Genomic DNA, 115,343 nt, shown 5'->3' with positions numbered 1-115,343 from the left:
ATGGTGGTCCGGCCAGTAAAACAGGTCAGGTTCGTTCCGGTGATCGTATTGTCGGTGTGGCACAAGACGGTCAGGCCATGAAAGATGTAGTGGGCTGGTCGAGTCAGGAAATTGTCGGTGAAATCCGTGGTAAACGTGGTACCAAAGTCACTTTAAAACTGGTGGCTTCTGGGGCGCCGATGAGTCAGGCTCGACTGGTGACCATTACCCGTGATGTGATTCAGGAAGAGGATTCTGGTTTACGTTATCGTGTGATTGATGTCACCCATCAGGGCAAAAAGCAAAAAATCGGTGTGATTGAAATTCCATCATTTTATCTAAACTATCGTGCACGTCGTGATGGTCAGAACTATCGTAGTGTGTCCGAAGATACTGCAAAAGCCCTGATCGATTTATCCAAGCAAAATGTAGCAGGTGTGATTGTCGATTTGCGCAATAATCCGGGTGGTTCACTTGAAGAAGTGGCGAAAATGATTGGACAGGTAGTGAAAGATGGTCCAGTGGTACAAATTCGCGATGGTAATGGCAATGTCAGTGTGTTTGAAGATACCGATGGCGGACAACAATTATATGCTGGCCCAATGGCAGTAATGATCAATCTGGCATCGGCATCGGCCAGTGAAATTTATTCTGCTGCCATTCAAGATTATGGTCGTGGCATTATCATTGGCAGTACCACCACTGGTAAAGGTACGGCTCAAGTACAACTCGATAGCCTTGCCTATGGTCAGGCGACTTTGACGCAACGTAAGTTTTACCGTATCACTGGTGGCAGTACCCAGAACAAAGGTGTGATTCCAGATGTGAAGTTGATTGATATTTATTTTGATCAATTTGGTGAACGTAAATCCAAGAATCCGCTGGAATGGGATACCATTGCCACTGCACCGTTTAAACGGGAAGGTGTGATTAAGCCTTATGTCAGTCAGTTACAGCAGCAATCAGATCAGCGTCGTAGCCAAAATCCACAATTTACTTATCTGGATCAATATGTAGGCATTGCCAAAAAAGCAGCCGATGAGAAGAAAGTGGTATTGGATATTGATCAGCGTAAAGCAGAAATCAACGCGCTCGAAGCACAAACTCTAGCCGTGGAAAATGCACGTCGTCAGGCAACCAATCTAGCACCTTATGCTAACTGGGAAAGTTATCAGGCTGCATTGGATGCTCGTAGTGAAGCACGAGCAAAAATGAAAGAAGCCAAACGTCCGCCATTACCGGAAGAAGAGGCATTTGTCACTGAGTCTGCACAAATCTTACTGGATATGATTGATCTGCAAAAAGCCAATTAGTACGGGGTCGCCATGAGGTCACATCGTACAGATTAGAAACGTGCCCTATAAGCTTTGAGTATTTGCTTATAGGGCGTTTTTGTAGGTAGGAAATATACAGATCAATTGTTTTTTGTTTTTAATGTCAAGAAATTTGATTTAAAACTTGCCTTTTTCTATATGCTTATGCAAATCTAATAAGGGAGAGGGGGAGATTATGCATTCGGAATATACCGTTTATTGGGTGGTCGGTTTAATTATTCTTTTTTTACTGGGTTCAATTTTTGGATTAAGGGTTAGCCCGCGTGAAAAAGCACTGGGTCTATTACGTGACAACGCACGAAAAATGGGCTTACATCCGCGCTTGATTCCTGCACCTGAATGGAGCAATATTCCCCCGGCATCCGAAACACGAGCCAGCATGGTGGCGTACTATAGTATTTTAGTACCCGAGGGTAAATTCCCTTTATTGCGAGCGGTGAATCAGGAAGGTCGGCTTTTTGTGGTGAAAGGCGATCCCAAACTAAACGGTGAGCCTATTACATTAAAGGGCATTTATGCTATTGATATGCAGGCCAATTGCGTAGGAATATATTGGGATGAATCAGCAGATTTTGCTGGTGAACAGCTTGAAAATATGAAAAACTTCCTCCATTCATTAGCACGACAAGCACACTAAAACAGTATTCATTGGAATAATTATGGCGACAGCAACAACCTCACAACGTGACAAAAACTCAACTCAAGGCGCAAAAGGGCGTTCTTTGGTGATTGTGGAGTCGCCTGCCAAAGCCAAAACCATTAATAAATATCTGGGTTCACAATTTATTGTGAAATCTTCTGTAGGACATGTACGGGATTTACCTACAGGCGGCGGTGCAAAAAGTACAGAGAAAAAAGCGGCTACACGTACAAAACAAACTGCCGAGGATAAAGCCAAAAAAGCGCAGACGGCTTTGGTCAACCGAATGGGGGTTGATCCGGAACATGGCTGGGAAGCGCATTATGAGATATTGCCCGGTAAAGAACATGTGGTTGCCGATCTCAAAAAACTGGCCAAAGATGCTGATACTATCTATCTCGCAACGGATTTGGATAGGGAAGGAGAGGCGATTGCTTGGCATTTAAAGGAAGTGATTGGTGGTGATGACAGCCGCTATCGTCGTGTGGTGTTTAATGAAATTACCAAAAATGCCATTCAGGAAGCTTTTCAACATCCTTCACGTCTGGATATTAACCGAGTCAATGCACAGCAAGCACGCCGCTTTTTAGATCGAGTAGTTGGCTTTATGGTGTCGCCATTGCTATGGGAAAAAATTGCCCGTGGTTTGTCCGCAGGTCGGGTACAATCGGTTGCAGTAAAGTTGGTAGTGGAACGGGAACGGGAAATTCGCGCCTTTATTCCGGAAGAATATTGGGAAATCTTTGCCGATACCCAAAAAGATAAAGATGCCATCCGTTTAGAAGCATTTAAGCATGCTGGTAAGACCCTCAAATTAAAAAATAAAGCCGAAGCTGATGCGATTCTAGCTTTACTCAAAGATGCAGAATACAAGATTGTCAGCCGTGAAGATAAACCAACCAAAGTTAATCCAAGTGCGCCTTATATCACCTCAACACTGCAACAGGCAGCCAGTACTCGCTTAGGTTTTTCGGTGAAAAAAACCATGATGTTGGCGCAACGTTTATATGAAGCTGGTTTTATTACCTATATGCGTACCGACTCCACGTTCTTAAGTGATGATGCGGTCAATATGGTACGTAATCATATTAACGATAATTTTGGCGAAAAATATTTACCTGAAAAGCCAAATCGTTACGGCAATAAAGCAGGTGCGCAAGAAGCGCATGAAGCGATTCGTCCTTCTAATGTAGCGTTGAGTGGTAGTGACCTAAGCGGAACCGAACGTGATGCACAGCGTCTATATGACTTGATCTGGCGTCAGTTTGTGGCTTGTCAGATGACACCTGCACAGTATTTATCTTCCACAATTCTGGTTGAAGCCAATGGTGTTGAACTCAAAGCTAAAGGTCGTACACTGGTATTTGATGGTTTTACTCGGGTACGTGGTGCCAATAAATCTGATGATGATGTGTTATTGCCAGCGGTAAAAGTCGGTGAAACTCTAAAACTGATCAAACTTGATCCATCACAGCACTTTACCAAACCACCTGCACGATTTACCGAAGCATCGTTGGTAAAAGAGCTGGAAAAACGGGGCATTGGTCGTCCATCGACGTATGCTGCGATTATTTCTACCATTCAGGATCGTGGTTATGTCAAGCTGGAAAACCGCCGTCTATTTGCCGAAAAAATGGGTGAAATTGTCACCGATCGTCTGGATGAAAGTTTTAATAACCTGATGAATTATGCCTTTACTGCCGATCTGGAAGGGCAACTGGATAAAGTCGCAACAGGTGAAGAAAATTGGAAGAACCTGCTGGATACGTTCTACGGTGATTTTAAAAAGCGTCTGACTACTGCGGCAAGTGCAGAAGGCATGCGTCGTAACGAACCGGTAGAAGTGCCTGATGTACATTGTCCACAGTGTGAACGTGCCATGCAGATTCGTACCGGAACTACAGGCGTTTTCCTTGGGTGCTCGGGATATAACCTGCCACCGAAAGAACGTTGTAAAGGGACGTTAAACCTGACACCGGTAGAATCACTGGCGGCCTTATCGGACGATGACAGTGCCGAAACTGATGATCTGATGTCGAAAAAACGCTGTCATATTTGTGGTACAGCCATGGACAGCTATGTGATTGATGGTGGTCGTAAATTGCATATCTGTGGTAATAATCCAGATTGTGCAGGTTATGAAGTTGAAGAAGGCGAATTTAAAATCAAGGGCTATGATGGACCAACGATCCCTTGTGATAAATGCGATGGCGAAATGCAGCTAAAAACTGGACGTTTTGGTCCATATTTTGCCTGCAATAGCTGTGACAATACCCGTAAAGTCCTGAAAAATGGTCAGCCTGCACCACCGCGTGTTGATCCAATTAAAATGGAACATCTACGTTCAACCAAGCATGATGATTATTTTGTCTTGCGTGATGGTGCCGCAGGTCTATTTTTGGCAGCGAGTAAATTTCCGAAAGTGCGTGAAACCCGTGCACCAAAAATTGCTGAATTGCGTAGTGTGGCAGAACAGCTTGATCCGAAATTTCAATATTTACTTGCAGCACCGGATACCGATCCCGAAGGTAACCCTGCGATTTTGAAATTCAGTCGTAAAAATCAGGCGCAATATGTGGCATCAGAAACGCCTGAAGGCAAAGCAACAAAATGGTCACTGATCTATCAAAATGGTAAATGGGTTGAGAGTAAGTAGACGCCCTTAAGGGGAACAACATGAAAAAGCTTGCTGTTTTGATTGATGCGGATAATTCTTCGGTAAACTCGATTCAATCTGTTTTGGAAGAAGTTGCAAAATACGGAATAGCAAGTGTCAAACGCGTTTATGGTGACTGGAGTAGTGAAACATTAAAAAGCTGGCGTGAAGTATTGCTTCCTCATGCCATTACGCCGGTACAACAGTTTGCCTATACCAAAGGTAAAGATGCCACGGACATGATTCTTATCATTGATGCCATGGATTTACTGTATGGTGGGGCATTGGATGGATTTTGTATTGTTTCCAGTGACAGTGATTTTACACCGCTTGCCTCACGGATTCGGGAAAGTGGTTTGATGGTTTATGGCTTCGGACGCAATAAAACACCGGAAGCTTTTCGTAAAGCATGTGATAAATTTATCTATATTGAGAATCTTGTGCTTGAAGATAAAGAAGAAATCAAGCAGGAAACAGAGAAAGAGACGCTTAAATCTGAACCGACAAAGAAAGAAGATGTAAAACCACAGGTATTATCGAAACACGAACCGGAAAAAGATGCTACAAAAAATGAAGCGATAGAAAGCTTGGATAATAAATCCCAACACATTGATAGAGCAACATTAAATCTTATTTATAAAGCTGTAAAAGATAATTCTGACGATAATGGCTGGGCGAATCTGTCGGTGGTCGGGCAATATATTACTGCGGTAAAACCTGATTTTGATTCACGCAATTACGGCCGAGCAAAATTATCTGGTTTAATTAAAATGCTGAATTTGTTTGAAACAAGAATTGATGGCAGCCAGATGTATCTGAAAAAGATTAAAAATAAAGTAAGTTAGGAAGATGTTAAGAGCACAAAAATCTTCCTTCTGGAAAATGTTTCGAGTCACCATTTTATTGCTGATTTTGATCATTGTTGCAGTCAATGCTTGGCGAGATTATCACCAGAATTGGCAAACGCCGGTTTTTGTTGCTTTATATCCCGTAAACGCTGATCAATCCATAGTTACAGCAGATTATATTGCCAGTTTAAATGAACAGGATTTTGCGGCGATTGCACACTATTTACAACAGCAGGCACAGCAATACCATCAGCCTATTCAGGTTTATTTTAAACTGGGTTCTGAAGTCAAGACACTACCGCCAAAAGTGCCCGATTCACAATCTATACTCGAGATCATGTGGTGGAGTTTAAGATTCCGTTATTATGCATGGCGACAGCAACAGGATATTGGTGTACGTCCTCAGTTACAGTTGTTTTTAAATTATTATGATATGCGGGCACATAAAGTTCTGAAACATTCAACAGCTTTGCAAAATGGCCGTATTGGTGTGGTCAATTTATTTGCACACCATAAACAGGATAATCAAAACCAGATTGTGATTGCGCATGAGATGTTACATGCCTTTGGTGCAACCGATAAGTACGATTTATCCACAGGTCAGCCAGTTTATCCGCAAGGCTTGGGTGATCCTGACCAGCAACCCTTATATCCGCAAAAAACTGCCGAGCTGATGGCTGGTCATATTGCCTTGAGTGCCACAAAAAGCAAAATGGCCAATAGTTTAAAGGATGTACGAATTAATGTAGAAACAGCAAGGGAAATTGGCTGGTTGAAATAATTTTACAACTCGCAACTTTTTAGAGATAAAAATAGGTATAAAATATTTATAACAACTTAAAAAGAGTATAAACAAATGATTACAGTCGGTAATGACCTAGTTCGGGATCACCTTCACGCAGAGCGCAAATGGTTTATTTTTCTTGGGGTGATTCTGGTGGTCATCGGGATTTTGTTATTGGGCATGTTGCCTTTTGCAACGCTTTCCGTCGTTTATTTTTTTGGTTTGTTAATGATGCTGGGTGGTATTTTACATCTACTTGCGGCATTTACCCTGTTTAAATCCAATTCACGCTGGTTCTGGGCATTATTTAGTATCTTCTATTTTATGGCGGGTTATTTTGCGTTTAGCTCACCTGATAAAGCCGCATTGGTATTGACCACACTGTTATCTTTCTTCCTTGTGTTTGCGGGTGTTATCCGTATGGCAAATGCGACAGTTCTGCGTGCCATACCCGGCTGGAAATGGACATTCTTTTCCGGTTTACTGACTTTTATCACAGGCTTATTGATTATGTTTACGCCTGATGCACCGTTCTGGGTATTGGGTATGTTCTTAGCCATTGATGTGTTATTTCAAGGCATCAATTATCTGACAATTGCGAGTGTGATTAAACAGATTCCAGCCAGTTCAAAAACGATTGAATAGTTTTTTCCACCAGCTGTCAGTAGGTTTTTCTGAGATTCCCCATGTTTCTCCCCAGCCATCACATGGGTTGGGGAAATAAAGATAGATGTGAGAAAGTTCATTTTCATTTAAATCAAGATTCTTATTTTTGTCGAGTTGATCAAATATCTTCAAGCGAAAAGGATCATCTTTTTCCGCTTTTTTAGCCCATTGATAAGACTGATGTTTTAATTCAATCAGCTTTTTCCATTCCTCGATATCAATGTTTTGATCTTTATTTTGATCATAATCCAGATAAAGCCTGTCCCAATTCAGCGCAGCCGGTTCACAGGCCTAAGCTTTGGTTATGCCTAACAATAAAATAAGCAGACATGCGCTAAATCTGATGTATTGACGTTTATTGGTTATTTTAATTTTTATCACTCCATACTGCCAGTTCATAGCCATCAGGATCCTGAAAATGAAAACGCCGACCACCGGGGAAATCGTAAATGTCCTGTGTGATGGTTCCGCCAGCCTGTTGAATGATCTGCTGGGCCTGTTCAATGTTTTGGCTATACAAGACCAGAAGTACACCACCTTGTACTTGAATCGTTTCAGCCAGAGCAAAGCCACCTTTTAGCTGACCATCATTAAACTCACAGTACTGTTCGCCATAATCGGTAAATGTCCAGCCAAACTTCTGATAAAATACTTTGCTGCGAGCAATATTTGTAACTTTAAATTCAACATAATTTAATGCAATCGTTGCTTGTGTCATATCTATTTTCCATATCATCTAAAAATGAATGATCAAATCAATGTAGCATAGAAATGATGAAAACTTATCAGGCATTATCCATTGTTACACCAGCAGGACAACGAATTGCAAAAGGGATAAAAACGCTAGAAATCCGCTCGTGGCGACCAGCACAATTGCCATTAAAAAATTTACTGATTGTGGAAAATCAAAATTATCTCAGCGAAGATGGTGATGAAGAACCAGGTATTGCTGTTGCGCTGGTTGATATTGAATCAGTACATGACTGGCGAGAAGATGAGGTTGGAGCGGAAACAGCTTCCTATTGGGCAGCAGGTTATTATGCTTGGGTCATTGGCAATGTTCGACTATTAAAACAGCCAATTGAAGTGATGGCAAAACGCAAGATTTATCAGATAAATTTGCAGCAACTAGAGATTTAAGCCATGTCTATTGAAACAGATCGCTTGGTTCTGACTGATTGGAATGATTGCGATGAGGTACAATTTTACCGTTTAAATTCTAATCCGGAAGTTATGCGTTATTTTTTAAATCAATTGTCTAAAGCACAAAATCAAGATTTTTTTCAGCAAATTAGACAGCGTATTCAGCAGCAGGGCTATGGCCTATACAAAGTTTGTTTAAAAAATACAGGGCAATTTGTAGGATTTGTCGGACTCAATCATCCGCAATATGAATTGCGTTTTGCCTGTCCTGTAGAAATTGGCTGGCGATTGCTGCCAGAGTTTTGGCATCAGGGTTTGGCATTCGAAGCAGCGCAGGCAGTATTGCAGCAAGGATTTAATATACTGAATTTTCAGCAAATCATGGCATTTACTGCGAAACAAAATCAACCCTCATGGACATTAATGCAGCGTTTAGGCATGCGATTTCAGCAGGAATTTGCTCATCCTTTGGTCGTTGATAGCCATCCTTTACATCAACATGTCTTGTATTCAATTCAGTCATCGGAGTTTAGGCATGTTAAACTTGAAAAAATTTGCCAAGACGCCATTCAAACTGCATGACCATCCAACGCCTACTCGATGAACTGAATCCCGAACAATATCAGGCTGCCACAACCACTGCACAGAATACATTGGTATTGGCAGGGGCAGGCTGTGGCAAAACTAAAACCATTGTTGCTCGTGCGGCCTATTTGATCAGTCAGGGCGTGCCACCCGAACAAATTCAGATCATGACCTTTACCCGGCGTGCTGCCAGTGAGATTGTGACCCGGGTTGAACAATATCTGGGTATACAGGCGCAGGGTTTACATGCTTCGACTTTCCATACCTTTTGTTTGAGTATCTTAAGACGTTATGCTAAAGCCTTTGATCTTGGTCAATTTAATGTGATTGACCGTGATGATCAGGTATTAATGTTTCGCTTGTTACGTGGTAAGGATAAACAGCATGAATTACCCAAGGCGGCACAATTGCTGGATTTATATTCTTATACTCGCAATACACAGACTAAGTTTAGCGAAGCATTGGCAAAACATTTGCCTGATATGGTGGAGTTAAAAGAGCCGATTATTGCGGTAATGAAAGCCTATGAAAGCCAAAAACGGGAACGGGCTTATCTGGATTACGATGATATTCTGGAATATGTGGCCAAATATTTAAATCAATCGGAAGCGCTGGTGGATCAAGTGTTGTATCGCTGTCGTTATCTATTGGTTGATGAGATGCAGGATACCAATCCCTTACAGTGGTCGTTGCTTAAACCTTTTATTGGAAAAGCGCATCTGTTTTGTGTCGGTGATGATGCGCAGTCAATTTATGGCTTTCGGGGTGCGGATTTTCAGAATATCCATGCCTTTCAACAGCGTGTGCCTGATGCACAAATATTAACCTTGGCAAGGAATTATCGTTCGACACAGGAAATTTTGGATATTTCCAACTGGTTATTAAAAATTAGTCCGCTGGATTATCAAAAAGAATTACAAGCCTATCGTGGTAAAGGTTTGGCACCACAATTACATACACTGGCTAATGAATTTGAAGAAGCCAACTGGATTGCACAGGATTTAAAAAAACGCCATAAAAAGGGCAGTGCTTGGCAGGATCATATGATTCTGGTTCGTTCCGGTTTTGCCGGACGGCAAATTGAAAGTGCCTTGGTCGCTGCGGATATTCCCTATCAGTTTATTGGTGGGGTTAAGCTTTTGGAATCGGCGCATGTCAAAGATGTGCTAAGTATGCTCAGGATCGTTGCCAATCATAAAGATGAGTTGGCATGGATGCGCTTTTTAACCCTGTGGAATGGCGTTGGTGATGTCGGCGCAAGCCGTCTGGCTTCGGAGTTCTTGCAGTTTGATACGCTGGAAGATTGTCTGACCCGCTTAAAAAAATTTAGCAAAGTGCCGGCAATTGCCATTGCTGCCTTTCAACAATTATTACAGATACAGCATCTAGTCAGTAAAAGTCTGGAGGTTGCGCTGACAGCCTTACAAGAGCAGCTTGAGCATAATTATCGTAATCAAGACTGGTCACGACGACAACGCGATTTTGAGCTGGTTAAGCAGCTGGCAGAGCGACATATGAATGTTGCCGCTTTTATTGAAGAATATGTACTGGAACCGATTTCGCATAGTGAAGTCGAACGGGAAAAAGATAAAGATGTGGTCACCCTGATTACCATTCATTCTGCCAAAGGTACAGAACGACAAGTGTGCTATGTTGCCAATGCTTCAGTCGGGCAGTTTCCACATGCCCGTTCACAAGGCGATTTTGATGAGGTTGAAGAAGAACGTCGTGTGCTGTATGTGGCTTTAACCCGGGCACAAAATGAGCTGATTATTACCCGTCAGAATTTATTTACCTGGGTTAAGGATCAGCTTGATCCACTTGGACGTGTGGTGACAGGTTATTTCCTCAGTGATTTGCCATCAGGCTTGTGCCATGAAACTCTGCATCGACGAGGTGATCAGCGCCAGAAAGTCTGGTCTTTTGAGCGTGAAGATGGCATTGAAAAACCAAAAATTGGCATAGATTGGGATTAATTATTTTATGTGGATTGTATTTTTACTATCTCATCCCGATTTATACGCTTAAAATAAACGAAATGCTTAGTTGAAGGAACTGTAATGTCCCGTGTTGCCCGTTATCATGCCGACCGTACCAATCAAAAACTTTATTTTGCTCGTCTGGCTTGTCAGCAAGCGGAGCAGACCGAACATGTCCAGCAGATTCAGGCACATCGTGAAGCCGCAGTATTTCATCTGCAAGGCGCGGTATTGGCATTTTTGCAGGAGTTAGTACGCTATTATCGTTTAACCGAATTTCGTCCGACCTTGCAAAATGTCGAGCAGCATATGGCGGAGCGTGGACAGGTATCTCCAGAAATTCAGGTATTAAAACAACTCAGTCAGGATGGTTTTTTGGCAGCGTTGAACCGTGCCTATCGCATGTGTCAATATGCACCGGAACCTGCTGCACCTGAGCCGGAAGAGGAAACCTCATCAAACCTGATTATCAAGGTCACACAAAGTCCACAGGCTTGGTTGCCAGATACACAAATTCTGCGTGAATGGCATAGTGAGTTGTTGAATTTAATAGATGGTTTTCGTAATGAAATGGTGGAGTTCTGAATAAATATACAAATAGTACTTGAAATTCTAAAGATTTGGACGCATTAATAAGAATCAGAGATAAACATAGATGGCAATAAATTCTATTGCAGGAGGTTGCGAATGTCAGTTGAAGAACTTAAAGAGTTACTTGGCACTCAAGAAACCATTCTTGAACTTGTTCAGCTTGATGATGGTGCTTTGGCGTTAAGAGTATCGAATTCAGAAGATGTGCCATTAGTCAGAATCGAATTTAATGAGGAAGTGCGTAAAATACTTGGTGAAAATACAGGTATGGTGGCACAGCATATGATTCAGGCAGCGATTTATGGCGTGATGGAAAATCAAGCGAATAAATGGCATGCAAATGTGCTGGATCAAAAGCCACAGTTTTATAGTTAAATTTATTCTGTATCAGTTTTATTCTTCTTTAAATCCATAATCATAAGGAGTGCGGTAAATGCCGTACTCCTTATTTTTTCATCAAGTGATTAGGGGCTGTTGATACTTCGTCTATGTTTGCGACAGTGGCCGTTTTTAGGCAATACAAGGCATGAATAGTGAAATTTAGTCATTCTAAATGAACTATTCATAACGCAGTAGTGTCAAAAAACGACCCTGTCCCGAAGGGTTGTGGCTAAAATTACCCCATACGTCGTTACAAAGCTCGACAAGGGAATGGCCATTGCCTTCGCTTTGTGCCTAGTCTGAAGAAATTTTAGCCGACAACGCAATCCATTTATGAAATGTCAACAGACCCTAAGCATGATGACCATGCTGATGTGCCAATTGAATCTGTTCTAAAATATGAGCACTCATATTCTTCGCCATTTCCTCTTTGGCAAAATAGACTGTACCAATATCATCTTCACGTAATGCGCGCGCTTCTTCGCCATTTTCTGCACATAACAACACTTCAAGCATTGGATTAAGCTGTTTGGCAATATTGACCACTTGATGAATCTTGACCAGATCCATCGGTGAGATGACCAGTAAGCGGGCATGCATGATATGCGCCTGAATCAGTACACTGGGTTCAGTAGCCGAACCACTGACCGCAGCAACGCCTTTAGCACGTAGATTCTCAACAATTTCACGATTCTCTTCGGCAATCACCACTTTGATGTTTTGTTCCTGTAAGGTTTGGGTAATGCGACGTCCCACCTCACCATAGCCGACAATCACGATTTGATCTCGTAGGTAATCCTGACTTACTTCATCTGGTAACATGGCCAGAGGGTCGCTTTTACGTTCCAATAGACGGGCAAGATAAGAACGTGCCCGAATCCATTTCTGAATCGGTTCAATGGCAGAAAAGACAAACGAGTTTAAGGTAATGGAGATCAATGCACCGGCCAGAATCAGGTTTTGTGCATCGAGTGTTAGTAGTTGTAGTGATACGCCGAGTGTTGCCAGAATAAATGAAAACTCGCCAATTTGTGCCAGACTCGCGCCGACAGTCAGTGCGGTGTTAATCGGATAGCGGAAAAATAATACCAGTGCCATAGCAGCTATGGTTTTACCAATCATAATAATGGCGACGACCGCAAGAATATGCCCAGGTTGTTCAATCAAAATGCGCGGATCAAACAGCATACCGACCGAAACAAAAAACAAAATGGCAAAAATTTCACGTAGAGGTAAGGTTTCTTCTTCAGCACGATGGCTAAATGCAGATTCTTTGACAACCATCCCTGCAAAGAATGCGCCTAATGCCATAGACACACCAAAGATGGCATAAGATCCGTATGCAATTGAAATTGCCGCAGCGACCACTGTGAGGGTAAATAGCTCACGTGAGCCCAGACGTGCCACAAATTGGATGATCATCGGGACCAGACGTTTTCCGATAATCAGCATAAAGGCGATAAATCCTGCAACCTTTAATAAGGTAATGCCGAGAGTCAGCCAGATATTATCATTGGCAGATTCTTGGCTGATGGGTTGTCCGCCTAACAGAATTGCTGTTGCTGGTAAAAGCACCAATACCAGTACCATCACCAGATCTTCGACCAGTAGCCAGCCTACTGCAATCTTACCATTGACCGAATCTAGTAAACCCCGATCGCCCAATGCTTTTAATAATACCACCGTACTGGCACAGGAGAGGCTTAAGCCAAAGACCAGTGCAGAACCAAAGGACCAGCCCCAGAGCATGGTCATGCCCATGCCAAGCAATGTAGCGACCGCAATTTGTAATATGGCACCGGGAACTGCGATACGGCGTACTTGCATCAGATCATTTAATGAAAAGTGCATACCCACACCAAACATCAGGAACATGACACCAAGTTCGGCAAGCTGGTTGGCAAGATGAATATCACCGACAATACCCGGTGTATTGGGGCTGATAATGATCCCTGCAATCAGGTAACCGATCAGTGGAGGAAGTCGCAAACGTGCAGCAATATAGCCAAAAATTAACGCCAGACCAAAACCGACGGCAAGTAATATTATGAGATCTACATCATGAGGCACTGACGACTCCTTAATCGAGATGGGTTAAGGGCTTTAAATAGAAGCATAAATAATGCCAATATTGATTACTTTAGAGTGTATCAAATTTAGCTGCGATTGACACTTTATAATCAACTGTAAATACAGAAAATTTTAACTTTAGCGGGAGATGAGTAGAGGCAAGTTTAAGCTTGTCAGATAAGCGGCGAAAAAAAACGACTCATGTGAGTCGCTTTTCATCCAGCCAAAATTATTTAATTTTAGCTTCTTTAAAAATAACGTGTTGGCGGATTTTTGGATCAAATTTTTTGATTTCCATTTTTTCCGGCATAGTACGTTTGTTTTTGGTTGTGGTATAGAAATAACCTGTACCAGCACTTGAAACCAGACGAATCTTATCACGCATGGCAATGACTCCTTAGATCTTTTGACCTTGAGCGCGAAGATCGGCAACAACCTTCTCAATGCCCAATTTGTCGATAATACGCATACCTTTAGTGGTTAAACGAAGACGTACAAAACGTTTTTCGCTTTCTAACCAGAAACGGTGGTGATGCAGGTTCGGCTCGAACCGGCGCTTGGTTTTGTTGTTTGCGTGCGAAACGTTGTTTCCAACGATTGGACGCTTGCCGGTAACTTGGCAAACCTTAGACATGGTGAACTCCATTGATTAAGCCCAACAACAATCGATTGCAAGGCTTGTCAGTCAGTAAAACAGGGTGAACTCATTTATAAGGGGCGTTTTATACCAAAATTTGAACTAAAACGCAAGTCCAACGCCCAAAATTAAGACATAAACCCAATTAATAGCTTATGTCTTAATCAATATGTAACAATAAAGGAAATCTAAGCAGATGTTCTCTATTTACGTAAAAAGGTTTTAAATAAAATTTTATGTACTGCTTTATTAAACGGTGGCAGGATAAATTTCAGCGAATAGAATTTTGGATTAGACATCACCGAGCGTTCATGTGAAAAACTAAAGAAGCCTTCCGGACCATGATATTTACCCATACCAGATGCGCCAACACCACCAAATGGCAGATCATCCTGTGCCACATGGGTAACCACCTGATTATGACCGAAATGTCCAGAATGCGTACGGTTCGCAATATATTCGGCGCGATCTTTATCATAGTCAAAATAATATAGTGCTAAGGGGCGAGGACGTGCATTGATAAAATCCAGAACTTCATCAATTGAATCATATTCAAGAATCGGTAACACGGGACCAAAAATTTCATTTTGCATAATTTGCATCTCAGGTGAAATATTGGTCACAAGCGTTGGTGCAATTTTACGGACTTCTTCCAGATTCTCATTGTTGAGATTGATTTCAATCAGATCTGCACCTTGTGCTTTGGCATCTTCAAGATAACCTTGGATACGTCGGTACTGCTTATCATTGATGATTGAGGTATAGTCTTGATTATCTTTGAGTGTCGGATACATCGACTGCACAAAACTTTCAAAGAATCCGGCAAATTCAGTGGTTTTACCGCGTGGTAGAAATAAATAATCTGGTGCTACACAGGTTTGACCCGCATTCCATAATTTACCCATTGCCAGTCGTTGCGCGGCATCTTTTAGTGGAAGCTCAGGATGGACAATGGCAGGAGATTTCCCGCCTAGCTCCAGAATTACCGGAACCAAATTTTCAGAGGCTGCCTTCATAACGGTTTTACCGATTTCGGTAGAGCCGGTAAAAATAATTTTATCAAAAGGCAGATGACTAAAGGTATCAGAAATTGCGCCACCACCATTAATCACAGCAACCAGATCCTGTGGAAAAATTTCGGCAAGAATTTTTTCCAGTAGTTTGCCAAAATGTGCCGAAGCACTGGAAATCTTGATCATGGCATGATTACCCGCGGCGAGTGCACAGATTAGTGGGCCTACGGAAAGCAATAATGGATAATTCCACGGCGTAATAATACCAATCACACCTAAGGGTTGATATTCTACCCAGCCTTTTGCTGGTTGGTGCAATGGACTAATATGGCGCTTGGACGGTTTCATCCAGCGTGTAAGGTGTTTGGAATAATAGGAAACTTGCTCGACGCAGGTCAGCAATTCACCGATTTTAGTTTCGGCAAATGCACGATTTCCATAATCCTGATTAATGGCGGATGCGATATCATCTTGATATTTAAGTAGGACCTGACGCAGTTGTGATAAGCGTTCGATTCGTTCCTGAGCGTTAGGTAGGGTATGACGTTGATACGCCAGTTTTTGTGCCGCCAGTATATCGAACATAGCCTGGATGTCTGGTGGTGTTTCCGCCGCTTTACTTGTTTTGACGATGTTATTCATATTGGTATGCCAGTAGATGAAATTGATGATGAACTATTTTTAGAGTAAAAGCTCTAAATAGTCAAGTCATGAATATGTGTGTAATATGAGCAAATTTGTAATGTACTGATGTTAGACAGAAAACATTTACATGCGTAATATCTGTTATTTAAATCGTGATTGCCAGATTTGAGGAATAATCATTTGAAAGTTTCAAAAACCAAAGAAAGAATTTTGCAGGCAAGTTTGACCTTATTTAATGAAAAAGGTGAAAGAGTAATCACGACCAATCATATTGCAGCCGAACTGGGGATTAGTCCGGGTAATCTGTATTATCATTTTCGTAATAAACAAGAGATTATTAAAGAACTATTTGAGCAATATCAAACAGAAACTATTAATTTATTAAATGTGCCAGAAGGTCGTCCGTTAAATAGTAATGATAAAATTCATTATTTTCAGATTTTAAGCAAACAGTTGTGGTCTTATCGGTTTTTACATCGGGATGTACATCATTTAATGGATTCTAATCCTGAGTTTAAACAGCTTTATCCGCAGTTGGCAGGTCGTGTCATGCAACAAGGACAAAAGATTTATCAGGGCTTTGTAGATGCCGGATTAATGAAAATGACAGCATCGGAGATTGAAGCTTTAATCATCAATGTGTGGATCGTACTAACCAACTGGGCCAATTTTCTGTATATGTCCGGTCATTTGAGTGGGGATCAAAATTCGGAACACTGGGTCTGGCAAGCTTTACGGCAGATGGTATTTCTGGAAGGGCCATATTTAATTGGTGAAAGTCGTGAGACCTATGAGAAGTTACTGGAAACCATGGGAACTTCGCATCTATTTGCTCAGTTGGCAGATGTTGGATCAGAAAATAGCGAATTGGAAATAAAAAACTAAAGATTTTTTGGTTAAAAGCGTTAAACTAACGCGTTTTTTAAAATTATTGTGAATTTAAAGTAAAATGAATATGTCTACAGTAAATACAGCACGTTTGCTGATTACATGTGAAGATCGTCCCGGTATCGTACAGGCTGTATCGAGTTTTTTATATCATCAGGGTGCCAATATTACTGCACTTGATCAATATGCAACCGAAGCGCAAGGCGGACGTTATTTTATGCGTGTTGAATTTGAACTGGATCATCTTTCTAGCCGACAGGATGCATTGATTGAAACATTTCAGAAAAATGTTGCCGAACGCTACAACATGACTTGGCGTTTAAGCTGCGTCAGTGACATTAAAAAAGTTGGGATTTTGGTGTCAAAAGTTGATCATGCCTTATTAGAATTATTATGGCGTCATGCACGAGGGTCTCTACCTTGTGAAATTACACAGGTGATTTCTAACCATGAAGATTTACGTGAATCGGTTGAAAACTTTGGTATTCCATTTACTGTGATTCCAGTTAATAAAGATAATAAAGCAGAAGCCTATGCACAAATTGATGAATTGATGCAGGGTAATGATTTACTTGTGTTGGCGCGTTATATGCAGATTCTCAGTGAGGATTTTGTCTTAAAGTGGCCGATGAAAGTCATTAATATCCACCATTCATTCCTGCCTGCATTTGTGGGTGCAAACCCGTATAAACAAGCCTATGAAAAAGGTGTAAAACTGATTGGTGCAACTGCACATTATGTTACTGCGGATCTGGATCAGGGACCGATCATTGAACAGGATGTGGAACGGGTCAGCCATGATTATAGTGTCGAACAATTACGTGAACTGGGTGAAGACGTTGAACGTAACGTTTTGGCCCGTGCAGTAAAATGGCATCTTGAGGATAGAATTATTGTAGATGGCAACAAAACGGTTGTTTTTGATTGATTTTTATCATATTTCAATAATTTTAATGAAGCACAGTTGTTAACTGTGCTTTTTTATTAAGTAAAAAATTATAAAAAAGGGTTGAAAATGAAAACACTTCTCATTTATCATTGTCGCACTTTAATTTATGCATCCGGTTGTATCAATCGAATGATTTTACGTTACAAAATTAGGACATCCTAAATGGGTCAACTTTCTGTAGCATCATCTTCCCATCCGCTGTCTAGGAACCAGAAAATTATTGCTGCGATTGCAGCAGTTGTTGTTGGTCATGCTGGCGTTTTGCTGGCTTTGTCCTATATGAAGCCGATGCAATTAAGACCGATCGATCCGCCAAAACCTGTGCATGTTCGTTTCGTCAAAATTGTTGAAAAGCCTAAAGCTGAATTGCCAAAGCCAAAAGAACCTGAGAAGCCGAAAGAACCCCCTAAACCGAAACAGGTTAAAATTGTTGAAAAACCGTTACCTCCACCTAAAAAAGTAGAGAAGGTACAGCAAGTCAAGGAACCTGCGCCAAAACCGGCAGAGTTACCTCAGGTTGAGACAAAAATCGTGACCACGACTACAGCTGTAGTAACAACACCACAACCTGCACCAAAGGCTGAACCAGCTCCTGCACCAACGCCAGCACCACAAGTGGATAATAGCCCACGTAATTTGGGCGACGCATCGGGTGTAGCCTGGAAAAGCAAACCAAAACCTCGCTTAAGTCAGAATGATCTTAAACGTGTTAGCAATACGATGATGATCATTCGCATTGATGTTGACGATAAAGGTAAAATTAAGGCTAGAATTAAGCAGGGCAGTGGTGATGACAGGGTGGATAGAGAAGTCATCAGAGCTGTTCAGGCAGGACAATTTTATCCGCATAAAGAAAATGGTGTCGCTGTTCCATTTTATGCAGAACAACCATTCCACTTACAGTAAAGCCGCAGGGCTAAACCGAAATATTTGAAAATTAAGGAGTTCGAATAATGAACTTTTCAGTGTATTGGCAACATGCAGATGCGGTAAGTAAGACGCTGTATTTTATTCTACTTGCAATGTCGATTACGACGTGGACAATCTTTATTATCCGCATTTTGGGTACCAAGCAAATTAAACAGCAAGCAAAAGCCCATTTACAAAAAGCGATTGCAGACCTGAAAAGCCGTATAAGTGCATTGGCCTATGATCAACGTAAAGCAGCTGCCGAACAGGTGTTATTACAGCAGATTGCCCGTGAAAAATCTGCCGCAGATAAAGGTGTCTCTGTATTGGGTACAATTGCATCACTTGCACCTTTTGTCGGTTTGTTTGGTACAGTATGGGGTATTTTCCATGCACTTGTAGCGGTAGGTTCCAGTGGTCAGGCCGGCCTTGCTCAGGTTGCTACACCAGTCGGTGAAGCACTGATTATGACAGGTCTTGGTCTAGCTGTAGCGATTCCTGCGGTACTTGCCTATAACATCTGTGTACGTCAGAATCGTACATTGTCAAATGACTTGCAAGATCATGCACATGGCTTGTTGATTGATACAATTTTACAGGATCAAAAGCATGTAGCTGAGCATTCTGAACAAGTTGCAACCAGTAAAGCACAATATGCTGGAGGTCAGGCATAATGGCATTTTCTCTAGGAGAAGATAATGATCAAGGCATGACGGAGATGAACCTTATTCCGTTGATCGACATCATGCTGGTATTGATGATTATCTTTTTGGTCACAGCGACTGTAGCGAATCCTTCCATTCCGTTGACATTGCCGAAAACAACAGCAGAAATGCAAGAGCAGCCACCGGAAGCGATTACTGTAAGTATCGATAAAGATAATCAGATCGCGTGGAATGGAGACATTGTATCACTGGATGAATTGGCACGACGTTTCCAAGAGAAAAGTCAGGCAACACAGAAACCAACGATTCAGCTTCGTGCGGATAAAGATTCAAAATATGATTCAACTGCGCAGGTGATGTCCCGTGCAAGTGAAGCTGGTTTGGCAGATATTGCGTTTGTCAGCGAAAATTAAAATTCTATTAAAAAAATAAAAGCTACTCTCGCCAGAAGCGAGTAGCTTTTTTTATATCATGAATTCAACTATTAATTGTCATACATGTGTAGTTAGTTAAAAAGTTTGCTAGATGAGTATTATTGGACTTTTCAACGTGCAATTGGAAAGCACACAATGACGTATATATTTAATCTTCTCAAGACGAAAGATGAGAATGTGTAATGCTTTGAAAAGTAAATTTTCAATATCAACTCTTACTAGAAAACTAAGATATTCTTAATCGGCTACCTATCTGTGAGATTAAACACAATACAAGCGAATGTGACTATTGCCCTAAACAAGCTCAACGAATTTCCGGTCTAAGACAATATTATTGCTCAGAATGGTTAATAAAAAAACTCGGCAAATGCTTGCCGAGTGATAAAAAAGAATAAAAACTAAAAAACAATGGATTAATTCATGTTTTCTTTTTCCCGCAATACTTTAGGGGTACAGAAGGCCAGTAAGATAATTGTGAATAGGCATAGACCTGCGATAAGATACAAGGCTGGTGTTGTACTACCGGTTAAATCTTTAATATGTCCGACCATTACAGGACTCACAATACCACCTAGCTGACCTAGTGTATTAATTAATGCAGTTCCACCCGCAGCACCGGCACCAGCACCGACCAATACTTTTGGTGGTAGATTCCAGAAAGATGGAATGGCCGCTACAATACCAGCACCCAATAAGGCCAGTGAAGTCACAACAATGGTGGTATTACGATCAAAGATACCCGCGGTTAAAAAGCCAATTGCTCCCAGACCTAGCAAGAAAATGGTGAATTTGAGACGTTCACCGGATTTATCTGACAGACGTCCAACAATTACCATGGTAATTGCCCCCATAATATAGGGAATAGCAGTCAGGAACCCAATCATTTGGGTACTTTCCACACCAGAACTTTTGATTAATTGTGGTCCCCAGAAATTTAGCCCATAAGATGCAATTTGGATTAAAAAATAAATTAGACCAAGAATTAATAATCCGGGCGTTTTAATGGCTTCCCATAAGGAATGAGAGGCTTTAGAGGCTTCTTTGGGTTGAACCAGAGTTTTTAAATGTGTTTTTTCAGAGGGCGTTAACCATTTGGCATCGTCAATTTGATCTTTAAGATAGGTTAATACCATTAATCCTAAAATCACACATGGAATACCGCCGAGAAGGAATAACCAGTGCCAGCCACGGATTGCCAATACACCATCCATGGAGGAAAGTAAAAAGCCTGAGAAGGGGCCGCCAAAAATTCCAGAGAAGGCCGATGCCAGAAAAAATAAGGAAATAATACGTCCACGATAAGATTGAGGGAACCAGAGCGTCATATAATATAAAACACCCGGAGCAAAACCCGCTTCCATTGCACCAATCAAAAAACGCAAGGTATAAAATTGCCAGTCTGTGGTGACAAACATCATCAGACAGGTCGCAATTCCCCATGAAATCATGATGCGGGCAATCCATTTACGTGCACCGAATTTATGTAAAAATAAATTACTCGGTACTTCAAAAATAACATATCCGACGACAAAAAGGCTGGCACCTAGGCCATAAGCCGTATCACTTAAGGACAGGTCTGCCTGAAGCTGGAATTTGGCGAAACTAATATTAATACGATCAAAAAATGCAAACAAATAACAGATCATAATTAAGGGCATGATTTTCCATGCCACTTTATGAATCAGCTTTTTTTCTGCGAGTGCGTACTCTTTTAATTCCATTGCTTGTGAATCACTCATTTTTATCTCCATTAATAAATGAGTTGGTCATTGTTTTAAACTAATGTTTTGATGTAGTCAGGAGGACTATGCAAATGATGGTTAGGTCCTGCTTTTGCTAACTGGCTTGGTGTATCATGTCCCAGTAAAGCAGGTAGTTTTCGGGAAAGTTGTATGACCTGTTCCAGATCAATGGTGGTGGGGATGCCTATTTCTTGACACATATTGACCAAATCTTCGGTACAGATATTTCCGGATGCGCCCGGTGCGAATGGACAACCTCCCAATCCTCCAATGGCGGAATCAAAGCGGCGCGCCCCTATTTCGTAGGCTGCTAGTACATTACAAAGGCCTAGACCACGGGTATTATGAAAATGTAGCGTTAATTGTTCAGGCGTAATGAGGGTTAATACTTGACGCACAATGTTTTTCACCTGAACCGGATTTGCCATACCAGTTGTATCTGCGAGCGTAATATTTTGAATACCTAATGCAAGATAGTTTTCTACCAAACGCATAACTTCATTAGGATCAATTTTTCCTTCAAATGGGCAGCCGAAAGTTGTTGCCACGGTGCCATTAAGTTTGACCAGTTCTTTCATCTGGGTACTAATTTCTGCGAAGCCCAAAAATGATTTATCTTTTGTCATGCGCATATTGGCCAGATTGTGTGTTTGACTCGCAGACAGAACCAGATTTAATTCGTCTGCCTGAGCATCCAGTGCCCGTAAGGCACCTTTTAAATTAGGAATTAATGCCACATAAATAATGTCAGGATGTCTTGTTATCGCTTTAAAAACCTCATCTCCATCGCGTAATGCAGGAATGGCTTTAGGAGATACGAATGAGCCCGCCTCAATACGGGAAAATCCCATGTGTGACAGCGCATTAATAAGCTTAATCTTTTCAGTGGTGGGTACCCAGGTAGGTTCAATTTGTAAACCATCACGTGGTGCAACTTCTTGGACAATTAAAGTATCTGGAGATGTCGTCATGATTGGATTACTCCTTTATCACGTAAGGCTGTAATGTCTTCATCGCTATAACCATGCGTATGCAGAATATCCTGTGTATGTGCACCCAGATCAGGGCCATTCCATTTTACTTGACCTGGTGTTGCAGAAAGTTTGGGAACAATGCCCGGCATTTTGACGACCTGACCATCGGGCAATGTAGAGTCCAGTAACATATCGCGTGCAATAAAATGAGGGTCATGGACAATATCTGCAACCGAATAGATGCGTCCTGATGGTACGTCTACCTGTTCCAGAACCTGTAAAACATGGTGAATTGTATGTTGTCTGGTCCAGCTTTCAATTGCCTTGTCCAGATAGTCACTTTGTTTAGCACGACCATCGTTATGTTCAAATTCGGGATTATTGGCGATATCTTCCCGTCCAATTGCAGTCATGAGACGTTTAAAGATCGGATCACTATTTCCTGCAATGACTACAAAAGCATTATCTTGGGTGCGGTAAGTGTTGGATGGTGCGATCCCCGGAAGTGATCCGCCCGTTCTTTCTCTTACAAAGTTGAAAAGATCATATTCTGGAACGATGCTTTCCATGATGTTGAATACACTTTCAGCCAGTGAAACATCAATGACCTGTCCTTTACCTTGATTGGTTTTAATATTAATAATGGAGATTAGAGCACCAATTACGGCATGTAAGGAAGCCAGCGAGTCTCCCAAACTGACACCAACACGGGCTGGAGCAGACTCTGGTGATCCTGTTGTATAACGAATCCCGCCCATGGCTTCTCCAATAGCACCAAAGCCAGGCTTGTCTTTATAAGGCCCGGATTGACCATAACCGGAAATACGGACAAAAGTCAGATTTGGATTAATTTGTTTAAGTGTTTCCCAATCCAGTCCCAGTTTTTCCAAGGCCCCTGGGCGCATATTTTCAATCAGCACATCTGTATCGGTTAAGATTTTTTTGATCAATTCGATAGCTTCTGGAGCTTTTAAATTAAGGGCCAGTGATTTTTTATTACGTGATTGCAGATACCACCAAAGCGATGTGCCATGATGTAGTTTACGCCATTTACGAAGAGGATCACCTTTGCCAATGGGTTCAATTTTAATAACTTCTGCACCAAATTCGGCAAGAATACGCGTTGCAAAGGGAGCAGCAATGAGGGTGCCAATCTCTAACACCTTAATTTTTTGTAGAGGTAAGCCCATAAATATCCATATTTTCGTTCATGATATGGATAATTATTAACAGACATGATCTAAAATCAAATCTTAAAATTTGAAGTGATGTTCGTGAAATGCGAAAGCAAAGAATTGCTATAAATGACAATTTAATAAATGCTGTTTTAGCAGCAGTGTAACTGGATTAAGAAATTCATCGGCTTTGGATACCACATAAAGTTCACGGTAGGCCCATGATTCTGATAATGAAATGGCACTTAAACCCAAAGGTTTTCCAAGGATTTCATAGACTTTTTCAGGTAAAATGCCAATCCCCATACCTGCCTGAATCATACGGCAGACAGCATCAAAACTGGTGACCAAAATTCGAAGTTTTAATTGCTTGCCCAGATCATCGGCCTTGGCTTTTAAAATACGGTTAATGGCACTTTGTGCATGTAAACCAATAAAATCATGATCTAATGCATCTTCAAAAGAAATAATTTGCTTTTCCTGAAGATAACTTTCATTTTGGGCTACCACCACCAGACGGTCATTACGATATTTTTCATAGATCAAATCTACGGTTTTATTTTCGACAACGCAAATTCCCAGATCTGCGGTTTTATTTTGGACATGTTCTAAAATTTCCAGACTAGGCCGTTCCTCCAGTTCAATTTTAATTTGCGGGTTATTTTTAATAAATGAACTTAAATCTTCGGGAAGAAACTGGATGATGGTGGAAAGATTGGCCTGTAAACGGATAAAACCTTTTACCCCATGTTTAAATTCGTCCAGTTCAATTGAAGCCTGATAAACAGAATCCAGAATGGAACGACAATGATAAAGCAGGCTTTCTCCCGCCGGGGTAATTTGCATCCCTTTATTATCACGGATAAAGAGTTTCGTACCGATTGATTGTTCCAGATCAGTTAGACGTTTACTGGCTGCTGATAAGGCAATCATGTTCTTTTGAGCTGCTTTGCTGAGCGATTTTTCTTCACAAATTGTTTTAAAAATAATGAGCGTAACCAAATCAAGTTTTCTTACGATATTGTCGATATACATGCTGGTTTAGCTCATAAGATCAAGAAATACTATAATAAACCGAATTTCAATATATCCTCAATTGGCAACATATTAGGATTTATTATTTTCTCTTATATACTTCTTGGAGGTCGCCTGAGGTATTAAAACATTTTATCCTTTAAATAAGTGCGGAAATTTAGTCCGTAATTTTTCAATTTTGGGTGGAATGGCAAAATTACAATAGGGCTGGGTTGGATTACGATCAAAGAAATTTTGATGATATTCTTCTGCACTATAAAATTCGGGTGCCGCTGCTAATTCGGTGACGACATTGATACCATCGGCCTTTAACTGGGCGATTTTATCTTGTGCCTGTTGCTTTTGGGCTGTATCCAGATAAAAAATCACAGAACGATATTGTGTGCCGATATCATTGCCCTGACGATTGAGGGTGGTGGCATCATGTGTAGCAAAAAATACATCTAAGAGCTGTGTATAACTGACTGTCTGTTCATCAAAATTAATACGGATCACTTCTGCATGACCAGTTGCGCCGGAACAGACCTGTTCATAGTTCGGATTCTGGCGTTGTCCACCAGCATAACCGCTTTCTACTTGCTGTACGCCCTTGATATGTTGAAAGACTGATTCTGTACACCAAAAACATCCGCCACCAAAAATTGCCTGTTGCATTGTTTAATCCTCATTGGCTATAAGATTTTATTTGCGTAGGTGAAATAATTGCTGCTGCTTTAAATAATTTGACAGATGGAATTAAAGCAGCATTCATAGGGTAATTAACGCGGTTGAATTGGGCTGATAAAAGTCACCAGTGCATTTCCCTCAGCATCAAGTAAGACCAGTTGTTGATGGTTTACTGTGTATTTGGCAACATGTTGGAGTGCTTGTTGATAAGCTTGTTCAATTTGTCCATTATTGCTTAAACATGCCATTTGGGTGCTGGCAACTTGCCCTAGGCTAATATTATTCAGATTGTCGGCCTGATAGCTGCCCATAATACGGTTACAGCTGTCAGAACCACTGAATCTGGCTTCAGTTGGGCTAAATTCAATATTTGCAGTTTGGGCATTCTGTGCATAGGTAATGGGTTGCGAACCAATCTGGCTTACAATCCAGACTTTACCCTGTAGGTGGGCCAAATTATTTGCTTGTACCACTTTTACTTCAGGTGGTGTAGAGCTACATGCCGAAAAAATGATGCCGGAGCTTAGGGCACATCCCAATAAAAAGTTTTTTTTCATGATCTTTCCTATGTTTATTTAAAGTTAACAGGTTAAATTGTATTTACTTGATCAAAGCAAAAAATACCAGAAATAGCCAGTGATTTGATCAACAAAAATGATGCAAACTGTAAAGCAGTTTGATCTTATTGATCTACTTTGGGTAATCCGGAACGAATCAATTGCGAATAGTGCTGACTTGATTGATCTTTGAGCTGTGTAAAGTTCTGTACTCTAGGATTGATATAGGCCATTTGTAACCACTGACCTTGTGAGTATCGTTGATCAAGAATCTGATGATCGTAAAGATAATAAGGTAATTTTCCGGATAACAATACGCGATAATCGACCGGGATTGGGTCAATCTTATTCACCATATCAAAAATGATGGTGGTACAGTTACTAAACAATGTATTGTACCAACGAGGATGAGTTTGCAATGCCTGTCCTTGCTCTAGATAGGATAAAAACAATTCCTGCATGGCAATTTTGGGCATTTTTACTGGATAGATATAGACACGCTCTTTACGGATATTACTGCGGGTATAGATGATATCTTTTTCGTCGGCTGGCACAATGGCAAGTTCATATTGACGGAAAAAACCACCAATACTAGAGAATGTTTCAGTTTTTTCCTTACGGATTTCTATCGAAAATGTCAGATGTCGCCCATCGGCAAAATTAAAACTTAATAAGGTATGTGCAATGTCATTTCCGGCCCAGTAGGACAGGATTAAATCCATACTTTCAATTTTGGATAAATTGTAGTGCCGCGTTTCCCAGCGAATATCGTAATCGGTTTCACTACGCCAGTTAAAATTACGGACATTTTCAATGGTGATCTGATCGCCATGTTGTTGATAATTTAAAATTCTGGCGACTTCGGGATTCCAGTCACGATCATTACGGGGCTGCATGGAAAAGTACCACGTCACACCGATGGCAAAACACAACAGATAAATCCAGACATCAGTTTTGCGTTTAAAAATTGCCTGTGTGATGTAGACACCAGTAATGCTACAGGACAAGATAATCCAGAAACCAATTGCCACATAGCTAAAAATTTTGCCAAATGGTTGTTGGATCCATAGTGCCAGACACAGCCAGATACTGGATAAAATGACAAATATATAAAACAGACCGTGCAATAAAGCACCGAGAATACTTTTGCGGAAGGTTTTTTTATCGATGTCGTTCATACTTAGCATAAATTATCTTGGCGTAAATATTGGGCAAAACGAAAAGAAATCGCATCTTTGGCGCTGATATGATCGCTAAAATCGGTTAGGATAAAATCATCTGGAATTGTAGGGTAGAAGGCATCACCTTGTACATCCAGATCAACATGGGTGATTTCCAGACGATCTGCAATAGGCAAGGTTTGTTTGAAAATTTCCCCACCACCGATAATAAACAATGATGGCTTGTCTACTTCTTCCAGATCAAATACAGCTTGTTCCAGCGCATTGTCAATGGAGTAGGCAATTTTTACGCCCTCTGCTGTCCATTGATGATCTCGGGTAATCACCCAGTTAATACGATTAGGTAAAGGGCGTCCCATGGATTCAAAGGTTTTACGCCCCATAATCACCACGCCATCTTGCGTAATACGTTTAAAATGCTGTAAATCTTCTGAAATATGCCAAGGCAGTTGATTGCCTTTACCAATACACTGTTGAACATCACAGGCCACCACATGTACAACTTCGATGTCTTGAAAGGCCATTTTCTTCTCCCTGATGCGCTCCGTATTGGAGATGCGTTTTAAATATATATGCGATAAAACCTTAAACTGCAACAGGTGCCTTAATTGCAGGATGTGATTGATAACCGACAATTTCGATATCTTCAAATTTAAAATCAAATATATCTTTAATTTTAGGATTAAGTTGAAGCTGGCAAAGTGGCAATGGTTCACGGCTTAACTGTAATCTAGCCTGTTCAAAGTGATTGGTATATAAATGCGTATCTCCACCAGTCCAAACAAAGTCGCCCACATCTAGGTCACAGACTTGTGCGATCATATGCGTGAGTAGGGCATAACTGGCAATATTAAAGGGAACACCTAAAAATACATCGGCACTACGTTGATATAATTGGCAGGACAGTTTGCCATCCTGAACAAAAAACTGAAATAGCGTATGACAAGGCGGTAAGGCCACCTGACCAGCTTCTTTGGGATTCCAGCCGGAAACGATCAATCGACGAGAATTGGGATTGTTTTTGATTTCATTGATTAGCCATGAAATTTGATCAAAACCATCATTTTTATAGCTGCCATCAGCATTCTGGCTTGCGCCAAAGTTACGCCATTGATGACCATATACTGGGCCAAGTTCACCTTCGGGACGACCAAAACGGGCACATTGTTCGGCAGTGGCCCATTCATCCCAGATGGTGACTTTATGATCCTGTAAATACTTGACGTTGGTATCACCTTTTAAAAACCATAGCAGTTCAATTGCAATTGAACGGAAATGGACTTTTTTGGTGGTAAGTAGAGGAAAACCTTTGGATAAATCAAAACGCATCTGATAACCGAATACCGAGCGAGTGCCTGTACCTGTACGATCACCTTTATCACCGCCAGTTTGTAGAATATGGTCGAGTAGGTTGAGATAGGCTTTCATACGTTATCCAATTTTCATAAGGTCAAAACATAGCGGCTTATCTTAACTGATTTCTACAGTTTTAAACAAATATCGGGCACTAAAATATTGAGATAGAATCACGAGAGTAATTGCTTGGAGTAGCGTGACTAAAAACGTATCCTTCGGTAAGTTGAAGATCAGATTCAGAAAAAGCACAAATGGTATCGTGCATAAGATAATTTCAAGGCCTTTTTTATATGTGTTATCAGATTTTACTTTACTGTATTGCTGTTTAAACAAGGCGATCAGAATTCCAATAAGACAGCTAAAAAGAATAAATTTAAGATTTAATAGATCAATTAAGGCTGTCAGAATCAGAATGATGACACTGCATAAAATGATGAAATGACGTTGATGATTCGAGAGTGTTTTTTGATTAAATAATTTAAAGTCCATCACCGTAATAATCCCAAAATATTGTGACTATCATAACAAACATAATCAATATTTTGGGACAATCACGACCATGGTTTTGTTTATTTTATATGCCAGTCATATTGTTTGCGTTGATATGCATACCAGAACATCAATAGACCAACAATGATCATTGGGAAACTGAGCAATTGCCCCTTGGTGACCCATCCAAGCAGAATAAAGCCTTGATCCACATCGGGTTCACGGAAAAATTCCATCACAAAGCGAGCAACGCCATAACCGATTAAGAACACCGCAGAAACCGCCATACGAGGACGAGGCTTGCTACTAAACCACCATAATACGATAAAGAGCAATAAGCCTTCGCATAATGCTTGATAAATCTGGGAAGGGTGACGTACCAGTTGTAAAGGATCGGTTGGGAAAATCATGCCAAATGGATAGCTTGGATCTGTTACCTGACGACCATAGAGTTCACCACCGATAAAATTACCAATCCGTCCGAACATCAAACCGGTTGGTACACAGGGTGCAATGAAATCCAGCGTTTCAAACCAGCTTTTCTGGTACTTGCGACACCAGAAGATCATGGCGAGCATGACACCGATAAAGCCACCATGAAAGCTCATGCCACCTGTCCAGACTTGAAATAACCAGAGTGGATTATCCAGAAATTTATCAAATTCATAAAATACAACATAGCCGATTCGGCCACCGAGCACGACACCCAGCGCGCCATAAAAGACCAGATCGGAGATCATTTCTGCGTTCCAGCCATCGCGTTGTTTGGCGCGGTAGGTTGCCAGTCCCCAGGCACATAGAAAGGCCAATAGGTACATAATGCCATACCAGTGGACTTTGACTGGTCCAAGTGATAAGGCAACAGGATCAATGTTTGGATAGGTCAGCATTGATTTTCCTTCATTCAGTTTTATTTTGTGCTTGATTGTAGCGGATAATTTGAAAAATGTTGTACATTCAATGTATAGGGTGCATTGAATTTTCAAGAAGTCACAAGGGAAGAGTTGATTAAATGTGTATTTTAGCGTTGGCTTGGCAAGTGTTGGAAGATATACCGTTGTTTTTGATTTCCAATCGTGACGAGTTTTATCATCGTGCTGCCCAACCTTTGGCACATTGGCCGCATAGTCCGATCTTTGCCGGGCAAGATTTACAACAAGGTGGGACATGGCAGGGCATAGCCGAGCAGGGACGTTGGGCAATCGTGACGAATTTTCGCGAGGGTGGACAAACAACACAATATCCAACCTCACGCGGTGATTTGGTCAAGGATTTTTTATGTTCTGATTTACCACCCATTCGTTTTGCAAAGCAACTTGAATCCCGACAACAGGATTATGCTGGTTTTAATCTAATTGTCGGAGATCGGCAGCAAGCTGTTTATATGAGTAATCGCGGCGAAGCACCGCAGATTCTGCCTAAAGGTGTGTATGTGTTGTCTAATGGATTGATGAGTGAACACTGGCAAAAAACCGCACATTTACGTAAACGCTTTACACAGGAATTATTGCCGTTGATGCAGTTGCCACAAGTGACGCTGGCAGAACAATTAGATACAGCTTGGGATATTTTGCAGGATCAACGTAAAGTTACAGTGTCGTTATTACCCCATACTGGGATTGGTGAGGAAATGGAGTTATTATTATCTTCGACCTTTATTCAAAGTGAAGTCTATGGAACACGGTGTTCCAATGTTTTATCCATAAAAGATGAACAAATCAACTGGTGGGAAAAAACGCAACAGGGACAACATGCCGGAGAAATTCGGCAGATACATATCAAATAAAAACAGCCAGTGATTTACACTGGCTGTCGAATGAAAGAGAATCGGTGTTTATGCTTTTTTCTCTTCCAGAGAAATTTCAATGCTATCAGCAGTAATATAGCCAACAGAAGCTGCATAACCATCGTTGTAGTTCGCATTGATCAAAGGATCAAGTGTACCTTTTACAACATTATGTATACCGCCCCAATCGCCAGGATGCTGGAAGTTACTCATAATATAGGTCCAACCATTGATTGAATCTACCGCATGAAGACCTGTTGACTCAGCACCAGCAGGTGTAGACAACAGTCGAATCAGTTCTTTACTATCGATGTTATAAGCCCATAAGAAGTTATTGACATGGTTACCACTGTCTTCACCAATAAATAAAGTTCTTAAGGTTTCAGAGTATTTTAAATTGTCTGGGCTGGCAATTTTGTTTGGATTGGCAGTATTACCCAGACTATCCGCAGCAATATCTTCACCCATTAACAACATGTGGCTTTGGTATGGTGTCCATTGGCTATTAATTTCATAACCTTGATCATCTTTTAGCTTGGCATCAGATTCTTTTAATAAATCATGTGCTAATACACCACCTGCTGATACTTTTTTAGCAAAAGATACATTATATTCAGAAACCCAAGCGGCATTGTCTTTAATCATGGAATCCTGAATATTTGCTAATGCAGAATAACCTACGCGGTCTGTCGCATTAACGGTTGTACCTTCCATTTTTGTAAATGCCATACTACCGCCTTTAAGTGCTGCGTAGCGGTGTGTTTCAAGGAAAGCTGCTGCAAGTTCAATCTCTTGTTTGCTAAAGCCATTGTTTGCTTCTTTCAGTTTGATCCACAGTTTTTTAGCTGCAAGTACAACCTGAGTAAAACCAGTGAGGTCTTGAGGTTTGTTAGCATCGTTATCTAGATAGCTTTCGAAGATATTATCTTTGGTAATGCCACGAACATTCACCAGATCCTCAATGGTTTTACTATCGGAATAACCTAACTTAATCCATTGAATGCCAGCAGTAGAGGTTTCTGTTAATACACTGGTATATTTTGCAACATACAATGTTCCCGCAGACAGGTCTTTTTCCTTATCTGCAACAAACATAAAGAAAGCACCGTTGGTATAGTCATCGCCCATGATTGCAGTACGATTGTCCGGCATAACTTGAATCAATTCGTGAGAAATACGCCCCAGACAGTAGTGTTTTTTCGCTGTGCCTGTGCCATCTGCATTAATAACGATCTCAGGTAGATGACCATAGTTATATACATTGGCTGTATTTTCATCGCCATAAAGGTTTTTACTATAGGCTTTTAGTGTTGATAGACCTGTACCGATTTGATCGAATGCATCTGGTTCATATTCTTCACTGGAAAGATGCGTATCCCATGGTGAAAGGCTTGCACCACAAGTAATCCATAAACCATGGACTTTAGACATATCAACATTAAAATATTTTTTAAGTTCCAGATGTCCAGTTTTTTGATCTTGATCCAGTGTTAAGATGGCAATTGGTGAAGGTAGTTTACCATACATGCTGTTTCCAGCCAGATCACTAGTTGTATATTCAAATTGCACCACATGGAATACAGGATTGGTCACACCTGAAACACTTGCACCCTCAATTTTTACCAGTGATGAACCATCTGGACAGTCAGAGAAAAACTGACGTTTTTTACCGCTTACGGAAGTATCGTAGATTGGATAATTATAAATATCGTAATAGCTACCAGCGATAATTTTTCCGCCCAGCAGATTGTCTACTTCTACACCAGTTTTAAAGAATTCTTTATAGCCTAGTTGATAGTCAGTTTTTGAACCATCGTCCCAGTTTACAGAAAGTTTGGAGGCAACAGTCGTTGTGGCCATCGCTGCGGCATCTGCTAGTGTAGGCGCATCCATTGCAGTAAACGTTGCACTTTTAAAGTTGACAACTTTAGCAGGAGTATCGCTGTCATTGTCGTCATCATTACAACCACTTAATACAGATGCAGTTGCCATTGCCCCAAGTGGTAAAAATGGTACCCCAGCAAACCATTTTAAAATATCGCGACGTGATGGGGGATTAGCCTGTTCAGTCATTGTTTTTCCTTTAGCATCGATTAAAAATAAAACCTGGTCAGAGTGTAGGTATAATATGTGACATTATTCTTTCGGTTTTATATCAGTTTGATTACATCGGGATTTTATGAATATAAAAACGCCTATTATTTTGCGTAAATAATAGGCGTTAAATGAATATAATATAGATTTGATAATAATGATATTAACTTCTTTTTTCGATTAATTTCCCTAGAAATAATCCCAATTCGAATAATAACCACATGGGGATTGCCAGCATAACCATAGACAGGGCATCAGGTGGTGTAACAAACATGGCAACAAAGAAGCAGCCCACAATAATAAAGCGTCTTTTTTCTGCCAGGCTTTGTGTACTGATGAGTCCGGCTAAGATTAAAACTAGGGTAACAATAGGGATTTCAAATGTTAAACCAAATACCAGAAATAGCTTCATACAAAAACTAAGATAACTATTTACATCAGTCATTGGTGCAACTGTTTCAGGGGATACACTAATAAAAAAATGTAAAACTGCTGGCAGGGTAATAAAATATGCAAATGCTACACCCAGATAAAATAAAATAATACTGCCAAATAATAATGGAAAGGCCAGTTTTTTTTCTTTCAAATAGAGCGCAGGCTTAATAAATAACCAGATTTGATAAATAATGAATGGCATTGCAATAAATAATGCTGCAAATAGATTCAGTTTAAATGGTGCCATAAATGTTGCTGTAACATCAGTCGCAATCATGGTCGATGTGGCAGGAAGCTGGGCCCGTAAAGGTTCGGAAAGTAGCTGGTACGTATGATTTCGAAAGGGTAATAAAATAAAAAACAGCACCAGTAATACGCCAACAATCTTAACCAGATGTTGACGTAAAGTGATCAAATGCGTTGTTAGCGGCATTTGATCCAATTCTTCCTGAGATTGTTGTGACGTGGTGATCGGTAATTGGTTCATACGGCAACTTTTAATGTAGTGTGAACAGGATTGATTGCTATCGGCTGAGCTGATTGTGAGAGAACTCGCGCATCGAAACTTGCCTGAAACGGTACTTGGTAGAATCCTTCCAGATAATCATAGCGAATAGCTTTTTGTTTTAATTGCTGTTGCAGAAACTCATTTTGCTGGCGTTCCATTGCTGCAAATTTTTCCTGCATCTGTTGTTCCAGTGCTTCAATACGCTTGATTTCATCCTGCATTTGTTCGCGTAATTCGGAAATTTTGAATTCTTTTTCGATATCCTGCTGAACATTGGTAACAAATTTTTTGATACGAACATACCATTTTGCAACTGTTTTAAGTGCAATAGGTAATTTTTCCGGTCCGAGGACGATGAGTGCGATAATCGAAAAAATTAAAATCTCACTCATACCAAGATTTAACATGACATATCCTCAAGCAACATGGATTAAAATCAGTTTAGCCTTTTAACTGGCTTTTGCTTTCGGTACCAGTAGTTTCAGACGTGTTTGCATGTTCGATCAGTTTTGGATCTACTTCATCTTCACGTACAGTCTTTTTAAAGTCTTTAATTGCACCACCAACATCTTTACCCAAATTTTTAAGTTTAGAGGTACCAAATAATAAGAGTACAACGATTGCAAAAATGAGGACGTGCCAAATTGATAAACCAGCCATAATACGATTCCCAAAATACATCAAAATAGATACAGGGTATTGCAACAAGTTAAAATGACAAAAGCGTGACATAAATATTGCAATTTAAAGACAAGACTTGGGCAAAGACAGGATTTTCGCTACAATGCTACGCTCCATTTTAGATGACAGTCAGGTTTGAACATGAGTTTGATGCTACCCACAGTCTCTTTTATGGTCGGGTTGGCATGTGCAGATCAGTCACCACAATTAAAACAAATCTTTGCACGATTATTGTCCCAGCTTTTCATTCCGATTGTGATTATTTACAACATGGTGTTTTATCAGGCGGGCAGTATCTACTTGATGTTATTTAGCCTGTTTAGCTCAATCATGCTGTATGTGGTGTATCGCTTATTTAGTCAAAATAAAATTCAGGCATTATGTGTGTCATATCCCAATCTGGCATGGCTGGGCTTTCCTGTTGCGTTGGCAATTTTTGGTGAAAGTGTCAGTGCCAGTATGGTCGCTTTATACATTGGCGGCTCTTTATTTGGTAATGTCATTGCTGTTGCAGCACTTAGTCCAAAACTGAATTCCTGGCAATTTTTTCTCAAACGGGTGTTTTTGTCACCGCCTGTCATGGCATTAATCATTGCCGCAGTCCTACGTCTGCTGGGTGCACATCACCTTACCACACATGTATTGATTGACGGGATCTATGAACTGACCAAATGGCTGATGACCTTTAGTGGCATGTTTGTCCTAGGCATGTGGTTACGTCATGTGAAATTACAATGGTCTGATCTACTGCAAAGTCTACAGTTATCAGTATTTCGTATTGCGCTAGGTAGTGTGCTTTGTGCGTTGATATGGTTATTTTTGCCGAAAATGCAGCAACAGATCGGCATGATGCTATTACTGTTTTTCCTGCCCCCTGCGGCTAATATCGTTTCACTAGAAACTTTTTATTCTGGTACGGGAAAATCAGCGCAATATATTGCTTCGGGTACCATGATCAGTTGTATTTTATTATTAGGGTTTTATCTGGCGGTACATTTTATCTTCAATCCTTAAAACAACTATAGTTTCAAAAACAGAGCAGTGAAAACTGCTCTGAAATCCAAAATTATAAGTAGCTTTTTAATTTTTGAATGGCTTGACCACGATGGCTGATTTTATTTTTTTCTGCTTTTGGCATTTCTGCACTAGAGCAATTAAGTTCGGGTAACCAGAACAATGGATCATAGCCAAAACCATGTTCACCACGAGCCTGTTCCAGAATTTCACCCTGCCAGATGCCTTGTGCAATGATCGGTAAAGGATCATCTGCATGACGTACTAAGGCCAGTACACATACAAACATGCCTTCAATCACTTTTCCCTCTTGACGAAAAGGACGTAATTCTTGCAGTAATTTTTCATTATTAGCCTCATCATTGCCATGTTCTCCGGCAAAACGGGCAGAATAAATCCCCGGCGCACCATTTAAAATTGGAACGACAAGGCCGGAATCATCTGCAATCGCAGGTTTACCTGATAAACGTGCGGCATGGCGAGCCTTGATAATGGCATTTTCAACAAAACTCAGCCCATCTTCAATGGCATCTTCAATATTAAGCTGGCCTTGAGCAATGACTTTGGTGTCTAAATTGAGCTCAGAAAACAGGAGTTCAAATTCAGCGATTTTGCCTTTGTTATTGCTTGCTAGAACCAATTCTGAGCCAAGCCAAGACGATGGAGAAGATACCGAATTTGTCATGTGTTTTCCCACTGTAATAAAAACAGCAAATAGTAAAACTGTTTTGTGGGTAGAAGTAAAGAAATTACAAAGAATAACAATGTTAATGTCATGATTTTTATTATAGAAAAATGGGGCGAAATGTTTTGAAACATAGCGAGTCCTGAACTGACTTTACAGCGTCTATGTTTTAGCTAGTCTAGAGAATACCGCCTATGGAAATAAAGACAACAGGAAGTTGTTTGAGCGGTATATTTAATGAATTTGGACTACTGCTAAAAGAGGTAATGCAACCATGTCTCTTAACCCGAAAAAAGCTGTCAAGCATTCTGCATTTCATCGTATTGAACTATTGGCAAGCCGCGCGTGTGGCTGCTTTAAATGTCTACAAATTTTTAGCCCCGATCATATTAAAGAATGGGCAGATAATGGTAAAACTGCCATTTGTCCCTATTGTAAAACCAATACTGTGATTGGGGACGCCTCCAAGTATCCGATAAATAATGACTTCCTTAGCACCATGCAAAAGACTTTTGTCAATTAAGCTGTGATCTTCGATGCAGGTTTAGCATAAAATGTTGATATGACATTCATATGACATTTTTATGTTTAAACTTGCATCGCTTATATCTTTAATTATCAGGGAATTTATGATGATTTTGACTGTAGATGTTTTCTATATCTAGCAAGTTGTTCGACAAATGGGTATTTTTATTTGATGAATTTATATGTCTTTTAGGGCGATCTATTGATAAAGGGCTGGATAATTTAGTGTAGATACTTTATATCCAAGCGAAAGCCTTTTAATCTAGTCACATTGTGTTTTAACCATTCTTTTGAGAGATTCCAGTGTAAGTCATAACAACGATAACAATATTAGTCACTACTTTGCAATTCTGCTAGAATTGCGCCAATTTTCAAATTACATATGCCACAATTAGGCATTAGCACTGCGTTTTGCAGTAGGTAACCTTCATGACATCTCTTAACGAGCTAAAAGCACAAGTTGCACAGCGTCGCACATTTGCGATCATTTCCCACCCCGATGCCGGTAAAACCACCATGACAGAAAAACTGCTGTTATGGGGTAAAGCAATTCAGGTTGCTGGTATGGTCAAAAGCCGAAAATCAGATCGTGCGGCCACATCAGACTGGATGGAAATGGAAAAAGAACGTGGGATCTCGATTACCACATCGGTAATGCAGTTCCCGTATAAAGACCATACCATTAACTTACTGGATACACCGGGACATGAAGATTTCTCGGAAGATACCTATCGTACTTTGACTGCGGTGGATTCTGCCTTGATGGTGATTGATGGTGCAAAAGGGGTCGAAGAACGGACCATCAAACTGATGGAAGTCTGTCGTATGCGTGATACGCCGATCATTTCTTTTGTCAATAAAATGGACCGTGAAATCCGTGAGCCATTAGAACTGCTCGATGAAATCGAAAATGTACTAAAAATCCGTTGTGTTCCGATTACCTGGCCATTGGGTATGGGTCGTGATTTTGCCGGTGTGTATAACATACTGGAGAATAAACTTTATATTTATAAGGCGGGTTTTGGTTCGACCATTACCGACATTGAAATACGCGATGGATATGATTATCCGGATATTCGTGAAAAAGTTGGTGATCTTGCTTTTGCTGCCTTTGAAGAGTCGCTGGAACTGGTACAAATGGCGAACGAGCCATTGGATCGTGAGTTGTTTTTACAAGGCAAACAAACCCCGGTTTTATTTGGTACTGCACTGGGTAACTTTGCGGTAGATCATGTGCTGGATGCATTTTTGCAATGGGCACCAGAACCTAAAGCGCATCCGACACAAGAACGTATGGTCGAGGCAACCGAAGAAACCTTTACCGGATTTGTATTTAAGATTCAGGCCAATATGGATCCGAAACATCGTGACCGTATTGCCTTTATGCGGGTATGTTCGGGGAAATACGAAAAAGGTCTAAAAATGAACCATGTTCGTATTGGTAAGGAAGTACGCATTTCCGATGCGTTGACATTCTTAGCCGGTGAGCGTGAGCATCTGGAAGAAGCATGGCCGGGTGATATTATTGGTTTGCATAATCATGGCACGATTCAGATTGGTGATACCTTTACCAGTGGTGAGAATCTGCATTTTACCGGGATTCCACACTTTGCGCCGGAAATGTTCCGTCGTGTGCGTTTACGTGATCCTTTGAAATCAAAACAATTGCAAAAGGGCTTAAAAGAGCTTTCTGAAGAAGGGGCAACGCAGGTCTTTATGCCGCAAAACAGTAATGATCTGATTGTCGGTGCCGTTGGTGTGTTGCAGTTTGATGTGGTGGCTTATCGTCTGAAAGAAGAGTACAAGGTAGATTGTGTTTATGAACCGGTGAGCATTAATACTGTGCGCTGGATTCATTGTGATGACGAGAAAAAACTTAATGACTTTAAGAAAAAAGCACACGACCAATTGTCTCTCGATGGTGGTGGACATCTGACCTATCTTGCGCCAAGTCGTGTCAATCTACAGTTGATGCAGGAACGCTGGCCGGAAATCACGTTTAGTGCGACACGAGAGCACTAAGGCAAAATATTGGGTCAAAATATTAGGCGAAACATTAAGCTAAAATATTAAGATATTTTAATTAGGGCTGTTTTTATCCATAGATAGAAGCAGCTTGTTTTTTTAATAGATAAGGGGTAGACAGGATGGGCAAGACAAAATTAGCAGTACTATGCATCGTATTGTTGAGTTGTGTGGCTTGTTCAAAAACACCGGATGAAAAAGATTCGGATCAGCAAAAATTGCGGCAGCAACAGGCACAGCAGGGTTATCCGATCTTGATTGCCAGTCCCCAAATTGCTGATTATGCTTTGCCTTTTTGTGAAAAAAAATATTGTATAGAGGTGGAGATCTTTGATTTTAACAGTCAGGATCAATGGTTTAATCAGTTTACCGATCAGCAAATTGCCGATTTAATCCGGCAAAAACTGGCCTTAAAACAGAAAATGAGCTTGCAGGCAGCAGTCAATCAATTTGTAACCCTGTCGGATGAATGGCGGGCACAAGCTGAAAATCAATCTAAAAAAGCATGGAGCCTGTATATCAAACCTCGGGTTGCAACGCAGCAGGGTGAAATTGCTTTATTACAGATCAATGCGGAATATGATGTTGGTGAGGAGAAAGTTCCGGCTCAGGATTATTTCTTTGTCGTAGATCGCAAAAAACAGCAGATGATTCGTCTATATGACATCATTGCTCCTAAATATCGTGCTGCTCTGACAAATGTTATTCAACAGCATTATCAGGATTGGCAGCAGCAATGGTCGGTACAACAACAGCAACAGTTACCAGAAAAATTGTACTGGGCCAATCAGGACTGGTTTTTTGATGATCAGGGCATTGCAATTTATTATCGGGGGACAGATTTAAGCACAAAGACCACAAAAAATTTGGTGATTTATTTGACACCGGAACAGACCAAAGAATGGGTGTCGGCAGATTATTTACAGCAATTTCATTTACTTTGATGATACAAGATATTTCTTATCAATTCGAATAAAAACAATCTTTAACGAAGCAAAGAATGAATCAGTGATAATCTATGCACATGCATTCATGCTATAAAGTTTTTAGGTTAAATCTATATGAAAACAATACATAGTAACTCGGTAAAACATCAGATCGGCTTACTCATGCTTGGTGCCACAATCGTATTTACTCTGGCTGGCTGCGAAAAAAAACCAGAAGCAAAAATTGAACAAAATACTGCATTAGAAACTGAACAAAATGAAATAACGCCTATCTTACAAGCCAAGGTTGAAAATGTTCCGGTGACCCTACCGGAGTGCAATGGTCAACTATGTCCAAAAATTTCGCTTCAACATTTAAAAAGTAATTATCCAAAAATTGATCAGGCGGTGGATCAATATCTGTTAAATTATGTCAAAGATCTGGTACAAGGATTTGATATCGACAGTAATGGCAATGCAGATAAAAATACCAATAGCAATGCAAACAATACTGCAAAGGCGAAAGAAACGGCATCTCCCATTGTTGAAATGAGTGAGCAAAAAAATGCACACAGCAATTTGCAAAGCGATGTCGAGCTAGCCAATCCACAGCAAGATTATAGTGAATTACAGGGCTATGTTAATAAATTTATTAAACTAGCAGATGAGGTCAAATCACTGGGTTCTTCGGCACAATTAAGTCTTTATGTCAAACCGCAAGTGCTAAATCCTAAAGGCCCGATTACCACAGTTGTAATGAATGCCAGTAATTATATCGGTGGTGCACATGGTAGCTCTGCACAGCAATATCTGAATTTTGAACTGGACAGTAATTCATTGTTAAGTCTGGATCAAATTATCCAAAATGGTCAGCGTAAAGCCTTTAATGATCTGGCCTATGCAGCATTTGAACAATGGATTAAAGAAACCCAGCCTGACATGGATTTAAAAACTTATCAACAATTGTGGAAATTTACCTTGTCGGAAAACTTTTACCTAAGTTCCAATGGATTAATTTTACAATATGGTGAATATGATATTGGACCTTATGCGGTTGGCTTGCCTCGTCTGGTGATCCCTTACGATAAATTACAGGGTATTCTCAAACCCCAATATTTGCCTGTAGTGGCCGATGCTGCGGTAGAAGCTGGTAAAGATAAAATAGCGCAGACATCTACTGCACAGATCAACACCAAAACAACGGAAAAATAATGTGATGATCAGCCTGTTTGATACGCATACGCATTTTGATGTTGAAGATTTCGATCACGATCGACAGCAATTGGCAGAGCAAGCGTATCAAGTGGGTGTAAGAGCTTTGATTCTGATAGGCTTTTTACAATCGCGTTTTGCAGATTTGCTGGCAACGGATCAATTTTTAAAATCTTTAGAGGATGTGCCGCAAAGTTATCTTGCACCGGGTTTGCATCCTTTTTATATTGAACGACATACCACGCAACATTTACTGGATTTGGAACAATTTTTAAAACAGCATCCATGTATTGCCATTGGTGAAATCGGTCTGGATAGTTTTATTAAGGAACATAAAACGCCGGAAATTCGTGCCTTGCAGGCGGATTATTTTTCAGAACAACTGTTTTTTGCCCAGCAGTTTGATAAACCAGTGCTGTTACATATCCGTAAGTCGCATGGTGAAACTTTACAGATTTTAAAACAGCATAAATTTAAAAATGGCGGCATTGCTCATGCCTTTAGTGGTGGGGTAGAAGAAGCCAAAGCTTTTATTAAATTGGGTTTTAAAATTGGCGTGACAGGGCAGATCACCAATCCTAATGCCAAACGCTTACATGAGGTGGTGAAAAGTGTTTCTATTGATGATCTAGTGCTGGAAACTGATTGCCCTGATATGACGCCCTTATGTTGTCAAGTTTCGACTGAAACTAGAACACGTAATACGCCGGTGAATTTACCTTATGTCCTTGATGGTTTAAGTGCGGCCTTAAATGTGGATAAGGAAATATTGGCAGAAAAATTATGGCAGAATAGTGTGCAGTGCTTGGATTTAAAATATTAGGATATTATTTATGTGTCAATGTCAGGACGTAGAAGATAGTTTTGCATGTATGGATAGTTTCATAAATTTTTTTAGTAATAACGTTTTTCAAGAAAAGTTTCCTAAATATTTGTTACTAGATAGCCCAATTGATGATGTTAAACCTAAATTATCTTATTCAAATCACTATTATATTTGTCAAGAATGTAAGCAAAATTGGTATCTTGAGTGCTCCCCAACTGAAGAAACTTATCCTGTATTTGGAATAAAAACTATTTATGCACTTACTGAAAATGAAATTAATGCAGCAAAACAATTCTTAGTTATTTTAGCTCATGATGGATTTTCACCGGATCCATGTGCTTATCATGGTTGTCTGAATTTTGCTTTAAAAAATATAAAAATATGTGTAAAACATTATTCATATTAGGAGGTGATACACCTAACTAAGGTCAAATAATTTTAATATTTTATTTTGCATAAATAATAGTCTTATCAATAGCATGGATCAGGATAAAAATGTATATTCCAAAAGAATTTAAAGAAATAAGAACGGAAGAAATCAATAGAATCATACAGACTTTTCCTTTGGCATGTATTGTTGCAAATACTGAGCAAGGATTGATTGCTGTACACATTCCTTTAATTGCCAAAGACAATGGAATCCTGCTTGGACACATGGCGTTGGAAAACGACATGGTGGATTTACTTGCCGATGGTCAGGACGTATTGTGTATTTTTAAAGGCGATGATGCATATATTTCAGCAAATTATTATCCAAGTAAATTTGAAGATCATAAAAAAGTACCGACATGGAATTATCAGGTCGTCCATGTATATGGCAATATCATCTTTCACCATGATAATAAATCTAAATTGGCAGCTCTCGGGCAATTAACCAAAGTTCAGGAGTTAAAAACCAATGGCGATGCTGCATGGAAAATGTCGGATGCGCCCAAAGATTATCTTTATGAAATGATGGAACATCTGATTGCTTTTGAAATCAAGATTACGCGAGTTCTGGCAAAATCCAAGTTGAGTCAAAATCGGGATAAAAAGGATTTTGTAAATGTCATCAAAGAATTAAACGCACATGGACATACTGCCTTGGCAGAAAGTATGTCACAGTGGGATAAAGAAAATTTGGATGAATCTATAAAATGATTACACCGCCTATTTTTGAATTTTCTTTACAACCCCACGTTCTTTTGTTGAGCAACAAGCAAGGTACTGTTCTGGAAATGCCTTGTGGATATAAAGATATTCAGGCAAAAAGTATTTTTACCGATGATATTGATGAAGCAGGTATAGAACGTCTGATTTTGCAGATTGAAGATATTATAGAATCGAATAAGCAATTAAGGTTGATTAAGGAAAATGTCACCACAAATGATATTTTAGGGCGACAGGTCAGTAATATTTTCTTTAATGCAAAACAAAATATCAGCATAACTGAACTAGAACATGCCTTTAATGATTTTATTGACCATTTGCCACATTACAATCATCTCATCACTCAGGATAAAATCAACATTGTTACCTATTTTGTTTTTGTACGAGAGTTGATGCACCATCTACAGATTCAAAATATAGGTTTTATGCAGAAATAACCTGTTAGGATTTTAGTTTGACCTGACTTATGATTTATAATTCGTTTATCCTTTTATTGTAAACGCTAGAATGACTGATTCCCAACCTCAAGCCAGCCAAGATGATTATGACCGCCGTTTTACCGGTGCAGCAAAAATCTATGGTGAAGATCATTTCCAGTCCTTTGAAAATAGCCATGTCATGGTGATTGGGATTGGTGGCGTGGGATCATGGGCGGTTGAAGCACTGGCACGTTCCGGTGTAGGAAAACTGACACTGGTTGATATGGATGTGATTGTTGCTTCTAATGTAAATCGTCAGTTGCCGGCATTAACCTCGACTTTTGGTCATGCCAAAATTGAAGTGATGGCACAGCGCTGTAGGGAAATTAATCCTCATATTCAGGTCAATTTAATTGATGATTTCTTAACATCTGACAATGTTGCCGAGCTGTTACAGGATCGTCCGGATGTTATTTTAGACTGTATCGATGATGTCAAAGCCAAACTAGCGCTTATTCTACATTGCCGTTTTAATAAAATTCCTTTGATTGTTTCGGGTGGTGCAGGTGGTAAGCTGGATCCATTAAAGATTCGTGTTGCCGACTTATCCAGAACCGAACAGGATCCGATGCTGGCAAAATTGCGTTCACAGCTCAGGGCAAAAGGGATGTGTAAAAAACCAAAAGAAAAATTCGGAATTACCTGCGTTTATTCAGTGGATAATCCATTTTCCAATGTCGCGACTTGTGAAACAGTTGATGTCGGTGCGAAGTTACGTTGTGGTGGTTATGGCTCGGCAGTTGTCGTGACTTCAAGTTTTGCTATGGTCGCAGTTGCAGAAGTATTAAAGAAACTGACGATCAAAAAATAATGCCTTCTTTAATGAAGGCATATTGCTTAATGCGTCGGTGGAATGATTTGATCCAGATCTTTTGCACTTAAATTGTCAAGTTCGCTTAAATCAGTTTTGATCTTCCATTGTGATTCATCCTCAACCGGATTAGGTAAACGACCTTCCAGCCAGTCACAGATGACATCCGGTGAGAAATTGGCATGGTTACATTGAATCACCCATGCTAGAAAATCTTTGGCTTCTCCATTCATATAAGGCGGAGGAGAAACCGGGAAAAATTGCGTCGGCAAGCGTTCATCTGTGGAGAGATAATTTAGCACATGGCCCAATTCCTGAACAGTTTGCCATGCCAAAGGATGCTCAACATCAATTTTAAATTTTATCCACCATGCATGATCGCCATCATTGCCATGGGCAATTAAACCTTGTTTTCCAATACTTGGAACTTTATGAAAGAATTCGGTAAGACGAGTAAAGTTAATTCCACTCATATTGATCATATTGCCTGATTAAATTTGCATAAATGGTAACGGGTTTTGCATGGAAATACGAGGGGGACTGATCGTTATGTTAGGCATAGATCGAAAGGCAGCTTTATGAAATAGCGCATGATTTTTTTCTTTATAGCATTTGAGGTTAAGTAGAGATGTGCAATGCGAAGCAGGTGAGAAATGATAGATTAAGTTTTTTTGTTTAACCTAAGATATTGAAAAAAATTATATTTTATTTATTTCATTTTTTATTCATAGTTTTAACAACACTTAGCAACTTATCATTTTTTATTCATCATTTGCCCTTGATAAAGGCTTACAGTGCAAGTAGGAAAACAAAGAGGATTATCCGATGAAAAAAATTGCATTGATCAGTACAAGTGTCCTGTTGTCTTTTACTGTGGCGACATCGGCCTTTGCACGTGATTTTAATGATCGACCTAACGATAAACGTCAGCCACCTCCTAGCATGCAACATGGCAAGGATTTCCATGGTGGTCCACAATTTGCTGGAGATAGACAGCGTGTCGACTTTAACCGTCAGAATCAGGGACGTCCGATGCAGGTTTCAGCACCACATTATAAACGTGGTGAGCGTTTGCCGGATCGTTATTTGAAAAATGATCGTTATTATGTCAAGAACTGGCATGCCCATAATTTACGCCAACCACCGAAAGGTTATCGCTGGGTAGATGTGGATGGTCGTTATTTACTGGTTTCTGTGGTTACCGGTGTGATTGCAAGTATTCTTATCAATTCATAGAGTGCAGTGCAGAAATGCTGTTTAAAAAAAGATGCCGTGTAAAACACGGCATCTTTTTTATGTATTGAATCCGGTATTATGCAAGTTCGTCATCTTCCGGACGCGGTGTTTTACCGGCAGGTAATTCCTGTTCTGTTTGTTTACCTCTCACCACAGATGGATAGTTCCATGAGGCAAAACGTACAATTAAGATAGCAAAAGCAAGCAGTAAAATCGCACCCGTTACGATTAATAATCCCATATCGGCTTTATGTTCATGTTGAATATTTGAAATCAACAGACGGGTCAGGGCAGTGATGGCCACATAAATTAGAAAACGTACCGGCATATGGTTGGTTTTAAAATAAATGCCGACCATTGCACCAAGTTCAAGATAAATAAACAGCAATAAGATATCGTCTATGGTAGCAAATTGTTTGACGGTAAAGATATCAAGTGTGGTGTGTAGCGCAGACCAGATAATCATTGCACCGATTAAAGCCAGCATTAAATAGTGAAAAGTTTCCACCAGATAATGACCAATCTTATCGAGTAAGGATTCTATTTTTTTAAAACTAAAGTTCGCCATAATCGATTAAAGATAACATGTTGAAAATATGATAAATTCATTTTATGCGATTTTTATGCCAGTTGCATGACCAAATTTAGGACATATAAAAAAACCTGCCACTACTAGAGGGCAGGTTTTGTCAGCAATTTCGAAAAATTCTGAAAGATTAAGACTGATTGGTAAAGTAATCTTCATCAAAACCCATCAGTAAATCGCTGTTGGTCTGGATACGGATCAGGCGTGCTTTTAGATCAGGCAAGATACGGGCAACAAAGTAACGTGCCAGCGCAAGTTTGTTCTGATAGAACTCGCCTTCTTTTTCACTGGCAGCCGTAGCAATTTTGGCAAACATATAGCTAAAGCTGAGTAAACCGACAGCATGCAGGTAATCCACAGCTACACCATTGCTATAGTCGGGGTCTTCTTTGGCTTGCTCGAGAATATAGCTGGTAATCACTTCAACTTCGGTTGCAGCATCTAGTGTCGCATCTTTGATAAAGTTAAGATCCGAGCTAAGTGCATTCACTTCGTCACGTATTTCTGCAATATATTCGGTAATAAAAGCACCACCACATTTAATGGTTTTACGACCAATTAAATCCTGTGATTGTACCCCGTTGGTCCCTTCGTAGATTTGCGCGATACGTAAATCACGGATACATTGTTCCATACCCCATTCACGAATATAGCCATGTCCACCAAAGACCATTTGTGCATCTAGTGTGGCTTGGAAGGCGGTATCGGTTAAATAGGCTTTGGCAATCGGGGTGAGCAGGGCAACACGATCATTGGCTTTTTTCACTGCTTCGGCATCAGTTGAGAACTTGGTGATGTCCAGTTGTTGACCAACATAGACTGCAAAGGCACGTGAAGCTTCATTATTAGCACGTACATTGAGCAACATACGACGCACATCGCCATGCACCAAAATAGCATCTGCCGCTTTTTGCGGAGATTTGGCACCTGTTGCACTGCGTCCCTGAATACGATCAGTCGCATATTGTGCAGCATTTTGATAGGCAAATTCCGATGCACCAAGTCCTTGAATACCCATAGACAAACGCTCGTAATTCATCATTACGAACATGGCTGCCAGACCTTCATTCTCCTTACCGACCAGATAGCCTTTGGCTGCATCAAAATTCATGACGCAAGTAGCAGAGGCTTTGATCCCCATTTTATGTTCAATTGAACCCGGGCCGACTGCATTGCGTTCACCCACTGTACCATCTGCATTTAGCAGGAATTTCGGTACGATGAATAAAGAAATACCACGAGAACCAGCAGGTGCATCAGGTGTTTTTGCCAATACAAGGTGAATGATATTTTCGGCTAGATCATTATCGCCACCGGTAATAAAGATTTTTGTACCAGTGATGCTGTAGCTGCCATCTTCATTGCGTTCAGCTTTGGTTTTAATAATCCCCAAGTCTGTTCCGGCATGCGGTTCGGTTAGACACATGGTACCTGCCCATTCACCAGTATAGATTTTTGGCAAATAGGTTTCTTTTTGTTCCTGTGAAGCATAGCTGTTTAATGCCATACCTGCACCGACTGATAAAAGCGGGTAGAGCATGAAGGATGGATTGGTGGCAAACAACATTTCATCAGACAGAACAGTCAGCATTTTTGGCATGCCTTGACCGCCCCATTCTTCATCTGCGCCTAGACCAATCCAGCCACCTTCGGCATATTGGCGAAATGCATCTTTAAAGCCGGCAGGGGTAAAGACATTACCGTTTTCAATTCTGGCGCCTTCTTCATCACCGCTACGATTGAGTGGTAAAGTGACATTCTGGGCAAACTTTGCCATTTCTTCGAGAATGGCTTCGGCTGTTGCTGCATCAAGATGTGCAAGGTTTTCATTGGCTTGCCAAAATTGTTCTGCTTTAAATACATCATTCAAAATAAAGCGCATATCTGCAAGCGGTGCATTATAAACTGGCATATGGGTTCCCTATTCTTGGTTAAAGGTCTGGCATAATGCTTAAAACCATCATTGTGTTTAATTTTTTTGTTAAAAAGGCTGATACAACATTGCATCAGCCTCAAGTTCGTTTTATGGAATTTGCCGGAACGATTGATTAGATAATGAAATCGTCAGCAGCCAATGCCATCAATGGACTTACACCTGATGCAATGATTGCAACATGTGCTTTGGCACGCGGTAAAATTTTACTAAAGTAGAAGCGTGCAGTGGTGATTTTTGCATTATAGAATGCAGTTTCGGTTGAACCTTCTGCCAGTTTCTGTTGTGCTTTGAGCGCCATACTTGCCCAGAAATATGCCAGTGTGACATAACCTGAATAGTACAGATAATCGACCGCAGCGGCACCCACTTCATCAGGATTCTGCATGGCTTTCATGCCGATTTGCATGGTCAACTCACCCCACTCTTTATTGAGTGCAGCAAGAGGTTCAACAAATTCTTTCTGATCGGCATTGTCTTTGTTGGCTTCACAGAATTTATGAATAATCTTGGTGAAGTCTTTTAACAATGCACCCTGAGTTTGTAAAACCTTACGGCCTAACAAATCCAGTGCCTGAATTTCGGTTGTTCCTTCGTATAAACAGGAAATACGGGTATCACGAACAATCTGTTCCATGCCATGTTCTGAAATAAAGCCATGACCACCAAATACCTGTACACCATGCTTGGCAGATTCAGAACCGGCTTCGGTTAAGAATGCTTTGGCAATCGGGGTAAGGAAAGACAGAATATTATCGGCATATTTACGTTCTTCTTCCGTTGCACCATGCTCGACTGTATCTGAGAATTGTGCCAAGAAATAAACCAGTGCACGCGAACCTTCAGCAAAGGCTTTTTGTGTCAATAGCATATTGCGTACAGCAGGATGCACGATGATTGGATCAGCTTCTTTCTCTGGTGCTTTTGGTCCGGATAATGAACGCATTGCTAGACGTTCTTTGGCATAGGCAACAGCACCCTGGAATGAGCTTTCAGATGCAGATAAACCTTGTACCGCAGTACCGATACGCGCTGTGTTCATAAATGTGAACATACAGTTTAAACCACGGTTTTCAGGTCCGATCAGGAAACCTTTGGCACGATCAAAGTTAATCACACAGGTTGCATTTCCATGGATACCCATCTTGTGTTCAATCGAACCACAACGCACCGCATTACGCTCACCCACACCGCCATCAGCAGTCAGGTTGAATTTTGGTACGATAAACAGGGAAATACCTTTAGTGCCTTTAGGTGCACCTGGTAAACGCGCCAACACGATATGGATAATGTTTTCTGCCATGTCATGTTCGCCGGCAGAAATAAAGATTTTTTCACCGGAAATCGCAAAGCTGCCATCTTCATTCGGTTCTGCTTTGGTACGGATAATACCCAGATCGGAACCCGCTTGAGATTCGGTCAGACACATTGTGCCTGTCCATTCGCCAGATACCAATTTTGGCAAATATGCGTTTTTCTGTTCTTCAGAACCATGATGCTCTAATGTACGCACGGCACCATGTGACAGTCCTGGATACATGCCCCAAGCCCAGTTTGATGTACCGACCATTTCAGAAATGGCAATACCTAAAGAGTTAGGCAAACCCTGACCACCATATTGTTCTTCGGCAGAAAGCGAAGGGAAACCCAGTTCGATATATTTTTGATAAGCTTCTTTAAAGCCGGTTGGTGTGGTGACGACACCATCATCCCATTTACAACCTTCACGATCACCAATCTGATTTAATGGTGAAAGTTCATTTTCACAGAAATCAGCAGCTGTTTCTAAGTATTGATCAACCAGTTCACGACTTACGGTTTCAGCAAAAACGGGTAATTTTGAATAATGTTCTTCAGCATTTAATAATTCATGCAAAACGAATTGCATATCACGTAAGGGTGCTTTGTATTGTGGCATGTTTTTGTTCCTCAATACTGGTTAAACCAGATCCTAAATTAAATTCATTTGAATTTGCATACATGCAATGTCGTGCCAATCGTGCAATATCTGATGCGCTTGTACAAGAGTTAAGAGGGCTTTACGCGTGACTGTAAAGTCAAAGAACTGCGCTTGAAAATGCAAGTTCTCAGTAATGTAAATGAAAAATAGAGAAAAGTCTTGATTAAAATATGATTTGAAAAATTGTTTTACGTTTTAGTATGCTTATCGTCGTATTGCCGACAGATATAGCAAAATTTATAAATAAAAATAGATTAAATATTAATGTGTTATATTATTTTTGATATAAAAAAAGGGCATTTTGCCCTTTTTTTAATACCAAGTAATTTACACGCTTAGGCTATTACGCTGCTGGTACATTTTGTGGTGCAGCAGGTGGTTGTGGACGTTCAGGTTTGGTGGGTTGAAAACGAATTTCACATTTGCCTTCAATTGTTTGTTCACCCAGTTTTACACTGATAGTTTGTCCAGCTTTGCCTTCACATGCTTGTTGCAATGCTTTGCGGTCTGCATCGCGTTGGGCACGACGTTCCTGCATGTCTTTTTCAAATTTGGCACGTTCTTCAGCAGTTAATTTATGCATACGTTTGCCTTCACGATCAAAAGGCTTACGCAAATCATCTGCGCGATGCTGTAGGCTTTTATGGGGCTTTTCAGGGGTTGCTGGCGCACTGCTTTGGCAGGCACTCAATCCAATTGCAGACAGGATTGTTAAAGACATAACAGATGCTTTTACCCAAGTATTCATTGTTGACTCCTCAAAAAAACAAATCTTCTTTTGTTGCTGTAAAGATTAAGCAATAAACATGTAGAAACAATGTAGAGAGTTTTTAGACGTTGTTGGTTACAATACATCATGATGTAGGCACAAATTCCAGACCAAACTCGAGAAAGAGGATAATCTTTGAAACACTGGCGTATTCCAATCGCATTGAAATTGTTTCTTGCCGTATTATTGACCACATTGTTAATTACCACTGTAAGTTTGGGGGTATTACATTGGACAATGCAGAAGAACTTTTCTCGTTATGTCACGCAAGTCGAGATGCAAAAACTCGAACATCTGAATAATAATCTTGCGGAAATTTTTCAGGTATATGGGAACTGGAATACAGCCATTCAAAGTAGTGCTGTAACTATTCAGGATCGTTTGGATGATCGGGATAAATCACATTTTCCGCAGCGCTGGTTGCGTCGGCAATACGATATTGCACAGCAGCAAAGTGAAATTATTAAAAATCCGGCATTATTTCAATCCAGATTGTCCACTCAAGAGACTGATCTGACACCCTATGTGCCTTCACATTTTGATCCTTTTGCGCAGCCTCCTGAATTAAGTGAAGCACAGTTAAAGCAACTGGGTTTACAACGTGGCCCAAATCAGTCGCAACAACCCAAGGACAATAACCGTCGCTGGCTCATTCCATTACCGGATCGGCTGGGCTTTGGTAATCGTCTGGCATTGTATGATCAGAATAAGCATTTGGTCACAGGGGATTCATCAGCAGAAATTCCGCTTCAGACGATATTGGTTGATGGCAAAGTGGTGGGATATTTAGGATTACGCCCTGCGCTGGATGTTGATGATGCATTGAGTATTAATTTTTTCAGTAACCAACAACGTTATTTATTACTGATTTATGGCGTATCTATTGTTGTCAGTTTAATTGTCGCATTATGGCTGGCTGCATCATTTAGAAAACCTATTCATCGGTTGTTAAATGCAGCACAGGAATTGAGTAAAGGCAATTATCGTCATCATGTTGAAGTCAAAAGTAATGATGAGCTGGGGGATTTATCTCAGGTCATTAATCAGTTGGCAGCGATCCTCGATCAGCATGAACAATCTCGCCGACAATGGGTGGCCGATACATCGCACGAGCTTAAAACGCCATTAAGTGTTTTACAGGCACAGATTGAAGCCATGCAGGATGGCGTGCGTCAACCGACACCCGAACATCTGTCCCGTATGATGAATCAGGTTATGACCCTGAAAAAGATCACCCTTGATCTGGCAGATCTGGCACAGGCAGATGCCCAACAATTGAAATGTTATCTAACCCAAATCAATCCATGGGATATCGTGTTGCATGAGGTAGAAAATTTTAAACCGCAATTTGATCAGAAAAAATTACAAGTTTCTGTCGAAGGGCAAGGTGTAAATCTGATTTCCGATCCGGATCGCTTTCGGCAAATTATTGTAAATTTACTGAGTAATAGTGTGCGTTATACCGAACAGGGTGGAGCGATCGCGATTCATAGTCAAATGAATGATAACGAATGGATTGTCAATATTGATGATAGCCCACTCGGTGTAAGTGATGAACAATTGCAACAGCTTGGCGAACGCTTTTACCGTGTTGATGATTCCCGTACCCGTAGTACCGGTGGAACAGGTCTGGGCTTGGCATTATCCAGAAAAATTGCACAAATTTTAGGGGGAGATTTACAGTTTTCCCATTCACCACTGGGTGGTTTGCGCTGTACAGTACGACTCAATCGAAATAAGCAAAAAGATGAACATACGCAGGAGAGTAATACATGAAACATATCATGTTGGTGGAAGATGAAGTGGAGTTGGCAGAGCTGGTTAAAGACTATCTGGAAGCAGCTGGTTTTGAAGTCACTGTGTTTCATGATGGTCAGGCCGCTTATGATTCATTTTTACAACGTAAACCGAATCTGATGATTCTGGATTTGATGGTGCCGCGTATGGATGGCTTGACCATTTGCCGTAAAGTCCGTGAGCAGTCCGATCTTCCAATTATCATGGTTACTGCTCGTACAGAAGAGATTGATCGGGTATTGGGCCTGAACATGGGCGCAGATGATTATATCTGTAAGCCATTTAGTCCCAAAGAGTTGGTGGCACGGGTACAGGCAGTATTACGTCGTTTAGAGCGTAAAGCAGAACCTGAAACCAATGATCTATTTCGTATTGATAAAGCTCAGCAACGTATTTGGTATAAGCAAAAAACCTTGAATTTGACACCGACAGAATTTCGTCTACTGGAATTATTTTTGGAACATTTGGGTCATGTCTATTCACGTGCTCAACTGCTTGATCATATTAATCCGGACAGTTATGAAGTTGCAGACCGAGTCATTGATAGTCATATCAAGAATTTACGTCGTAAAATTTCTGATGCGGCGGAAACCGGTAATCGACATGAATGGATTCAGGCAGTGTATGGCGTAGGCTATCGTTTTGAGTATCCAGATGCATAATTTAAATTATTGATTCCTATGTATTCATCGTGTTAAAGCGAGAAGTTAAAAGAAGTTACGTAAAAATCCGGGTTTTTATCTGTCGATCATGATGAGATGTAGAAAATCACATTGATATGCAGGCAAAACCCGGCTACATAAAGATTATACGTCTTAACATTTTATGTAAGTTATTAAATTAATTTGACATAATGCTGTATTGATCAACACACATAATAAAAATCAATCTGTTAATTTTAATTAAAGACAAAGTTATGGCTTTTTATACGAGGTTTAGCAACATGAGTTGTAAAGCTTTTTTCATGCTGCCGAATCTTAAAATTGAATTGATTAGGACAATAAACAATGACTTCAGACAATACACTGACCAACAAAAACACAGCAACAGATAAAACCATATTAATTACAGGTGCAGGTAGCGGCTTTGGACAAGCAGTTTCCTTTAAATTGGCACAACTAGGCTATCGGGTGATTGCGACTGTCGAAGCGGTAGCACAAATCCAGCCACTTAAACAGGCAGCAAAAGCCCATAATCTTGAACTTGTGATAGAAAAACTGGATATCACATCAGAGGCAGATCGTGAACTGGCAGCCAACTGGGAGATTGATATTCTGGTAAATAATGCCGGCATTTCCGAAGGTGGGGCAGTGGTTGATTTGCCTGAATATATTCTAAGACAGCAATTTGAAGTGAATGTATTTGGTACAATTTTGCTAACACAACAATTTGCACGACAGTTTGCCCAAAGAAAATCTGGGAAAATTGTTTTTATCTCCTCCGTTGCCGGACTGACTACCGATCCATTTACCGGAGCATATTCTGCCAGTAAACATGCGCTTGAGGCTTTTGCAGAAGCTTTAAATAAAGAATTACATGAGTTTAATGTACAAATCAGTACGGTGAATCCCGGTCCGATTCTAACCGGTTTTAATGATCGTATGTTTGAAGGCTGGAAACACTGGTTCCCAGAAGATCAGCAGGACACTTTATTTGATTATGATCAACTTGCGTTTCCGCATAAACAATATGATCCAGAACAGGTTTCTGATCTGATTGTCAAAGTGGTCAGCAATGAGATTTTGACTTATCGCAATATCGTTCCTCAGGAAATTGCGGCGGATACCAAAAAGCAAATGGATGAGGTATGGGAGCGTACCATTCATCAACAGGCAAAACGTGATCCATTGGTTCAGGCGGCATATGATCTGGAACCGGAAACACCCAATGGGAAATAAATTCTGCTTAAGATGAACAACTGACCATCACTTCTGGTTGATCACTGGGTAGGGGTGCCAAATCCTGTGGTCTTTCCAGATCAGGCTGTTTGCTAAATGGATGAGTCAGCAATTTAAACAAACGATCGACTTCGGATAAATCATCCTGTTCAGCCAGTTCAATAGCACGCTGCGCCATATGATTGCGTAAAATATAAATCGGATTATGTTGCTGCATATCCAAATCTAAAATCTCCGCAGACTGAGTGGCGCGAATCGCATGGTATAGCGCCAAGAATTCATCAAAAGCACGAATATCTAAACAGTTATCGCGAATTTCGGTGTAGTCATGTGTGGTCAAATGTCTAAAACTGCTGGTGTAGTCTAGTTGTTCTGTCTGTAATATTCGTAGAAAAGCAATACCACAATCAAAGCTTCTTTCATCTTCAAGCGGCAAGCCCATTTTTTTACACAGCCCGGCCGTATAATAATTTAAAAAAGCAGGTTCATATGCTTCAAGGGCAGTCACCAGATCATTTTTAAATTGTTCTTTTTCTGTCGAGTCGGCTAAAGGAATGAGATTATTGAGCCACATCCACAGATTCCAGTGTGCAATACTGGGTTGGTTCTGGTAGGTATAACGACCCCGATCATCGGAATGGTTGTTGATCCAGTTCGGTCTAAATCTTTCCATAAAGCCGTAGGGACCGAAATCAAGGGTTGAACCCGTGATATTAAGATTATCAGTATTCATCACCCCATGCGCAAAACCGACCAACTGCCACTGAGCAATCATATACGCGGTACGGTCTATCACGTGTTTGGCAAAAGCCAGAATCGGTTGATCCGCTTTAAGGCAATCAGGATAATAATTTTTTAGACAATATTCGGTGAATTCTTTTAATAATTGCGGCTGATATTGATTAATCCATTCAAAATGTCCAAGACGGACATGGCAATCTGACGTGCGTAGCATCATGGCGGCTGGTTCTAACTGCTCTCGACGGATTTTTAAATCGTGTGAATAAACGAAGCCAACTGCATTGCTTGATGGAATCTGTAGTTGATTTAAAGCGTGACCCGCCAGATATTCCCGAATAACAGAGCGCAGTACGGCACGACCATCACCCATACGTGAATAGGGGGTTAAACCTGCGCCTTTTAAATGTAGATCAACACGGTTTTGTGCTTGATCGAGAACTTGTCCGAGTAACAAACCGCGTCCATCGCCAAGCTGCCCGGCCCATTGACCAAACTGATGTCCGGCATAAACCATTGCCAGCGGATCAGCCTCTTTGGGTAAATGGGTGCCATTTATGATATTGACCCAATCGTTTTGTTCTTCGGCAGTCCATTGTAATTGTTGTGCCAGTACCTGATTAAAATGCCCAGGCAATACATGTTCTAGGCTTTGTACGCTTTGTCTATGATATAGCTTATCGTCCAGAAGACCATAGGTATTGTCAAAATGCATAATGAAATCCTGTTGTATTGTTTAGGGCCTGAAGAAGTTTTAGCTAAGGTGGCTATCCTGAGAAAATATCAACAGACGCCATAGATACTACCCTAGTTTCGTACAAATGTTTTTTTAAACACAAAAAAAGCTCCCAGTAAATGGGAGCCGGAGGAGTAAAAGTTGAATTAAACTCTTTTCATCTCTTTTTTTAGTGAGCGTAGCATTAATTCCATACGTTCACTTTGTTCGATCAAACTTTTTTCCACTGCATGAAATTCATGTTTAAGCTTTACATCGATCTGGTGAATTTTTTCGGCAACGCTGGCTTTTTTCGCCTGTAATTCCTGTTCTTTCAGGTGCGCCCATTCATTCAGGGTATGAGTAAAGGTATCGTATTCCAGCGCAATTTTATTTTTGATCTGGGCAATATCTTCATCAACATCATGTCCAAAAATGGCCAGATTTTTTTCGGCATATTTGAACTTCATTGCCAGTTCCGCCCGTTTGATATTAAAACTCGGAATGCGGCGTAAGTTCTTGGTCAGACCCATGGTTGAAAGTGACCAGATTAACCATTTGGTAGGATCATATTGCCACCATTTTACGCCATTACGATAGTCATACTGGAAGATATGGTGATAATTATGGTAGCCCTCACCCCAAGTAAAAATAGCTAACCAGAAGTTGTCACGGGCAGTATTTTCGTCGGTGTATGGACGTTTGCCAAACATATGGCACAGGGAATTAATAAAGAATGTGACATGATGGCTAATAATTAGACGTAATAGACCACCCAGTAACATCACACCCCAAATATCTCCAATTGCCCAGCCGATTAATCCGGGAATACCCAGTGAGGTCAGCAAGACCAATGGAATATAGTAGTTATGCTGGAACATCACCAGTTTGTCATTGAGTAAATCTGGGACGTTTTTATAATCCGGCGTACCGTTTGGATAATCACGTAACATCCAGCCGATATGGGAATACCAGAAGCCTTTCTTGGCAGAATATGGATCCAGTTCGATATCATCAACATGACGATGATGTACACGGTGTCCTGACGACCAGAATAAAATGCTGTTCTGAATGGCAAATGTTCCACCAATCATTAATATCAGCTTGACCGGCAATGATGCTTCATAGGCACGATGCGACCACAATCGATGATAACCGGCAGTAATGCTCAGGCTACTAAAAGCCAATAACAATATAAAACTTAACCACGCACCTAAAGTAAAATCGTGATGATAGGCATACCAAGGGATAAGAATAAGTGCGGCGATTGGCGTGCCAAGAAGGACAATTGCACCGGGCCAGTTGATGGGTGCTTTGGTCTGAGATTCAGCAGACATTATATTTTGGTTGCTCCATATAAACCAAACAAAAAGCGGGAACAAATAAAAAGAATGAATTGAGTATTGTCAGCCATACTTTAATTTGTACAATCATCATAGCATGCGAGAACAAGTGTTCACTAGCGAAAAAAATGATTTTTTGACAAAAAAGTACATCAAAAATTCATGATTTAGCACGATGATTTTACTATACTGTTCTGTGACCCATTTCATGTTTTTAAAATTAAAATAACGGTGTATTTTTATGCGAATTAGTTCTGTTTTTGCTCAAGTTTTTTTGATTGGTATGGCTGTCTTGATGACGGCATGTCAGAGTCACTCACCCGCGCAATCTGCATCAAAAAATAAAGGATCGGCGACCAAAGCAACAAACACCCCCTTACAATTAAACACGCAAAGCATACCTGTGATTAAGAGTAAAGACGGTATTCAGGATGTTAAGTGGACGATTAAATCGATCAAGTCAAAAAAAGCATTGTATTTTAATCAAATGCCATCGGTACTTTTGCAATCCAATGTACAGCGTGTGATTGGCAATACTGGTTGTAATTCAATTTATGGCAGCTATCAAATTGATGTGAATAAAAGAACCATACAATTTAAAACCAGTGCAGGGCATCAGTCCTGTGATAACGCTCTGGCACAAGAAGCAGAACTGATGGACGCATTTGCTCGTGTGCAATATTTTGCTGTGCAGAATAAAAATATCACTTTTTATGATGCCAATCGTCAGGTTCTAATTACGGCAGAGATTTAAGCAAAGTTAGGATTTAAGGAAAGTCAGGTTTTAAGCTGGATTTATAAATTTTCCAGCATTACTTTGGGAAAATCGGTAATGAGTCCTTCAACGCCATAATCATGTAATTGTTTGGCACGGTCTATATCATTGACCGTCCAGATGCTGACTGCAAGCCCAGCCTGATGGGATAATTCGACAATGGAAGGATTGACCAAGGCATCTTTCCAGCCAATCCGCGCACAATCGTATTGATGTGCAACCTCAATGGCATGTTCTCCAATCGGAATTTCGACCAGTAATCCTCGCTTAAACGCAGATTGCTGGCTTTTTAAGGCGTTTAAAATTTTTAAATCGAAACTGGTAATGGTAATTTGTTGTTGGAAGGGCTGAAGTTGTTGTTGTAAATGTGCAATTAGTTTTTCTGCTTCCTGTTCAGTCTCTACTGCTTTTACTTCAACTTCGATATGTTCAAAGTCATGGATTAATGACAAAACTTGTCCGAGTAAAGGCACATTTTCAGGTTGTGGCCAAGATTCCCAATGTTTGGCTTGATTAAAACGACACAGATCATCTTGTGTACAATCTTTTACAGCATAATTTATGCCGGCAGTGCGCAAAAGATTATCATCATGAATGATGGTCAGGGCGGCATCGGCCAGTTGACGTACATCAAACTCAACTGCCCGGATACCCAGATCATGTAAATAACGGAATCCACCTAATGTATTTTCGGGAGCTTCACCCCGTGCGCCGCGATGACCAATGATTTGCATGTGTTATTCCAGAGATGACCGTGTCTGAATTATAAACCTTATATTGTGTCATTGATGTTTTTTTGCCAGAGGACTTCTGTCCCTCCGGCCTGTTTTTGCAGGTTGCGAGATGCCACAAAAAACCAGTCGGATAAACGATTGAGTAATTGCAGGGCAGTGTTCTGAATATTCTGATCTCGTTGTTGTACGATAATTAGACTGCGTTCAGCCCGGCGACACACAGCACGGGCCTGATGGGCATAACTACAGGCTAAAGTCCCACTGGGCAGAATAAAATCCTTGAGCATGGGCAATGCTTCATTCATGCGATCAATATCCTGTTCGAGAAAATCGATACTTTTGGCTTGTAATAAGGTGTAATTGGGGATACAGACTTCACCGCCAAGATCAAATAACCAGTGTTGAATCAGACTGAGTTTATGATCCCAATCTTGTTTTTCGTAGAGCTCACTATTTGAAATCTGCGCGCGTAACACGCCGACAATGGCATTGAGTTCATCTACATCGCCCAAAGCCTGAATGCGCAGGTCATCTTTGCCGACACGAGAACCATCTCCCAGTCCTGTGGTGCCGGCATCGCCTGTACGGGTATAAATTTTACTTAAACGATGTCCCATAATGTTTTCCTGATTTTTAAATTAAAAAAGGATAATGTCGGTCAAGAACATTATCCATAAACTTTGAATCAAGTTTTAAATTTTTTGCATTAGTAACGTAAAGTTACGCCCGCACTTGCCAAACGTCCACCGTTGATATAATAGGTACCTGCCTGATAGGACGCGGTTTTATATTCAACATCAGCAAGGTTTTCAACATTGGCAAAAAGTTTAACATTCGGATGTACGTTCCAGTATGTATTGACGTTGACTGTGACATAGCCCGGTGTATTTTGCTGGTAATCTTTTGCGCTTGATTTAGCTGATAAAGATGCACTCACACCATATACTTCATTTTCAACGCCCGCAGTCAGTGTGAAGCTTTGACGTGGGCGACGATTCAATTCGGTATGGGTTTCATCATTTTCTGTTTTTACATAATTATAGGCTGCTTTGCTAAACCACCCTTCATTTTGCCATGCAATATAGCTTTCACCGCCTTGAAACGTGGCTTTGGACACGTTGCTAAAGTAATACGGCGCAGATGAGGCATAATCAATCAGATTTTTTACTTTGGTATGATATAGCGATAATCCGGCAGTTAATCCATAGTTTAACTTTTGATCCAGACCAATTTCATAGGAGGTACTTTCTTCCGGTTTTAAATCGACATTACCATAAGAACTATAAAGTTGATTAAGGGTAGGTGATTTAAACGCTGTACCGATATTGGCATAGATACTGGTTAAAGGTAAAACCTGAAAACGAATGGCGCCTTGTCCAACCGTATGTGTACCGTATTTTTCGTTGTCTTCAACCCGTAAGCCAAGCTGAGTGTTCAGACCAGGCTGTTGGTATTGATGCTGGAGATAATAACCTGTGGAATCGACATCGCCATTGTATGGCGTTGCATATGAAACCACGTCACCTTCAATGTTTTGTCGGGTAATACCCATTAAAATATTTTGTTCAGGTGTGAATTGCCATTTGGCATTGAGGTCGGCTTCTTTGGTTTTGCTCTGGATATAGTCGTAGCTGCCATCCCAGTTTGCATCATTCTGGTTAAGATCATCCTTGAACTGAGACAAACGCAAATTTACATCCCAGTTTTGTGTCACATTTATACGCGATTTTAAATTGATGGCTTCATTTTTAAAATCCTGAGACATATTTTTTAAACCACCGCAACTATAGTCAAGGTTATACAGATTACAATCGATATAGCCTGTTGTTCCCTGATTCTGGTTATAATCCAGTGAAATCGCATATTCTTTTTGTTCTATCCCGATTTTTGTACTAAAACCTTTTTGGTCATAATCGGCGGTTTTTAAATTACTCTGATTAAAGTCGGTTACACGTGTACCATCTGTTTCAAGACGTTGGCCACGAATTTGTGCATAAAAACCATCTTCAACCAGATCGGCACCAATTACAGCTTTATAAGTGCTTTTTTCGCCAGCTTCAGTGGTGATAAATGCAGATGTTTTTTCTGGTGTTTTGCTTATTAACTGGAGGACGCCACCGATTGCATCAGTACCATATAGAACAGAAGCAGGGCCTTTTAAAATCTCGATTTGTTTTAAGTCGGTGGTATCGATAAAAGCGATATTTGCTGCACCGGTAGAAATGGTATTTAAACGAATACCATCACGCAATACCAATGTTTGATTGGAGTTGCTACCGCGTAAAAATATTGAGGAAATCTGGCCATAACCACCGCTTTGTACCATATTGATGGCAGCTTCTTGTTGTAACAGGCTTGGTAATGCAGCAATGGGTGATTGAGTCAGTGTTTGCTCATTTATCACAGAAATACGTGCTGGCACTTCACTGGCTTTTTCTTCAGATTTTGATGCGGTTACCACAATCGGATCAAGTTCTATCGTCTGATCTGCTGCAAAAGTTGTATTTGATGTGAGGACAATAGCAATTGCCCCTGCAAGGCTGGCAGGCTGGAAATGTTTAGACATGATGTAACTCCTACATTCACTCCCCGTGAATGATCAAATGGATAAATACAACAAGCAGGTCTCCGGACTTCGATATAATTATGCCAAGACATAATTGATCTATTCACCTTCCCACATTTTTATATCATGCAGTGGTGTCAGTTCTGAGCTGAAAACAATAGATGTTTCATCGTTACCGTTGCGGGGGCAGTGCTGGATTTACACCAGTTTCCCTTGAGCATATTGCTCGGCACTTGTTGTGGATGTTGCGAAGTATAAAGAGTGTATTGCAATTAAACAACGTAAATACTATGGATTTGCTTCAAAGGACAATGCAAATGGTGAAATTTGCATTACAATAGTTGCGATTTTTAAACGCTTTCATCAAAAGCGAGACAATTTCTGGATTTAAAAACATGCGAGTACGTGCCAAAATTTGTGGGATTACCCGATCTCAGGATGTGCAGGCAGTGGTAGATGCGGGTGCAGATGCGATTGGTCTGGTATTTTTTGCGCCTAGTCCTCGTGCTGTTTCAATACCGCAGGCCGCAGCATTAGTACAAGACATTCCGGCGTATGTACAGATAGTGGGTTTGTTTGTAAATGCCAGTGCAGATGAGATTGAGCAAACCCTGGCGCAGGTGCCATTGGATATTCTGCAATTACATGGTGATGAAACCCCTGAGCAATGTCGGTCTATTGCACAGCACGTTAAACGCCGCTGGTATAAAGCCATACAGGTCAAGTCTGATCTGGATGTGGTGGCAGAAATTAAGCGTTATCAGGCTGCCGGTGCAAGTGCGATATTGCTGGATGCATGGCATCCCGATTTAAAGGGTGGAACCGGACATGCATTTGACTGGGACAAGTTCCCGACACTGGACATTCCGCTTATTTTGGCAGGCGGTTTGAATCCGGAGAATATTGAACAGGCCATCTCGATTACAAAACCTTATGCGGTCGATGTCAGCGGTGGTGTAGAATCTGCCAAAGGTATCAAAGACCAACAACTTATCCAAAGTTTTATGCAAGGAGTCCAACGTGGATCAACAAAGTGCGAATTATAAAGATCAGGTGACCGACTATACGCAATTTCCCGATGAAAAAGGCCATTTTGGCATTCATGGTGGGCGGTTTGTATCAGAAACCCTGATGGCGGCACTTGAGGATTTGGAAAAACTGTATTTCCGTATGAAAGATGACGAGCAATTTCTGGCGGAATTTGATCGTGATCTGGCGTTTTATGTTGGTCGTCCAAGTCCCCTGTATCACGCCGAGCGTTGGTCAAAAGAATTGGGTGGTGCACAGATTTATTTAAAACGGGAAGATTTGAACCATACCGGTTCGCATAAGGTCAATAACACGATCGGTCAGGCATTGTTAGCCAAACTTTCTGGCAAAAAACGTATTATTGCCGAAACCGGAGCAGGGCAGCATGGTGTTGCCACGGCAACCATCGCTGCACGTCTGGGACTGGAATGTGTTGTATTCATGGGTGCCGAAGATGTGAAACGTCAGGCCATGAATGTATATCGCATGCGTTTGCTAGGTGCAACAGTGGTGCCGGTAGAAAGTGGCTCTAAAACCTTAAAAGATGCCATGAACGAAGCAATGCGCGATTGGGTAACCAATGTGGACAGTACTTATTATGTGATTGGTACAGTGGCAGGTCCGCACCCTTATCCGCAACTGGTACGGGACTTTCAATCGATCATTGGCCGTGAAGCGAAAAAACAAATCCTCGAGCAGGCAGGACGTTTACCGGATGCTTTGGTGGCCTGTGTTGGCGGTGGATCAAATGCCATGGGATTGTTCTATCCATTCCTGAATGATTCGGAGGTGGCAATGTATGGCGTGGAAGCTGCGGGTTATGGCATCGAAACAGGTAAACATTCTGCGCCTTTAAATGCAGGGCATGTCGGTGTGTTGCATGGCAACCGTACCTATTTAATGAGTGATGCACAAGGACAAATTATTGAAACTCACTCAATTTCCGCAGGTCTGGATTATCCGGGTGTTGGGCCGGAACATAGTTTCTTAAAAGATATGCATCGTGTGAACTATGTACCGATTAATGATAATGAAGCCTTACAGGGTTTCCGTGATCTGACCAAAATTGAAGGGATTATTCCAGCACTGGAAAGTTCTCATGCCATGGCATATGTGACCAAACTGGCACCTACCATGGATAAAGATCAAATCATCATTGCGACAGTATCTGGCCGTGGTGATAAGGATCTAATGACGGTTGCCAAAATTGATGGCATTCCAATGGTAGATTTATAATACTTTGCTATTTATGGCTTGAACACCAGAGATGTTCAAGCCATATCAATGGTGATAAGGGATTTATTTCCGTATATCCAGATATTCAATATATCCTGTTCCAGTGATTGTTTTACCTCGGAACGTTCCTGAATATTGATAACTTCCGGCATATCCGCCAGTCATACCGTATTTGAAATCCTGATTGCTGTTAGCTTCAATCGCAATCACAGCTTGTCCCTGATCATCACTGACTTGCCATGAGAAAGTACGAGGCAAGCGCATACTTAAGCCATTGGGCGTAATTTTCCGTTCCGGTTCAAAGCTTTGCACGGTCAGTTTAAAGTCTTTTGAATAAATTGCGCCATGATCGTTAATAGAACGCACATAAACACGTTGTTGTAACACCAGATTGAATGGCCCTAGCACTTCGACCAGTAAAACTTGCGTTGTTTCATCAATATTGAGAATCTGATAGGTAAAATATTTCATATAGAGTGGAATGTCGATGCCTCGCGCATACTCATAAGTACACAGACCTTGTATTTGCGTTTTTTTACCTTGATATTCTAGATGACCTTCATATTGGCAAAGTAATGCCCAATGATCATACATGCCAAAAGGCATACGCATGAAATGTGCAATCTTGTCGGTGGCATGAATATTGAGTTCAAAATTAAAATCATGTCCCTCGCGCTTGGCATGGAAATGAGGATATTTGCCTTCTAGTAATAAATCATTGCCAAAACGTAAATATGAGCCATTACTTGCCAGTTCACAGTCATTTTTTACACTATAGCCATTAAAGTAATCATCATTGCCAATCGCTGTACCGACCAGCACATTGGCCGTATCAATGGCTGAGGTCTTGATGAGATGTTGATTGTGAAAAAGATTAACTTTGGGTTGTCCAACAACTGTAATGAGATTTAAAAAGTTAAAAGGGGCAGGCAGGTTTGGAATCATCACACCGTAATGTGTGGTGCTATATTTGCCCTGTGGGATATGCGTTTCGGTTGCAGGATCAAAGGGTAGGCCATTGATCTTTTCAGAATAGTCCAAAGCTTGAGCAATTTTTTTGGGTGCAATGATTTGCTGGGGTAAAAATTTCATAATATGTCCTAAATACTAAAAAATAGAAGACTTGGTATCCTGAAACAAAGCAATAGGGCTGACGAATGATCAAATACAGAATGTGTCGAAACGTGATGCTGGCAAAAGTTTTTTATTGTCCTGCTTGCCAGAAGGCTTCACCTGCGGCAATGGGGTCACCAGTTTTTGCCATGGTTTCAATCCAGACAGGATATTGCGCGATGATCGGATGTTGACTTGGATGAAAATCCTTTTTATACCATTGCAAATAGGGTTGTTTCATACGGGTGAGTATGCCGTTTTTACCCAGAAACCAAGGCAAGCCCTGACGGAATAGTTGCAGGCGTTGTCTTCCGGAAAAACCATCACATTTCAGCATGATATTGGTGCGATACAAGGTGAAGCCCAGCATTAAAACCGTGGTGGCAGCCAAAGTGAATTTTCGGGTGGCTTCGGGAACTTCTCCCACTTGTTGCATGACATCAAATGCAACATCCCGATGTTCCATTTCTTCAATAGCATGCCATGCCAGTAACGCCCGTACAAATGGATGAGCATCTTGTAGGGTTGCTTGATGACGATAAAAGGTATCTGCCATCAATGCAGTCAAATGCTCTGCTGCGGCAGTCATGGCAATATTGTATTGTGGTGAACGCTTACTCAATTCAAAACGGAAAATACGCTTGAGTAAGGCCGTGAATTGATCGACAGGCATACCCTGCGCTTGCATCAACTGATTCATTTTTTCGTGTGCAATGCCATGTTGTGCTTCCTGACGGATAAAGTCGGCAACTCTTTTTTGTAGATCCGGATCGGTAATTTTGTCACGAAACAAGCGTACACATTCGATGAAATAGCGTTCTCCATCCGGAAAGGTCAGGCTGAGTGCATCAAAAACCCGGGTTTTAAACGGATCATTGCCAAACCAGAAACGTGGAATTTCCTCAAGTCTAAAATCCAGATGGGTGCGTACGACAGGATCAACCTGATATTGTATCGCTGCATTCATTCTGATCACTCCCTGACGATTTGTAATCTTGAATGAGTATGCGAATAAAAAAGCGAAATGTTTTGACAGAAGCAGCCAAGTTTTATACAAATGACGACATAATGACAAATAAAATGGATTCTCACCATGACAGTGCAAATTATCGTGGGTTATTTACGTTTGATTCAGCGGGTATTGCAGCAGGAGCAGATTGATCTGCATCAGATAGGCGTTCCTGATGTTTTGATACAGCAGTTTCATGCCTATTTATTGAATGAGCAAAGCCATCAATTTGATCTTGCCCAGTATGCCCAGCTGTTACAGCATTTACAGACGCAGTTTGATCGCCCCATTAGCTTGGTCTTGGCAGAGCGGGTTGCTTTACAGGATATCGGATTGGTTGGGTATCTGGCTTCGACCAGTCTGGATTTGCAGCATGCATTACAGTTATTTGGTCAGTATTATCCCTTGCTCTATAAACAGACCAATACTGAACCCTTAAATATTTTACAAGAAACCCATTATATAAAAATCTACTGGCGAGGCTTGTGTGAAGAGTGGAAAAGTTTTTATGAGCTTAATCTGGCTTTGTTATTCAAGATTGCCAGTATGGTTGTTCAGGTTGACCTAATGCCGCCCACGCATCTGACCTTGGGCTATACGCCGCAGCTGGCATTATCCTATTATCAGCAATTTTTTAATTGTTCGGTTCAGGTTGAGCCGAAACAGTATTCTATTCAATTTCCCAAACAGGTTTTAGCTGTACGTAGTATGGCGGCAGATTCACAATTAAATCAAATGTTTTCAAAACAGGCAGAAAATTATCTTGCCATCAGCAATCCTGCGTTACAGCAACAACAATTTAAATATAAAATTACCACGCTGATTGAGCAAGGCTTGCTGCAACAGGGGCGTTTGCAATGCTATATTGCGACCCAGTTACATTGTTCCGAACGCACCTTGCAGCGTCAGTTAAAGTATTACTCGCTGCATTTTCAGGATATTGTTGATGAATATCGCTTGCAAAAAAGTATGCAGTATTTACAGCAGGGCAAGTCTTTTACTGACATTGCCGAGTTACTGGCCTATGCTGATCAAAGTGCGTTTTCCCGGGCGTTTAAACGCTGGACAGGAAAAACACCAAAGCAGTTTTTAAAGGAAAATAGTCAATCTGCCTTCGATCAAGATGCTTGATGTTCCTGTTCTGGGTCAATAAATACTGGCGTCATGTGTCGGGCATCCAATGCTTCACCACAGCAATCGCAGTGTAAGGTTGGATTAATAAGATTGCCACATTGCTTATGCACATAGCGTAATTGCTGAAATTTCTGATCGATATTGAACCACTGATTACCCCATTGACCCATTGTTACAATGATGGGATACAGTGCCAGTCCCTTTTCGGTTAATTTATATTCATAGCGTTTTGGTGCATTCTGATACAGCACTTTCTTAAAAATTTGGTGTTCCACCAGACGATTGAGGCGTTCTGTTAATAGATGTCGGGTGATGCCTAATTGTCGCTGGAAATCATCAAAACGTCGGGTACCTAAAAAGGCATTTCGAATAATCAGCAAGGTCCAGCGATCACCCAAAATGGATAGACTGCGTGCAATTGGGCAATCCATGTCACCTAATGACTGCCATTTCATATCCCATCTCCTACATTTCTGATAATGGATGATATTCCGGACTAAATTTAGGTTATCCGATAATTTGTATTGACTTCTTATCATAGCATGGCTATTTTTTGTTTTAATAGTTCCTTTTTAGAACTTATTTTTCTTATCAATATTTAACGTAATTTAGCATCATCGTGAGTTGTGCTTTTAACGTGTAAATTTAGCATTCAACAACAGGAGTGTAATGTGATGAATCCACTGGAAATGACAGGTCTAGAAATTATGCAGGCCTTTTATCAGGGGCTTTTCCCAGCACCAGGCATTGCCAAAACAGTCCCTATGCAGCCTGTAGAGGTTGAGCATGGGCGCATTGTATTTAGTGCTATTGCCGATGAGCGGCATACCAATCCGCTCGGTGGTGTACATGGTGGTTTTGCTGCAACAGTGCTGGATTCGGTGACAGGCTGTGCAACGCATACCGTGCTTGCAGCAGGGGAGGGTTATGGCACAACCGATCTAAATATTAAAATGTGTCGTCCGATGCCTTTTAATAAAAAATTGATTGCGGAAGGAAAAGTGATTAATGCCGGAAAAAATTTGGTGATTTCTGAAGGATATTTACGTGATGAAGAAGGCAAACTTTATGCACATGCCACAGCTACCAATATGATTATTCGCCGCCCATAAAATTTGTGGATTCAATACTTTTTAATAGATTAGATGACGTTCTTATATATCAAGTGAAGCATAAGAATATGTATGAACGTATCTAATCGTCATGCGATTGATATTTAGGATTGTTAAAACCATAAAGCGTGAATGTGGAACATTCGATCATTGAGTAAAGGTATTTTGCTGTTTATCATCTTGTCATTGCATAAAAATGCAAATCAACCCTGCAAATTTATCACGTTTAGTTTTATGATTGCTGCACAGTAGAAAGTGATTGATAGGAATTGCAAATATTATGTCTCGTCTAGCGCAGCGTTTTGCTCAACTAAAAGCAGAAAATAGAAAAGCATTGGTGACTTATGTAATGGCTGGCGATCCGCAGCCAAGTGTCACTGTACCCTTGATTCACGAGATGGTGGCAGCAGGCGTAGACATTCTGGAAGTGGGTTTGCCTTTTTCCGATCCAATGGCTGATGGCCCGGTGATTGCACTTGCCGCAGAGCGTGCGCTTGCAGGTGGTACCAATACGCTGGATGCGATTGCCATGGTCAAGGAATTTCGCCAAAAAGATCAGGATACGCCTGTCGTATTAATGGGCTATTTAAATCCAGCAGAAGTCATCGGTTATGAAACATTTATTCAAACTGCGGCAGATGCAGGGGTTGATGGCATGATTCTGGTGGATTTACCACCGGAAGAAGCAGAAAAATTTGATGTTATTTTAGATCAGTATGGTTTGGATCAGGTGTTTTTGCTGGCACCAACCTCAACTGATGAGCGTATTACCCATGTGATTAAACAGGCGCGTGGCTTTATTTATTACGTGTCGTTAAAAGGTGTAACCGGTGCAGCAACACTGGATATTCAGTCCGCAGCAGATCGTATTGCCAAAATTAAACAGCAAACCGATTTACCGGTTGGTGTTGGTTTTGGTATCAGTGATGCAGCCTCAGCAAAAGCGATGGGTGCAGTTGCCGATGCTGTAATTGTGGGTAGTGCATTTGTAAAACCTTTTGCAACCTTATCTGTAGAAGATGCAACGGCCGCGGCTATTGCAAAAGTGAAAGAATTAAGAGCAGCTTTGGATGAGCTATGATGAATGAAACGCAAACCGATCAATCACAATCGTTGTTAAATGGTACAAACTGGCTTGAACGTCCGGTACCAAGTGTACATGTACCAGAAGAGAACAAGAGTAAACCTACTTTTTCTGAGCCAACGGTTGAATGCCCGGAATGTCATGCGCTGGTTACACGCACAGCCATGTCATTTAATACTTATGTCTGTCCGCAATGTGACGAACATTTGGCAATGAAGGCACGTGATCGGTTGCATTGGTTCTTCGATCAGGTCGATGAAGAACTGGGTTTGGAATTTACACCTAAAGATCCGTTAGGTTTTGTTGATAGCAAGCCTTATCCAAAACGTATGGAAGAAGCGCAGACCAAAACGGGCGAAACTGAAGCTTTGATTAGTATGCAGGGCATGATTGAAGGTGTGCCGATGGTTGCAGTCGCCTTTAATTTTGAGTTTATGGGCGGATCAATGGGTACAGTTGTCGGTGACCGCTTTGTACAGGCAGCCGAACGTGCCTTAAGTTTACGTCAGCCATTGATCTGTTTTGCAGCATCAGGTGGTGCGCGTATGCAGGAAGGTATGTTGTCGCTGATGCAAATGGCACGTACTGCGGCAGCGATTGAGCGTTTACGTCAGGCCAGTGTGCCGTATATTGTGGTATTGACCAATCCTGTCTATGGTGGTGTAACCGCATCTTTGGCAATGCTGGGAGATGTCCATCTGGCCGAACCCAAAGCCATGATTGGTTTTGCGGGTAAACGTGTAATTGAACAAACGGTACGTGAAAAGCTGGATGAACCCTTCCAACGGGCAGAATATTTACTTGAGCATGGTGTAATCGATCAAATTGTGCATCGTCATGCATTACGCGATACAATCTACCGTATTGTAAGTAAACTGATGAATTTACCTTGAGCCAAACGATACCTACTGCATCTGATTCATTAAAAACTTGGCTGGACTATTGGACTACTGTTCATGTGACAGCCATCGATTTAGGTTTGGAGCGTGTGTTACCTGTAGCACACGCTTTAAATGTTTTACAGCCTAAGGCAAAAGTATTTACTGTTGCTGGAACCAATGGTAAAGGCTCTACCACGACCACCCTTGCTGCGATTCTAAATGCGGCTGGCTATCAAGTCGGTTTGTATCAATCACCACATATTTTTTATTTTAATGAACGTGTGCGCATCAATGGCATTGAAGTGGAAGATGATGTTCTGGTCGATGCTTTTGTTCAGGTTGAGCAGGCACGGCAGCAATGCAATCTCACCTTATCTTTTTTTGAAGCCACCACGCTTGCGGCATTTTATATTTTTACACAACAGCAATGTGATGTCTGGGTGCTGGAAGTCGGGCTCGGCGGCCGTCTGGATGTCGTCAATATTATTGACCCGGATATTGCAGTCATTACCAATATCGGATTGGATCATGTTGACTGGCTAGGCGATAGTATAGAAAAAATAGCGTTTGAAAAAGCAGGTATTATTCGTCCAAATATTCCTGTTATCTTTGCAGGAGATCAAACGCTACCACAGGCAATTGCCGATAAAATAGAGCAGTGCCAAGCCACATTGTATCAATATCAAAAAGATTATTTTTTCGAACTGACAGATGAGCATTGGTATCTAGCGACACCTGCTTTAACCATCAGCTTTGCCCATGGTCACTTGGCACATATTAATCAAAGTGCTGCATTGATGGCCATATTGGCAAGCGGTTTAAATGTTAGTCATGATCAAATGATTGATGGGGTAAAGGCAGCACAATTGGCCGGACGGTTTGAAATTCGTCAATATCAGGATCGGCATTTGGTGCTGGATGTGGCGCATAATCCGCATGGCGTGCAGTTTTTAAAACAACAATTAAGCAGATATTTACAATTACATCATGAAATTACACAGGTAAATGCTGTATTTTCCATGCTGGATGACAAAGATATACAAGGTGTTGTGCAATTATTAACAACTATCGTAAAAGAATGGTATATTGCGCCACTAAATGTTGCGAGAGCATGTACAATTGCACGTCTGGAACACGAATTGCAAGGACAGGAAACTTTTGTTTCCGAGTCGATTCAGCAAAGTTTCGAACAGGCATTACAGCAGAGTTCATCGCAGCAACTGATCTTGGTTTGTGGTTCATTTCATACATTGGAAGCCGTTTGGGAGTATTTGTTAAATGGCGATGAATAATAAGCAGCGTCTTTTAGGTAGCGTTGTTTTACTGGGTGGTGGTGTTTTACTGGCTGCAATTTTGTTAAAAGGGCAGAATACAACACATCAAAGTGCCGAGCCTGTAACAACGCAGACCACAAAACAGCAAAATGTAGCGCCCCAGCCTTCCGAGACACAAACAGAATTTGATTTACAACCCTTGGCTGTGGATGTGGAAACCGAAAAACGCTTGCTTGAAGAACAGCGCAAAGCTCGGGAAAAAGCCGTTGCCGAACAGGAGCAACGTACCGCTGAATATCTGGCGATGCAACAGCAAGCCGAGGCTGCTGCTGCGCGTAAGGCTGCCGAAGAAAATGCTGCTATTCAGGCTCGTCGCCAAGGACAGATGCAAAGTTCTGATAATATTCCGCCAGAACTGATTCAGGATGAAAAAGCCAAACAGGCTGCACAGGCGAACAAAGATACCGAGGCAAAGCGTAAAGCGGAAGCGGATGCTAAAGCCAAAGAAGCAGAAGCCAAACGTAAAGCTGAAGTAGATGCTAAAGCCAAAGAAGCCGAGGCAAAACGTAAGGCAGATGCCGAAGCAAAAGCTAAGAAAGAAGCTGAGGCGAAACAAAAAGCCGAAGCTGAGGCAAAAGCCAAGAAAGAGGCTGACGCAAAACGCAAAGCTGAGGCAGAAGCTAAAGCGAAAAAAGAAGCAGAAGCCAAACGTAAAGCTGACGAAGATAAAAAGAAACAGGAAGCTGAAAAAGCAAGAGATTTGCTTGAAACTGGCGACAAAAAATGGATGGTACAGGTTGCACTTGCTGCCAATCAGTCTAATGCCGATGCTTTAACTGCAAAACTTCAGGCCAAAGGCTATAAGGTAACGCAAAGTAAAACTTCAAAAGGTGTACGTATCATGGTTGGTCCATCAAAAGACCGTGAAGCTGCCGATGCCATGCGTAAGAAAATCACCACTGATACCAGCCTGAATATGAAATCGGCTTGGGTGATTGACTGGGTTCCTCTCGATCAGCGTTAATCGGTATTCATATTTGTTGTACTGGATTCGTCTAATTGCTGGCGAATCCAGGTAATATTTTCCGCATTAAATAACCGGTCTATATTGACCCAGATCGGATGAAAACCATAACTGCCATACTTCATTTCCTGGACAGCATCGTCAATTGACCAGTTTTCAAAAAAGATACGATACATTGCCACCATGGTGCCGGTACGATCAGAACCATGATAACAATGAATCAAGACTTTATGGTTTTGTTGCTGTGCCTGTTTTAATGCTTGCATGGTTGCCAGCACATCTTCACGATCAATTGCCCAAGTATGAATGGGAACGTGAATAATATTAAAGGATTGATCCTGAAATTCCTGTACAGTTTTATTACGGGAGCGTAGGCTTATAATGGTATTAATACCAAGCTGATGCAAGGTTTGACCTTGTTGCTTTAGTGGCTGTTCGCTGCGATATAAAAAATCACTGATCTGATAAAGATTTTGTTGCTGATGAATCAAACGACCCCAATGCTGTGGGCGTTGTTCTGGCGCAAGAGATGGATGCTTCACACAACCAGTCACAAGTGTAAGTGAAAGTAAGGACGTTAATATATAAGTTTGTTTGATCATGGCCAATAAAGTGATACGAACTTTATTTACCTTAGTTGGCGGGTATGGGATTTGCAAGCTAAAAAGAAAAAATCCCTTGACAGGCAAGGGATGGAGTAATGCTTAAAATTTGATTATTAAATTAATTTTTATTTGGTTGTGGAGTTAAGCGTAAGTAAGGTTTCACAGCATTATAGCCTTTAGGGAAGCGTTCTTTGAGTTCTGCTTCATCTTTAATCGAAGGTACAATCACCACATCATCGCCATCTTGCCAGTTGGCAGGTGTTGCAACCTTATAATTGTCAGTCAGTTGCAAAGAATCAATAACACGCAATACTTCATTAAAGTTACGGCCTGTTGATGCAGGATAAGTAATAATCAAACGTACTTTCTTGTTTGGATCGATAATGACCAGTGAACGTACGGTTGTGGTTTCGCTGGCATTTGGATGTAAAAACTCATACAACTGGGCAACTTTACGATCTGCGTCGGCAATGATTGGAAAGTTTACGGTTGTGTTTTGAGTTTCATTAATATCGTTGATCCAGCCTTTGTGTGATTCAACATCATCTACAGACAGAGCAATTGCTTTAACATGCCGCTTTTCAAATTCATCTTTAAGTTTTGCGGTAAAACCAAGTTCTGTGGTACATACCGGAGTGTAATCGGCAGGATGGGAGAATAAGATTCCCCAGCTGTCGCCAAGAAAGTCATAAAAATTAATCAAACCTTCACTTGATTGTTGTTCAAAATTGGGTGCGGTATCACCAAGACGCAAAGACATTGTTATTTCCTCTATTTATCTGTTGTTCAAACCAGTGGCTTTAATATGAACCTGTTCTATTGCAATTAGAACTAAGGTTTTTGTATTTTTTTATATGAAAAATTCATAAGGGAAAATATGGTTTAAAATACATTGGATTGAATGGATGGTAATGAATTTTGGAAAATTACGACAATTTTGCATTTCCATCGGAAAAAAATGTGCAAAGTAACTGATTAGGACTTGTACTTCAAATTTCTGTCCTCATAATATTCAGTGCTATAATTTTTCGTTGCATAAGAACGTATTTTTAGATTTTTAGAGAGTTAAATTCATGTTGGCAAGTCTGGTCGGAGGTATCTTCGGTACAAAAAATGAGCGTGAGCTCAAAAGAATGCGTAAAATTGTCGAGCAAATTAACGCACTTGAACCGTCGGTATCTAGTTTAAGCGATGCAGGCTTAACTGCAAAAACTCAAGAATTTAAAGATCGTTATCAAAAAGGTGAATCTTTAGATAAACTTTTACCCGAAGCTTTTGCTGTGTGTCGTGAAGCTTCAAAGCGTGTCATGGGCATGCGCCATTATGATGTACAGTTGATCGGTGGTATTACCTTGCATGAAGGTAAAATCGCAGAAATGCGTACCGGTGAGGGTAAAACCTTGATGGCAACATTGGCCTGTTATCTTAATGCCTTAAGTGGACAAGGTGTACATGTCATCACCGTGAATGACTATTTGGCGCAGCGTGATGCCGAGTTAAACCGTCCATTGTTTGAATTTTTGGGCCTGAGCGTTGGCACAATTTATTCTATGCAAGCACCTTTTGAAAAGGCACAGGCCTATCAGTCGGATATTACCTACGGGACCAATAACGAATTCGGTTTTGATTATCTACGTGACAACATGGTGTTTGCACTAGGTGAGAAAAAACAGCGTGGCTTGCATTACGCAATCATCGATGAGGTCGATTCCATTCTGATCGATGAAGCCCGTACCCCATTGATCATTTCTGGACAAAGTGAAGACTCTTCACAGCTGTATCAGTTAATTAACAGTATTCCACCCAAATTACATGCACAAAAAGAAGAAAAAGTACCAGATGGTGGACATTTCTGGGTGGATGAGAAACAACGTTCGATTGAAATTACCGAAGCTGGTTTTGAAGTAATTGAAGATGAATTGATTAAAATGGGACTGTTGGCAGAAGGTGAAAGTCTATATTCTGCGAGCAATCTAAACTTATTACATCATGCGACTGCGGCGATTCGTGCGCATAATCTATATCAACGTGATGTGCAGTATATTATTGGTGTTAATCCATCGACAGGTAAACAGGAAATCATCATTGTTGATGAACATACTGGGCGTACCATGCCTGGTCGTCGTTGGTCGGAAGGACTGCATCAGGCTGTTGAAGCCAAAGAGGGGCTGGAAGTTCAGCCGGAAAACCAGACACTGGCAACCACAACATTCCAGAACTATTTCCGTCTATATAAAAAATTATCAGGTATGACTGGTACAGCCGATACCGAAGCTGCGGAAATGAAAGAAATTTATGGTCTGGATGTGGTATTGATTCCGACCCATCGACCGATGGTACGTCAGGACAATAACGATTTAATCTATCTGACCCGTGATGGTAAATATAATGCCATTATTCAGGAAATCACCCGTATTCGTGAGGCGGGAGTTGCACCGATATTGATTGGTACGGCAACCATTGAAGCCAGTGAGATTCTTTCTGCCAAACTGCAACAGGCTGGCATCCGCCATGAAGTGTTGAATGCCAAACAGCATGAAAGAGAAGCGGATATTATTGCACAGGCAGGTAGTCCAAACTCTGTCACCATTGCCACCAACATGGCCGGTCGTGGTACGGATATTCTGTTGGGTGGTAACTGGCGTGCCAAACTGGCACAACTGGAAAATCCAACTGAAGAAGATGAACTGCGTCTTGAAGCCGAATGGCGTGAAAACAATAAAGCCGTATTAGAGGCTGGTGGTTTACATATTATCGGTTCGGAACGTCATGAATCCCGTCGTATTGACAATCAGCTGCGTGGCCGTGCAGGCCGTCAGGGCGATCCGGGTGTATCACGTTTCTATCTATCTTTAGAAGATGATCTAATGCGTATCTTTGCCGGTGATCGTGTGGTCGGCATGATGCGTGCAATGGGCTTAAAAGAAGATGAAGCCATTGAGCACAAGATGGTTTCCCGTTCAATTGAAAATGCCCAGCGTAAAGTTGAATCACGTAACTTTGACATTCGTAAAAACCTGTTGAAATACGATGACGTAAATAACGAACAACGTAAAATCATCTATCGCCAACGTGATGAAATCTTGTCAGAAGCTACATTGCAAGAAGGTATTGAAGAAATGCATCGCGATGTGATGCAGGGTCTGATTGCCAACTTTGTTCCGCCGGAATCAATTCACGACCAATGGGATATCGAAGGTCTGGAAAATGCACTTCGTAATGATTTAGGTATTGATTTACCTGTGGCTGAATGGCTGGAAACCAATCGTCGTCTGGATGAAGAAGGTTTGGTAGCACGTATTACTGACGAAGTACTGGATCGTTATCGCCAGCGCCGTGTGCAAATGGGTGAAGATTCTGCACCGATGCTGGAACGGCATTTCATGCTACAGGCACTGGATAAGCACTGGAAAGATCATCTGGCAGCAATGGACTATTTACGTCAGGGGATTCATTTACGTGGTTATGCACAAAAGAATCCAGAGCAGGAATATAAAAAAGAAGCATTCAATTTGTTTGTAAATATGTTGGGTGCGATTAAAGCCGATGTGGTTACCGACTTATCCCGTGTGCATATTCCAACACCGGAAGAAGTTGCCGCTTTGGAAGCACAGCAGCAACAGCAAGCTGAAGCCATGCGTTTATCATTTGAACATAGTGATGTGGACGGATTAACTGGTGAGGTCACCGAAAATCCTGAGGTTGATCAAACCCGTAGTAGCGCACATCCATCTGCCCAGTATATCGAACCACCAATGAGTCGTAATGCGCCATGTCCATGTGGTTCTGGTTTGAAATACAAACAATGCCATGGCAAAATTTAACATCATTTACAAAAGGTAGCGCAAGTCGCTACCTTTTGTGATTTAAGATCAAATGTTTTATGCTATAGATATTCCCAGAAAAACTGATTGATTAACAGGATTTATCATGAACAAAAAACTTCATTTTGCAGTCTTATCATTTTTTGTCGGCGCCACAAGCATGGCTTTTGCAGAAGAACAACCTGCTTCTCAGCCGCTTACTGTAAGTGCCGTAGCAGTACAAAATGCGCTCGCTACACCGACTGTAGATGCAACCAAACAAGGTGGTAAGACGGTATTGATTAGTCCACGTACTGGTATTCGTTATAGCTTTAGTAATCCGGATAATCGTCAGATCATATTTAAAACTGAAGGAATCTTGCCTGTATCTGCACAGAATGTGAGTCGTATTGCCGCCTCTAATCCTGCATTATCTGCACAGAGTCAGCAACAGGCAGAACAGGCTCTATTGGATTTGGCAGGTATTCAGGCTCCACAACCAACAGCTTTACAAGCTCAAACTGCATCGGCAGAGTAATCTGTTGTTGATGTGCTGAATCATTGCGAATGATCAGGGTATTGGGGGATGTCGCATTCGTGACCACTGTGTTCTCGATCAGTCTGGTACTTTCTGCATGTCAGATGGTACCCGAGCAGACAGTCACAAATAATAGTGCAGCTACGAAAAACGCAGTATTTAAAAATAATGTACAGCAATATCAATGTGATGAGCAGGTTGTTATTCGTCGGCAAAAACTGGATGAAGATACAATACGTTTGGGTTTTGCCCATCGTATTTTTGAGTTAACACAATTTTCTGTGCCGGATAAAAGCCAGAATTTTTATCGTACAGAACAAGGTTTATCGCAGGGCAAGGGCTTGTTGTGGATTGAAAATGAACAACAAGCTACATTAAAAACAATGTTGTTTGATCCTGCTATCCATCTTGAGGATTACCCTGTAATCTATCAATGTCAGCTAAAATCTTAGCATAAATTTCATTTTACTTTTGTTAAATAAGGTCGATCTCATGGCGGTTGGTGACGTTTCTTTTCCAAAAATGTGGACAGTTGCAGGTGTTAAAATTGGCAGCAGTGAGGCTTATGTTCGCTATCCCAATCGACGTGATTTAGTGATATTTGAACTGGCTGAAGGCTCTAATACGGCTGGTGTGTTTACCCAGAATGCGTTTGCTGCTGCACCTGTTGTATTGTCCAAGCAACATCTTGCAAAAAGTCTGTCAGCAGAGCAACCGCGCTACCTGATCATTAATACAGGTAATGCCAATGCAGCAACCGGGGCGATTGGTTTGGAAAATGCTGAAAAAACCTGTGCGCATCTTGCCCAACTTACTGGCGTGCAAAGTCATCAGATTTTGCCATTTTCAACGGGTGTAATTGGTGAGCAATTACCGATTGAGCGGTTACTCAATGGTATACAACCTGCATTAGATTGCTTAAATGCGGACAGTTGGCAGGAAGCGGCCACAGGTATTATGACCACTGATACTGCACCCAAAGGCGCATCAGAACAGTTTGTATTGAATGGCATTACCTATTGTATGACAGGCATCAGCAAAGGTGCGGGTATGATTCGTCCAAACATGGCAACAATGCTGAGTTTTGTGGCAACAGATGCACCGATTGCGAAAAATCTGGTTGAACAATTGCTTAAAACCACAGTAGAACAAACATTTAACCGCATTACCATTGATGGGGATACTTCGACCAACGATGCCTGTATTTTTATTGCTACAGGACAGGCGGGTGGTCAAGAGATTCAGCAAAGTGATGATCCTCGCTATCAAGTTGTATTGGAGGTTCTGTCGCGGATTATGTTGCGTCTGGCGCAGTTGATCGTGCGTGATGGTGAAGGGGCGACCAAATTTATTACTGTGATAGTGGAAGGTGGTGCAAATACACAAGAGTGTTGTGATGTAGCCTATAGCATCGCTGAATCACCCTTGATTAAAACCGCTTTGTTCGCTTCTGATCCAAACTGGGGGCGTATAGTCATGGCGATTGGTAAGGCCGGTATCGTACAACTTGATACCAGTAAAGTTCAGGTTTGGCTGGGTGATGTGCAGATTTGCCGTGATGGTGGTGCTGCGCTGGATTATACTGAAGAAGCGGGTGCCAAAGTCATGGCAGAAAAAGAAATTACCATTCGTATTGATCTAGGACGTGGTACGGCACGAGATACCGTTTATACCTGCGATTTTTCCTATGATTATGTCAAGATTAATGCCGATTATCGATCTTAGACTTAGACTTTTTATTGCGATAGAAGCTCCTAAAATTAGGGGCTTTTTTACTAATACATGCTATGCTTACGCCGTGTCAATCTTATGACAGGTCATGTTTTAGCTAAGTGAAATAGCTGATCTTCACTCGCCAATAAGGATCAAAGTTTCGATGAATGAATCCACCTTAATTGCTAATGATGCGAAACGAATCGTAGAACAGCATTTGGACCAATTGGGACAACCAAACACCTATATCCTCACAGCAACTGAAAAAGCGCAGAAATTTGCTGAAATCGCTGATGAATTAAAACGACAGAATGCAGTTTTGGTTGCACATTATTATTGTGATCCAGACATTCAGGAATTGGCTGAATTTACAGGTGGGTGTGTTTCGGATTCACTGGAAATGGCGCGTTTTGGCCGGGATCATGCTGCAACCACGCTGGTGGTAGCTGGTGTCAAATTCATGGGAGAAACATCGAAAATTCTTTCTCCGGAAAAAACTGTCTTAATGCCGACCTTGGAAGCCACTTGCTCGCTGGATCTGGGTTGTCCTGAAGATGAGTTCAGGGCTTTTTGTGATGCACATCCTGAGCATACTGTGGTGGTCTATGCCAATACTTCGGCAGCAGTCAAAGCCCGTGCCGATTGGGTGGTGACGTCAAGCTGTGCAGTGGAAATCATTGAACATCTGGATAGTCTGGGTGAAAAAATTATCTGGGCACCGGATCAGCATTTGGGTCGTTATATTCAGAAAAAAACAGGTGCGGATATGTTGCTCTGGGATGGTTCATGTATCGTCCATGAAGAGTTTCGGGCACGCGGTATTCTCAAAATGAAAGCATTGTATCCCGATGCTGCGATACTGGTACATCCGGAGTCACCGGAGTCCGTTGTGGCAATTGCTGATGCAGTCGGCAGTACCAGTCAATTGATTAAGGCTGCACAGACCTTATCGCATCAACAAATGATCGTAGCAACGGATCGTGGTATTTTTTATAAAATGCAGCAGGCAGCGCCTGATAAGGAATTGTTTGAAGCCCCTACAGCAGGTGAGGGTGCAACCTGTCGTTCCTGTGCACATTGTCCATGGATGGCAATGAATGAACTTGATGGCATTCTTCATGTTTTAAAGAACAAAGATCAGGAAATTTTTGTCGATGAAGCATTACGTGAACGTGCCAAGCTTCCACTTGACCGCATGTTGAATTTCACTGCCAGCTTAAAACCTTAGTTTTTGTTGTTTAAATAAGCATTTAGATAAAAAATCAAGGATTTTTTGATTCTAAGTATTGACGTAGTGTAGCGCTGCGCCTAGAATGCACTCCGTACCGCACATGGTGCGATACGCAAACGCTGAGTAAATCGGAGTATGGCGCAGCCTGGTAGCGCATCTGGTTTGGGACCAGAGGGTCGTAGGTTCGAATCCTACTGCTCCGACCATTACATAAGGCAATGTATCGTACGATTTTTTTGTCGTCGGTGAAGCGCCTGTAGCTCAGTTGGATAGAGCATCCGCCTTCTAAGCGGATGGTCACAGGTTCGAATCCTGTCAGGCGCGCCATTTGGCAGCTTGTAGTTTGACCAAAATTATGGTGGATGTAGCTCAGTTGGTAGAGCCCCGGATTGTGATTCCGGTTGTCGTGGGTTCGAGCCCCATCATTCACCCCACTTACGGAGTATGGCGCAGCCTGGTAGCGCATCTGGTTTGGGACCAGAGGGTCGTAGGTTCGAATCCTACTGCTCCGACCATTATCTTAAAATTCAAGTATTTACCTCTTCAAAAAAGAATTCGGAATGTAGCGCAGCCTGGTAGCGCACTTGCATGGGGTGTAAGGGGTCGAAGGTTCAAATCCTTTCATTCCGACCAATTAAATCAATAACTTATAAAAAATTCAATCTTGTCTTTATCTGCTAAATTTCTATTTTTCATTTTCTGGTTGCCAGTTGGTTGCCAATTAAGATTTGCTTATAAATAATTTTGAAAAGTTATAATTGATTCTTCGTCATTAGATGCTATTTAAAAGAGTATTAGTTTAAAGCTTTATTCAATGTTTGAGTAAACAATAAAGCAGCACGAATCGAATCCTACTGCTTTACAGAAATACTTTAATTATCGTTCATAATGTCCACGACCTCGTTCAATAATTAGACTGCATGAGTCATCCCTTATTCTGAACAAATAGTTTGGAATAACGAGTTGAGCTCTTAATACATTTAAACGATTACCCACATGCATTTGGTTCAAATCATAATAGTTTTGTTCTTGCTCCTGAAATAAAGGAGCTATTCCAGAATTTATTGTATAAATAGAGCCTAGGCAAATATGATCGAGATTATGATCTATAAAATAAGATTCAAGTGTTTCATAGAGATTTGTATCTGCAAATGAAATCAGGTCAGAGAATTTTTTTCGTACGAAAAAAATAAGTCTGATCGAGCAAGTTTGCTCTATGTCAATTTCCTCTCTAGATAAAATGCCTAGAACATCATTTTTATGACGATTACGCCATACATTCTGAATGATTTCATCACATTTCTCCCTTACTATTTCATAAGCTGACATGTCACAAAAATTTGGGTCACCGAAAAATGGTTCGAAACCATTAGGTCGCTTGCGCTGTACGATCAGGGAATGTATTTCAAATTTGTTTGACTCCTGATATATAAATTCTAAAAATCGGTCATAAGCATTGCTACATGAACGATATCGGTTTATCCATGATGTGGCTTGTGTAATAAAAGCCCTTGTCTGAATATGAACTTTGAAGTCTGCAAAACAAGTTTCACAGGCATGTTCTATACGTTGGTGAGCCTCTATATTGAAATTATGTAAAGAATGCTTAAACATTAATTGGCTAAGTAATGCCACTTTAGGGTGGATCAATGTATTTTGGAACTTACCTGTGGTGTAAGGATTTTGTAAATTATTTGATGCGATCATTAGAATTTTATATCCTAAGTTTGTGAAATAGAGATTAGGAATACTTGGGTGAGGAAATGCTGTAAGATTGTTGGTAAATATTTTATTGCGTTTTCCTGTCTCGAGTTTTTTGGTTAGCTCTAAGAAAGAAAATAAACTATAGTTTGTAGATTGATTTACACCAGTAACAATGTTTAACTGGTTGCTTGCTTCATGTTTTTCTACAGCGTTGAAGTTAATCATATAATGATTCCTAAATGAATTAATGTAATTTTGTTGCGGTGTTTAGAGTACGAGAACGCCCAGACTTAGCTTTAGGAATAGGCAATTTACTGCGTTGAAATCGTTTAAATTTTTTTAATTCAGAAAAAATGAAAAACTGATCTGCTTTACAAATGTAATCAAAGGTTTTGATCAAGAAAGATTGTTTTTCAATCTCTGAATAATGAATCATGCCAATACCGCAGTATCTATATTGATTTTTATTCATATTGCATATGTAACTACTTCCCTGATTTATAGTAATTTTTTTCCAGTAATCAGAGATGTATTGCGCTATACTGATATCTTCTTGATGTTTGCTCCCATCGAAAAAGAAGTAGCAATGTATGTGAAACCCTGTTGCATGAGAGTATTCATATTGGAAGATATAGCCCTCAATCCCTTTTAATTGATCGTTATTACGCCAATTGTTTTTAAACTTACTCATAAAACCTTTAAGTGCACATAAGTCATTACGTGAATAAGGAATACCCATCGTTGAAGCATGTTTGAGAATGGTTTGTATGTCACGTTTTAGTGAGAAATCAATTCTGACAACCATCACTCTTGCAAACTTTGCAATAAGGTGATTCAGAAGCTCAACGCATGCCTTTTTATTATTTTTTTTGATCCTATTACGATCTCTGATTTTCTTTTTATAAGACGTACTTTGGATGTGTTTAATCAACCGACCAATGAAGATGTTAAATAAATCGGTATATTTTTGGATACTATCTTTATTTGTAAAATCTAATGAGCTACGATTTGATAGAATTTCGAGTTCATTCTCGGTGAGTTGATTGCGTACAAATATCCAAGCTTTTATTTCTTCACTGTAAAAGTATTGTTCAGTAAATTGATGATAAAGTGCAGATTGCATTTTCTTTTCTAAAAGTTCCCAACCTGGCGTGAACACAATTCGATAGTGTTGAGTATGGCGATAGAAAGTTGCTTTGGCTATTTGTACTATTGGTAATTGAGCTTTTTCACATTTAGTCATCAGACTAACAGTTTCTACACAAATTTTTGCTGTATGATCGATTTTATATTTTAGTAAATAACATTTAATCGCATCTTCAGCTATAATTGTTGAACTAAGATCAGAGAGGACGCATGCAATCTGTTCTTCGATAGTAAAAGTGCCTGATGAGTTGTCCAGTAACTGAGGTTTTTTCATAAATTTCTCCATCAATAAATTTGGGCAATAGCTGCCTGTAGGCGTTGTGTTGAGTAACGTCTAAGCTTGGTGAGTGGCATATCTAGGTATTTGTAGCGACTACATCATCTAAATATTATTCTGCCATCTGATGAGCAAGTACTTAACTTTTAATCTGATTTTGCTTAAAGCAGTCAGGATCACTACAGATGATGATATTCAATTGAGTTATCGATTCATGAAGATAATTGAGTCATATTTTTATTTAAATATTCAATCTAAATACATCTAAGAATATAAGTATCTAAAATATATGAATATATCTAAATGATTTAATACCTTTATTCAGACTCACGGCAAATAAACAGGTTATGCACAAATTCATATTGTATTTACGTGAATATGCCAATGTAAGATATATACATAGTTAGGCCGTTTTTTGCAGAAGGTCCCGGGCTTTAATTTTGGACTGAATCCAACCCTGAACCTCACTGAGCCTCCAGCGGCTTAAATGACCAAACTTGATAGGCCGAGGAAATTCAGGATCATAACGTTTGGACTTGGGATTGAGATGGTCGTAAATCGTTGATCTAGATAGACCTGTCAGTTTCTCTAAATCAATACGTTTAATCATTTTGAATGAATCAGTTGTGGAAACCATAAATTGTCCTATCAGTGGTGATTTGATGATTTCTTCACTTTAAAAAAAGTTGATCGATTAAAATACCCTATTTGCACGGACATACAATTTTTTCTGGTGAAATAATAAATCCTTGGTTGGGAGTAGGAATTAACAGTAAGTTATTGATGTAAGAGAACTGATCTAGTTATGAAGACTAGATCAGTTTGAGAAAACTATGAATTCTTATTTTTAATATAAGATGTTTGTCTATTTTTCTTAACAATTTCTTTGATTAAATGATAAAGTGACTGATCCTGCATTTTATGCTGCTTTAGCCAAGTTTCACTATCCCCAGTAAATTTTTTTCTCCTAATGCTTGGAGCACTACTTACACCAATTGATTCTAATTCCTTAATTTTTATTTGATAATTAGAAATACGTTTTTTATACTTTCTTCGTGTGACATCGAAATATGTGCGATCATTAAATATATAGATTGGCTCTTCTTGTTGATCCGGATCAGCGGGATACAGAAGGCTGTTCTTTTGATAATCCAAATGAGTTAATTGTATATGTAACAACTCAATATCTGATTTAAGTTTTTGAATTAAATCTTTTTTTACAAAAGGAATAGAATCTTTTGTTAATTTTTGGATAATAATATCTTTATTTATTGAAGATATTTTATTGACTTCTTTTTCGTTGAGTAAGATTTCTTCAGCATATTTAAGAAAGCTTTTTTTGATGATATCAGTAGATATTTGCTGTTGATTCCCATTATGAATTTTTTCAAAATTAACATAAAGTTCTTTTGGTAAAGCAGGCAAATATCTACAGTCATTATGCATAGCGTAAGTATAGAATGCCTTTTTACGTAATATTTCTACTTGTTTTAAATTAATGTTCTCTTGTGATTGGATGTAATAAAAAAACTTTTGTATGTCGGTCAGAATGTCATCGTAATGGCGAGGAAGACGATCGATAAGCGGAATTTCAATAATATCATTTGGATCATCGGACCAATAAGCCTGCTTTACAGCCTCTTCCCGATATTTTTTTTGTTGATCTGTTTCTTTAAATTCACCTATGGCATGACGTGCATAGATAGATTTTTTGTCTTGTTCAGTAAGTTCATAACGATATTCTGAGGGATTTTGTTCAGAGTGAGACTGAAGATCTGGTTCTGATTGTTGAATAGGGGCATAAGTTTGCCAACGTTCTTTTATTGTATTTTTAGGTTCAGGTAAATTCAAGCACCGAGATTTGTAATATTTAATTCTTTCCCTTTGATCGCCAAAGGGATATTTAATATTTTTTAAGACAAAATCCTCTAACACATTCATGAGTTTGATTTGATCAGTAATCTTCAATTGATTAGACTTCATAAGGTTCCCCGAAATATGAATTAGAAACTAATATTATTTAAGATTAATACAAATTTACTTTAGAAAAAATATTTTATTCAAAGAATTTTAGTCTTGAGGGGCTAATTTTTTCATCGCTAGTGAACAGGGCAAAGCTCAATTCATTCGCAATATATTTTGGCGATAATTAACATTGTAAATCATGTGCAAAGTTAACTATTATATATATTATTTTTAGATATTTAGTTAACTTGAATTGTGCTTTGTAAGAGTGCTGTTTTTCACAAATAATTTACCAAATGATGTATAAATTTTGATTGGAAACTAGTCTTTGTTACAACATAAGAATCTGGTAAAGCTAATTTGATTTTGAGTGTTATTCAGTAGAAATGTCTTATGCACTTCATTTTATACTTAGTAATTTTGATCAGTATTTCAAATTAATTATTTCCAGATTTCGCTGATACCAATAGTCCATTACTCGATTAGTTTAAAAGACTCTTATCATCCTATAAATAATCAAATGACACATTTATTTGCTAAATCTATTGGCTGTCTGGCTATCAAGAAGAAAGTTATTATTGGTTAATTAAATTTTATGGAGTCAGCTATTCAGTTTGTTCCATTGAAATAGAAACAATTCATATCCAAGGTTTTCTATTTAGATAACATTAAGTTCAAAAAATAATAATCATACTTTGTTTTGATTTCAACTTCACGGACATTATTGATTTCACAGTTTTGTAAATGGATTTTTGTATTGATACTAAAATGAGTGAGTATTGAGCTAGAGCCGACTGACCAAGAGGCTTTATAATAACTACGATTGAGCAAGTATATTTTGAATATTAATCGGATTTGTTGCATAAATAAAAACTAAGAAAAATAGTATCTGGCACAGAAGATTTATAAACAACCATTGTTATGGCAATATCAAACTTGGTAAAGCGAGGTAGGATATCCACTTTAATTTACAAACCCATCACCTGATAGTTGAAGCAATGACTAGACACCCTCCCTTGCCCAAGACGGACTGCCAAAGTCCTTTAGGTTATGTGGGATTCTTACGTGACTATTATCACCATACAAATTTGAACTCAAATCGGATTTGCACTCGATCAAAAGGATTTACTGATTTTCAGCTAATAGTATTGTAACAATAAGATAAATTTATATTACTTCAATCATCCGTCTCTAAATTGTGCTTGCCTTTCTTGACGGCAGGCTAAGGGCAGATTATCCTTTCCAAGCTGGTCATAAGCCAGTGGGTTTTAGCAGACCCTGACAAACAAAGGCGATATACAAGTTCTTCTTGTGTATGTCGTTATACCCTTCGTCCCCCTTCTCATTTTTTATGGTAGGACGGAAGGGGGACGCCTTGTGCGTGCTGGTTTCTTTGTTTCCAGTCTGCTAACCCTCTTCTGTTCTGCCGCCATCATTTAGCAGTGATTTGGTAGAACTTCTTTCAAACAAAGGAGTTAGCCATGTGCTTACACGTATTTTCTTATCTATATTCCCCAGCAATGAATGGTCGTGCTTTATTATTTAAGTGCAGGATTTGACGGCTTAAAACAATAACAACTTGATAACAATATCTTAAGCCTGAGAGGAATATCTCATGTCAGACCATTATCCATGGCTGGCCTGTGTCTTGGGAACCTGCTTACTGGTCGGCTGCACCCAATCCAGCGATGCACCAGAAGTATTGATTCCAGATCAAGCACAAGCTACTAGCCAGCGTCTTAACATTGAACAACGACAAGTATTATTTACAGGGGAACATCTGACTGCATTTGATAGTCGTGCTGATGATCGTACTGCGTATGTTGAAGAATTTAGTCATTATCTTCATCAACAGGGTGGACTACATCGAACTGTACAGGCACTGCGTCAAAAACTTAAATTAACACCTACACAAATTCTGGTTCTGGGAAGTGCCCAGAATCCGAATTTTGACTCTCGGTCATTCTCTTTGATGGAATTTCCACTGAATAACCTGTTTGCCAATGCCAATGATTTAACCATTAATCATATTCGTACCCTAAAAACAGCCCCAAAACTTGAAAAAGGCGAGGTTGAGAATACTGCACAATACCAGCAACGCATTAAAACCCAGCAAGAAGCGATCAAGCTATTAACCCGTCATATGCAGGTTGATCTGGGGCGGATCGAAGATGCACTGAATTTTCTTGCGAGAAACATTTCAATTGAGGTCAATAATGAATTAGAGGGTAATTTTGTTGGTTATGATGCGGATTCACAAATCATGCAATTGGTGGTTGCTCAAACAATTTATCAGTCTAATGGCAATGTAATACGAAGTCTAAATCTAAGTTTTAAAATCAAACCCGATGCAGCAAAACGACTTCTGGACGATCTGAGAAACGCAATGGATACCAGGTACAGTCTGGGTTTTATCTTTGATTTTCGAGATGGTTATTTAGCCTTGAATAAGGTATTGATTTATCGGACTAATCCTCTCAGCTTTCCGGGTGATGAACAGGTTGCAGCCCTGATTGTGCCTGAACACATGCAATTATTGCAGTACGCAATGGAACATGGTGAAAAAACTGGTGATGCAACGCTTCTGTATGATTTTCCAATTAATCAGCTTTTACCTTTTGAGTTTGGTCTGGAAAATTATGGTAAACGAGCCAGTATGCAAAACAAATTTGTGGAAGAAAGTACTGCTTCATTTGAATCAGAACCTGAAGAATTAGGTGGCGACATCGTCAATGATGAAATGCCAGAACAGGATGTGGAGGCTTATCTATGAAAAAGCATCCAGGACTTTGGGCATTTTTTTATCTTGTGATGAGCTTAAGCATGGTGATGTTTAGTGCTTGTATGAAAAGTGTTGAGTACAAACGTCAGATTCCAGATGCCAATGTATTGCTTGATCTTTTGCATCAGCAGGATAACGCTGTGGTTCAAGTGAAGTTAAAACAATGCAAGGTTGCCAACATTTTTGCAGGGCAAGCGGGTACTGGTCCTAAATATGATATTTACCGTTGTGATGTTGAAGTTGAAAGTTATGATGCAGAGCTTAATCAATATTTCACCAAAAATCGGCAAGTAGATTTAAGTTTAGATGATAGTGAAACAGGCTGGAGTCTATTCACTGATTCCTGATTAACAATATTTTAAGAGAAATTAATAATGAATAATTTCAATATTATGGCTGTTTTGGTTGTGGTGGCAAGTTGTTTCAATGTGGGTTGTAGTTCAAGCGTCGAGAAAGATTTTAAACGAGCATGTAAGTCAACAGTTGGAGAAAAAGACATTTGCAACTGTGTTTATGAAGAAATGAAAACGCATTATGGCGAACAACAGTTTGAAGAGATGGCAAAAGGGGAAAAAACTCTATCTGATGATTATCCACAAGTTGTAGAACAGGTCATTTATGCCTGTGCAGCCAAATTAAGCAGGTAATCAAAGATGAAACGATTTGTTTTTTTAGTTTATATCATTATTGCTGTGTTCTACTGGTTTAGCCTGATGGGAAAATTTGGTACAGGAATGAAAGCTTATTTATTTGGGCGGGCATTAACGTGGCCATTTCAATTACTTGGCTGGATTTTTTAATCGGCTCATAACAGGACAACACTATGTTAAATCAGACCTTTGTTCAGTACATGCAGCAGTCGAATGTTTTTAAAATACTCAGACAAGAGGATAAAATTTATATTGCACCAAATATTCCACCAGATAAGCTGACCGGAGCAAGACATTATATTCCGCCAGCGATGTTATCGGTTGAGGTGCTGTTGCTGCTGGATAATACCGTGTTCGGTAGTGCCAAAGATGGATTATGTATTACAGAGCGTGGAATCATCCTCCATGAGCCATTTATGGATACCCGGGTGTTCTTCTGGAAACACATGTCATCATTCTACGTGGATAAAGGCTTTTTCAGTACCAGTCTATATATTAATGATCAAAAGGCGATTGATCTGACACAATTAGACAAGCGTAATGCAGAAGTATTGGCACAGGGTTTACGGGAATTGCTGGAAATATTTCAGCAACATACAGCTTCTGCCAGTCAGAACCAGCAATATCAGTCTTCTGCCGGGCCACAGCAACGTGGTTTTGCCAATGATCATGCCTCCTCTGGCTCACAATCCAGTGAAAGTGATCCATTAGCAATGTTTACGATTCTATATACCATTGCTGATTGTCTGCGTTATATTGGCAGTGTCCGGAATGGGTATTGTGATCATCAGACACAGCAATTTATCCTTGAGTTCTTTAATAAATTTTCAGATGTTGAAAGACAACATCTATCTGATTATCTAAAGCGACGAGCTGTAGCAGATTGGTCCGAAATACTGGATAAATTGCGTCAGAAGTATTCATTACTAGATTTGCCAGTAAGATTTAATATCATGTTATATGCTTTACAATTGATGTATATCGATAACTGGTCAGATCAGGAAATTGAATATCATCTTTTCTCTTTGGCAAATCACTTGCATTTGAATGATAGCGATATGAAAAGATTCTTTGAACTATTTGATCAGAGGATGTCCGGTTTTCAGGAATCACTACACAAGAGGGGATTTGCTTCATCATCACAGCAATTACCGATAGAGGTTCAACAGGCTTGTGACTTACTACAGGTGAATAGCGATCAATTGACTGTAGATCATGTGACAAAAGCATACCGGATTAAAATGGCCGAGTTTCATCCGGATAAGTATCAGCAATTACCGCCCAGTGTTCGGCAATTAATTGAGCAACAGGCGCAGCAATTGAATCAGGCACGGGATTGCCTGCTTAAATTTATGCAGGCAAGTTAAGTAAAATCAGCAATAAAAATATTATAAATACACAACATCTCCATGAATGCCTGCCTTAAAGGCAGGTCACGATTTAATTAAATCGATCAATTATTTATGGAGATGAAATCAATGACAATACCATGTCCTTATTGTGGCTCCCACAATACCACCCAACAATTTTCTAGCAATCGAAATATTTCGGATTTTGATCTCGATGCACAATTAACCCCAACAGCCTTAGCGACATTAGGTGCTGGACTGGCAAAAAGTCAGGGTGTTTCTCCGATCTATGGTGGTGTTGCTGGTGCAATCGTCGGGGGTGTTTGTCAGTATGTGGTCAAGAAAAAGCACTTAACTGATTTAAAAACAAAAATGATCGGGTATTGCCAACAGTGCAATAACAGCTTTCCGCTTTAATTCTACCGACTTAATAACATCAAATTCATATTTTTACAGGAATCATCGCAATGGCACATCAACTTGAACAAATGGCTTATATTGGCGAAACCCCATGGCATGGTCTGGGTCATCAACTGAGTCAGAACCAGCCAATTGAAGTCTGGGCAAAAGAAGCCGGTATGGACTGGCGCATTGAATCTTCGGATGTCAGTTATATGGCACAGAATCAGCGGGGACAAAATATTATTATGCCCTATCAGGAGCAACGGGTACTATATCGTTCCGATACCCATGCACCACTATCTGTAGTCAGTCAGCGTTATCAGGAAGTGCAGCCCCTTGAAATATTGGAATTCTATCGGGATTTAACTGAGCAATCCGGTTTTGAACTGGAAACCGCAGGCGTACTTAAAGGTGGTAAAAAATTCTGGGCTTTGGCAAGAACCGGACAATCACATGCCTTACGTGGTGGTGATGTCAGTCATGGCTATATCTTATTGGCAACAGCATGTGATGGCACACTGGCAACCACAGCACAATTTACTGATATTCGAGTGGTGTGTAATAACACCCTAGCAATTGCATTAAAAGGTAAGCACGCGAATACTGGTATAGTTAAAGTCCCACACAGTACCAAGTTTGATGCAGAAGTAGTAAAAACCCAGCTCGGTATTTCAGTTCGGGCATGGGATGAACATATGTATGAAATGAAGCAACTCAGTTTGCGTAAAGTTTCGCAAGGTGAAGCTGCCGCTTATTTTGATGCGGTATTTAATAATAGTAGCTTAACTACTGCCGAACAGGATGATAATCTGATCCGGTTTTATCGCAATGTTGCTGATCAAGCTAAAGCAACCACAGCCAATAAAACTGAACCGAATGGCAAAGCCATGTCTAAAGTCATGGAAATGTTTAATGGTCAGGGACGTGGTGCGGAATTATCCTCGGCCAAAGGCACAGCCTATGGCTTACTCTGTGCCATGACCGAATACACCGATCACGAACGTCGTGCCATGAGTACAGATCACCGACTGGACTCTGCATGGTTTGGTGCAGGTGCCAGTTTAAAACAGCGTAGTCTGGAACAGGCTTTAGGCTTAATTGCCTAAGCTTGTACGGTAGCTTATACACTAGCATGTACGGTCACCGACCAAGCTACCGTACATGTTTGCTGTTTATCATCTTAAGCTAAAATTAATCAATAATTTATAAAAACCATGCTCCCCAAGGAGCATGGTTTTTTTATGCATAAATTTAAGAAAATTCAATTCATTGAGGTCATTATGAATCATCAGCCTAATATTTCCAGCGGTAGTATTCCTATCAATCAGTCGTTACGGCCTATCTCCGGATATTCTCCAGCCAAACGCTTAATCAATACCAAACGTATGGATCGGCAGCAATGGTTACAGGTCAGAAAACAGGGTATTGGCAGCAGTGATGCAGCCACCGCCTGCGGACTTAATCCACATCAATCCATGTTGGAACTGTGGATGATTAAAACTGGACGTATCGCTACGCCTGCCGAATATGCACAGGACAAATCTTATTCACCTTTATACTGGGGACAGCAACTGGAACCACTGATTGCTCGATATTACCAGCAAAAGACCGGCCATAAAGTTAGGCGGGTCAATGCAGTACTACAACATGCCGATCCGGATAAAAGTTTTATGCTGGCGAACTTGGATTACAGTGTGGTGGGCAGTGATGATGTACAGGTATTGGAATGTAAATCCGTCGGAGAATGGGGTATTAAACACTGGCGTGACGGTGTCCCACTCTATGTATTGATACAAGTACAACATCAACTGGCGGTGACAGGCAAACAAGCAGCACATGTCTGTGCCCTGATCTGTGGACATGAAGCCAAGATTTATAAAGTGCAGCGTAATGAAGTGGTGATCCAGCGTATGATTGCCAGTGAACGAATATTCTGGGATTGTGTGGAGAAGGACATTCCACCCTCAGTTGATGCCAGTGAATCGGCAGCCAAAGCCCTGCAACTGTTATATCCGGAACATATACCTTTGCAAACTGTAGATTTTCGTAATGTCGTAGGGATTGATCAGCTTTTCCCTGATTTACTCAAAGAGAGTCAATCTCTGGCTGATCATCAGACCAAGTACGATTATCTCAAACATCGTATTCAGGCCTTGATGAAAGATGCAGAAAGAGCCGTGTTTAGTCAGGGTAGTGTGACATGGAAACGATCTAAAGACAGTCTAGTGCTGGATCAAAAGGCTGCGTTACAGGAAAAACCTGAATTATTGCAGCAGTATCCACAAACTCGTCCCGGCAGTAGACGCTTTAATATTTATCCTGCCACAGCATGAATCCATAAAATGCAGCCATACATTTTATCAGCATAGTTTTTCTTATACACATCATAAATCAGACCATTCTGTACCACAGCATGGTCTTTTTATTGATTCGGATTTTATTGATTAAGATATGAGGTCACAACATGATTAAAGGTTTAGCGATTACACCACCAGTATTAGGCCGTATCAGTATTGGCAAAATAGTCGAAAAGAACGGCAAACGACTCCCTGAAAAGGATGATCAATTCACGATTACCAGCCAGATTCAGAACAAGGACGGCTGGGTCAAACATCCACTGGATGAACAGCTTCGAGCCAAAGCTTCTAACCAAAAACTCAGAAGTATTCCAGTACGTATGATTTTTAATGATCCGGAACTCAATCTACGGGCAGAATATACCTTGTTTGATCGTCAGACTGGCCGACCGGTCTGTGTTGGTAATGGGGAAACCTGCCAGCGACTCACACAACAAGGTGTAGAACAATTACCTTGTCCATCACCAGATTTATGTCCTTTGGCACAAAGTGGACAATGTAAACCCTATGGTCGTTTGCATGTCAATCTGGATGAAAGTGATGAACTGGGTACATTTATATTTAGGACCACTGGCTATAATAGCATCCGCACATTGGCAGCACGATTGAATTATTACCATGCTGCATCGAGTTGCCTATTGTCCTGTTTACCGTTGCAATTGACCTTAAGAGGAAAATCCACTACTCAGAGTTACCGTACTCCAGTGTATTACGTGGATTTAACCTTGCGTGACGGGATCAATTTAAAAGACGCCATTCAGATGGCAAAGGAACTGGATCAACAAAGTAATGCGGCAGGATTTGAACAGGATGCACTGGACTATATTGCCAGAGCTGGTTTTAACAATGCGGTATTTGAGATACAGGAGGATGAGGGTGTGGAGATTACGGAGGAGTTTTATCCAGAACAAGTTAAGGAATTTGAGCAAGCACAACAGCGATCAACTCAGCCACAATCCAGTATTCATGATACTTTAAGGTTACAACAGGGCTTGAGGCAAAGTGTAAGATCTGTCACCTGAATAAAAAAGAGAACGGCTAGGCCGTTCTCTTTTTTTGTTGTAAACAGTGGAAAGAATAATCTAATTGTCTGAAAAACAGGACTAAAACTATATTTAGTTGGGTCAGCTTGTATTTGTTTTTCTACAAAATTCTAGCTTTATTGCAGCTCTTCATATGAAAAAATCAGTAAAAAAATAATACTATATTTATTTTTGATTGGGTGAATAGCCACTAAAAATTTAGACACACATAGCTCGTTTGAAATAGGCTTTTCATAATCCTCCCTAGAAAAATGCAGATTTCTCTAATCGCCAAAATTAACATTAGCTTTAAAGGGGCTGTTTGCCCATTATTTTTGCTAGGATTAAAATTCAGCTTTTTTTTTTGATAAAAATATATTAATTTTAGTAAGGGTTAAATTTTAAAAAGTTGAAAAATGACAGCACAATTGACGATTAAAACTGATGAAAGTAATGAACATCCACGGAAGAGTCTAGTAGATAAAATTAAACTTTGTGAGGAACGACGTATAGATCTTGATATCATTGAAAATATATTTGAAAAAGCCGGAGTTGATGTAGCACATAGATGGGGATCACTTACTAATGAAGCAGTAAGATGTAGTGATACAAAAGCATCACAAATAGAAGAAAAATTAACAGTATTTTTAGAAAATCATATTCGCTATGATAATAAAATTGTTATGGTATATGATCATCTTTCTGAAGATAATATTCAGGAATTTATTGAGGCATTTATCAAGGTCTATAGTGATAGTACTTCTTTTGATAGTACAGAATACATAGCAGATTCATGCCATCAAATTACTGAAAATTTAATTTTTTATAATTTTAGAATAGTCCGTGAAGTCTCTGAACGTAAGGAACTAACTATGAGTGACTTAGGTGATTTAGGCGAAGAGGTGCTAGGTCAGTATAGTCGAATAATAGGTTATCGTCCTGTAAAAATTACTTGTTTTGATGCTTTGGCTATTGATATTAAGAATAAACGTTTAATTTTACAGTTAGATCTAGGTAGTATAGTTTTAGCAAATGCCGTTGATAAATTTTTTCATAATTTGAGAGTGAGTATTAACAAGGCTATTCGCAAAGCTGGAGTCACAAATTGTCGTATTCCTGATAAAACACAGTTTATAAATCTTTATACTACTATCCAAAACTTTTATGATAATGGAGAAGGAGAGGTTACAAAAGCATCATTTTCTACTTCGAAGAATAATCATCATGAAACTTTAAGAGATCGAGCTCGTGATATTCGTAAAGCTGAATATCATCTTAGAGGTAAAGCGGCTGAAGAAGCTTTGGGTGGTAAAATTCGTCCTTATCGGATAAGTAAGCGTTTTGAGCGAATCACAAATACATGGCCACAAGTTTATACTGGTGTGCATTATCGTTATTTTAATAAAGCTATATCAGGAGAAAAAAATTTATATGAAGCACATATTTTTGATATCAAATCTTATAATGATTATCTATTCATCATTGACAAGATCTTAGCGAATAGAACAGTCATATGAATTCGTCATTAAGAGATAGCTATTTTCATCAAGTAATTAGGAGTCGGAAATTTTCTGAATATTCTGATGTAAAATTGAGCTGTCTTTTAATATTAGATTATCTGATCATTGCAGGACGGGATCTTGAGGTAACTTTTAGCTTTGATGAACTGCGTGAGAATGTTGATCATAGTGTTAGCGATGAAGATTTTATTTCGAGTGTTTTTTATTTGACAAGGGAGGATATTGATATTCTTGAGCAAGGCTTCTCTGCTTGGAGAGAAGTAGAAGCACGATTTGTTCCAGTAAAATTTGACAAAGTAAACAGAATGATTGATTCAAATACTTTTTCACACCCTTTTACTGGTGAGGAGTTAACTGAAGAACAGTTTTATGATGAGGTCATATATTTTTTTGGCGTAACACAGAATTTTTTGGATCATAAAAATGACACGTTTTAGTATGAAAGATCCTTTTGTGTTGCGATTATATAAAATTCGGAATGTAAAAAAGTATGATGAATTCTTAGAGCTTCTAGAAGAAGTTTTGGATGAGGCTGCGGAACGTATTTATTCCAGCCTTAATAAGAATTCAGTGGTTAGTACTTATAAAGCTTTGTGTGAATCTGCTGAAACGAATATTAAGGATATTGATGAGTTAAAGAAGCATATCATTTTATTACAAAAAAAGTTAGAAGATGATATTTCTTGTAGGATAGTTGACCACCTTGACGCAAAAGGTTTTGTCTCCTCACATGACCCCAATAATAAAGGACACGTTGATATTTTAGTGCAGAATCAATCAAAAAAATTTAAATGGATTGGTGAAGCTAAATTGTACGATGGAAATAGATACCATCAAAAAGGTTTATATCAGTTGATAAATGATTACTCAACTGGTGGGAAATTTGAAAGTGGTGGTGTACTAATTTACTTGAATAAGACACAATACTCAGTTAAAGACGTGATGCAAAGTTGGGATACTCATCTAAAAGAATTAGCGAAAGATCCTAAAAATCGATTAGAAAATTTTACTTCTGAATTCGATGAACATACAAGTTCAATTTTTTATTCTCAACACATTCATCATAAGTCAGGTGATCCTTACCGTATAAGGCATTGCTGTTTAGATATTCGTATTGATTTTTGATCTATTTTCTTTTGTTTATAAGTTAAAAATAAAAAACTATAAGTTGAGAACCTATCCTAAATTAGAGAGAATACAAATAATACTAGCTTTCTTGGATATTTAAGAAAGCTCTAAACCAATTTAATAACTGTAGACAACTTATGAACAAGCAACAACTCGCTTCCAAAATTTGGGATTCAGCAAATAAAATGCGCTCAAAGATTGAGGCAAATGAATATAAAGACTATATCTTAGGATTCATGTTCTACAAGTTTTTATCAGACAAAGAACAAAGCTTCTTAGTGGCAAATGACTTTAGTCAGGCAAACATTGAAGCACTCACAGAAGAAGATTCACAAACAGTTGAATTTATTAAAGACAGTATTGGTTATTTTATTGCCTATGACAATCTGTTCTCGACATGGCTGAAAAAAGGTAATGATTTTGAGGTTGCCAATGTACGTGATGCTCTTTCTGCTTTTTCACGTTCAATCAGCCCATCACATAAAAAAGTTTTTGAAGGCATTTTTAAAACATTAGAAACAGGTTTAAGTAAGCTTGGAGACAGTTCAAACAGTCAGACTAAAGCGATTAGTGACTTGTTACAACTCATTAAAGTTATTCCAATGAGTAGCAAGCAAGACTATGATGTTCTTGGTTTTATTTACGAATACTTGATTGGTTCGTTTGCTGCTAATGCTGGTAAAAAAGCGGGAGAATTTTATACGCCCCATGAAGTATCTATTTTGATGTCTGAAATCATTGCACATCATTTAAAAGATCAGCAAGAAATCAAAATTTACGATCCAACAAGTGGCTCGGGTTCATTGTTGATCAATATTGGTACTTCTGTTGCCAAGCATGTCAATGATGCAAATAAAATCAAATACTACGCTCAAGAGTTAAAAGAAAATACATATAACCTCACTCGTATGAACTTGGTGATGCGTGGCATTTTACCCTCCAATATTGTGGCTCGTAATGCCGATACTTTAGAGGATGACTGGCCGTATTTTGATGACAATGATCCAATCAATACTTACGAGCCGTTGTATGTTGATGCCGTTGTCTCGAATCCTCCTTACTCTCAGGCATGGGATCCAACGAATAAAGAATCTGACCCACGTTATGCTCGTTTTGGTTTAGCACCAAAAACTAAAGCAGACTACGCGTTTCTACTGCATGATCTTTATCACTTAAAACCCGATGGCATTATGGCGATTGTTCTGCCACATGGTGTATTGTTCCGTGGTGGTGAAGAAGAACGTATTCGTACCAATCTACTTGAAAACAAACATATTGATGCCATCATCGGGTTGCCTGCCAATATCTTCTTTGGTACAGGCATTCCAACTGTGATTGTGATTTTAAAACAACGTCGCCAAAGCAGTGATGTTTTAATTGTTGATGCATCAAAAGGCTTTATCAAAGTTGGTAAAAATAACCATCTACAGGCATCAAATATCAAAAAAATTGTTGATGCGGTGGTTCAGCGTAAGAATATTGATCAATTTTCTAAATTGGTCAGCTTGGAAGAAATCCGTGAGCAAGGCTATAACTTAAATATTCCTCGTTATGTCGATTCATCTGCAAAGGCTGAAACGTGGGATATTTATGCCACGATGTTTGGTGGTATTCCTAAAAAAGAAATTGATACACATGCTAAGTATTGGATGGCATTCCCGCAGTTGCGCCAAGATTTATTTACAGACAGTGATACGCCCTATGTTGATTTAGCAACAACTGAGATCAATCAGGCCATTCATGAACATGTCAATGTTCAGACATTTAGAACGCAATTTAATACGGCTTTTGCCAATTTCCATGATTATTTAAAAGCTGAGTTAATTGGCAAAATGCAGACTTTGCATATTGCACAGCAGGAAAATGTTTTGAGTCTGGATATTTTCAAGCGTTTGGAAAATATTTCTCTAGTCGATAAATATCAGGCATATCAGGCTTTGGACGATCAATGGCAAAGTATTGCAGGTGACTTGGAAATTATACAGTCTGAAGGTTTGAACGCTGCCAAAATTGTAAATCCAAACATTATTATCAAAAAGAAAGATGGCAAGGAGCAAGAAGTTCAGGACGGTTGGGTTGGTTATGTTTTGCCGTTTGATTTGGTGCAAAAGCATTTGTTAATAGATGAATTGACTGCCTTACAAAGCAAAGAGCGAGCTTTAATTGAAGCGAGTGCTGAAATCGAAGCGATTATGGAGTCTTTGTCCGAAGAAGAAAAAGAATCCTTGTTAAACGATGCCAATGATGCTTTTGTAACCGCAGAAATTGCTAAAGCACTAAAACAAGCATTTGAAGATATAGAAACTACTGAAATCCGTGCACTCAATGAATTACTAGAATTACTTGGCAATAAAGCCAAGAAGCCTGAACAAGAACAATTTGTACAGGCACATCCAGAAGTGCAGTGGTCGAAGATTGAAGCCAATAAAAATGGTACTTATGCAGCACCCAAAGTCAAAGCCTATTTAAAAACTTTACAGGTTAACTTCACTTTTGCGGAGGATTCTTTAGAAGCGAAGTTGTTGCAAGTAGAGGATTTGCTTGCTCAGGAAAAAGAGCTAAAAGCAGAGATTAAAGCGGATAGCAACGCCTTGCATTTGTTAACCAAGACCACAATTGAAGACTTGGATGATTCTCAAGTTTTGGAATTGTTGCAAGTGAAGTGGGTGCAACCGATTGTTTCTGCCATTTTGGCGTTACCGAATGAAGTGATTGAGCATTTGACCGATGTGGTGCAGGCGTTGGCAGATAAGTATGCTGTGACCTATACCGAAACCACACAAAAGCTCACCGAAGCGGAAAATAGCCTTGCTGACTTGATTGATGACCTTACAGGTGATGACTTTGATCTGCAAGGTTTGGCGCAGTTTCAAAGCTTGCTGCGAGGAGATATACAATGAATGAAATACAATTTTTACTCTATGAAGCAGACGAAAAAGTTGAAGTCATTGTTAAAGACGAAACCATTTGGGCAACACAAAAAGCGATTGCTGATTTATTTGATGTCGGAATCCCGGCAATTAGCAAACACTTAAAAAATATTTTTGAATCAGGTGAGTTGGACGAAGCAGTGGTTATTTCCATTTTGGAAAATACCACTCAACACGGCGCAATTGTAGGAAAGACACAGACCAAAGAAGTTAAATTTTACAATTTGGATGCGATTATTTCAGTCGGCTACCGTGTCAATTCGCAAAAAGCCACCAAGTTTCGCATCTGGGCAACCAATATCTTAAAAGAATACATTCAAAAAGGTTTTAAGATTGATGTTGAACGGATGAAACAAGGCGAAACAATTTTTGGCAAGGATTATTTTCGTGAATTGCTGGAGACGGTACGTTCTATCCGTGCCAGTGAACGCAGAATATGGCAACAGGTTACCGACGTGTTTGCGGAAATTGCCTTTGACTATGATAAAAATTCAGAGATCACTAAAAATTTTTATGCAACGGTACAAAACAAGTTTCATTTTGCCATTACAGGGCAAACAGCAGCGGAAATTGTTTATAACCATGCCGATCAAACTAAAGATAACATGGGGCTGACCACATGGAAAAATGCCCCTGATGGGCGGATTTTACAGTCTGATGTATCCATTGCCAAAAACTACTTATCTGATAAACAAATTAAACGCTTAGAACGTGATGTATCAGCCTACTTTGATTATGTGGAACGTTTACTAGAGGATGAAACGCTGCTGTCCATGCAGGATTTTGCCTCAAGTGTGGATGCATTTTTGACATTTAACCGCTATCAGATTTTAGATGGACATGGGCAAGTGTCACACGAGCGAGCCAAACAAAAAGCCATCGGTGAATACAAAGAATTTAATAAACAACAAAAAATCATCTCTGACTTTGATAAGGTGATAAGCCAAATTAAAAAAGGCGGTGATAAATGATGGCTACAAACAAAACAGTCACTATAAAAAATTGTCCTGAAGTACGGTTTAAAGGATTTACTGATGTTTGGAAGCAATTTAGGCTAGGCGAGCTTTGTAGCGAGTTCCGTAGTGGTGAGTTTATCAAAGCCGAAAAGATCACTTCATCAGGTGACTATCCTGTGTACGGTGGTAATGGTCTACGAGGATATACTGACACTTATAATCACGACGGTGACTTTGCTCTGATTGGTCGTCAAGGAGCCTTATGTGGCAATATGCAATTTTCCTACGGAAAGGCTTTTTTTACAGAACATGCAGTAGCAGTAAAGGCAAATAACAGTAACGATACAAGCTTTCTGTATCACCTATTTGGAACAATGAATCTGGGACAATATTCTGGTCAATCAGCACAGCCTGGATTAGCTGTAGGTAATCTGATCGAAATAGAAACATTGGTACCAGATAAGACCGAACAAGCCCAAATCGGTAACTTTTTCCAAAACCTAGACCAATCGATTGCTTTACATGAAAAGAAGCTCATTCAAATCCAAAACCTAAAAAAAGCGATGTTGGAAAAAATGTTTCCTAAAGTTGGAAGTAAGCAACCTGAGATTCGGTTAAAAGGGTTTAGTGGGGATTGGGAACAAACGACCTTGGGTGAAATTGCTGATATTTATGATGGAACCCATCAAACACCTAGATATACTAGTTCAGGCATAATGTTCCTAAGTGTTGAAAATATTGTTTCATTACAGTCTAAGAAATATATTTCAGAGGAAGATTTTGAAAATGACTTTAGTGTTTTTCCTGTTAGGAATGATATCTTAATGACCCGAATCGGTGATATTGGTACAGCCAATATTGTGAATTCAGATGAAAAGTTGGCTTATTATGTTAGTTTGGCTCTACTTAAACCCAAAAAAGTAAACCCCGAGTATTTAGTAAAAGCTATTTCATCTGAAATTGTGCAAAAGGGAATCTGGCGACGCACTTTACACATTGCATTTCCTAAAAAAATCAATAAGAATGAAATTAATAATGTTGAAATTTTAGTTCCAATGTGTGATGAAGAGCAATCAAAAATCGGTCAATTCTTTAAAAAACTTGATGAAACCCTAGTGCTACAACAGCAACAGCTCCAAACCTTAAAAAATCTAAAACAGGCATTTTTAGAAAAAATGTTTGTTTGAATCTCTCTAAATCTCCCTTTGTAAAGGGAGACTTTTTATAAATTGACTTGATAAAAGCAAATAGACCATGACATTTAAAAACGAAGCAGCATTTGAACAGGCATTTATCGAAACACTCTTTAACAAGGGCTGGGACAGTACGGTTTTAAAAAATCCAACAGAACAGGATTTAATCAATAACTGGGCAAATATTCTGTTTGAAAATAACAGCGGTATAGATCGGCTGAATGGTCAGCCACTCACCGACTCCGAAATGGCACAAATATTAGAACAAATTAAAAATTTGCGTACACCGTTGGCACTCAATGGCTTTATTAACGGTAAATCCGTTGCGATTAAACGAGATAATCCTAATGATATTTTGCATTTGAGTAAAGAAATCAGCCTGAGTATTTATGACCGCCAGGAAATTGCAGCAGGGCAAAGTCGCTACCAAATCGTACAACAACCAAAATTTCCAACCTCATCACCCATTTTAAATGACCGACGTGGCGACATTATGTTGCTCATTAACGGGATGCCTGTATTTCATGTCGAACTAAAACGCTCCGGTGTACCTGTGAGTCAGGCAACATATCAAATCGAAAACTATGCCCGTTCTGGTATTTTTTCAGGGCTATTTTCATTAGTACAAATCTTTGTTGCTATGAATCCCGAAGAAACCAAATACTTTGCCAATCCTGGCCCGGATGGTTCGTTTAACTCAGACTATTATTTCAATTGGGCAGATTTTAATAATGAGCCAATGAATTATTGGAAAGACATTGCAGCGTATTTCTTATCTATTCCTATGGCGCATCAGCTTATCGGTTTTTATACCGTAGCCGATAAAACCGATGGCATATTGAAGGTCATGCGTAGTTACCAATACTTTGCAGTACGTGCAATTTCTGACCGTGTGGCTCGTATCGAGTGGGATGGACGAGACCGTTTGGGTGGCTATATCTGGCATACGACTGGCTCAGGTAAGACGATGACAAGTTTTAAATCTGCTTATCTGATTGCGACTTCTCAAGATGCTGATAAAGTGATTTTCTTGATGGATCGTATTGAACTCGGTACACAGTCATTAGAGCAATATAATAACTTTGCAGATACAGAGGACTTTGTACAGTCCACTGAAAATACTCATGCATTGATCAGCAAGTTAAAAAGCAACAATCCGAATGAAGTGTTGATTGTCAGCTCTATTCAAAAAATGAGTAATATCAAACAGGAAGAGGGTGGATTAAAAGCCCATGATATTGAGCAGATGCAGAAAAAGCGCATTGTGATTATTGTGGATGAAGCACACCGTTCGACTTTTGGCGATATGCTGATTACTATTAAAGAAACCTTTCCACAGGCAGTCTTCTTTGGATTTACAGGCACACCGATTCAAGAAGAAAATGAAAAGAATATGAATACTACAGCGACCGTATTCGGGCATGAATTGCACCGTTACAGTATCGCTGATGGTATTCGAGATAAAAACGTATTGGGTTTTGATCCTTATTTGATTTCAACCTATAAAGATTCAAAATTACGAGAAGCTGTGGCTTTGGATGAAGCAAAAGCCAATACTGTTCGAGAAGCTTTAGATGATCCTAAAAAGAAAGAAATCTATTTGCGCTTTATGGATAAAAGTCAGGTTGCTATGGCGGGTCATTGGGACAAAGCCAACAATTATGTCAAAGGGATTGAGGATTATTTACCAACAGAACAGTATCGTCGACCAGCACATCAGAATAAAGTAGTGGAGGATATTTTAGAAAACTGGATGCAATACAGCCAAAATAATAAATTTCATGGCATGTTTGCCACTAGTAGTATTGCCGAAGCAATTGAATATTATCGTTTGTTTAAGAAGCTAAAACCTGAGCTGAAAATTACAGCATTGTTTGACCCAAATATTGATAATAATGGACATGCGAAATTTAAAGAAGACGGTTTAGTTGAGATCATTAGTGACTATAACACTCGCTACGGTATGGAGTTTAGTTTAGCCACCCATGCCAAAATGAAGCGAGATATTGCAGACCGTTTAGCACATAAAGAGTTGTATAAACGAGTAGAACATACACCTGAAAAACAACTGGATTTACTGATTGTAGTTGATCAAATGCTGACAGGTTTTGACTCAAAATGGGTCAATACTTTGTATTTGGATAAAATGCTTGAGTATGCGAACTTGATTCAAGCATTCTCACGTACAAACCGCTTATTTGGTAAAGATAAGCCATTCGGTATCATTCGATATTACAGACGTCCACACACCATGAAACGTAATATTGATGCAGCAGTGAAGTTATATTCAGGAGATAAACCTTTAGCTTTATTTGTAGATAAGCTGCAAGACAACTTAAATAAATTAAATTCTATTTTTTCCGATATAGCGCTACTATTTAAACATGCAGGTATTAAAAATTTTGAAAAGTTACCTAAAGATAAAGCGGCTTGTGGTCAGTTTGCAAAACTATTTAAGCAATTCAATGAGCATCTGCAAGCTGCAAAAATCCAAGGCTTTAATTGGAATAAACGAACATATAATTCAGATGAAATGGATTCAACAGAACCACCGTTATTGCTTGCAATAGACGAGCAGACATATTTAATTCTTGCTTTACGTTATAAGGAGTTATTTTCTGAAGGTGGAAGTGGTGGAGGTGGAGACAATGTGCCATTTGAAATAGAAGGCTATTTAACAGAGATTGATACTGATAAGATTGATTCGGATTACATGAATAGTCGCTTTACCAAATACCTAAAAGCATTGCATGAAGGTGAAAAAGCGATATCAGTTGAAGAAGCATTGAATGAACTGCATAAGAGCTTTGCAGCTTTAACGCATGATGAACAAAAAATTGCCAATATCTTTTTACATGATGTTCAGCGTGGCGATGTACAATTCATAGAAGGTAAGTCATTTAGAGATTTCATTACAGAGTATCAATTTAAAGCTAAAGAGGATGAGATACATGCTATTGCGACTTCATTTGGTATAGATGAAACCAAATTAAGACAGTTGATCAATGCACACGTCAATGAAAATAATATTAATGAATTTGCACGTTTTGATGTTTTATTAAGTACAGTAGATAAAGCAAAGGCAAAGTTATATTTTGAGAAAGAAGAAGGGGCGACAATACCTCTTTTTAGGGTCAATGTGAAAATTGCAGCCTTTCTCAAAGAGTTTATTTTGAAAAATTCCCAATCAGATTAGGATTTTTGGTAGCTAAATATGACATACCAACCACCTTATACCATCACTTCAAAAATCATTCATCTGATTTCACAGATCAGTGAGAATATAGGGCGTTTGACTGTTTTAGAGGAAATTCAGGACAGCTTGAAACTGAGGAAAGCTAACCGTATCCGAACTATTCAAGGTTCACTTGCAATAGAAGGAAATACACTGAGTACAGAGCAAATCACAGCAATACTAAATGGTAAGCCTGTGATTGCTCCACCTAAAGAGGTGCAGGAAGTCCGTAATGCCATCAAAGCCTATGAACAGTTTCAGCTATGGCAGCCAACGGATGAGCATGACTTATTGGAAGCCCATCAAGTTTTAATGACAGGTTTGATTGATGAGATAGGAAATTATCGTCATGGTGGAGTAGGTGTTATGGCAGGTAATCAAGTGGTGCATATGGCACCACCTGCTAATCAGGTTCCCCGTTTAATGGCTGACCTATTAAAATGGCTTACCCAGAGTGAAGAACATCCTTTAATCAAAAGCTGTGTGTTCCATTATGAATTTGAATTTATTCATCCCTTTGCCGATGGGAATGGTCGCATGGGACGACTTTGGCAAACATTAATACTAACAAAGTGGAATCCAATATTTGCTAATATCCCTGTTGAAAGTCTGATTTATCAGAATCAACGAGCGTATTATGATGCTTTGCAAGCCAGTACTGATCAGACTAATTCAGCACCATTTATAGAGTTCATTCTACAGATGATCTTCGATGCGATTCAAAGTTCATTAACAACCGACCAAGCCACCGTACATGCTACCGATCAAGTTACCGTACAAGATGATGACTATGTTCAACGTTTAGTTTCAGCTATGGAACATAGAGAGTATAGCTTGACAGAGTTAATGTCTTTGCTTCAATTATCTCACAGGGCATCTTTCCAGCAGAATTATCTTAGACCGGCAATAGAGGCAGGTCTGATTGAGCGTACGATTCCGGATAAACCGAAAAGCCCTAAACAGCGGTATAGGTTAAAATAAATCAGAGGCTAATACATGAAATAAAGTGCCTCAAAATAAGTATCCAAAAAGATCTAGATCGAAAGCTATATATTATTATCATTTCATTATTCATTTGGAAATTAAAATATCAAGCTTGTTTCCTAATAAATCCCACGCCTCGCGCATTTCATCTGCATAATCGTAAACAATATAGATTCGTTTGAGCTTTGACTGTTCTGTATGGTTTAGGCATCGGTCAGCTACATCTGGGGTAACGCCTAAACGTACCATCATTGAAGCCCCTGTACGGCGTAGATCATGTGGTGTCCAATACCCACCAATTAGTTTCAGTGCGTCAAAGGATTTGGTGCGACCATGAATAACCTGGGCATCATTTTCACGTTGCCTGTCACCTACTTGTTTGGTGACAGTTTTGGTTGTTACTGCACCTGTTTTACTTCGGTTAGGATAGCACCAAGTGTCATGCTCTTTGATTTGATGCAATCGTTTAAACTGTCTGATTGTGAAATCAGATAGATAAACAGTGTGTGGTTTACCATTTTTACTATGTTCTGCTGGTATAACCCATGTTCTTTTTTCAAAATCAATATAACGCCATTCGGCAGAAAGTATTTCTCCAATACGACAACAAGTAGATAAACAAACCCATAGAGCAATTTGAGTTGATTCTAGTAAGTTTGCTGCTGGTAACAATTTGGATAACATAACAATTTCATCTTCATTTAAGATTCTATCTCTTTCATTATCTTTACCAAAGACCTTACTTTTATTGATGGTTGCCGTAGGGTTAATCTGTAAATAATCCCGCTCAATGGCAAAGTTAAACATCTGTCGTAGAAGTGAAAAAATCACTTTAGACATACGATTGACACCTCTTGCCATCAGTTGATCTGTGATTTCAGTAATATGAGATTTTTGTACATCAGCTACATAAAGATGACCTAAAGAAGGTAAGACATCTTTTTCAAACATACGGCGGACTTCACTACCACCATCTTTACGTTGTGAAATTTCAAGCTGTGTCCAGCGTTCAAATAATTGCGAAACTGTTAAGCGTGAAGCAAGACGAGCAGCTTCTGCATCCGCTTCAGCTTTCTCTCGGTCAAGACGTGCAATCTCGGCATCTCTCGTTTTGGTACGGGCAAGTTCTTCAGCCTCCAGATGCTCTTTAATATTTCTGATACCTGATTTATGTAAGCCAGCTAGATAGGTTGCTTTTTGAGTAGCTTCGGCTAATGTCATTGTGCCATCACTACCAGAACGGCTATAAGTACCAATTGGATAGGTGACTCGTTCTCCCTGTTCATTTTGATAGCGAAAATAGAAAAGTCGCTCACCGCTTTTAGTAATTCTGGCAATGAGGCTACCATGTCCCCAAATAGCAACCTGATTTAACCAGATATCTTTATCAGCCGATTTTACATTCATTTGTTTGTCTGTTATGTTCGCCAAGTACGATCTCCATTCTGGTTTAAGCATATTATATCTGGTTGCCAATTGGTTGCCAATTGAGTTTGGCTAGGTCAGGATTGGTTTGGAAGTTATAGGACTCATTATTTTTAAAATTAATGTAAAATCATTGTATTATGTTGTTTTGTGAAATAGTATAGGATTCAATCGGAATAAGCAGGATAGTGAAAAACTTTTATGGGGTGTAAGGGGTCGAAGGTTCAAATCCTTTCATTCCGACCAATTCAAGCAGTGAGTTCATTTCTTTTTCATATATTAAATCTAAGCTTAATTATATTCATTTTTGTTGATTTATTTTCCTATGTGGGTATTTGTGGAAATAGGTCTATATATGCAAAATACTGAATAACTCAGCTATCTATTCTTGTTCATATCATATTAGGGTATGTCCTCATTTGGTCTTGCACCAAATAAACATACAAGCGATGTAGACCATAGACTGATCATTTCGTGCAAGTTTATCAAATCGGATTGCAATGGCACGGAAATGTTTTAATCTAGAGAAGACATTTTCAACTAAATATCTCAATTGATATAGATATTTATCAAACTCTTTACTCAATCTCTTGCTGTTTGATCTCATTGGAATAACTGGGATCATATTCTTATTTTTTACGAATATCCTGATGTTTTCAGCATCATATCCTTTAACTGCAAGCAAATAATCTGCTGCTTCTACACTATCAATTAGTTGTTTTACAACTTGACTGTCGTGGGCTTCATCCCCGGTGATTTTAAATCAATCGGTAATCCATTCGCGTCGGTTGCAAGATGTAATTTTGTTGTTCATCCACCGCGTGATTATATAATTGCTTGCTCGAAACCATGTCAAGCTCCATTTGCATGCTGATGCACGCGTATGTGGTTTCCCTCAATGAGTACCCATTCTTGATCCAAGATGCCCTGTAATCTAAATACGTGCCATTGAAAAATATAGAAATAAAATAGTTTAAGGGGTTATCTTAAGTCTTTAAACTAATTCTTTAATTGAGAACACGTCCTAGTAATTATCGGCATTAATGATTACTGTCTTAATATCTGTCACAATCTTGACGTAAATTTTGCCATCACGTATAAGCATACAGAATGCAGCTACTTTTTCCCACAGCGCCACGCCCACGTTTTCCTTTATGCACACCGACAAAATAACTCTCATCTAGCTCAATTTGTCCATTAAAGACTTCTGTCGCATCTCGGTCAAGATAGATGATAAATAAATAACTTGCCGAGTTTTCCTATAAAGCAATGCAGCAGAGTTAGGTTGAATACCGAGTAAATCTGCTGCTGCTCTACTCTAGTAGTGCCCTTTGCTATAAAAAACTTAAGTAATTTTCTTTGAGTCTTTTTGCTCAATTTACATCTGATTAGTTTCATACAACTAGATTATTACAATTCTAATCTACTACAGTCCTAATCGTCTTATGAAATTTTTCAGTTCTGCTAATCTAGATATATGTAATTAAAATAAATAATCAGTAATATATTATTGTGTAGAGATAATATGCAGCTAGATCTATTTATGGTCATAATCCGATTTTAAATGAGAATATACGGTTAATTATATTTTTCATGATTCATGATTTTTTAATTATAAAATTTTAAATGCTCTATTAAATTGCAAATCTATGCATCAAAAAAAAGCAAAATTATATAGATGTTAAATCATGGTGCATATTTAAAAAAAATAGCTTTGCTAAAAAATAGTGCAATAATTTTTTTATAAAAACTTATTGACTATTAAAGTTAATATTTAATGCTAAAAGGTTTTGCTCGACTGATTTTTTAATAATAATAAGATGTTGTTTTATAATATTTAATAATTTTATTTGATCATTTTTGGTGCTATCTAAAAGTAGGTGTGCACCAAGTTTTATCTCTTAAAAATTAATTGACATTTCAACTAATTTGACGCATTTTAATTCTAAATCTAGTGATGAAATTTACAGTAAAAGGTGAATGTATGGATAATATTGTTTATGAAAAAATGATTTTAGGGGAAGGTCCTATTAAAGTCATGATTAAAGATAGTATTCATATCGCCGGATTTAAAACAGTTGCTGGAAGTCGTGCATTAATTAATAGTGAAATAAAAAAAGAAAATGCTGAGATTGTGGATTTAATTCTAAAATCTGATTGTCAAATCATCGGTAAAACTAATTTACATGAACTTGCTTATGGTATTACTGGCATTAATAAATTTACTGGTACAGCGATTAATCCGAAATATCCAGAACTGATTCCTGGAGGGTCTTCCAGTGGTTCTGCTGCTGCGGTTGCCGCAAATCTGGTTGACTTTTCAATTGGTACGGATACGGGGGGATCGATCCGTATGCCTGCTGCTTGTTGCGGTGTGTTTGGTTTAAAACCGACATTTGGCCGAGTCAGCCGTAAAGGCGTATTGCCTGAACAGACTAGTCTAGATTGTGTGGGGCCATTTGCCAATGATATGGATCATCTTGTTCAGGCTATGCAAATAATTGATCCTAGTTTCAAAGAGGATGTTGTCAATGCTGTGGCAGTCAAAACACCTAATCTGGTGATGCTTGATGTGAGTGCAGAAGATGAAGTGTGGCAAGTGGTGAAAGCGTTTCTCAAGCAAGCCGGATTTGAGCATTCTCCCCATGTTCAAATCGAAACGTTTGATGAAGCGTACAGTGCAGGGATGCAAATTATTAATTATGAAACATGGCAGGCATTTGGGCACTTGGTAGCAAGTGGAGATGTTGCCGAAGACGTGGCAGGTCGATTGTTAAAAGCCTCTAAAACCACCAGTGCAGATGTCAATGCTGCAAATCTAGTACGAGAAAAGTTTAGTCAGGCTATTGATCAATTGCTTGAGCAGTATGACGCCATTGTAATGCCCACTTTACCGCAAATTCCACCAAAAATTGCCGATGCAGAAAATACAGTCGCATTTTTAAATATGACGGCGTTGGTGCGACCTTTTAATTTATCAGGTCATCCAGCCGTCACCATTCCTTTACAGACTGCGGATGGCAATCCCGTCGGTCTTCAAATTGTCACCCGACATGATGCTGATGAACAGTTATGTGCCATTGCGACATATCTGGTCAATAGGGCAAACGCAAATTAGTAGGAGCCGGAAAATATGAATGGCCTATCCATGGTAAGTATTAGTAATAATCTGAATGATGATGTCGATTTAGACACCTTATGTCAGGAAATCAGAGAGCGTGCGGTGACAGGCGAGTTTGATGAACAGGCTTATGTTTCTTTGGACATCATCGATAAGTTGAAAAAAATTGGTGTCTATCGCGCACTGGTTCCTGCTCGTTTTGGTGGAGAAGAATGTACTCCGAGAGAATTTTGTGAATTGATCGAGAAACTCTCCACGGCCGATGGTTCTGTAGGGTGGGTAGCCAGTTTTGGTATGAGTCCGGCCTATCTTGCTGGTTTACCGGAAGCTACTTTGGCACAAATTTATCAGGATGGTCCCGATGTGGTTTTTGCGGGTGGGATTTTTCCGCCTCAACCTGCTCAAGTCACTCAGGATGGCATGCTGGTTAAAGGTCGCTGGAAATTCTCTAGTGGTTGTATGGGCGCAGATATTATCGGTGTAGGTATTTCTCCGTGTAAAGGATCGGAAGCACAAGGATTGCCTCGAATGGCGGTGATGCCTGCCGATCAGGTACAGATCGAAATGACATGGGATACGGTGGGCTTAAAAGCCACAGGTAGCCATGATCTGATAGTGAATGATGTACTGGTTCAGGAAGACTGGACCTTTGTACGCGGTGAAGCTTCAAAGTTACCGGAACCATTTTTTAAATATCCTTCTTTATCTTTTGCCACACAGGTTTTAACTGTGGTGGGTATTGGGATTGCTGCCGCTGCACTGGAAGAATTTAAAAATCTGGCACCGGGAAAATCATCTATTACAGGTGGCGCACAAATTGCGCATCGACCAGTTACGCAATATGAATTTGCAAAGGCAGAAGCAGAATTTTTGGCATCTAGAGCATGGTTTTATCAAACCATGGATGCGGTCTGGGACGTGATTTTAAAAGGGCAACAGCCGTTACCTGAGCAAATCAGCCAGATGCGCTTGTCCTGTACCCATGCAGCACGGGTGGCCTCAAAAGTAACCCGCAAAATGCAAATGCTGGCAGGCATGACGGCCATTTATACCAATAACGTGTTTAGTCGTTTTGTCAATGATAGCAACGTGGTGACACAGCACGCCTTTATGGGCGATGCAACTTTGTTGAATGCCGGCGCCATGAGCTTTGGTCTGGAACCCACTCCGGGATATTTATAACATTAAAGAGGTATAGCGAAATGGAAACCAAAAAATCACTCCGTGTATTGTTTTGTATGGGAATCAATCAAAACTTTTTTGATGCTCCTCCCGAAGAAGCCAAGGCAGTATGGGCGGCATTTGGCGAAATGTGGCACGGTATCCATGATTTACCAAATGTCACCGTATACGGCAGTCTTGATGATGATCAGAGTATGGTTGGGCCAAGTGCTGGCTGGCCGTGGACCACTTATCTTTTGGCTGATGTGCCGGATATTGAAACGGTACACGTAGCTTGCAATTTATTCCGTAGCACCGTGGTGGGTGAAGGCCCTTTTAAGCTCTGGAAATATTGTAAGGTTGAAGCGCGGGTAGGGCGCGAACTGGTGATCCAGCGTTAATTGATATGTGTTGGGGAAAATGTCATGCAGGCCATTTTACAGCGATTAGCCCGATTGGAAGCGGTCAATGAAATCCGTAACAGCATCAATCGCTATATGGAAATTTGTGATGCGTTAGATGCCAATACCAATTTATCACAATTGATGGCTCTGTTTGATGAACAGGCCATCTGGGAAGGTGTTGGCGAACGTTATCAGGCAGCATTTGGACGCTATGAAGGGCGATCTGCAATCGAAAAAATGTTTGCAGGCTATATGCAGCAACAATCACATTTTGTCATGAATGCGCATTTTGTCAGTTCGGAACAGATTGATCTGCAAGAACCACTGGCAACAGGTCGCTGGCTGATGCTGCAAACCTCAACATTTAGAGATGGCAGTTCACATCTAAATGCCGCCAGACTGCATATCCAGTTTAAATGTCAAGACGATGGTCACTGGAAAATCAGCCATTTTCAGACCGAAAACATTTTTAGTCGTCCGATCTCCTACTGGGAAAGTGCAGCAACGTTGCCTGTGCCGAAGGCTTAACCAGCTACACCCATATATTTGAGGAAAAAATCAATGAACAGTTTAATTCCGATGAGCGCCGCAGAAACGGATTATGCCGGTCTGGTACAAACCGACCGAGTGCACACTTCTTTATACAAAGACGAGCAGATCTTTGATGAAGAAATGGAAAAAATATTTTATAGCACTTGGGTCTGGGTAGCGCATGCCAGCGAAATTCCCGATGCAGGAAGTTTTAAAACCATCAATATTGGTAAACAACCTGTTGTTGTGGTACGTGACCGTAAAAAACAGGTGCATGTATTACTTAACCGTTGTCGTCATCGTGCAGCAACTGTCTGTGAGCATAAAAAAGGCAAAACCAATAGTTTTGTCTGTCCCTATCATGGCTGGAGCTATGCACTGGATGGGACTTTGCGTGGTGTACCTGCCCCAGAAAGTTATGGTGAATGCCTAGATAAAAGTGAGTTTCCCTTGGTTAATCTGCGGGTTGAAGAGTACAACGGCATGATTTTCGCCTCATTTAAACAGGATATCGAACCTTTGCTGGATTTTCTTGGTCCTGCAAAAAAATGGATGGACCTATTTATGAAACAAGGTGCAGGTTATCCCATTAAAGTGCTGGGCGAGCATCGTTTCCGTTTTCCGGGTAACTGGAAAATCCAGCTGGAAAATACCACAGATGCTTATCATTTTCCGTTGGTGCATAAATCATTCTTAAGTTCGGTGGATGAGCAAACCGAACGCATGTTGGATTTTGTGGGTGGTCCTGGTTATGTCGAAGATCTGGGTAATGGTCATAGTGTGATGGTAATGATTCCGGAGCTGATTGATCTGGAAGAAGAACTGATGGAGCGTGATATTCCGGAACGCTTTGAAGCGTTGGCACAGGCATTACGTGATGAAGGACATGAAGAGTTACAAGTCCGTCGTATTGTGCGAGCAGTTGGTGGTTCCGGTTTTAACCTCAATCTTTTTCCAAACATTGCCTGTTCTATGGCGTTTTTCCGAGTATTACAACCGATTTCTGTACAGGAAACCGAAATTCATCATGCTGTGATTACTATGGACGGTGGTCCGCAACTGGCCAATCAGTACCGTTTGCGTTTGCATGAACACTTTCAGGGACCGCTGGGTTTCGGTACACCGGATGATTCTGAAGCATGGGAACGGGTACAGCATGGTGCAGCCGCAGGCAATGATCTCTGGATTATGCTGAATCGTGGCTTGCCGGGTGAGGTGAAAACCGAAGATGGCTTGAAAAGTGATGTTAGTGCTGAAACAGGTATGCGTGCGGCCTATCAGCAATGGAAAAAGATGATGACTGCATAGGATAGAGAAGACATGAACGAACAATTACAGCGATTAACTGAAGTGACAGCATTCATCTGGACCGAAGCCGATATGCTGGATCATGCTGAATATCAGGCTTGGCTTAATCTATGGGAAAAAGATGGCAAATATATCATTCCGATTGATCCAGCATTGACGGATTATGAAAACCATCTGAATTATGCCTATGACGATCATCATATGCGCCAGTTACGGGTAGAGCGTCTGGAAAATGGTGAAGCGATTTCCACTTCACCCAAAGCCAATACCGTACGCAGTGTTTCACGCGTCCGTATCTTGCAGGAAGAGGGTAATACCGTGGTGTTGCGTTGTGCTCAGAATCTGCGTGAGTTTCGTAAGGAAAACCTGCGTCATTACACCGCCGATGTGACATATACCCTAGTCCGCAATGCGGAGGGTGAATTTAAGATTCAGCGCAAAATCATCAATTTGATCAATTCAACCGATACCTTGGCGGGTATTAGTTATCTTCTTTAAGGTGGTGAACAATGGGTAAAGTTGTCTTGATCACAGGATCATCATCGGGTTTGGGTTATGTGATTGCCGACTATCTGGCGAGTCAGGATTATCAGGTGATTGTTTCGGGTACCAGTCTGGAAAAGGCACAGGAAGCGATTGCAGGGAGTCAGTATGCAAAAAACATGTATGCCTTAAAGCTGGATATTTCGCTTGAAGATGATTTTTATCAGGCGGTGCGATGGATTGAAGAGAAGTTTTCGCGACTGGATGTGTTGGTCAATAATGCCTCGGTCACCAAAGCCACCCCTGTTTTGGAGATTAGTGCAGCGGAATTTGATTGGGTTACGCAGATTAATCAGCGTGGCACATTTCAGGCTTGTCAAATTCTGGGTCAGTATATGGCTGGAAAAGGCGCGGGACGTATCATCAATATGGCATCTCTGGCCGGACAGAATGGCGGTACGGCAACGGGGGCACACTATGCTGCCAGCAAAGGGGCGATTGTGACTTTGACCAAAATTTTTGCCAAACAATTTGCGGCACAGGGTGTCACAGTGAATGCAATTGCGCCAGGTCCAATGGATTCACCTGCGGTACAAAGCATTGTCGCTGCGGAAAAGATGCAACAGTTTATTGATAATATTCCCGTTAAGGCATTGGGAAGTATGACGTTTATTGCACAAACCGTTGACTTGCTGGCCAGTGATAACGCTTATTTTGTGACGGGTGCAACCTGGGATATCAATGGTGGTTTATTTATGCGCTAGATCAATTGATCCGAGGCATAACGTAGAGGTAAACATGACTGAACTTTATACGGTAAAGGTAAAAGACCGCCATGTGGAAGGTGGCAATGTGGCAGTGTTGGAGTTTGAGTCTGCAACAGATCAGGTACTGCCAAGTGTTGAAGCAGGATCACATATTGATGTGCATCTGCCTAATGGTTTGGTACGCCAATATTCTTTATGTCAAAACCCGGCACAGGTAGGCATTTTTCGTCTGGGGATTTTAAAAGACCCTGCATCGCGTGGTGGATCATTATCGGCATTTAATGATCTTCAAGCGGGTATGCAATTGCAGGTGAGTGCGCCGCGCAATTTATTTCCACTCTCTAAAGCCAAGCATACTGTATTGATTGGTGGTGGAATAGGTATCACACCACTGATTACTATGGCTTATCAACTGTTACAACAGGGTGCATCTTTCGAGCTGCATTATTGTGGTAAAAGTGCAGGCAGTAGTGCATTTGTGGAAGAAATTAAAAGCGGTGAGTTGGCAGCATTTAGCTATTTTCATTTTAAGGATGAAGGGGCAAATCATCGGCAGTTTTTTCAGGACAGTATTCAGAAT

Annotated in this window: 111 protein-coding genes, 6 tRNA genes, 1 pseudogene and 1 riboswitch (2 of these 119 only partly in view); of the genes and pseudogenes, 76 read left to right on the top strand and 42 right to left on the bottom strand. The window is 40.1% G+C overall.

Annotated elements, in window-relative coordinates; translation table 11 throughout:
* The 6 genes from CAP51_RS03150 to CAP51_RS03125 form a co-directional block, all read left to right on the top strand.
* Window positions 1–1,292: the 3' portion of a carboxy terminal-processing peptidase gene (locus tag CAP51_RS03150; protein ID WP_087619290.1), read on the top strand. Its footprint begins 895 nt before the window's first position; the window shows 1,292 of its 2,187 coding nt (coding positions 896–2,187); the start codon falls outside the window, past its left edge; the stop codon is at window positions 1,290–1,292.
* A 196-nt stretch (window positions 1,293–1,488) separates the two neighbouring features.
* Window positions 1,489–1,950, top strand: coding sequence for an ammonium transporter (locus CAP51_RS03145; RefSeq protein WP_087619289.1), 462 nt, complete (start codon window positions 1,489–1,491; stop codon window positions 1,948–1,950).
* A gap of 22 nt (window positions 1,951–1,972) precedes the next feature.
* Window positions 1,973–4,609, top strand: a complete 2,637-nt coding sequence (gene topA / locus CAP51_RS03140; RefSeq protein ID WP_087619288.1) for a type I DNA topoisomerase — start codon at window positions 1,973–1,975, stop codon at window positions 4,607–4,609.
* A gap of 20 nt (window positions 4,610–4,629) precedes the next feature.
* Complete coding sequence (locus tag CAP51_RS03135) at window positions 4,630–5,454, top strand: NYN domain-containing protein (RefSeq protein ID WP_087619287.1); 825 nt, start codon at window positions 4,630–4,632, stop codon at window positions 5,452–5,454.
* Window positions 5,455–5,458: 4 nt separating this feature from the next.
* Window positions 5,459–6,238, top strand: coding sequence for a hypothetical protein (locus CAP51_RS03130; RefSeq protein WP_087619286.1), 780 nt, complete (start codon window positions 5,459–5,461; stop codon window positions 6,236–6,238).
* 75 nt (window positions 6,239–6,313) lie between these two features.
* Window positions 6,314–6,886 carry an HdeD family acid-resistance protein gene (locus CAP51_RS03125; RefSeq protein WP_087619285.1) on the top strand — a complete coding sequence of 191 codons (573 nt, stop codon included), beginning with the start codon at window positions 6,314–6,316 and terminating at the stop codon, window positions 6,884–6,886.
* 388 nt (window positions 6,887–7,274) lie between these two features.
* On the opposite strand, the gene CAP51_RS03115 is transcribed toward CAP51_RS03125, so the two are convergent.
* Window positions 7,275–7,625 carry a VOC family protein gene (locus CAP51_RS03115; RefSeq protein ID WP_087619284.1) on the bottom strand — a complete coding sequence of 117 codons (351 nt, stop codon included), beginning with the start codon at window positions 7,623–7,625 and terminating at the stop codon, window positions 7,275–7,277.
* A gap of 53 nt (window positions 7,626–7,678) precedes the next feature.
* On the opposite strand from CAP51_RS03115, the gene CAP51_RS03110 reads away from it, so the two are divergent.
* The 5 genes from CAP51_RS03110 to CAP51_RS03090 all read left to right on the top strand — a co-directional run bounded on the left by CAP51_RS03110 (window position 7,679) and on the right by CAP51_RS03090 (window position 11,580).
* Window positions 7,679–8,047: an ASCH domain-containing protein gene (locus CAP51_RS03110; protein ID WP_087619283.1), complete on the top strand. Its 369-nt coding sequence runs from the start codon at window positions 7,679–7,681 to the stop codon at window positions 8,045–8,047.
* A gap of 3 nt (window positions 8,048–8,050) precedes the next feature.
* The gene (locus tag CAP51_RS03105) at window positions 8,051–8,632 is read left to right on the top strand and encodes a GNAT family N-acetyltransferase (protein WP_087619282.1); all 582 of its coding nucleotides are present in this window, start codon (window positions 8,051–8,053) and stop codon (window positions 8,630–8,632) included.
* Window positions 8,629–10,611 carry an ATP-dependent helicase gene (locus CAP51_RS03100; RefSeq protein WP_087619281.1) on the top strand — a complete coding sequence of 661 codons (1,983 nt, stop codon included), beginning with the start codon at window positions 8,629–8,631 and terminating at the stop codon, window positions 10,609–10,611. Before CAP51_RS03105 ends, CAP51_RS03100 begins: the two co-directional genes overlap by 4 nt.
* An 84-nt stretch (window positions 10,612–10,695) precedes the next feature.
* The gene (locus CAP51_RS03095; protein WP_087619280.1) at window positions 10,696–11,199 is read left to right on the top strand and encodes a DUF6586 family protein; all 504 of its coding nucleotides are present in this window, start codon (window positions 10,696–10,698) and stop codon (window positions 11,197–11,199) included.
* Between the two features lie 102 nt (window positions 11,200–11,301).
* On the top strand, window positions 11,302–11,580 hold the full coding sequence (locus CAP51_RS03090) for a hypothetical protein (protein ID WP_087619279.1): 279 nt from the start codon (window positions 11,302–11,304) through the stop codon (window positions 11,578–11,580).
* 357 nt (window positions 11,581–11,937) lie between these two features.
* Here CAP51_RS03090 and CAP51_RS03085 read toward each other — a convergent pair whose 3' ends face one another.
* The 4 genes from CAP51_RS03085 to CAP51_RS03070 form a co-directional block, all read right to left on the bottom strand.
* Window positions 11,938–13,656 carry a cation:proton antiporter gene (locus tag CAP51_RS03085; protein ID WP_087619278.1) on the bottom strand — a complete coding sequence of 573 codons (1,719 nt, stop codon included), beginning with the start codon at window positions 13,654–13,656 and terminating at the stop codon, window positions 11,938–11,940.
* Window positions 13,657–13,885: 229 nt separating this feature from the next.
* Window positions 13,886–14,041, bottom strand: coding sequence for a 50S ribosomal protein L33 (gene rpmG, locus CAP51_RS03080; RefSeq protein ID WP_001205031.1), 156 nt, complete (start codon window positions 14,039–14,041; stop codon window positions 13,886–13,888).
* Between the two features lie 12 nt (window positions 14,042–14,053).
* A complete protein-coding gene (rpmB, locus tag CAP51_RS03075) occupies window positions 14,054–14,290 on the bottom strand; it encodes a 50S ribosomal protein L28 (protein ID WP_004649871.1) in 237 nt (78 codons plus the stop codon).
* A gap of 206 nt (window positions 14,291–14,496) precedes the next feature.
* Window positions 14,497–15,948, bottom strand: coding sequence for a coniferyl aldehyde dehydrogenase (locus tag CAP51_RS03070; RefSeq protein ID WP_087619277.1), 1,452 nt, complete (start codon window positions 15,946–15,948; stop codon window positions 14,497–14,499).
* 183 nt (window positions 15,949–16,131) lie between these two features.
* Between CAP51_RS03070 and CAP51_RS03065 the strand changes: the two genes are divergently transcribed.
* The 5 genes from CAP51_RS03065 to CAP51_RS03045 all read left to right on the top strand — a co-directional run bounded on the left by CAP51_RS03065 (window position 16,132) and on the right by CAP51_RS03045 (window position 19,775).
* A complete protein-coding gene (locus CAP51_RS03065; RefSeq protein WP_245809058.1) occupies window positions 16,132–16,836 on the top strand; it encodes a TetR/AcrR family transcriptional regulator in 705 nt (234 codons plus the stop codon).
* Between the two features lie 64 nt (window positions 16,837–16,900).
* Window positions 16,901–17,767 carry a formyltetrahydrofolate deformylase gene (gene purU / locus CAP51_RS03060; protein ID WP_087619276.1) on the top strand — a complete coding sequence of 289 codons (867 nt, stop codon included), beginning with the start codon at window positions 16,901–16,903 and terminating at the stop codon, window positions 17,765–17,767.
* Window positions 17,768–17,950: 183 nt separating this feature from the next.
* Complete coding sequence (locus CAP51_RS03055) at window positions 17,951–18,694, top strand: TonB family protein (RefSeq protein WP_087619275.1); 744 nt, start codon at window positions 17,951–17,953, stop codon at window positions 18,692–18,694.
* A gap of 47 nt (window positions 18,695–18,741) precedes the next feature.
* Window positions 18,742–19,371 carry a MotA/TolQ/ExbB proton channel family protein gene (locus CAP51_RS03050; protein WP_087619274.1) on the top strand — a complete coding sequence of 210 codons (630 nt, stop codon included), beginning with the start codon at window positions 18,742–18,744 and terminating at the stop codon, window positions 19,369–19,371.
* Entirely contained in the window at window positions 19,371–19,775 is a 405-nt protein-coding gene (locus CAP51_RS03045) for an ExbD/TolR family protein (RefSeq protein WP_087619273.1), read from the top strand. The genes CAP51_RS03050 and CAP51_RS03045 overlap by 1 nt, the downstream gene beginning before the upstream one ends.
* A 434-nt stretch (window positions 19,776–20,209) precedes the next feature.
* Here CAP51_RS03045 and CAP51_RS03040 read toward each other — a convergent pair whose 3' ends face one another.
* The 10 genes from CAP51_RS03040 to lgt form a co-directional block, all read right to left on the bottom strand.
* Window positions 20,210–21,535 carry an MFS transporter gene (locus CAP51_RS03040; protein ID WP_087619272.1) on the bottom strand — a complete coding sequence of 442 codons (1,326 nt, stop codon included), beginning with the start codon at window positions 21,533–21,535 and terminating at the stop codon, window positions 20,210–20,212.
* A gap of 35 nt (window positions 21,536–21,570) precedes the next feature.
* Window positions 21,571–22,509, bottom strand: a complete 939-nt coding sequence (locus CAP51_RS03035; RefSeq protein WP_087619271.1) for a hydroxymethylglutaryl-CoA lyase — start codon at window positions 22,507–22,509, stop codon at window positions 21,571–21,573.
* Window positions 22,506–23,702, bottom strand: coding sequence for a CaiB/BaiF CoA transferase family protein (locus CAP51_RS03030; protein ID WP_087619270.1), 1,197 nt, complete (start codon window positions 23,700–23,702; stop codon window positions 22,506–22,508). The genes CAP51_RS03035 and CAP51_RS03030 overlap by 4 nt, the downstream gene beginning before the upstream one ends.
* Before the next feature lie 108 nt (window positions 23,703–23,810).
* Window positions 23,811–24,722 (bottom strand): LysR family transcriptional regulator, encoded by a 912-nt coding sequence (locus CAP51_RS03025; protein WP_087619269.1) that lies wholly within the window; start codon window positions 24,720–24,722, stop codon window positions 23,811–23,813.
* Between the two features lie 132 nt (window positions 24,723–24,854).
* Window positions 24,855–25,376, bottom strand: a complete 522-nt coding sequence (gene msrA, locus CAP51_RS03020; protein WP_087619268.1) for a peptide-methionine (S)-S-oxide reductase MsrA — start codon at window positions 25,374–25,376, stop codon at window positions 24,855–24,857.
* Between the two features lie 104 nt (window positions 25,377–25,480).
* The gene (locus tag CAP51_RS03015) at window positions 25,481–25,945 is read right to left on the bottom strand and encodes an META domain-containing protein (RefSeq protein ID WP_087619267.1); all 465 of its coding nucleotides are present in this window, start codon (window positions 25,943–25,945) and stop codon (window positions 25,481–25,483) included.
* A gap of 125 nt (window positions 25,946–26,070) precedes the next feature.
* Window positions 26,071–27,123, bottom strand: coding sequence for an Lnb N-terminal periplasmic domain-containing protein (locus CAP51_RS03010; protein WP_087619266.1), 1,053 nt, complete (start codon window positions 27,121–27,123; stop codon window positions 26,071–26,073).
* 2 nt (window positions 27,124–27,125) lie between these two features.
* On the bottom strand, window positions 27,126–27,650 hold the full coding sequence (locus CAP51_RS03005; RefSeq protein ID WP_087619265.1) for a dihydrofolate reductase: 525 nt from the start codon (window positions 27,648–27,650) through the stop codon (window positions 27,126–27,128).
* A 61-nt stretch (window positions 27,651–27,711) separates the two neighbouring features.
* The gene (gene thyA, locus CAP51_RS03000; protein WP_087619264.1) at window positions 27,712–28,554 is read right to left on the bottom strand and encodes a thymidylate synthase; all 843 of its coding nucleotides are present in this window, start codon (window positions 28,552–28,554) and stop codon (window positions 27,712–27,714) included.
* 497 nt (window positions 28,555–29,051) lie between these two features.
* Window positions 29,052–29,861, bottom strand: coding sequence for a prolipoprotein diacylglyceryl transferase (lgt, locus tag CAP51_RS02990; RefSeq protein ID WP_087619262.1), 810 nt, complete (start codon window positions 29,859–29,861; stop codon window positions 29,052–29,054).
* 122 nt (window positions 29,862–29,983) lie between these two features.
* Between lgt and CAP51_RS02985 the strand changes: the two genes are divergently transcribed.
* Window positions 29,984–30,757, top strand: a complete 774-nt coding sequence (locus CAP51_RS02985) for an NRDE family protein (RefSeq protein WP_087619261.1) — start codon at window positions 29,984–29,986, stop codon at window positions 30,755–30,757.
* Between the two features lie 48 nt (window positions 30,758–30,805).
* Here the strand turns inward: CAP51_RS02985 and CAP51_RS02980 are convergent, their stop codons facing one another.
* The 4 genes from CAP51_RS02980 to CAP51_RS02965 all read right to left on the bottom strand — a co-directional run bounded on the left by CAP51_RS02980 (window position 30,806) and on the right by CAP51_RS02965 (window position 34,454).
* The gene (locus CAP51_RS02980) at window positions 30,806–32,830 is read right to left on the bottom strand and encodes a PhoX family protein (RefSeq protein WP_087619260.1); all 2,025 of its coding nucleotides are present in this window, start codon (window positions 32,828–32,830) and stop codon (window positions 30,806–30,808) included.
* Window positions 32,831–33,014: 184 nt separating this feature from the next.
* On the bottom strand, window positions 33,015–33,773 hold the full coding sequence (gene tatC, locus CAP51_RS02975; protein WP_087619259.1) for a twin-arginine translocase subunit TatC: 759 nt from the start codon (window positions 33,771–33,773) through the stop codon (window positions 33,015–33,017).
* Window positions 33,770–34,201, bottom strand: a complete 432-nt coding sequence (tatB, locus tag CAP51_RS02970; protein ID WP_087619258.1) for a Sec-independent protein translocase protein TatB — start codon at window positions 34,199–34,201, stop codon at window positions 33,770–33,772. The genes tatC and tatB overlap by 4 nt, the downstream gene beginning before the upstream one ends.
* Before the next feature lie 34 nt (window positions 34,202–34,235).
* Window positions 34,236–34,454 (bottom strand): Sec-independent protein translocase subunit TatA, encoded by a 219-nt coding sequence (locus CAP51_RS02965; protein ID WP_087619257.1) that lies wholly within the window; start codon window positions 34,452–34,454, stop codon window positions 34,236–34,238.
* 162 nt (window positions 34,455–34,616) lie between these two features.
* Between CAP51_RS02965 and CAP51_RS02960 the strand changes: the two genes are divergently transcribed.
* Entirely contained in the window at window positions 34,617–35,489 is an 873-nt protein-coding gene (locus CAP51_RS02960; protein ID WP_087619256.1) for an AEC family transporter, read from the top strand.
* A 52-nt stretch (window positions 35,490–35,541) separates the two neighbouring features.
* Here CAP51_RS02960 and rdgB read toward each other — a convergent pair whose 3' ends face one another.
* The gene (gene rdgB / locus CAP51_RS02955) at window positions 35,542–36,174 is read right to left on the bottom strand and encodes an RdgB/HAM1 family non-canonical purine NTP pyrophosphatase (RefSeq protein ID WP_087619255.1); all 633 of its coding nucleotides are present in this window, start codon (window positions 36,172–36,174) and stop codon (window positions 35,542–35,544) included.
* A gap of 274 nt (window positions 36,175–36,448) precedes the next feature.
* Between rdgB and CAP51_RS02950 the strand changes: the two genes are divergently transcribed.
* The 9 genes from CAP51_RS02950 (at window position 36,449) to CAP51_RS02910 (ending at window position 44,127) form a co-directional block, all read left to right on the top strand.
* Window positions 36,449–36,697 (top strand): hypothetical protein, encoded by a 249-nt coding sequence (locus CAP51_RS02950; protein ID WP_087619254.1) that lies wholly within the window; start codon window positions 36,449–36,451, stop codon window positions 36,695–36,697.
* Between the two features lie 431 nt (window positions 36,698–37,128).
* Window positions 37,129–38,721: a peptide chain release factor 3 gene (locus tag CAP51_RS02945; protein WP_087619253.1), complete on the top strand. Its 1,593-nt coding sequence runs from the start codon at window positions 37,129–37,131 to the stop codon at window positions 38,719–38,721.
* Window positions 38,722–38,846: 125 nt separating this feature from the next.
* Window positions 38,847–39,668 (top strand): hypothetical protein, encoded by an 822-nt coding sequence (locus CAP51_RS02940; RefSeq protein WP_087619252.1) that lies wholly within the window; start codon window positions 38,847–38,849, stop codon window positions 39,666–39,668.
* A 117-nt stretch (window positions 39,669–39,785) separates the two neighbouring features.
* Complete coding sequence (locus CAP51_RS02935) at window positions 39,786–40,862, top strand: RsiV family protein (protein ID WP_087619251.1); 1,077 nt, start codon at window positions 39,786–39,788, stop codon at window positions 40,860–40,862.
* A gap of 4 nt (window positions 40,863–40,866) precedes the next feature.
* Complete coding sequence (locus tag CAP51_RS02930) at window positions 40,867–41,685, top strand: TatD family hydrolase (RefSeq protein WP_087619250.1); 819 nt, start codon at window positions 40,867–40,869, stop codon at window positions 41,683–41,685.
* A 10-nt stretch (window positions 41,686–41,695) separates the two neighbouring features.
* Window positions 41,696–42,094 carry a hypothetical protein gene (locus tag CAP51_RS02925; RefSeq protein WP_087619249.1) on the top strand — a complete coding sequence of 133 codons (399 nt, stop codon included), beginning with the start codon at window positions 41,696–41,698 and terminating at the stop codon, window positions 42,092–42,094.
* Window positions 42,095–42,183: 89 nt separating this feature from the next.
* Window positions 42,184–42,828 (top strand): FMN-binding negative transcriptional regulator, encoded by a 645-nt coding sequence (locus CAP51_RS02920; RefSeq protein ID WP_087619248.1) that lies wholly within the window; start codon window positions 42,184–42,186, stop codon window positions 42,826–42,828.
* On the top strand, window positions 42,825–43,274 hold the full coding sequence (locus tag CAP51_RS02915; RefSeq protein ID WP_087619247.1) for a hypothetical protein: 450 nt from the start codon (window positions 42,825–42,827) through the stop codon (window positions 43,272–43,274). Before CAP51_RS02920 ends, CAP51_RS02915 begins: the two co-directional genes overlap by 4 nt.
* Window positions 43,275–43,344: 70 nt before the next feature.
* Complete coding sequence (locus CAP51_RS02910) at window positions 43,345–44,127, top strand: tRNA threonylcarbamoyladenosine dehydratase (protein WP_087619246.1); 783 nt, start codon at window positions 43,345–43,347, stop codon at window positions 44,125–44,127.
* Window positions 44,128–44,153: 26 nt separating this feature from the next.
* Here CAP51_RS02910 and CAP51_RS02905 read toward each other — a convergent pair whose 3' ends face one another.
* The gene (locus CAP51_RS02905; protein ID WP_087619245.1) at window positions 44,154–44,600 is read right to left on the bottom strand and encodes a hypothetical protein; all 447 of its coding nucleotides are present in this window, start codon (window positions 44,598–44,600) and stop codon (window positions 44,154–44,156) included.
* 352 nt (window positions 44,601–44,952) lie between these two features.
* Between CAP51_RS02905 and CAP51_RS02900 the strand changes: the two genes are divergently transcribed.
* A complete protein-coding gene (locus tag CAP51_RS02900) occupies window positions 44,953–45,363 on the top strand; it encodes an RcnB family protein (protein ID WP_087619244.1) in 411 nt (136 codons plus the stop codon).
* A gap of 76 nt (window positions 45,364–45,439) precedes the next feature.
* On the opposite strand, the gene CAP51_RS02895 is transcribed toward CAP51_RS02900, so the two are convergent.
* From CAP51_RS02895 to CAP51_RS02880, 4 genes are all read right to left on the bottom strand, one after another.
* Complete coding sequence (locus tag CAP51_RS02895; protein WP_087619243.1) at window positions 45,440–45,931, bottom strand: phosphate-starvation-inducible protein PsiE; 492 nt, start codon at window positions 45,929–45,931, stop codon at window positions 45,440–45,442.
* Window positions 45,932–46,079: 148 nt separating this feature from the next.
* A complete protein-coding gene (locus CAP51_RS02890) occupies window positions 46,080–47,861 on the bottom strand; it encodes an acyl-CoA dehydrogenase C-terminal domain-containing protein (RefSeq protein ID WP_087619242.1) in 1,782 nt (593 codons plus the stop codon).
* Window positions 47,862–47,997: 136 nt separating this feature from the next.
* Window positions 47,998–49,800 (bottom strand): acyl-CoA dehydrogenase C-terminal domain-containing protein, encoded by a 1,803-nt coding sequence (locus CAP51_RS02885; protein WP_087619241.1) that lies wholly within the window; start codon window positions 49,798–49,800, stop codon window positions 47,998–48,000.
* Between the two features lie 385 nt (window positions 49,801–50,185).
* The gene (locus CAP51_RS02880) at window positions 50,186–50,590 is read right to left on the bottom strand and encodes a hypothetical protein (protein ID WP_087619240.1); all 405 of its coding nucleotides are present in this window, start codon (window positions 50,588–50,590) and stop codon (window positions 50,186–50,188) included.
* 156 nt (window positions 50,591–50,746) lie between these two features.
* Here CAP51_RS02880 and baeS point away from each other — a divergent pair, with 156 nt between their 5' ends.
* The 3 genes from baeS to CAP51_RS02865 all read left to right on the top strand — a co-directional run bounded on the left by baeS (window position 50,747) and on the right by CAP51_RS02865 (window position 54,306).
* A complete protein-coding gene (gene baeS, locus CAP51_RS02875; protein ID WP_087619239.1) occupies window positions 50,747–52,387 on the top strand; it encodes a sensor histidine kinase efflux regulator BaeS in 1,641 nt (546 codons plus the stop codon).
* Window positions 52,384–53,070 (top strand): response regulator, encoded by a 687-nt coding sequence (locus CAP51_RS02870; protein WP_087619238.1) that lies wholly within the window; start codon window positions 52,384–52,386, stop codon window positions 53,068–53,070. The genes baeS and CAP51_RS02870 overlap by 4 nt, the downstream gene beginning before the upstream one ends.
* A 345-nt stretch (window positions 53,071–53,415) precedes the next feature.
* Window positions 53,416–54,306 carry an SDR family oxidoreductase gene (locus CAP51_RS02865; protein WP_087619237.1) on the top strand — a complete coding sequence of 297 codons (891 nt, stop codon included), beginning with the start codon at window positions 53,416–53,418 and terminating at the stop codon, window positions 54,304–54,306.
* Window positions 54,307–54,313: 7 nt separating this feature from the next.
* On the opposite strand, the gene CAP51_RS02860 is transcribed toward CAP51_RS02865, so the two are convergent.
* Complete coding sequence (locus CAP51_RS02860; protein WP_087619236.1) at window positions 54,314–55,759, bottom strand: protein adenylyltransferase SelO family protein; 1,446 nt, start codon at window positions 55,757–55,759, stop codon at window positions 54,314–54,316.
* A gap of 167 nt (window positions 55,760–55,926) precedes the next feature.
* Window positions 55,927–57,096 carry an acyl-CoA desaturase gene (locus tag CAP51_RS02855; RefSeq protein WP_087619235.1) on the bottom strand — a complete coding sequence of 390 codons (1,170 nt, stop codon included), beginning with the start codon at window positions 57,094–57,096 and terminating at the stop codon, window positions 55,927–55,929.
* Window positions 57,097–57,343: 247 nt separating this feature from the next.
* Here CAP51_RS02855 and CAP51_RS02850 point away from each other — a divergent pair, with 247 nt between their 5' ends.
* The gene (locus tag CAP51_RS02850; RefSeq protein WP_087619234.1) at window positions 57,344–57,856 is read left to right on the top strand and encodes an META domain-containing protein; all 513 of its coding nucleotides are present in this window, start codon (window positions 57,344–57,346) and stop codon (window positions 57,854–57,856) included.
* A gap of 41 nt (window positions 57,857–57,897) precedes the next feature.
* On the opposite strand, the gene CAP51_RS02845 is transcribed toward CAP51_RS02850, so the two are convergent.
* The 3 genes from CAP51_RS02845 to CAP51_RS02835 all read right to left on the bottom strand — a co-directional run bounded on the left by CAP51_RS02845 (window position 57,898) and on the right by CAP51_RS02835 (window position 61,177).
* On the bottom strand, window positions 57,898–58,611 hold the full coding sequence (locus CAP51_RS02845) for a glycerophosphodiester phosphodiesterase (protein ID WP_087619233.1): 714 nt from the start codon (window positions 58,609–58,611) through the stop codon (window positions 57,898–57,900).
* Between the two features lie 38 nt (window positions 58,612–58,649).
* Window positions 58,650–59,228, bottom strand: a complete 579-nt coding sequence (locus CAP51_RS02840) for a cob(I)yrinic acid a,c-diamide adenosyltransferase (protein ID WP_087619232.1) — start codon at window positions 59,226–59,228, stop codon at window positions 58,650–58,652.
* Between the two features lie 89 nt (window positions 59,229–59,317).
* Entirely contained in the window at window positions 59,318–61,177 is a 1,860-nt protein-coding gene (locus CAP51_RS02835; RefSeq protein ID WP_087619231.1) for a TonB-dependent receptor plug domain-containing protein, read from the bottom strand.
* Between the two features lie 36 nt (window positions 61,178–61,213).
* Window positions 61,214–61,429, bottom strand: a riboswitch (cobalamin riboswitch).
* Window positions 61,430–61,554: 125 nt separating this feature from the next.
* Here CAP51_RS02835 and CAP51_RS02830 point away from each other — a divergent pair.
* Window positions 61,555–62,223, top strand: a complete 669-nt coding sequence (locus CAP51_RS02830) for a phosphoribosylanthranilate isomerase (RefSeq protein ID WP_425426754.1) — start codon at window positions 61,555–61,557, stop codon at window positions 62,221–62,223.
* Window positions 62,198–63,442, top strand: coding sequence for a tryptophan synthase subunit beta (gene trpB, locus CAP51_RS02825; protein WP_087619229.1), 1,245 nt, complete (start codon window positions 62,198–62,200; stop codon window positions 63,440–63,442). The genes CAP51_RS02830 and trpB overlap by 26 nt, the downstream gene beginning before the upstream one ends.
* 63 nt (window positions 63,443–63,505) lie before the next feature.
* Here trpB and CAP51_RS02820 read toward each other — a convergent pair whose 3' ends face one another.
* Together CAP51_RS02820 and CAP51_RS02815 are read right to left on the bottom strand one after the other, a co-directional pair.
* Entirely contained in the window at window positions 63,506–64,534 is a 1,029-nt protein-coding gene (locus tag CAP51_RS02820) for a DUF6670 family protein (RefSeq protein ID WP_245809057.1), read from the bottom strand.
* A 112-nt stretch (window positions 64,535–64,646) separates the two neighbouring features.
* Complete coding sequence (locus CAP51_RS02815) at window positions 64,647–65,522, bottom strand: metal-dependent hydrolase (RefSeq protein WP_087619227.1); 876 nt, start codon at window positions 65,520–65,522, stop codon at window positions 64,647–64,649.
* 126 nt (window positions 65,523–65,648) lie between these two features.
* Here CAP51_RS02815 and CAP51_RS02810 point away from each other — a divergent pair, with 126 nt between their 5' ends.
* Window positions 65,649–66,695, top strand: coding sequence for an AraC family transcriptional regulator (locus CAP51_RS02810; RefSeq protein WP_087619226.1), 1,047 nt, complete (start codon window positions 65,649–65,651; stop codon window positions 66,693–66,695).
* Here CAP51_RS02810 and CAP51_RS02805 read toward each other — a convergent pair.
* On the bottom strand, window positions 66,683–67,153 hold the full coding sequence (locus CAP51_RS02805; RefSeq protein ID WP_087619225.1) for a winged helix-turn-helix transcriptional regulator: 471 nt from the start codon (window positions 67,151–67,153) through the stop codon (window positions 66,683–66,685). The two genes, CAP51_RS02810 and CAP51_RS02805, sit on opposite strands and share 13 nt — an antisense overlap.
* Window positions 67,154–67,372: 219 nt before the next feature.
* On the opposite strand from CAP51_RS02805, the gene CAP51_RS02800 reads away from it, so the two are divergent.
* From CAP51_RS02800 to CAP51_RS02780, 5 genes are all read left to right on the top strand, one after another.
* The gene (locus CAP51_RS02800; protein WP_087619224.1) at window positions 67,373–67,810 is read left to right on the top strand and encodes a PaaI family thioesterase; all 438 of its coding nucleotides are present in this window, start codon (window positions 67,373–67,375) and stop codon (window positions 67,808–67,810) included.
* 280 nt (window positions 67,811–68,090) lie between these two features.
* On the top strand, window positions 68,091–68,891 hold the full coding sequence (gene trpA / locus CAP51_RS02795; protein ID WP_087619223.1) for a tryptophan synthase subunit alpha: 801 nt from the start codon (window positions 68,091–68,093) through the stop codon (window positions 68,889–68,891).
* Window positions 68,891–69,787, top strand: a complete 897-nt coding sequence (gene accD, locus CAP51_RS02790; protein ID WP_087619222.1) for an acetyl-CoA carboxylase, carboxyltransferase subunit beta — start codon at window positions 68,891–68,893, stop codon at window positions 69,785–69,787. Before trpA ends, accD begins: the two co-directional genes overlap by 1 nt.
* The gene (gene folC, locus CAP51_RS02785; RefSeq protein WP_087619221.1) at window positions 69,784–71,067 is read left to right on the top strand and encodes a bifunctional tetrahydrofolate synthase/dihydrofolate synthase; all 1,284 of its coding nucleotides are present in this window, start codon (window positions 69,784–69,786) and stop codon (window positions 71,065–71,067) included. The genes accD and folC overlap by 4 nt, the downstream gene beginning before the upstream one ends.
* Window positions 71,054–72,073: an SPOR domain-containing protein gene (locus CAP51_RS02780; RefSeq protein WP_087619220.1), complete on the top strand. Its 1,020-nt coding sequence runs from the start codon at window positions 71,054–71,056 to the stop codon at window positions 72,071–72,073. The genes folC and CAP51_RS02780 overlap by 14 nt, the downstream gene beginning before the upstream one ends.
* Here CAP51_RS02780 and CAP51_RS02775 read toward each other — a convergent pair.
* Window positions 72,070–72,672 carry a dual specificity protein phosphatase family protein gene (locus CAP51_RS02775; RefSeq protein WP_213062673.1) on the bottom strand — a complete coding sequence of 201 codons (603 nt, stop codon included), beginning with the start codon at window positions 72,670–72,672 and terminating at the stop codon, window positions 72,070–72,072. The two genes, CAP51_RS02780 and CAP51_RS02775, sit on opposite strands and share 4 nt — an antisense overlap.
* A 124-nt stretch (window positions 72,673–72,796) precedes the next feature.
* Window positions 72,797–73,438, bottom strand: a complete 642-nt coding sequence (locus tag CAP51_RS02770) for a peroxiredoxin (RefSeq protein WP_087619218.1) — start codon at window positions 73,436–73,438, stop codon at window positions 72,797–72,799.
* 313 nt (window positions 73,439–73,751) lie between these two features.
* Between CAP51_RS02770 and secA the strand changes: the two genes are divergently transcribed.
* The 10 genes from secA (at window position 73,752) to CAP51_RS02720 (ending at window position 80,596) form a co-directional block, all read left to right on the top strand.
* Window positions 73,752–76,502, top strand: coding sequence for a preprotein translocase subunit SecA (gene secA, locus CAP51_RS02765; RefSeq protein WP_087619217.1), 2,751 nt, complete (start codon window positions 73,752–73,754; stop codon window positions 76,500–76,502).
* A gap of 106 nt (window positions 76,503–76,608) precedes the next feature.
* The gene (locus CAP51_RS02760) at window positions 76,609–77,019 is read left to right on the top strand and encodes a hypothetical protein (RefSeq protein WP_087619216.1); all 411 of its coding nucleotides are present in this window, start codon (window positions 76,609–76,611) and stop codon (window positions 77,017–77,019) included.
* 59 nt (window positions 77,020–77,078) lie between these two features.
* Window positions 77,079–77,471: a hypothetical protein gene (locus CAP51_RS02755; RefSeq protein ID WP_140404396.1), complete on the top strand. Its 393-nt coding sequence runs from the start codon at window positions 77,079–77,081 to the stop codon at window positions 77,469–77,471.
* A gap of 40 nt (window positions 77,472–77,511) precedes the next feature.
* Window positions 77,512–78,744 carry a bifunctional glutamate N-acetyltransferase/amino-acid acetyltransferase ArgJ gene (gene argJ / locus CAP51_RS02750; RefSeq protein ID WP_087619214.1) on the top strand — a complete coding sequence of 411 codons (1,233 nt, stop codon included), beginning with the start codon at window positions 77,512–77,514 and terminating at the stop codon, window positions 78,742–78,744.
* 151 nt (window positions 78,745–78,895) lie between these two features.
* Window positions 78,896–79,960: a quinolinate synthase NadA gene (gene nadA / locus CAP51_RS02745; RefSeq protein WP_087619213.1), complete on the top strand. Its 1,065-nt coding sequence runs from the start codon at window positions 78,896–78,898 to the stop codon at window positions 79,958–79,960.
* A 132-nt stretch (window positions 79,961–80,092) separates the two neighbouring features.
* Window positions 80,093–80,169 (top strand) — tRNA-Pro (locus CAP51_RS02740).
* A gap of 44 nt (window positions 80,170–80,213) precedes the next feature.
* Window positions 80,214–80,290: transfer RNA gene (locus CAP51_RS02735), tRNA-Arg, on the top strand.
* Window positions 80,291–80,321: 31 nt separating this feature from the next.
* A tRNA-His gene (locus tag CAP51_RS02730) sits at window positions 80,322–80,397 on the top strand.
* A gap of 4 nt (window positions 80,398–80,401) precedes the next feature.
* Window positions 80,402–80,478, top strand: a tRNA-Pro gene (locus CAP51_RS02725).
* Window positions 80,479–80,519: 41 nt separating this feature from the next.
* Window positions 80,520–80,596: transfer RNA gene (locus CAP51_RS02720), tRNA-Pro, on the top strand.
* A gap of 243 nt (window positions 80,597–80,839) precedes the next feature.
* On the opposite strand, the gene CAP51_RS02715 is transcribed toward CAP51_RS02720, so the two are convergent.
* The 4 genes from CAP51_RS02715 to CAP51_RS02700 all read right to left on the bottom strand — a co-directional run bounded on the left by CAP51_RS02715 (window position 80,840) and on the right by CAP51_RS02700 (window position 85,073).
* Window positions 80,840–81,892, bottom strand: a complete 1,053-nt coding sequence (locus CAP51_RS02715; RefSeq protein WP_087619212.1) for a hypothetical protein — start codon at window positions 81,890–81,892, stop codon at window positions 80,840–80,842.
* Window positions 81,893–81,911: 19 nt separating this feature from the next.
* Window positions 81,912–83,087, bottom strand: coding sequence for a YagK/YfjJ domain-containing protein (locus CAP51_RS02710; protein ID WP_087619211.1), 1,176 nt, complete (start codon window positions 83,085–83,087; stop codon window positions 81,912–81,914).
* A gap of 406 nt (window positions 83,088–83,493) precedes the next feature.
* The gene (locus tag CAP51_RS02705) at window positions 83,494–83,727 is read right to left on the bottom strand and encodes a helix-turn-helix transcriptional regulator (protein ID WP_087619210.1); all 234 of its coding nucleotides are present in this window, start codon (window positions 83,725–83,727) and stop codon (window positions 83,494–83,496) included.
* Between the two features lie 194 nt (window positions 83,728–83,921).
* Window positions 83,922–85,073 carry a hypothetical protein gene (locus CAP51_RS02700; RefSeq protein ID WP_087619209.1) on the bottom strand — a complete coding sequence of 384 codons (1,152 nt, stop codon included), beginning with the start codon at window positions 85,071–85,073 and terminating at the stop codon, window positions 83,922–83,924.
* A gap of 1,597 nt (window positions 85,074–86,670) precedes the next feature.
* Between CAP51_RS02700 and CAP51_RS02695 the strand changes: the two genes are divergently transcribed.
* The 17 genes from CAP51_RS02695 (at window position 86,671) to CAP51_RS02620 (ending at window position 105,560) form a co-directional block, all read left to right on the top strand.
* Window positions 86,671–87,828 carry a hypothetical protein gene (locus CAP51_RS02695; RefSeq protein WP_087619208.1) on the top strand — a complete coding sequence of 386 codons (1,158 nt, stop codon included), beginning with the start codon at window positions 86,671–86,673 and terminating at the stop codon, window positions 87,826–87,828.
* Window positions 87,825–88,184 carry a hypothetical protein gene (locus CAP51_RS02690; protein ID WP_245809056.1) on the top strand — a complete coding sequence of 120 codons (360 nt, stop codon included), beginning with the start codon at window positions 87,825–87,827 and terminating at the stop codon, window positions 88,182–88,184. Before CAP51_RS02695 ends, CAP51_RS02690 begins: the two co-directional genes overlap by 4 nt.
* Window positions 88,185–88,211: 27 nt before the next feature.
* On the top strand, window positions 88,212–88,484 hold the full coding sequence (locus CAP51_RS02685) for a hypothetical protein (protein ID WP_087619207.1): 273 nt from the start codon (window positions 88,212–88,214) through the stop codon (window positions 88,482–88,484).
* Between the two features lie 6 nt (window positions 88,485–88,490).
* Window positions 88,491–88,637 carry a hypothetical protein gene (locus CAP51_RS17290; RefSeq protein WP_171294714.1) on the top strand — a complete coding sequence of 49 codons (147 nt, stop codon included), beginning with the start codon at window positions 88,491–88,493 and terminating at the stop codon, window positions 88,635–88,637.
* A gap of 23 nt (window positions 88,638–88,660) precedes the next feature.
* A complete protein-coding gene (locus tag CAP51_RS02680; protein WP_087619206.1) occupies window positions 88,661–89,854 on the top strand; it encodes a J domain-containing protein in 1,194 nt (397 codons plus the stop codon).
* Window positions 89,855–89,965: 111 nt separating this feature from the next.
* Window positions 89,966–90,253 (top strand): hypothetical protein, encoded by a 288-nt coding sequence (locus CAP51_RS02675; protein WP_087619205.1) that lies wholly within the window; start codon window positions 89,966–89,968, stop codon window positions 90,251–90,253.
* Window positions 90,254–90,303: 50 nt separating this feature from the next.
* Window positions 90,304–91,344 carry a DUF932 domain-containing protein gene (locus CAP51_RS02670; protein WP_087619204.1) on the top strand — a complete coding sequence of 347 codons (1,041 nt, stop codon included), beginning with the start codon at window positions 90,304–90,306 and terminating at the stop codon, window positions 91,342–91,344.
* Between the two features lie 174 nt (window positions 91,345–91,518).
* Entirely contained in the window at window positions 91,519–92,571 is a 1,053-nt protein-coding gene (locus CAP51_RS02665) for a YqaJ viral recombinase family nuclease (RefSeq protein WP_087619869.1), read from the top strand.
* 131 nt (window positions 92,572–92,702) lie between these two features.
* Window positions 92,703–93,617 (top strand): recombination directionality factor, encoded by a 915-nt coding sequence (locus tag CAP51_RS02660; protein ID WP_087619203.1) that lies wholly within the window; start codon window positions 92,703–92,705, stop codon window positions 93,615–93,617.
* 416 nt (window positions 93,618–94,033) lie between these two features.
* Complete coding sequence (locus tag CAP51_RS02655) at window positions 94,034–95,134, top strand: hypothetical protein (RefSeq protein ID WP_087619202.1); 1,101 nt, start codon at window positions 94,034–94,036, stop codon at window positions 95,132–95,134.
* A complete protein-coding gene (locus CAP51_RS02650; protein WP_087619201.1) occupies window positions 95,131–95,574 on the top strand; it encodes a hypothetical protein in 444 nt (147 codons plus the stop codon). Before CAP51_RS02655 ends, CAP51_RS02650 begins: the two co-directional genes overlap by 4 nt.
* Window positions 95,561–96,262 carry a hypothetical protein gene (locus tag CAP51_RS02645; RefSeq protein ID WP_087619200.1) on the top strand — a complete coding sequence of 234 codons (702 nt, stop codon included), beginning with the start codon at window positions 95,561–95,563 and terminating at the stop codon, window positions 96,260–96,262. The genes CAP51_RS02650 and CAP51_RS02645 overlap by 14 nt, the downstream gene beginning before the upstream one ends.
* A gap of 140 nt (window positions 96,263–96,402) precedes the next feature.
* Window positions 96,403–99,165, top strand: coding sequence for a type I restriction-modification system subunit M (locus CAP51_RS02640; protein ID WP_087619199.1), 2,763 nt, complete (start codon window positions 96,403–96,405; stop codon window positions 99,163–99,165).
* Window positions 99,162–100,166, top strand: coding sequence for a virulence RhuM family protein (locus CAP51_RS02635; protein ID WP_087619198.1), 1,005 nt, complete (start codon window positions 99,162–99,164; stop codon window positions 100,164–100,166). The genes CAP51_RS02640 and CAP51_RS02635 overlap by 4 nt, the downstream gene beginning before the upstream one ends.
* On the top strand, window positions 100,163–101,338 hold the full coding sequence (locus CAP51_RS02630) for a restriction endonuclease subunit S (RefSeq protein ID WP_087619197.1): 1,176 nt from the start codon (window positions 100,163–100,165) through the stop codon (window positions 101,336–101,338). The genes CAP51_RS02635 and CAP51_RS02630 overlap by 4 nt, the downstream gene beginning before the upstream one ends.
* 67 nt (window positions 101,339–101,405) lie before the next feature.
* On the top strand, window positions 101,406–104,540 hold the full coding sequence (locus CAP51_RS02625) for a type I restriction endonuclease subunit R (RefSeq protein WP_087619196.1): 3,135 nt from the start codon (window positions 101,406–101,408) through the stop codon (window positions 104,538–104,540).
* A gap of 18 nt (window positions 104,541–104,558) precedes the next feature.
* On the top strand, window positions 104,559–105,560 hold the full coding sequence (locus CAP51_RS02620) for a Fic family protein (RefSeq protein ID WP_087619195.1): 1,002 nt from the start codon (window positions 104,559–104,561) through the stop codon (window positions 105,558–105,560).
* A 90-nt stretch (window positions 105,561–105,650) separates the two neighbouring features.
* On the opposite strand, the gene CAP51_RS02615 is transcribed toward CAP51_RS02620, so the two are convergent.
* Window positions 105,651–106,994: a site-specific integrase gene (locus tag CAP51_RS02615; RefSeq protein ID WP_087619194.1), complete on the bottom strand. Its 1,344-nt coding sequence runs from the start codon at window positions 106,992–106,994 to the stop codon at window positions 105,651–105,653.
* Between the two features lie 166 nt (window positions 106,995–107,160).
* On the opposite strand from CAP51_RS02615, the gene CAP51_RS17285 reads away from it, so the two are divergent.
* Window positions 107,161–107,234 (top strand) — tRNA-Pro (locus CAP51_RS17285).
* Between the two features lie 169 nt (window positions 107,235–107,403).
* Here CAP51_RS17285 and CAP51_RS17680 read toward each other — a convergent pair.
* Both CAP51_RS17680 and CAP51_RS17445 read right to left on the bottom strand, forming a co-directional pair.
* A complete protein-coding gene (locus CAP51_RS17680; RefSeq protein WP_087619193.1) occupies window positions 107,404–107,745 on the bottom strand; it encodes a transposase in 342 nt (113 codons plus the stop codon).
* Between the two features lie 266 nt (window positions 107,746–108,011).
* Window positions 108,012–108,386, bottom strand: a pseudogene (locus CAP51_RS17445) (IS1595 family transposase); the annotation flags it as partial.
* Window positions 108,387–108,972: 586 nt separating this feature from the next.
* Here CAP51_RS17445 and CAP51_RS02600 point away from each other — a divergent pair.
* The 8 genes in view from CAP51_RS02600 to CAP51_RS02565 are tightly spaced (at most 34 nt apart) and all read left to right on the top strand, a layout consistent with a single transcriptional unit that may run on beyond the window.
* The gene (locus tag CAP51_RS02600; RefSeq protein WP_087619192.1) at window positions 108,973–110,106 is read left to right on the top strand and encodes an amidase; all 1,134 of its coding nucleotides are present in this window, start codon (window positions 108,973–108,975) and stop codon (window positions 110,104–110,106) included.
* Between the two features lie 15 nt (window positions 110,107–110,121).
* On the top strand, window positions 110,122–111,291 hold the full coding sequence (locus CAP51_RS02595; protein ID WP_087619191.1) for an acyl-CoA dehydrogenase family protein: 1,170 nt from the start codon (window positions 110,122–110,124) through the stop codon (window positions 111,289–111,291).
* 20 nt (window positions 111,292–111,311) lie between these two features.
* Window positions 111,312–111,671, top strand: a complete 360-nt coding sequence (locus tag CAP51_RS02590) for an IacB protein (RefSeq protein WP_087619190.1) — start codon at window positions 111,312–111,314, stop codon at window positions 111,669–111,671.
* Between the two features lie 24 nt (window positions 111,672–111,695).
* Window positions 111,696–112,202: a nuclear transport factor 2 family protein gene (locus CAP51_RS02585; protein WP_087619189.1), complete on the top strand. Its 507-nt coding sequence runs from the start codon at window positions 111,696–111,698 to the stop codon at window positions 112,200–112,202.
* A gap of 33 nt (window positions 112,203–112,235) precedes the next feature.
* A complete protein-coding gene (locus tag CAP51_RS02580) occupies window positions 112,236–113,513 on the top strand; it encodes an aromatic ring-hydroxylating oxygenase subunit alpha (protein WP_087619188.1) in 1,278 nt (425 codons plus the stop codon).
* A gap of 12 nt (window positions 113,514–113,525) precedes the next feature.
* Window positions 113,526–114,011, top strand: coding sequence for an aromatic-ring-hydroxylating dioxygenase subunit beta (locus tag CAP51_RS02575; RefSeq protein ID WP_087619187.1), 486 nt, complete (start codon window positions 113,526–113,528; stop codon window positions 114,009–114,011).
* Between the two features lie 11 nt (window positions 114,012–114,022).
* Complete coding sequence (locus CAP51_RS02570; RefSeq protein WP_087619186.1) at window positions 114,023–114,760, top strand: SDR family NAD(P)-dependent oxidoreductase; 738 nt, start codon at window positions 114,023–114,025, stop codon at window positions 114,758–114,760.
* A 34-nt stretch (window positions 114,761–114,794) separates the two neighbouring features.
* On the top strand, window positions 114,795–115,343 hold the 5' portion of the coding sequence (locus tag CAP51_RS02565; RefSeq protein WP_087619185.1) for a PDR/VanB family oxidoreductase. 405 nt of this gene lie beyond the right edge of the window; 549 of the gene's 954 nt are visible here — the first part of the coding sequence; its start codon is at window positions 114,795–114,797; the stop codon falls past the right edge of the window.

The organism is Acinetobacter populi, from assembly GCF_002174125.1.
Classification (GTDB): Bacteria; Pseudomonadota; Gammaproteobacteria; order Pseudomonadales; family Moraxellaceae; genus Acinetobacter; species Acinetobacter populi.
This window is presented reverse-complemented; position numbering and strand designations above follow the sequence as displayed.

Excerpts from the sequence above, each read along its gene's own strand:
- CAP51_RS03145 (WP_087619289.1), top strand. The coding sequence starts at position 1,489 with ATGCATTCGGAATATACCGTTTATTGGGTGGTCGGTTTAATTATTCTT.
- topA (WP_087619288.1), top strand. The coding sequence starts at position 1,973 with ATGGCGACAGCAACAACCTCACAACGTGACAAAAACTCAACTCAAGGC.
- CAP51_RS03135 (WP_087619287.1), top strand. The coding sequence starts at position 4,630 with ATGAAAAAGCTTGCTGTTTTGATTGATGCGGATAATTCTTCGGTAAAC.
- CAP51_RS03130 (WP_087619286.1), top strand. The coding sequence starts at position 5,459 with ATGTTAAGAGCACAAAAATCTTCCTTCTGGAAAATGTTTCGAGTCACC.
- CAP51_RS03125 (WP_087619285.1), top strand. The coding sequence starts at position 6,314 with ATGATTACAGTCGGTAATGACCTAGTTCGGGATCACCTTCACGCAGAG.
- CAP51_RS03115 (WP_087619284.1), bottom strand. The coding sequence starts at position 7,625 with ATGACACAAGCAACGATTGCATTAAATTATGTTGAATTTAAAGTTACA.
- CAP51_RS03110 (WP_087619283.1), top strand. The coding sequence starts at position 7,679 with ATGATGAAAACTTATCAGGCATTATCCATTGTTACACCAGCAGGACAA.
- CAP51_RS03105 (WP_087619282.1), top strand. The coding sequence starts at position 8,051 with ATGTCTATTGAAACAGATCGCTTGGTTCTGACTGATTGGAATGATTGC.
- CAP51_RS03100 (WP_087619281.1), top strand. The coding sequence starts at position 8,629 with ATGACCATCCAACGCCTACTCGATGAACTGAATCCCGAACAATATCAG.
- CAP51_RS03095 (WP_087619280.1), top strand. The coding sequence starts at position 10,696 with ATGTCCCGTGTTGCCCGTTATCATGCCGACCGTACCAATCAAAAACTT.
- CAP51_RS03090 (WP_087619279.1), top strand. The coding sequence starts at position 11,302 with ATGTCAGTTGAAGAACTTAAAGAGTTACTTGGCACTCAAGAAACCATT.
- rpmG (WP_001205031.1), bottom strand. The coding sequence starts at position 14,041 with ATGCGTGATAAGATTCGTCTGGTTTCAAGTGCTGGTACAGGTTATTTC.
- rpmB (WP_004649871.1), bottom strand. The coding sequence starts at position 14,290 with ATGTCTAAGGTTTGCCAAGTTACCGGCAAGCGTCCAATCGTTGGAAAC.
- CAP51_RS03070 (WP_087619277.1), bottom strand. The coding sequence starts at position 15,948 with ATGAATAACATCGTCAAAACAAGTAAAGCGGCGGAAACACCACCAGAC.
- purU (WP_087619276.1), top strand. The coding sequence starts at position 16,901 with ATGAATATGTCTACAGTAAATACAGCACGTTTGCTGATTACATGTGAA.
- CAP51_RS03055 (WP_087619275.1), top strand. The coding sequence starts at position 17,951 with ATGGGTCAACTTTCTGTAGCATCATCTTCCCATCCGCTGTCTAGGAAC.
- CAP51_RS03050 (WP_087619274.1), top strand. The coding sequence starts at position 18,742 with ATGAACTTTTCAGTGTATTGGCAACATGCAGATGCGGTAAGTAAGACG.
- CAP51_RS03045 (WP_087619273.1), top strand. The coding sequence starts at position 19,371 with ATGGCATTTTCTCTAGGAGAAGATAATGATCAAGGCATGACGGAGATG.
- CAP51_RS03040 (WP_087619272.1), bottom strand. The coding sequence starts at position 21,535 with ATGAGTGATTCACAAGCAATGGAATTAAAAGAGTACGCACTCGCAGAA.
- CAP51_RS03035 (WP_087619271.1), bottom strand. The coding sequence starts at position 22,509 with ATGACGACATCTCCAGATACTTTAATTGTCCAAGAAGTTGCACCACGT.
- CAP51_RS03030 (WP_087619270.1), bottom strand. The coding sequence starts at position 23,702 with ATGGGCTTACCTCTACAAAAAATTAAGGTGTTAGAGATTGGCACCCTC.
- CAP51_RS03025 (WP_087619269.1), bottom strand. The coding sequence starts at position 24,722 with ATGTATATCGACAATATCGTAAGAAAACTTGATTTGGTTACGCTCATT.
- msrA (WP_087619268.1), bottom strand. The coding sequence starts at position 25,376 with ATGCAACAGGCAATTTTTGGTGGCGGATGTTTTTGGTGTACAGAATCA.
- CAP51_RS03015 (WP_087619267.1), bottom strand. The coding sequence starts at position 25,945 with ATGAAAAAAAACTTTTTATTGGGATGTGCCCTAAGCTCCGGCATCATT.
- CAP51_RS03010 (WP_087619266.1), bottom strand. The coding sequence starts at position 27,123 with ATGAACGACATCGATAAAAAAACCTTCCGCAAAAGTATTCTCGGTGCT.
- CAP51_RS03005 (WP_087619265.1), bottom strand. The coding sequence starts at position 27,650 with ATGGCCTTTCAAGACATCGAAGTTGTACATGTGGTGGCCTGTGATGTT.
- thyA (WP_087619264.1), bottom strand. The coding sequence starts at position 28,554 with ATGAAAGCCTATCTCAACCTACTCGACCATATTCTACAAACTGGCGGT.
- lgt (WP_087619262.1), bottom strand. The coding sequence starts at position 29,861 with ATGCTGACCTATCCAAACATTGATCCTGTTGCCTTATCACTTGGACCA.
- CAP51_RS02985 (WP_087619261.1), top strand. The coding sequence starts at position 29,984 with ATGTGTATTTTAGCGTTGGCTTGGCAAGTGTTGGAAGATATACCGTTG.
- CAP51_RS02980 (WP_087619260.1), bottom strand. The coding sequence starts at position 32,830 with ATGACTGAACAGGCTAATCCCCCATCACGTCGCGATATTTTAAAATGG.
- tatC (WP_087619259.1), bottom strand. The coding sequence starts at position 33,773 with ATGAACCAATTACCGATCACCACGTCACAACAATCTCAGGAAGAATTG.
- tatB (WP_087619258.1), bottom strand. The coding sequence starts at position 34,201 with ATGTTAAATCTTGGTATGAGTGAGATTTTAATTTTTTCGATTATCGCA.
- CAP51_RS02965 (WP_087619257.1), bottom strand. The coding sequence starts at position 34,454 with ATGGCTGGTTTATCAATTTGGCACGTCCTCATTTTTGCAATCGTTGTA.
- CAP51_RS02960 (WP_087619256.1), top strand. The coding sequence starts at position 34,617 with ATGAGTTTGATGCTACCCACAGTCTCTTTTATGGTCGGGTTGGCATGT.
- rdgB (WP_087619255.1), bottom strand. The coding sequence starts at position 36,174 with ATGACAAATTCGGTATCTTCTCCATCGTCTTGGCTTGGCTCAGAATTG.
- CAP51_RS02950 (WP_087619254.1), top strand. The coding sequence starts at position 36,449 with ATGTCTCTTAACCCGAAAAAAGCTGTCAAGCATTCTGCATTTCATCGT.
- CAP51_RS02945 (WP_087619253.1), top strand. The coding sequence starts at position 37,129 with ATGACATCTCTTAACGAGCTAAAAGCACAAGTTGCACAGCGTCGCACA.
- CAP51_RS02940 (WP_087619252.1), top strand. The coding sequence starts at position 38,847 with ATGGGCAAGACAAAATTAGCAGTACTATGCATCGTATTGTTGAGTTGT.
- CAP51_RS02935 (WP_087619251.1), top strand. The coding sequence starts at position 39,786 with ATGAAAACAATACATAGTAACTCGGTAAAACATCAGATCGGCTTACTC.
- CAP51_RS02930 (WP_087619250.1), top strand. The coding sequence starts at position 40,867 with ATGATCAGCCTGTTTGATACGCATACGCATTTTGATGTTGAAGATTTC.
- CAP51_RS02925 (WP_087619249.1), top strand. The coding sequence starts at position 41,696 with ATGTGTCAATGTCAGGACGTAGAAGATAGTTTTGCATGTATGGATAGT.
- CAP51_RS02920 (WP_087619248.1), top strand. The coding sequence starts at position 42,184 with ATGTATATTCCAAAAGAATTTAAAGAAATAAGAACGGAAGAAATCAAT.
- CAP51_RS02915 (WP_087619247.1), top strand. The coding sequence starts at position 42,825 with ATGATTACACCGCCTATTTTTGAATTTTCTTTACAACCCCACGTTCTT.
- CAP51_RS02910 (WP_087619246.1), top strand. The coding sequence starts at position 43,345 with ATGACTGATTCCCAACCTCAAGCCAGCCAAGATGATTATGACCGCCGT.
- CAP51_RS02905 (WP_087619245.1), bottom strand. The coding sequence starts at position 44,600 with ATGAGTGGAATTAACTTTACTCGTCTTACCGAATTCTTTCATAAAGTT.
- CAP51_RS02900 (WP_087619244.1), top strand. The coding sequence starts at position 44,953 with ATGAAAAAAATTGCATTGATCAGTACAAGTGTCCTGTTGTCTTTTACT.
- CAP51_RS02895 (WP_087619243.1), bottom strand. The coding sequence starts at position 45,931 with ATGGCGAACTTTAGTTTTAAAAAAATAGAATCCTTACTCGATAAGATT.
- CAP51_RS02890 (WP_087619242.1), bottom strand. The coding sequence starts at position 47,861 with ATGCCAGTTTATAATGCACCGCTTGCAGATATGCGCTTTATTTTGAAT.
- CAP51_RS02885 (WP_087619241.1), bottom strand. The coding sequence starts at position 49,800 with ATGCCACAATACAAAGCACCCTTACGTGATATGCAATTCGTTTTGCAT.
- CAP51_RS02880 (WP_087619240.1), bottom strand. The coding sequence starts at position 50,590 with ATGAATACTTGGGTAAAAGCATCTGTTATGTCTTTAACAATCCTGTCT.
- CAP51_RS02870 (WP_087619238.1), top strand. The coding sequence starts at position 52,384 with ATGAAACATATCATGTTGGTGGAAGATGAAGTGGAGTTGGCAGAGCTG.
- CAP51_RS02865 (WP_087619237.1), top strand. The coding sequence starts at position 53,416 with ATGACTTCAGACAATACACTGACCAACAAAAACACAGCAACAGATAAA.
- CAP51_RS02860 (WP_087619236.1), bottom strand. The coding sequence starts at position 55,759 with ATGCATTTTGACAATACCTATGGTCTTCTGGACGATAAGCTATATCAT.
- CAP51_RS02855 (WP_087619235.1), bottom strand. The coding sequence starts at position 57,096 with ATGTCTGCTGAATCTCAGACCAAAGCACCCATCAACTGGCCCGGTGCA.
- CAP51_RS02850 (WP_087619234.1), top strand. The coding sequence starts at position 57,344 with ATGCGAATTAGTTCTGTTTTTGCTCAAGTTTTTTTGATTGGTATGGCT.
- CAP51_RS02845 (WP_087619233.1), bottom strand. The coding sequence starts at position 58,611 with ATGCAAATCATTGGTCATCGCGGCGCACGGGGTGAAGCTCCCGAAAAT.
- CAP51_RS02840 (WP_087619232.1), bottom strand. The coding sequence starts at position 59,228 with ATGGGACATCGTTTAAGTAAAATTTATACCCGTACAGGCGATGCCGGC.
- CAP51_RS02835 (WP_087619231.1), bottom strand. The coding sequence starts at position 61,177 with ATGTCTAAACATTTCCAGCCTGCCAGCCTTGCAGGGGCAATTGCTATT.
- CAP51_RS02820 (WP_245809057.1), bottom strand. The coding sequence starts at position 64,534 with ATGAAATTTTTACCCCAGCAAATCATTGCACCCAAAAAAATTGCTCAA.
- CAP51_RS02815 (WP_087619227.1), bottom strand. The coding sequence starts at position 65,522 with ATGAATGCAGCGATACAATATCAGGTTGATCCTGTCGTACGCACCCAT.
- CAP51_RS02810 (WP_087619226.1), top strand. The coding sequence starts at position 65,649 with ATGACAGTGCAAATTATCGTGGGTTATTTACGTTTGATTCAGCGGGTA.
- CAP51_RS02805 (WP_087619225.1), bottom strand. The coding sequence starts at position 67,153 with ATGAAATGGCAGTCATTAGGTGACATGGATTGCCCAATTGCACGCAGT.
- CAP51_RS02800 (WP_087619224.1), top strand. The coding sequence starts at position 67,373 with ATGAATCCACTGGAAATGACAGGTCTAGAAATTATGCAGGCCTTTTAT.
- trpA (WP_087619223.1), top strand. The coding sequence starts at position 68,091 with ATGTCTCGTCTAGCGCAGCGTTTTGCTCAACTAAAAGCAGAAAATAGA.
- accD (WP_087619222.1), top strand. The coding sequence starts at position 68,891 with ATGAATGAAACGCAAACCGATCAATCACAATCGTTGTTAAATGGTACA.
- CAP51_RS02780 (WP_087619220.1), top strand. The coding sequence starts at position 71,054 with ATGGCGATGAATAATAAGCAGCGTCTTTTAGGTAGCGTTGTTTTACTG.
- CAP51_RS02770 (WP_087619218.1), bottom strand. The coding sequence starts at position 73,438 with ATGTCTTTGCGTCTTGGTGATACCGCACCCAATTTTGAACAACAATCA.
- secA (WP_087619217.1), top strand. The coding sequence starts at position 73,752 with ATGTTGGCAAGTCTGGTCGGAGGTATCTTCGGTACAAAAAATGAGCGT.
- CAP51_RS02760 (WP_087619216.1), top strand. The coding sequence starts at position 76,609 with ATGAACAAAAAACTTCATTTTGCAGTCTTATCATTTTTTGTCGGCGCC.
- argJ (WP_087619214.1), top strand. The coding sequence starts at position 77,512 with ATGGCGGTTGGTGACGTTTCTTTTCCAAAAATGTGGACAGTTGCAGGT.
- nadA (WP_087619213.1), top strand. The coding sequence starts at position 78,896 with ATGAATGAATCCACCTTAATTGCTAATGATGCGAAACGAATCGTAGAA.
- CAP51_RS02715 (WP_087619212.1), bottom strand. The coding sequence starts at position 81,892 with ATGATTAACTTCAACGCTGTAGAAAAACATGAAGCAAGCAACCAGTTA.
- CAP51_RS02710 (WP_087619211.1), bottom strand. The coding sequence starts at position 83,087 with ATGAAAAAACCTCAGTTACTGGACAACTCATCAGGCACTTTTACTATC.
- CAP51_RS02705 (WP_087619210.1), bottom strand. The coding sequence starts at position 83,727 with ATGGTTTCCACAACTGATTCATTCAAAATGATTAAACGTATTGATTTA.
- CAP51_RS02700 (WP_087619209.1), bottom strand. The coding sequence starts at position 85,073 with ATGAAGTCTAATCAATTGAAGATTACTGATCAAATCAAACTCATGAAT.
- CAP51_RS02695 (WP_087619208.1), top strand. The coding sequence starts at position 86,671 with ATGTCAGACCATTATCCATGGCTGGCCTGTGTCTTGGGAACCTGCTTA.
- CAP51_RS02690 (WP_245809056.1), top strand. The coding sequence starts at position 87,825 with ATGAAAAAGCATCCAGGACTTTGGGCATTTTTTTATCTTGTGATGAGC.
- CAP51_RS02685 (WP_087619207.1), top strand. The coding sequence starts at position 88,212 with ATGAATAATTTCAATATTATGGCTGTTTTGGTTGTGGTGGCAAGTTGT.
- CAP51_RS17290 (WP_171294714.1), top strand. The coding sequence starts at position 88,491 with ATGAAACGATTTGTTTTTTTAGTTTATATCATTATTGCTGTGTTCTAC.
- CAP51_RS02680 (WP_087619206.1), top strand. The coding sequence starts at position 88,661 with ATGTTAAATCAGACCTTTGTTCAGTACATGCAGCAGTCGAATGTTTTT.
- CAP51_RS02675 (WP_087619205.1), top strand. The coding sequence starts at position 89,966 with ATGACAATACCATGTCCTTATTGTGGCTCCCACAATACCACCCAACAA.
- CAP51_RS02670 (WP_087619204.1), top strand. The coding sequence starts at position 90,304 with ATGGCACATCAACTTGAACAAATGGCTTATATTGGCGAAACCCCATGG.
- CAP51_RS02665 (WP_087619869.1), top strand. The coding sequence starts at position 91,519 with ATGAATCATCAGCCTAATATTTCCAGCGGTAGTATTCCTATCAATCAG.
- CAP51_RS02660 (WP_087619203.1), top strand. The coding sequence starts at position 92,703 with ATGATTAAAGGTTTAGCGATTACACCACCAGTATTAGGCCGTATCAGT.
- CAP51_RS02655 (WP_087619202.1), top strand. The coding sequence starts at position 94,034 with ATGACAGCACAATTGACGATTAAAACTGATGAAAGTAATGAACATCCA.
- CAP51_RS02650 (WP_087619201.1), top strand. The coding sequence starts at position 95,131 with ATGAATTCGTCATTAAGAGATAGCTATTTTCATCAAGTAATTAGGAGT.
- CAP51_RS02645 (WP_087619200.1), top strand. The coding sequence starts at position 95,561 with ATGACACGTTTTAGTATGAAAGATCCTTTTGTGTTGCGATTATATAAA.
- CAP51_RS02640 (WP_087619199.1), top strand. The coding sequence starts at position 96,403 with ATGAACAAGCAACAACTCGCTTCCAAAATTTGGGATTCAGCAAATAAA.
- CAP51_RS02635 (WP_087619198.1), top strand. The coding sequence starts at position 99,162 with ATGAATGAAATACAATTTTTACTCTATGAAGCAGACGAAAAAGTTGAA.
- CAP51_RS02630 (WP_087619197.1), top strand. The coding sequence starts at position 100,163 with ATGATGGCTACAAACAAAACAGTCACTATAAAAAATTGTCCTGAAGTA.
- CAP51_RS02625 (WP_087619196.1), top strand. The coding sequence starts at position 101,406 with ATGACATTTAAAAACGAAGCAGCATTTGAACAGGCATTTATCGAAACA.
- CAP51_RS02620 (WP_087619195.1), top strand. The coding sequence starts at position 104,559 with ATGACATACCAACCACCTTATACCATCACTTCAAAAATCATTCATCTG.
- CAP51_RS02600 (WP_087619192.1), top strand. The coding sequence starts at position 108,973 with ATGGATAATATTGTTTATGAAAAAATGATTTTAGGGGAAGGTCCTATT.
- CAP51_RS02595 (WP_087619191.1), top strand. The coding sequence starts at position 110,122 with ATGAATGGCCTATCCATGGTAAGTATTAGTAATAATCTGAATGATGAT.
- CAP51_RS02590 (WP_087619190.1), top strand. The coding sequence starts at position 111,312 with ATGGAAACCAAAAAATCACTCCGTGTATTGTTTTGTATGGGAATCAAT.
- CAP51_RS02585 (WP_087619189.1), top strand. The coding sequence starts at position 111,696 with ATGCAGGCCATTTTACAGCGATTAGCCCGATTGGAAGCGGTCAATGAA.
- CAP51_RS02580 (WP_087619188.1), top strand. The coding sequence starts at position 112,236 with ATGAACAGTTTAATTCCGATGAGCGCCGCAGAAACGGATTATGCCGGT.
- CAP51_RS02575 (WP_087619187.1), top strand. The coding sequence starts at position 113,526 with ATGAACGAACAATTACAGCGATTAACTGAAGTGACAGCATTCATCTGG.
- CAP51_RS02570 (WP_087619186.1), top strand. The coding sequence starts at position 114,023 with ATGGGTAAAGTTGTCTTGATCACAGGATCATCATCGGGTTTGGGTTAT.